Source organism: Streptomyces sp. MRC013 (assembly GCF_023614235.1).
Taxonomy (GTDB): Bacteria; Actinomycetota; Actinomycetes; order Streptomycetales; family Streptomycetaceae; genus Streptomyces.
Map to the genome: position 1 here is coordinate 2283236 of NZ_CP094264.1, position 115343 is coordinate 2398578.

Here is a 115343-nt window from a genome sequence, read left to right on the forward strand (position 1 = left end):
GACTTCGCGAAGCCGATGAAGTCCTCCGCCGCCATCGGCCTCGTCCAGTCGGCGGTCGCGACCTCCACCTCGCTACCCGAAGAGGAGAAGGCCTCGCGGAGTTCGGAGGCGAAGTCCAGGCTGCGGTAGTGGCGGCCGTAGCCGGGGCTCAGTTCCTCCAGCAGGCTCTCGTACGCGTCGAGAAACGCGCTCGCCGAGAAGTCGCGGTTGTTCTGGATGATCGCGACGACGCCCCCGGGGCGCAGGCATCGCCGGGCCGCGCGCAGGAACCGCGGCCGGTCCATCCACTGGAAGGACTGGGCGGCGACGATCAGGTCGACGTCGACGGCCTGCTCCAGGAAGGGCTCCGCCCCGCCGACGGCCCACCGGACCTCGGGGAACTTCCGCCTCCCCGTGGCCACCATGTCGGACGACAGGTCGACGGCCTCGTACCGGCAGTCCGGCCCCAGCAACGGGATCAGCCCCTCCAGTGCGATGCCCGTGCCCGTACCCGCGTCGACGACGTGCCGCTCGGCCCTCCGCGGCGTCCGGCGCGCGATCTGCCGCATCAACTCGTCCGGATAGCGCGGGCGGTGACGCTCGTAGTCCTCGGACAGCGTGTCGAACTTCTGCTTCCCCGTCTCCACGTCCGCTCCCGTCTCCTCCGGTCGAGGGCTCCCGATGCCGAACACCGCGATGCCTACCCCGCCCCTGTGCCGTCCGACCCGCTCACGCGGCGCCCGTACGGGCCGGGCCGCTTCCCGCCGACGTCACCGGTTCGCGTCCGGAGCACCGCCGTGCCTTCGGCCCGCGCCGCCACCCCGCCCCACCGCGACGGACCGCAGGGCGCCCGGGACGCCGCAGAAAGCCCGAAGACCGGATCAAACGATGTCTGATCTGATCTTCGCCGGAGCCGCCTTCAGGATCCGAACCCGAGACCTACGCATTACGAGGGCTGGTAAAGGTGTGTTGAGTGAGGTTTTTTCAACGAAATGATCTCCGCGAATCGCGCTGATCGGTGCAGGTCCGGCTGGATCGGGCCGGACGGCCCCGGCTCTGAACAGACGTAAAGCCCCTGCTAGGACCAATACCAGTGACTTAAGGATTCCGGACGCGTCTGGCCTTGGAGGATGAGGTAATAGGGGCGGTGCGCCAGTGGGGGGCGATGGTTACGGCGTCGTCCGGGTCGCGGGTGGGCTGGGGCCACGTGCGGTGCTCGTCGCGTTTGACGCCGAAGTTGGACATCTTGCGTTTGACGACGCGGGGGTTGGTGCGTCGGCGTCGCGGCGGTAAGAGCCGGGCCGCTATTTCGTCGAGTCCGTGGGCCAGCGCCGCCGCGAGGTGGTCAGGGGAAAAGGCCGCCTGCGCGGTGACCTGGCGGCGCGCGAGGCGGATGGTGCGGGTGAAGGACAGCCTGTCGGGGTCGAGGCCGGCCGCTTCGGCGGCGTCGTGCATGAGCGCGCGAATGGCGTGATGAACAAGCAGGTGACCCCAGACTTCCTGCTCGACCCCGCCGGGTGACCGTGAACGCAGGACCTCGGCGGGCCCGCGCTGGTGCGTCTTCAGCTCGTCCAGCGCGTTTTCGAACTCCCACCGTTCCTGGTAGAGGGCGGCCAGCTCCGTCGCCGGGGCGGCCTTGGAGTCGAGGACCGTGGTGATCAGGCGGTAGGGGGCTTCCGGACCGGGCCTGCCGGGATCCTCCAGCGTGTACTCGATGACCCGCACCACTTCCGGATCAGCTCGCTTGCGATGGTCCTTGGCTGCGACGATCTCGGACAGGTAAGAGCCGTCGGGCAGCTCCTCGCGCACGGGCAGCACCTGGTGGGCGCGGACGCGCCACAGCAGGTCCGCTCCGCCGGCCGCCGCGGCCCGCCACAGCTCCAGGCCGGTGAAACCGCGGTCGGCCAGCAGCAGGTCACCCGCCCCCAGGCTGCCGAGCACCTGCCGGGCCAGTACGGGTTCGGACACCGTGCGAGGTCCCAGCGCGGCGGCGGTGATGGCGTGAGTGCCGCACTCGGCCAGCGCCACCACCCGTACCTGCGGGAACGCACACCGCTCGGTGCGATGTGTTGTGGGGCGCCCGAAGTAAGCGGCGTTCTCCTCGCTGTCCGGCACGTCGAACACCGTGCCGTCGACGGCCATCACCCGCCAACTGCGGTAGAAGGCCCCCGGCGACGACTCCGCCGCCAGAGGCCGGGCCACCTCGGCGAACAGGGCCTTCAAGGGCTCGGGGCCAAGTCTCGCGCGGGCCCGTGAGATCGCCGCCGTGGTCGGCACGTTCCAGGACCCTGACCAGCGCTTCACCCATGCCAGCCCATGCGTCAGCAACCGGGCGACCTCTTCATAGCCCTGGCCGGAGAACAAGCACATCGCCAGCACGAAGTAGACCACCACGCGGGGCGGCAGCAACCGGTTGCGCTGACCGGACCGGCCGCACTCGGCCACAACCCTGTCCACCAACTCCGGCGGAAATGACCTCGTCAGCAGCCCGACCGCAATGCGATCCGACAGCCGCTCATCCGTCTCCGGCTTAACCTGTCCCGGCCGCGGCATCTCAGCACCTCCCGACCAGACATCCTACCGACTTGAAGTCTTAAGTCACTGGTATTGCTGCTAGGACAGGTCTCACCATAAAATCATGTCCGTGACCACCAGAGCCTTCACGTTGGTCGCCTGTGTTGCCACGCTCGACGTCCCACGCCATGTCGTGGAGTACCTGTCCCGCTTGCTGACCGCACACCGGCGGCGCATCGGCACACCGAAGGGCTCACGGGCGCTGGGCACGTTCCGCCAGGCCGTACGGGTCCTGCGCTGGTTCCGCGAGCGCGGCTGCGTGCACTGCCCGGCCCGCGACGCCGCAATCTCCCAGGCCACCGGCTACCGCTACCTGCACGAAGGCATCGACGTCCTCTCCGAGAACGCCCCGGACCTGCACGAGGCCCTCGCCCGCTGCCGACGCGCCGGCATGACACACGTGATCCTCGACGGCACACTGATCGAGTCCGACCGCCTCGCCGGCCTCCGGGACAACGGCAACGACCTGTGGTTCAGCCAGAAGCACAAGGCATTCGGTGGGAACGTCCAGTTCCTGTCCGCTCCGGACGGCACCCCCCTGTGGGTCTCCGACGCCGAGCCCGGCAGCGTCCCCGACATCACCGCCGCCCGCCTGCACGCCCTCTACAAGGCCGCCGCCGAAAGCCTTCCGACTCCGGCGGACAAGGGCTACATCGGCGCGGGCATCGGCATCCGCATCCCGGTCCGCCGCCCAAAGGGCAAGTCCGAACAGGCACTTCACGCCGATACCCGCATGCTCAACATGCTGCTGCGGCATGTCCGGGCCCTGGGCGAGCGCACCACCGCCGAACTCAAGCAGCGACGGCGGACCCTGCAGCACGTCACGCTCAGCCCCAACCGGATCGGCGACATCGCCCGAGCAGCCCTCGTCCTCAACAGAACCTGGAAGCGACCATCGCTGAGAAAACCTCAATGCGCTAAAACTGCTGTTCAGAGCCTTGGCACGGGCTCGCTGGCAACGGGGAGCGAACTCGCGACCGACGCACTGCGATGCACAGACTGCAAGTCTCCGATATGCCCGGATTTCAAGGTCAACGAAGACAAGAAACCCCAGGTCAAAGGCTTGACCTGGGGTTCACGATAGAGCCGCCTTCGGGATTCGAACCCGAGACCTACGCATTACGAGACCATGAGGGTTCGTGTTGCCTGGTGCCTTGCCGTGCTACGTGGTGACGTTTTTCCTGATCAGAGCATGTACAGCAGGTTGGCCTGTGCCACCCCGTGATGCGCTGTCCAAAGGCGTCTGTCCACCGGCTGTCCACCGGTGAGGCTCTCGCTGGCCCGGCAACGAGACTGCCGCTGGCTGCCAGCGATGCTATCGGCCGGCTGGAGAGACGAGCGAAGATCACTGTGAGACCTCGACAAGCCATCCGCGTGGGTTCCACCGCATCCTATTGCTGCCCGTGCCGCCGGGATGGGCGCGTCGATCCAGTCGAGGAGGTCGGTGAAGGTCGCCGCGTTGTTGGGGGCGACCACAGGAGATCAGCAACCCACCGCACCGCACGGCGGTCCCTCGATAGAGTGATCTACCTGACACTCTTGACGGGGAGCGATGGCATGAGCGTGGTGCAGGTCCGATACGTCCGCAAGGTGCTCGAAGAGCGCTTCACGGATCTGATCGACCTGACGGACAAGAAGTGGCCCACAGATAAGCACCGCGAGGATGACCTCCTCAGCCGTAGCCTCGCCGCCCTCGCCACCCAGATCGAGCACCCCTGTAGCGACGCGATTGCCGCCCAGTCCGTCTTCGACGGGCAAGACGACCGCGGACTCGACGCCATCGCCATCGAGTTACGGTCCGCACAGCCTCGGATCACCCTCGTCCAGGCCAAGTGGAACCACCAGGGCAGAGCCAAGTTCGGCGAGGACGAAGTCCACAAGATGCTGCGCGGGCTGGACCTGATCCTGCACCTCGACTTCAGCCGGTTCAATCGCCGCTTCCAACGGCATGTACCGCAGCTTGAGCAGGCCTTCGACACCGAGGGCGGAACACCGAAGATCACCCTCGTACTCGCGCTGATGCGCACCGAGCCTCTCAACTCCGAAGTGCTCCAGCTCCTGCAGGACGGCATCGACAAGCACAACCGGGTCGTGGACATGGTCGACTACAAGATCCTCGATCTGCGTGACTTCCACCGCGAGATCCTCGGCACCGCCGCTGCACCGAAGATCGACACCCGTGTGCGCCTCGAAGGTTTCGGATACGAGTCGATGCCGTACCAGGCCATGTACGGCACGATGTCCATACCGGAAGTCGCCGCCCTGTTCACCGAGCACCGCCGGGGGCTGTTCGCCAGGAATATCCGTGACGCCCTGGACCTGACCGATGTCAATGTCAAGATCCGGAACACCCTACTCGAACACCCCGAGCACTTCTGGTACTTCAGCAACGGCATCACGATGCTCTGCGACAGCGTCAAGCCCGCCGGGCCCTCGGTGGTGCCGGGCGGCGTGGGTGACTTCAACCTCAAGGGCGTCAGCGTCGTCAACGGGGCCCAGACCGTGAGCGCGATCCACAAGGCCTACGCCACCGACGCCGAGAAGACCTCCAAAGGCCGGGTGCTGGTGCGTCTGATCTCCCTGGAGAATTGCCCACCCGGCTTCGGCGACCAGGTCACCACGAGTACGAACACGCAGAACCCCATCGAGGACCGCGACTTCAAGTCCCTCGACCCGGGCCAGATCAAGCTGCGCGAGGACTTCGCGCTCTTACTGCACCGCAGCTACGTCATCAAGCGCGGCGAGCCGAAACCCGACCGCGAACACGGCTGCTCGATCACCGAGGCAGCCGAGGCACTTGCGGCCGCTCACCCCAACGCGGAGTTCGCGGCACTGGCCAAGCGCGACCTCTCCGCACTCTGGGGCGATGACACCTATAAGGAGCTTTTCGGCTCTTCACCCGATGCGCACAGGGTGTGGCGCTCGGTCCAACTGCTGCGTGCGGTCCGCGACCGGCTCACCGAACTGCGGGAGGGGCTGCGCGGACGGGCAGAGGCAGCGGCAAGTTACGGTGACCTTTTGATCACTCATGTCGTGTACCGCCAGCTCGACACCAGCACCATCCAGGACCCGGACACCGACTGGGACGTGCAGCTCGCTCGTGTTCCCGTGCTCGTCGAGGACGCTCTCGGCTGGGCTCTGCAGGCCATCGACAAGGAGTACGGGCCCACCAGTCACGTGATCGCGGCCGTACGGAACACCGAGCGTATGCAGAGGGTGGCGCGCACCGCCGTACGAGGCATGCTGGCCGGCCACCCCGCCCCGCCGCTGGACGCGGAGTACCAGGTCGCGGACAGCGACGAGCCGAAGGGCCGGCAGGTGGATGCCGTCAAAACGCTGGTGACCGCCGACCGCATACCTGATGGCACAGTGCTGGAGTTCCGTCCGAGCAGCAGGCCGCAGCGTCGCGAGATGACGGAGTGGCTGGCCGAGGACCCCGCCCGGGGTCTGGCCGTGTGGCGGAATTCCGCTTCGAAGCAGCTGCAGTGGCAGGCCGACATGCAGTGGTACTCGCCCAGCGGTCTGGTACGGCACATGCGCCGCATGGCGTCGGGGAAGGACACCTCAGTGCAGGGCCCCGAGCACTGGTACGTCCCCGAGGAGGGATCACTCAGCTTCCTCGCCGACGCGGTGCGCGCCGAGCAGGGCCTGGTGGTGAGCGAGACAAGCGAAGAAGAGTAGGGCTCCCACCTGCTGTGATGCGTGTCCCTGGCAAGCCGCGTAACACACGCCGCGTCCCGCTCTTCACGCTCGGCGGACGATTGTCAGTGGTGCGCAGTAGGCTCACCCCTCGTCCTGAAGGGCGGGGCCTGTCCGCTTTCACGGCCGTAAAATCGCTGGTGGAGCGGGATCGATCACTGGCTTTCGTTCGCCGCACGAGCCCTGATACACAGAGATGAGTGGACCTTGATGGAGGAGCTGACCTTGGACCTGGAGAACCCGCGTCCCACGGAACCGGATGCATCCCCGGAGGCGGTGCCCCAGCCCCAGGTCACGACGCTCGGCGAGGGCCAGATCGTCGACTACATCACCAACACTCCGGTCAAGGACTCCCCGAAGGAGAGGGTCCGCCAGCGCATCGCGCGGGCCCTGTTCCACGAGCACGGCATCTCACCGGGGGACATGGCGGCGGACTTTCCCATCACAGTCAGTACGGACGGGGCCCGCACCCGGAAGAAGAAGGCCGACATCGCGATCTTCGCACACGGCACCGAGCACTCCGAGGAGAACCTACGCCGGGTCGTGGTCTGCAAGCCGGAGCCCAAGCGCGGCAAGAATGTGGTTAAGCTCCGTGAGCCCGCCCAGGCGCAGAAGGATCTTCAGGAGCTCAAGGACCTACTCGGCGCCGAGGATCGCCCGCAGTGCACCGACGGCATGTGGACCGACGGGGTCGACTTCTTCTTTCTCAAGAAGATCGTCAACAGGTTCGGTGCGACCTATGAGGACCGCAGCGACTGGGATGTCGCGCCCGAGAGCGTCGGCAGCCGTACGGTCGTCTCCCATCAGCGGCTGCGTCGAGCCGAGCCGGAGATGCTCAAGACCACCTTCCGCCGCTGCCACAATTACATTCACGGCAATGAAGGCATGCCGAAGGACGCCGCGTTCTGGCAGTTCCTCTACCTGCTCTTCGCCAAGATGTACGACGAGCGCAAGAGCCGCGGAACGGGCCGCGCCCGATTCCGGACGGACATGACGGAGCCGTTCTCCGACGAAGGCCGGGCCGCCATCCGCAAGCGGATCGAGAGTCTCTTCGAGGAGGTCAAAGCCGAGTACGCGCCGCTGAACGTCTTCAAGCAGACGGACGAGATCACACTCTCCGACCGGGCCCTGGCGTTCATCGTGAGCGAGCTTGCCCCGTACGACCTCGGCGGCACCGATGTCGACGCCAAGGGCGTCGCCTACCAGGAGCTGGTCGGCACCAACCTGCGCGGCGACCGTGGCCAGTACTTCACTCCGCGCGGCGCCGTTCGGCTGATGGTGGAGATCCTCGACCCGAAGGAGGACGAGACCGTCCTCGACCCGACCTGCGGCACCGGCGGCTTCCTTCAGGCCACACTTAACCACCTGCACCACACCTGGCAGAAGGAAGACGGAACATACGGCTTCCCGGACAGCCCCGAGCAGACGGAGCGCTACCGGGACAAGCTCCGCGCCTACGCCGACAAGCACCTGTTCGGTTCGGACTTCGATCCGTTCCTGGTGCGCGCCACCACCATGAACATCATGACCCTGGCGAACACCACAGGGAACGTCTTCCACATGGACTCCTTGGCCTTCCCACGAGGGCACCTGTCGGGTGTGGAGCCCGCGAAGGCGAAGATCCCGCTCGGTGAGACCGTGGACGTGCTGCTCACCAACCCGCCCTTCGGCGCGGACATCCCGATCAGCGACGAGTCGGTCCTGGGGTCGTTCCGAGACGGCGTCGCCAAGTCCTGGGGGCGAAACAAGGACACCGGCGAGCTCGTAGAGAGCATCAGCAAGCCGACGAGCATGGCTCCCGAAGAGCTGTTCATCCAGCGGGCCATCGAGTGGGTGAAACCCGGCGGCCGTGTCGGCATCGTCCTGCCCAATGGCGTTCTGTCCAACCCTGGCCCCACTGCCGAAGCCATCCGCCGCTACATCCTGGAGCAGTGCTGGGTCCTCGCCAGCGTCGAGCTGCCGGTGGAGACCTTCATCGTCGACGCCAACGTCAACATCTTGACTACGCTGCTCTTCCTGAAGAAGAAGACCGCCCAAGAGGTGCGCAACCACCGAATCGGCACCGAGAAGCCCTACCCAGTGTTCATGGCCGTCGCCGAGAAGGTGGGCTTCGACCGGCGCGGCAATGAGCTGTACAAGCGCCACCCGAATGGTGACGTGGTGATGGAGGCGACGGTCGAGCGCGAGCGGATCAGGATCAACGGAAAAGACGAGGTTCGCGAGCTGAAGCGGAGCCGGCCAGTCGTCGACAACGACCTGCCGGTCATCGCAGAGAAGTACCGGGAGTTCCGCGCGAAGTACCCCATGCCAGGAGCCGATCCCCGCGCCGCTTCCACCGGCGGCCAAGCATGATCACCAGAGTCGAGGCGTACCAGTACCGTTGCTTCCGTGCGCTGGCGGTGGATCTCGGCCAGTTCCAGGTACTCGCCGGACCCAACGGCGCTGGCAAGACGACCCTGCTGGACATCCCGGGGCTGCTAGGCGATCTGCTGCGACCGCGGCAGACCGTGGCCGACGCGTTCCTCGTGCCGCAGGACAACGCGGCCGTCCCCCGCACACACACGCTCCGGGAGCTGGTGCACTGCAACCGTGGCAATACCTTCACGCTCACGGTGGAAGCACAGCTGCCCGACGAGCTCGCCCGGGAGTTCGCGGCGGAGACGGCCGGGCCGCACCCCCCAACCCACCTGCGGTACGAGGTGAGCCTGGAAATCTTCAACGACACGCTCCAGGTCGCCGAAGAGTATCTGTTGCTGTTCAACGAACATCGCAACCGGCCGCTACTCGGCAGCACCCTGCAGGGACGGCCTACCGGCGCGAACCGGATGCCGGCGCACCGCGAATGGCGTTACGTCGTCCGTCGCGAGCGCGGCGACGACCCGTACTTCCGCCCGGAGCTGCCACGCAAGGCACCCGGTGCCACCAGGCGCGTCCCTGCGGACCAGCTCGCTCTGGCGACGCTCCCGCAGGACCGCGACCAGTATCCCGCGGCCCTCTGGTTCATCGAGCTGGTCCAGCAGGACGCCGTCTCGTATGCCCCCGACTGGGGGGTACTACGCAAGGCATCCCCTCCCGGCGACCGCCTGTTGCCGCTGCGTGGTGACGGCCGTAACGTCCCATGGTTGGCGCTCGGCCTGCGGGAACAGGATCCGGACAGCTACCAGGCATGGGTGGAGCACGTCCAGACCGCGCTGCCCCAGATCGACACGGTGGATGTGCGCGTACGGGACGAGGACCGTTACGCCTACTTCGACGTCCAGTACCAGGGCGGCCACCGCGTTACTAGCAGCGGCCTGTCCGATGGCACCCTACGGGTGCTGGCGCTGACCCTTTTGCCCTATCTTCCGGAACCTCCACGGATACTCGTCACCGAAGAACCTGAGAACGGCATCCATCCACGGGCGATCGAGACCGTCGTCCAGTCGCTGGCATCGATGTACGACACTCAGGTTTGGGTATCCACCCATTCGCCGCTGGTTCTGGCTCACGTAGAGCTGAGTGACGTGCTGGCCGCCCGCCTCAACGGTGACGGACAGGTCACCGTTGTCCCGGGCGACCAGCATCCGCGGCTCAAGGACTGGCAAGGGGCACTCGACATCGGCACGCTGTTCGCGGCGGGGGTACTGAGTTGACGACGGAACGACGGGTCATCTTCCTGCTGGCCGACGGGGCGATGGAACAGATGCTGCTCGGCTTCTTCGGCCGGGATCAATTCCACAAGCGGCTCGGTTGTGCCTCGTTCACGTACGAGACGGTCGTGGCCCCCACTAAGGATCCGGGCGTCTACAACACAGCGCGTGAACTGCTCCGACCGTACGAGCGCGACGAGTTCTACGCCGTCGTACTCGTCGACGCCCAGTGGGAGGGCAGCCCCGGCGCAGCCGCGATCCGAGCGCGGGTCGAAGAACAGCTCGACGGGGTATGGAAGAGCTCCGCCGTGATCGTTCTCGACCCCGAGCTAGAGGTGTGGTTCTGGCGCGATCACCCCGAGCTCGGAACGGTACTGAATCTCCCCCGACAGCACCGCGGCACGCCGGTCCGGGAGCTATTGCCCGCCATGGGGCCCGCTTCCTGGCCACCTGGTAAGGCAAAACCGACCGACCCCAAAGAAGCGTTGCAATTCCTGCGGAAGAGCAAGCAGTATCGCGCGGACAAGTCCAACGCCGTCTTCAAGCGGGTTGCCGCGCTGTCCACCAACGGCTGCACCGATCCCGCGTTCCAGCGCCTACAGTCCACCCTCCGCACCTGGTTCCCCCCGGAGTACGCCTCGTGAAGCTCGTCAGCCTGTCCCACCCGGTCACGTCGGATTGGCTCGCCGACCAGGGGTTCCGGCTGGATCCTTCGCCCTATTTGTCGGGGGCGTTGGAGGCTCGGAAGCTGTTGGAGCGGTTGCCGAATACCGTGCGTCTGAACAACATGACCGCGGGACACAATGGGGGAATTTTCAACGGACCGAAGTTCAGCAGGGTTTACCTGGATGACCTGAACCACACCGTGCCCTTCTTGGGTAGCACCGATATGATGGAGGCAGACTTCAGCTTTCTGCCCCAGCTGAGCACGAAGGTCGCGGACAAGTTTCCGTACCTCGAAGTCAAGCCGGGCATGACGCTCATCTCGTGCTCAGGAACGGTTGGGCGGATGGCCTACGTACGCCCAGACATGGCCGGCATCTGGTCTTCCCAGCACGTCATGAAGGTGGCAGCGAACACAGAACGGATCCCGTCCGGCTACCTGTACACCTTCCTGCGCAGCAAGTTCGGCGTCCCGATGATCGCGAGTTCGGCGTACGGCGCGATCATCCAGCACATCGAGCCGCACCACATCGCCGACCTGCCCGTACCTCGGTTCGAAGAGAAGTTGGAAGAGCGGATCCACCGCATGGTGGAGCTCAGCGCCCGCCTGCGGGCACACTTCCAAGCTGGACTGGTGGCCGCAACGGAGGACTTCTTCAGGAGCGTCGACCTGCCCGAGCTGATCGACATTCGCTGGCATCAGCAGGATCGGGACCTCGGGTTCGAGGTAGAGGAGGTCGGGCCGACCACCCTGCGGGCGCTCAACTTCGCTCCGCGGGCTATGCGACTCATTGACAAGTTGGGTTCGGTACCAGGTAAGACATTGGGCGAGATCTGCGCGGGCGGCACACTCAGGACCGGTGCCCGCTTCAAGCGCATTGACGCCGATCCCACGCATGGCGTGCGGCTCGTGGGACAACGCCAAGCGTTTTGGATCCGGCCCGAAGGACGTTGGATCAGCGCTGCACAGGCTCCTGACGACATCCTGCAGCAGGATGAAACAGTGCTCGTTGCAGCCCACGGAACCCTGGGGGAGAACGAGGTCTACGCTCGCTCGATCCTGGTCACAGGGAGCTGGTTGGAGAATGCGTTCAGCCAGGACTTCGTCCGCGTTCTGAGCGGCGACGAAGAAGTGACGGGCGCGTATCTATTCGCACTGTTCCGCTCAGATGCCATGTTCCGGATCCTTCGATCCATGAGCGTGGGGGGGAAGCAGCAGGAATACCACTCCCGGCTGCTGCGCGATCTTCCCATCCCCCTCGCCGCCCCCGAAGACCGCCACCGCATCGCCGAAACAGTCCGCCGCGCCTACCGTAACCGCGACCGCGCCGACGTCCTCGAAGACCAGGCGCTCGCCCTGCTGACCGAAGCCATCGAGGGGGCCGCTGCCTGATGGGAGCCAGGATCGTTGCCGTTGGGGAGGCCGTCAACGATGCCGAGCGGCGGGTGATCGCGTATCTGCGCGATCAGGGACCGGACGACTGGACGGTCCTGCACTCCGTCGAAATCCCGCAGCAAGACGAGCTGTTCGAGGTCGACCTCGTCGTCGTCACCGGGCACGCCGTGTACGTCATCGACGTCAAGGGCACCCGGGGCCGCATCGAGGTCGAGGGAAGCCGGTGGCATCCAGCGAGGCGCGCGCCGTTCAGGAGCCCGTTGCCAAAGCTGCGCGGCCACGCCAAGAAGCTGAAGAGCATCCTGGAAAACGCGCACCCACAACTGGCCCGTGTCTACACGGATGCGCTCGTCGTGCTGCCGGCCCCTGACGCAGTACTGGTCGATCACACGCCGGACCAACGGGACCTCAAGGCGACCGTGACGCTGCCCGAGCTGATCGGTCGTCTCGCCGACGCCGGCCGCGTTCCTGTAGCGACCCGTCCTGTGGATGCCGACATCTCGGCTCACCACGCGACCATCGTCGGCACTGTCCAGGGCAGCTCCCGTGCCCCGTCCGGCCCGCTCCGCTTCGGGAGCTGGGAGGTGATCGAGCGGCTCAGCGAGTCCCAGCGCGCTCCCGGCATCGACGTACTGGACGAGTACCGGGCGAAGAACGCCCTTGCTGTGCAGGGTTCGGGCACGGTACGGCTCTCGGTACGCGCCGCCGACCCGTACGCTCCCGCCGCGGACCGGTTGATGCGGCAGAAGCAGATCGGGATCGCGTACGAAGCACTCGGCAAGCTGCCTCCCCACCCGCATATCGTCGGGGTGCGGGACTTCTTCGCGCTGGATGACGAGAGCGCGTACGTCACCGTCTACGACGACGTTCCGGGCCATGCCCTGCGGCTTCATCTGGGTGAGGGCGCCGACGATCCTCTCACGGCGGACGCGAAGTTGCGGACCATCCGTCACATCCTGCTCGGCCTGGCCCACGCACACAGCCGCCGCATCGCGCACCGCGAGCTCAGCCCGTCCACCGTCCTGATCACGCAGGACGGCCGGGCCGTGCTGACGGGCTTCGACTACGCGAAGACGGCGCAGCAGCGCGGCCACACCGTAATGCACCAGGCCCGTGCCGCGGCCGAGGCGGCATACCTGGCGCCTGAGTGCCATGCCGATCCGAGACGGATGCTCGAACCCGCGGATATCTACGCCGTAGGCGTCATCGGCTTCGAGTTGCTCACCGGGCATGTGCCGTTCTCCTCCGCCACGGAGCAGGCCAGTGCGGGCGGTCGGCTGCCCGCCAGTGAACTCGAAGCCGCCGGTGTTCGCACCGAGCTGGCGCACTGGCTGCAGACGTTGTGCGCCACGGATCCCCAGGAGCGCCCGACAGCTGTCGAAGCTCTGCGCAGACTGGATCTTGCGGTGGGCGCGCAGCGTGCCCCGCGGAAACGTCTGAGTTCCGCGGCTCCCCCCGCGCCGCCCGGCACTCCGCCACCGGCACCTGCGGCAGCTGCCGACGGGCCCCGCGACCCATCGTTCTTCAAGAACCTGGCCGCCGACTTCCAGCTCGGCACGAAGTACATCGTGCGCAACCGGCTGGGCCGCCCCGGTTCCTTCGGTGTCGCCTACCGGGTGTACGACACGATAAGGAACGTCGACCGGGCAGTGAAGCTCGTCCTGCACGACCGCGACTCGCCGCTGGAGCGGCTGCGTCGCGAGGCGAGCGTTCTGGAGCGTCTGACCAGCGCTCCGCACCCCAATGTGGTGGCGATGGTGGACGCCGACCGGTTGCTGCCTCCGGACAACTACCCCTATCTCGTGTTCGCGTTCGTCGAGGGCAGGGACGTCAGCGAGGTGATCCGCGACGGTCGGCTCGGCCCGGCCGATGTACTGCGCCTCGGAACCGATACGGCCCGGGGGCTCGCGCATATCCACAGGCTCGGGGTGTGGCATTGCGACATCAAGCCCAGCAACCTGCTGTGGACCGACGACGGCGTCAAGCTCATCGACTTCGGAATCGCCAAGACCGCGGACTCCTCCGAGGGGCACACCCACACCAGTCCCCGCTATACCCCGCCCGATCTGGATGAGGTGCCTGCCGACGGCAGCGGATTCGCCGATCGTGATCTGTTTGCCCTGGGCGTCACGATGTACGAGGCTCTCACGGGCGGGCAGTACCCGTGGGGAGACGCCGGTCAGCCGCCGCCCGGCATGCAGGCCCTTGATCCGCGCACCATCTTCAGCGGCTTCGGCGATCTCTCGCCCGGGCTGGTGGAAATCCTGCTGAGGGCCGTCTCGCCGTACCGTGCGGAGCGCTTCAGCTCGGCCGAGGAACTACTCTCCGCGCTGGAGGCTCTGGGAGCCGCCCGTGTGCCTGTGCCTCGGTCCGCCCAGCCAGAGGATGCCGACCCTGCCAGTGTGTCCCCGGCCGCCCCGGCTGCCGAACCGGCGCCCAACACCAACCCGTACGTAGCCCACTTGCAGACGCTCTACAGCCAGAGCCACCGCAGCAACCGCGGCACCCGCGGCCTCGACCCTCAGGGCATGCAGGTGTACGTCGAGACGGCCCTGGACCGCGCGTTGGTCCCTGCTCTGCGCGCGGGAAAGCACGCGCTGGTCATCGTCACCGGTAACGCGGGCGACGGGAAAACCGCATTCCTGGAGAGCTTCGAGGCCCAGGCGCGCAAACTCGATGCCCAGTTCGGACCCGATCGCCTCAACGGCAGTGATTTCACGCTCGACGGACATCGCTTCCGAACCAACCACGACGGCAGCCAGGACGAGGCCGATGCCGCCAGCGACGACGTACTGGAGGACTTCTTCGCACCGTACGCCGGCGACGACGCCACCGGCTGGGCGGGGCAGGGGGAAACTCGCCTGATCGCGGTGAACGAGGGACGCCTGGTGGACTTTCTCAGCCACCACCACGAGCGCTTCCCGCTCCTGTCCAAGCTGGTCAACATCGGCCTGGCGGGCGGGGAAACCGGTGACGCGGTCGCCGTGGTCAACCTCAACACACGTGATGTGACCGCCCGCCCGGCCGACGAGGAAGGCAACCCTGTCGACGACGAGTCGATTCTGGAGCGGATGCTGGACCGCATGACGCATGAGCGCTTCTGGGAGGTGTGCGCGTCCTGCGACATCGCCGATACCTGCTACGCGCGGCACAACGCCCAGACGTTCCGCCACCCCGACGCGGGTCCACAGGTCAAGCGTCGGCTGCGCAGGGTCTACGAGCTCACCCAACTGCGCGGCCGACTCCACATCACCCTGCGCGATCTGCGTTCCGCTCTCGCCTACACGCTCACCTCGGGACGAGACTGCGCGGAGATTCACGCAGTGCACGCGGCAGACGAGGCGCAACCCCTGCTCGACAGCTACTACTTCTCCGCCTACCTGGGCACCCCACCGGCTCCGAACGGACTGCCCAGAGAGCGGGACCGACTGCTGAGGCTGCTTCGGGAGACGGACGTTGCCGCTCCGCCCCAGCCGCAGCTGGACCGGCGGCTCGACTACACCGGGCTCATCGACGACCGCGCCTTGGTCGCCATCGACGGACGCTCCGATCGGGACAGGCAGCTGATCGCGGCGCAGTTCGCCATGCTGGCGCGGTCCACCTCCGCGCTGTCGGAGGACATCCTCGCGCACCGCCGCCATCTGGGCGCGGCCCGGCGGCTGCTCTACTTCGAGCTCCGGGACGACGCGCGTGCCGAGCGCATGCTGCCCTATCCCTCCGCGCTGCGATTTCTTTCTCTGCTCGCCTCACCGACGGCTGCTGCGGCGGCCCGGGACGAGCTGCTGTACGCGCTCAACCGGGGAGAGGGGCTGGCAGCGCCGGACCGGATCGGTGAGGCCATGGCGTTGAAGCTGCGTACCGTGCCGCACGGCACGGTACGCAGCTTCCGGCTGTTCCCCGCTGCTGGCTTCACGCTGGAGCCCGGGGACGCCCCGGCCTCGATATACGTCGAAGGCAGCCGGACAGCACTGCGACTGCGCTACCAGGATCCTGACGGACGTCAGGGAGCGGAGGCTGAACTGGCCATCGGGCTCGACCTGTTCGAACTGCTGCAGCGCTTCGCCCAGGGGTACCGGCCGGGCGTCGCCGACGTGCAGGGGCAGCAGCTCGCCCTCTCTGTGTTCAAGAATCGGCTCGCCTCGGTGCCGTACCAGGAAGTGTTGCTCACCGCCCACGGACACGATCTGCGCCGGGTCCACCGCACACCGGATCATGCGCTGCACATGGAGGACCTGTCCGCCGTGTCCGGTGACGGGAATGAGGAGGAGACATGGCGCTGACCAGTGTGCACAGCAAGTTCCACCATCCCGGGGTGAGCCGTGTCGACTACAAGACGCTCCACATGGACCGGGTTCTGACCGCTTTCCTGGCACGCTTGTGGCATCGCGGTCTGCCGAGCAAGCTCAGTCGCGCCGGAGATCTCACCGTCGACGACTTCGTGGACCTCTTCCTGGCCAACCCTGATGTCTTCGAGGGCTTCGACCGGGACACGACGACCCGCTGGGTGAACACACACCTGATGGATCTGGTCAACCGGGGCCGGGTGAACGAGGCCGTGGCGGGCCCTCGCCCTCTTCACGGCTTCACCTACCGCTTTCGCAACAGTCGCAAGTCCCGTCCGTACGGGGCCGATGAGCAGCTCTATGAGATGCTCGCCGAGGCGCCCAGTGCGCTGCAGGAGCTGCGGTCGTTCTTCTTCTCTGACGTGGACCGGACCACCGGTGCGATCAAGCCGGGTCCTGACACCGACGTGGAGACGCAGGCGCTGCTGCACCTGGTGAGCAAGGCGTACGGCAAGGTCGAGGACCGGCCGGACACGAGCAAGCCCCGCAGGCCCTATCCGCTGTTGTGCCAGGAGCCCGCGCGGCTGCTCGCGGAGGACGTCATGCGACTGCTCTACCACCAGGAGCACATGCCGCGCACGGTCCTGGTGGAGTACTTGAAGATCCTCTTCGCCTTCCATCTGGCGCTTTACCACCTGCGGATGATCAAACTGCTGCCCAGAGCGGTGGCCGCCGGCGCCGTGGACACCTCGTGTGCGAGTGGGCACAAGGGAGCGGATGCGGCCCATCAATGCCCCTACCGCGTCCACCTCTTCGTGGACGTCGAGGGTGTCCCCGGCACCCCGGCTGCCCTTCTCGCAGAGCACAGCGCCAGCGTGTGGTACGGCCGCATCCAGCGGTTCGTCAAAGCCACGTTCGAGGTGAAGAAGCTGGACGAGTTCGCCGAGCACCTGATGACCAAGCGTCGCAAGCTCACCGCTCCCCAGGACCGTCCCTACTTCTCGGCCGCCGAAGTCCTGACCTTGCTGGGCAAGGGATACAAGAGTGAGCGGGACAACTTCTTCGACCAGCGCGTGAACGGGGTGCTGGACGACGAGACCGACCCGCCCTCCGAGGTACGGCAGATCGCGGACCTGGGCCTGAGCCCGTTCGACGAATACATCGAGATGCTGCTGCACTACAAGGGCCGATACCACCGCGGATACATCGTCGACTGCCTGGACTCCCTGCTACTGAAGAACCGGCCCGGCGCGCTGCTGACCCAGCCGCGTGGCACCCGGGGCGAGCGCCGCTTCGTCCTCGACGCACGGCTGCTGGAGATTCTGCTGCAGATTTCGCTGCTGCGCCCTGGGCCCGACGGGAATCTGTCGACCTCACCCATGCGTATCGACGAGTTCCTCGCCGTACTGCGCGAGCGCTACGGCCTGTACGTCGACCAGCTGCCCGACTCGGACGGCTTCACGGGCGCCGACCTCGACGACCAGGTCGCGCTGCGAGCGAACTCCACCGCTTTCACCCATCGCCTCCGCGAGATCGGCTACTACCAGGACATGTCGGATGCCTATCTGACGCAGACCATCACTCCTCGCTACTCCATGGGTACGACGCCCGGCGCGGAGGTGGTCCGGTGAGCACTGTGGGACTGACCGAGCCGAGCACCGCAGATCTGCGCGATGCGCTGGAGGGCGTGCTGGTGCCCCGGCTCACGTCTCTGCTCGCCTCGCGCGACGCGGGCCACTGCATGCGGGTGACCGAAGTGGACGCCGCCCTCGCGGCGCGTCTGGTGCGCAGGCTCAGGAGCGCCAACGGCGCAGGGGCCGAGGTGTGTCTGCTGGGGCCGGCACGGGACACCGAGGAAGTCAGCGAGCTGCGGGATGTCACGGTGACCAGCACCAAGCTGGTCGAGCTGCGCAACCGCACGGAGCAGCCTCAGTCGGACGGCGCTGCCGGACCCCTTCTCGTCTTCGTGCCGCCGGGGCTCAGGGCCAGCGCAGAGGACTCCTTCGGTGTCGCGACCTTCGAGGAGATCTCTCTCGGGGACAGCTACGACCTCCTCGCCGCTCAGCTGCTGGACGAGGTGCCGGCCACGCTGCGACCAAGCGTGGAGGAGCTGCTCGCGCTCCTGGGCGAGGTCCCCGACCAGCGCGCGAGTGCACGGGCCCGTGCCGCGTACCTGCTCACTCTCAAGGCCAACGGCTACGGAGAACAGGCCGCCGGGGCCGCGGTCTTCCATTTCGGCCTGGTTCCGGACTTCGAGCTGTTCGCCCAACCGGGCGAGGTGCGGGAGCGAGCCGACCGCAATCGCGACCTCGTCGACAAGCTGACCGAGTCCGCCCGCTCGGAGCGACAGCGGGTACTGGAACTCGGGCTCATTGACTCGGAATTCGCCGGCCGCCTGGCCGGATTCGTGGCCCGCTGCGGGCTGGAGGACCGCGTCGCGTGGACGCGGCGTATCGTTATCGACCGGGAGAACTGGGCGCTTTCTTTCGGGAACTGGCGCCTCGACGACCGCCAGCGTGCCTCGGTCTCCATCGATGTGCAGGAACTCGGACTGCCCCGCGCAGGTGACGTGCCCGACGATCTGGCCGCGTACCCCGCGTTGTCCGCCATAGCTGGCCAGCCCTACCTGTTGGCCGGTCCGAAGGGCGTCAGCGAGCTTCTCGCCCACTTCACAGTCGACCCCGTCCCCCGCAAAGTGGAGGGGCTCGCCCGATTCCGTGTGGAAATCGCGTCGGAGAAGTCCGGACCGATCGGCCGCAGCACCTCAGTGAAGAAGGCTGCCAAGGCCGAACACAAAGCGAAGCTGCCCAAACTCACGAAGATCGACTGGGACGAGGGGTGGCACTACCTCACCGTCACACCGCTCGACGACCAGGAACAGCCTCTCGATGTCGAGTCGGCCAGCGACGGTCTGCCAGGGGGGCAGAGCGAGCGGTTCTACGTCGTGCCCGATGCGGAGACGGAGGAGCCACCAGAGCGCAGTGCCGGCCGGTACGAGGGTGTCGTACAGGCCCTGCGCGACCTTCAGTTCCAGGCGCTAGCGAACGGTGACGACCCGGCACGTGTCGCACTCGGCGAAGTCCGGTGGAAGGCAGGCACCGGCCGCGCCCAGCAACGGACGCTGAGCGCCCGGGTCAGCGCCGCCGGGACGGTGGACATCCGTCTCTCCCCCACCCTCACTGTGCTTCAGCAGCGCATCCTCGCGGCGGCAGACCGGCCGGGGCTGTGGCAGCTCAGCCTGGGACCGGCGAGTGCCGGAGATCCTGTGCTCGATGCCGATGACGGGTTGGTGGCCTCGCTGACCGGTCGGACGGCCGAAGCCTTCGAAGCCTTCCTCGCGGCGAGGCGGGGCTATTTCTCCGCACTCCGCGGCGCCGGCGACGCAGCAGAGGAAGAGAGTCTCCTGGTCACCGAGGCCGTCGACTTCTCGGCGGTGCGCATAGAGCTCGCCGCATATGCGCAGGCGTACACCGAGCTCATCGCGGCGCAACTGCACCACCTGGAGCGGGCCGGGGACACGGAGCGGGCGTCAGTTCTCGTCCGTCTCGCCCAGATCCTGCAGTTCGACTGCGTGGCCGCGACGCTCACCGATGGGCTTGGACAACGCCACCACGTCCTGCTCGTGGCTCCTACGCACCCGCTACGCGCCCTGTGGCTGGCGACCTGGTCGGCCCTGGGCGCCGACTGGATCACGCGGCTTACGGGCGCCGACCGGCGCCAGGTCATCGCCGCTCGCGGCTCGCTGATGGACGAGCTGTCCTCGCTGGGGTTTCCCTTCGCGGTGCCGCGGCGGGACGGACGCCTCCTGGTGGCTGCGGAGAACCTCACTCCGTACTGGGGGGCCTATCTGCCCAGTGAGGTGGAAGACCCACGCGGGCTGCTCGGCCAACTGGCCTCAGTTCTGCGACTGCCGGCTGCTACATCCGGTACCGGTGCCGGGTCCACCGGTCTGTCAGGCACGCATCTCGCAGACCGCGTGGAGCGCTATGTGCGCCTGCATCCGTATGTCCACACCCTCGTGATGAACGTGGTGAATGCGGGGCGCGGTGAGCTGCTTGCCGACATGCTGCTGGAGCTCCAACGGCGGGAGGTGACGCGGTCTCTGCGCTTCGACCTGCGTCTGTGTGTTGGCGATCCGGAGGCGCCGGAGGCGGGAGAGGCGCTCGCTGAGCTGCTGCGCGCGGAGGCCCAGGTCTCCGCCGCCGAGGCGGAGGCGTTCCTCAACCCGTCGGGGGGCGCGTTCCAGGCGAAGCTGGCCTTCTCCGTCCGGTCGGTGGACGAGTTCACTGCCAACCCTGGTGACTTCGACGCGCACCTCACCGTTCTCATCGATGCCTTCGGCGGGGAACAGCTCGGCTCAACCCAGCACGAGGACATCGCGCACGCGCCGGTCCACGGACTGGTGCAGGCGATGGCATCGCGGTACGTGAAGAACGAACAGCAGGTCGCGTGGCGCAAGTTCCCCCGGCACGGCGAAGCACCGGTTCTGGACGATGCCGAGGACCTCACCACGCTTCTCGGCCACCTCCCCGCGCTCATGGCCTCGGCCGCCGCGAGTGTCGCCACCGCAGGCCGCGCACTGCGGCACGTCCCCTGCACCGTGCTCGCCCTGGAAACCGCGGACCGCGCTCTGCTGTACCAGGCCCATCAAGTCAGCGACTGGGTCGTCACCATCGACCGGACCTTGGGGCTGGAGTACTTCGACCACTCCGGCGATGACGGACGCCCCGAGTACGTCATCGACTACGTGCCGCAGGCAGGCGGAACTCTGGGCCACCAGATCATGGTCAGCTCCAAGTCCGTGGACGAACTGCGCGCCCTGCTCGGTCCGGTCGCCGCGGACCACGACCTGGATGTCGACCAGCGGCACCTTCACACATTCTTCGATCAGTTGCGGCTGCTGTCGGGGAACCTGGCCTTCAAGCTGGCGTCCGCCGCTCCCACCCAGCGCACGGAAGTCCTCGGCCTCTCGCTCGCCCGGCTCTACCTCGACTACCAGGGGGTCCTCACCAACCAGATCATCGTCCCATTGGACGCACATCCAGAGCTGTATCGCGAAGCACGCCGCCAGGTGCGAGAACTGGGGGACTCCCTCTCCTTCCACCGCAGCGATCTGGCCCTGTTCCACCTCGACGACCGGCGCAGGACGATCACCTGCCGCCTGGTCGAGGTCAAGTGCTACACAGCCCTGAACAACATCGGCGCCTACCAGCAGCTCAAGGCGAAGGTCGCCGAGCAGCTCGAGCGCAGCCAGGACGTTCTCGCGACCGCCTTCGACCCGCATCGCAGCACTCCGGACCGTGTCGACCGCGGTGTGAAGAACCTCGCGCTCAGCTCCTTGCTCCGCTTCTACCTGACACGTGCCTTCCGCCACGGCACGATGGGCAAGGCCCCGTACGAAGCAGCACACCGCCTTCTGGACCGCCTCGACGACGGCTATACGCTGCAGTTCACCCGCAGTGGACTGGTCTTCGACCTCGCCCGATCGGGCACCGACCGGGAACTCGACCACGCCATAGAGTTCCACCGCATCGGCCGCGACCTGATCAAGGAACTGATCGACGCGATCCCGACTGTCCAGAACAAGGTCCAGCCGCAGCCTCAGGACCTCGAACCGTCTGATGACGTTCCCGATGGCAGCGGCGGTGATCCAGCTGCCACCCTGTCTCGGCTCGATCTGACGGTGCCCCGGATTGCCGACGCCGCGTTCCGCGCGCCAGAGGTCGAAGACGTATCCGCCCCGCCGGCAGCGGACCGAGAGACACCTGCCTCCCCAGAAGCTGTGGAGGCGACATCAGGAGCGGCCCCCACGGACACCGCTCCTGGCCCTCAGCAGCCGTCCCCGTCGACCACGCTGAGTGAGTCGCCACAGACACAGGCAAGGCCGGAGCCCGCGCCATCGCGGCCAGCCGTCAGTTCTACGGCGTCCCATGACGCACCGGCTACCGACGTGCCCCGCGTAGTTCCCTCACTCGTTCCGGACGCGTTCCTCGGCGTCATGCGCCCGTCCCCTCAGTACGGCGTACTCGGTGACATCGCCGGCCGCACCATCGCCCTCGACCTCTATGAGACCCACACCATCAGCCTGTTCGGCGTCCAGGGCGGCGGCAAGAGCTACACCCTGGGCAGCATCATGGAAATGGCCTCCCTCCCGGCACCCCCCGTGAACGAGCTACCGCATCCGCTGGCGACCGTGGTCTTCCACTACAGCCAGACGCAGGATTACGCGCCCGAGTTCACGTCCATGACGCATCCGAACGACGACGAGACGCAGCTCCGAACGCTCAAGGAGCGCTACGGAGCACAGCCCAAAGCCCTCCAGGACGTCCTGCTCCTCGTGCCGGCGGCCCAGCTCGCAGAGCGGCGCTCCGAGTACCCAGGTATCGAGGTGCAGCCCCTCACCTTCGCGTCGAACGAACTACAGGCCGCGCACTGGCGCTTCCTTATGGGCGCGGTCGGCAATCAGTCCGTCTACATCCGCCAGCTCACTCGCATCATGCGAGCCCACCGGGACAACCTGAACCTGGCGGCCATCCGCCAGGGCGTGGAGGAGTCCGAACTACCCGATCACCTGAAGCGGCTGGCACAGGAACGGCTCAACCTCGCCGCCGAGTACATCGACGACACAACACGCCTGACCAGCCTGGTCCGGCCGGGTCGGCTGATCATCGTCGACCTGCGCGACGAGTTCATCGAGAAGGACGAAGCACTCGGACTGTTCGTCGTCCTGATGCAGCTGTTCGCGGAAGCCCGCGACGGCGGCGAGCACTTCAACAAGCTCGTGGTGTTCGACGAGGCTCACAAGTACATCGACAGCCCGGACCTGGTGTCAGGGCTGGTTGAGACCGTCCGAGAGATGCGCCACAAGGGCATGAGCATCCTGGTCGCCAGCCAGGACCCACCCTCGGTCCCGATCTCCCTGATCGAACTCTCCGACCATGTCATCCTGCACAAGTTCACCTCTCCCGCGTGGCTCAAGCACCTGCAGAAGGCCAACGCCGCACTCTCCACACTCAGTTCCGACCAGATGTCGCGACTGCAGCCTGGCGAGGCATACGTGTGGGCGAGCAAGGCCACGGACCCGGCGTTCACTCACGGGGCCGTACGCATCCGATGCCGCCCGCGCGTGACCAAGCACGGTGGGGCCACCAAGACGGCTGGCGGAGGACAGTAGGCCGGGCCTCGGTCACGGGCATTTAGCCGAAGCACCGCATTTCAGCAGCCGCATCCAACAGGGAGAAGCATGTCGCGCAGCACGTCCGGAGAGCTCACGGCGCAGCGGGAAGAGTGGTTCCGTGAGATCCAAGAGGGGCTGCTGTGGCACGTGAGGGATGTCCCAGCCCTGGGCAAGGACCGCCTGCGCGACGACCTCGGTGAGCCCAGGCTCATCGGCTCCATGCTGGTCGCGCGGGTCGCCGTCCAGCTCGCCCGGGGCGAGAGCACATCGAACATCCGTGACATGCTCGCCGCCAGCCCGCTATTCGCGGCGCCCGGCCCTGATACCGAAGAACTCACCAAACTCATCGACAAGATCCAGTTCGGGTTCGAGCACGACGGACTGGCCAACACCGTTGTGGTACTCGACGGCCTGGGCCTGCTCCCCTGGAGTCCGGAGAGCACCTACATGCTGCTGATCGAATACTGGGCTGCCCAGCGGGGCCGTACTGTGCCTCGTTCGCGTGTGGAACGGGAGCTGAGCGAACTGTGGGACACAGCGGACTCACGTGTCCTCGCGGCGCACTCCTCGCTGCCCGCTTTCCCGCTGGAGGGGTACCCCGACCTGTGGGAGAGGCTGAAGGCCGAGCCGGATTTCCGGGTCGGCAATGCCGGAGCTATGACGCTGACCCAGCGTGGTGGCGGCGACCAGGCCTGGGAGCGCTGGATGTCCACCCGCCCCTGGAGCACTCTCAAGGCCCGCCACTTGGTGAGCCTTGGCGGCGATCTCGTACGCTGCCAAGCCGCGCAGCGCGCTCTGGGCCGTCTCCTCGATCAGGCTCCGCCAGGCGATGAGTTCCGCGGAGTTCTCGTGCGGACCGCGGAGATCATCCAGGAGCAGCTGGAACGCATCGCGCTGGCCGTGGAGGGCATGAGCGCCATCGAGTACGAGCTGCTGCGTGAGCGCAGCAAGGACGAGCACTTCCAGGACGGCTGCCTCGCCACCTTCCAGAGGCATCTGCTGAAGCGATACCAGATCTTCTACCCCTTCCTTGAGCACGAAACAACACACGGCACATGGGGCCCGCTCCCGTGGTGGTCGATCGCCCTTCACGACGAACGCGAACGGCAGGCGGCGGAGGAGCTGCTTGTGCGCGGCGGCATGCAGCTGAGCATCATCGCCAAGACCCACGATGCTGACGAACTCGTCATCACCTGCCAGGAGCCGGGACTCGGGCCGTCGGGGCTCGCCGCCCGCCTCCGCTTCGACCTCCGCGACGCCGTGCACGCCTGCGAGCTGCTACTTCTTGCCCGCCGACAGTCCGTGGCGGTGGACTTCCTCACGGAGCACATCGACGAGTGGGACGATCGCAAAGTGAGCCTCGTCGGCACTCTGGATATCGCAATAGGTGGCGACATCGGTGCGACGCTCGCCGACGTCGCGACGCGTGCCCTGCGCCGACTCATGCCAGGTGCATCAGGACCAGCCCTCTACCATGACGCGGTCCCAGCGCTTGAGCGACTCCTGAAGTCGTCACGGCTCCCCGAGATCTGCCGCCACCCGAGGTAGCGGCAGTCCCGCTGCGCGGCGCTGGCGCATGGGCCTGCCACGCGTCGTGTCCCCGTCTCTCTAGTCCAGGAGGAGCCGGTCGGCGTGAAGCGCAGGTGGAAGCAGGGATGCCGGGCAGCCACGGGGCATCACGCACAGGTACCCACTGGAATACCCGCAGGCCAGTTTCGATTGCTTCTCCTGTAGTGATCGCACGAGGGGGACGTTGGTGACCGACCTGAAGCTGTTCCGGCTGGATGCCGACGGCCAGGACGTCGAGCTGCGCGGCTCCACGGTGACGCTGGAGGTGGAGCTGCAGCGGCGGGTCGAGGCAGGCATGGAGGCCATGCTCGGCATCCGCTTCCTGGCGTCGGAGTACCCGACGGGGCCTTGGCACCGGGGCCGGATCGACTCGCTGGGCCTGGACGAGAACGGCACACCTGCGCTGATCGAGTACAAGAAAGGCGCCGACAGCGGTGTCCTATCTCAGGCTGTCTCCTACCTCTCGTGGTTGGACTCCGCGCGCCACGAGTTCGAGGCACTGGTCAAGGAGAAGCTGGGCTCCGAGGCCGCCGAGTCGATCGACTGGCGGAACCCTCGGATGGTCTGCATCGCCGCTGGCTTCTCGCACCACGACCGAGTCGCGGTGCACCGTCTGCGCGAGCGGGTCGACCTGGTGCGCTACCGCGTCTTCGAGGGTGGGCTGCTGAGCCTGCTACTGATCGAGTCCACTCCCGGATCCACGAGACCGGTCTCGGATCGTCGCCAGAGCCGCGAGCGGGAGGTCACGGCTCGTGCCGCTGGCGGAGGCGGGAAGGCATCCGCTCAGGCAACTGCCACCGCAGGTGCGGTTCCTGGCTGCCTGCAGGACCTGTACGCCGAACTGGACGAGGCCCTCACCGCCTGGGGCGAGGTCGAGGTGGCTCAGCTTCGGCACTACATCGCGTACCGCCGGATGGTGAACGTCGCCTCTGTCATCTTCCGTCCGAAGCACGAGGCGATCCTGGTCTACCTCAAGGTCGACCCGGACACGGTCGAGCTGGAGGAGGGCTTCTCGCGCGACATGCGTGGTATCGGCCACCTCGGGACCGGCGACCTGGAGGTGCGTATCGCGTCGGCAGCCGACCTGGAGAAGGCTGGACCGCTGATCCGGCGGGCGTTCGAGGCGGCCTGACGCAAGTGGAAGGGCGGCTGGTGCGTCGGTTTCTCGATGCACCAGCCGCCCTCATCCGTCTGCGGTCCGTCGGCCCCGGGCCGGTCGTTCTCACGCTCATGCCTCCGGTCCTGCAAGGACGAAGTCGTCCTGGGTCAGCTCCGCTCGGAGCCTCGCCTCGGCGACGTCGGCGTAATGCGCGGAGAGCTCGACCCCCATGAACTGCCGGCCCTCGCGCAAGGCGGCGACGCCTGTGGAACCGCTGCCGGTGAAGGGATCGAGGACGGTGCCGCCTTCGGGGCAGATCTGCACGAGCTGCTGCATGATCTCGACCGGCTTCTGGGTGATGTGGACGCGGTCCTTGCGGGGTTGGGAGGCGATGAAGTGGCCGGGCAGGTAGAGGTCCCGGTTCTTGTCGAGGCTGCCCTTGACGCCCCAGATGATGAACTCGGCCGACTGCTTGAACCCGCCCTTGCGGGGCCGGCTGGCGGGCTTGATCCAGGGGATGGTTCCGCTCCAGGTCCAGCCTGCCATCTGCAGGGCGTCGGACGTGGTGGGCTCCTGGCGCCAGTCGGAGAAGACCATGGCGACGGAGTGCTCGGTCGCGGCCCTGTACGCCTCGGTGAGCAGTGCGGTCAGCCAGCTTCGATAGCTCCGCTGGTCGCGGTTCTCGCCGGGGAAGTTCTGCAGGTCGTGCGCCGATCCGGCCGTGACGTACTTGGCGCGGGCGGTGCGGCCGGTGCGGTCCGAGCTGGTGCGTCCGCCGGAGTTGTACGGGGGGTCGGTGATGACGGCGTTGACGCTCTCGTCCGGGAGGGTCTTCAGCACGGTGAGGGCGTCGCCTCGGTGCAGCGTGTAGCTCATGTGCGGGGCCTCTTTCAGGGCACGACGGGACTGGGCCCGCTCCGGAGGGTGGTCAACAGCACGCGGTCGGAGCGGGGTTGCGCCGGAGGTTAGCCGCGATTTCCGGCCGCGCCTAACGAGCCGGTGCCGTGGTTCGGGCCCGGTTCGGCGGTCGTTTGGTGCGGCCGGAATCCCGGTCTAATGTCTCGCCACGTCACCGAGGCGGAGCCCGGCTCCACCCCTGCTGACCTGTGCTGATCCGTGTTTCCGCGTCCAAGGACGCAGGCTGGAAGGCACGTTGACTCCCCGTTCCCGAAGCCGTGAGGAGACCCGGTGCACCGCCTGAGATTACGAGCGCGGCTGGCTGCCGCGCATGACCTGAACCCGGTGTCCGGGAGCTACCAACTCCCCTGACCCGGGCCCGCCCTGAGAGGCGGATTCACATCGGCGCGGTGTCGACGGCTTTGCACGAGAAGTCGGCACCGCGCCTCCTACGAACCGCGAGGAGCCGCTGCGATGCAGCACGCCCTGATACGCCCACGCCCTGACCCAATTCCGCTGCCCGGCCGGGTTCTCTGCCCCGGCGAACGGCGGCGGCGATGAAGAAGACCACCGGAGCGGTCGTCGGTCTCTTCGCCTCCGGTCCGCTCCTGCTGGCCGTTCCCGTCCTCGCCATCGGGGCCGGGACTGCTACGGCCTCCTGCTCGACCGGCGGTCCACAGGCTGTGGAGACCTCGGCCGTTGCCGCTCAGGTGAAGGCGATCCTGGACGGCGGCGGCAAGGGCACGGTCTCCGTGCCGGGCCTGGGAGACCCGGCCGAGCAGATCCCCAACGCCAAGACCATCCAGGCCACCGGCGTCGCGATGAACATCCCGGCCCGGGGCCAGATCGTGGCCCTGGCGACCGCCCTGCAGGAGAGCGGCCTGCGAAACCTCACCTACGGCGACCGCGACTCACTGGGCTTGTTCCAGCAGCGACCGTCGCAGGGCTGGGGCACCGCGAACGAGATCCTCGACCCGGTGCACGCCTCGACGAAGTTCTACGAGGCGTTGGAAAAGGTCTCGGGCTGGCAGTCCCTGTCCGTCACCCAGGCAGCCCAGGCGGTGCAGAGGTCCGGCTTCCCGGAGGCCTACGCGAAGTGGGAGCCCTTGGCCACCGCCTTGCAGCAGGCGATCGAGCCGCTGCTGTCGAAGGCCGGCGGCACGTCACCGAGCCCTTCGCCCTCCGGCTCGGACAGCACGGCCAGTGCCGCGTCGAGTACCGCAGGCGGCTGTACGGCCGGCAGGGACGGCACCGACTTCGGAACCATCCCGCCCGGCGCGGTGCCGACCGGATACAAGATCCCGGCAGACGCTCCGCCCAAGGTCCAGACAGCGATCCGCTGGGCGCTCGGCCAGCTCGGCACCCCGTACCAGTGGGGCGGGAGCTGCACCGACTCCCACGGGAGCGACCCCATGGGCCGCTGCGACTGCTCCTCGTTGATGCAGCAGGCGTACAGGGCCGCCGGGGTCACCCTCACGCGGACGACGTACACGCAGGTCAAGGAGGGCAAGCCGGTATCGGTCGACGCTCTCCGGCCCGGTGACCTCGTCTTCACCGAAGGGACCGCCGAAGTCCCGGAACACGTCGGGATGGTCGTCGGCCAGGGCCTGATCGTGCACGCCCCGCGCACCGGCGACGTGGTCCGCCTCACGACCCTCGCGTCCTGGAAGCCGCAGATTCTCGCGGCCCGCCGAGTCGTCTGACCGGCGCTTCTCCCCCTCCTGCACTGGCGCTTCGCCCCCTCGGGCGTTGGCGTGCACTAAATCGAACTGGAGTTCACAACTATGTACCTCGTCGACACGGTCGTCCAGCTCGCCTACGACCCCGGGATCAAGCCGAACGAGGGCGGGCTGCCGGGTCTGTCGGTCCTCAGAGGGCGTTAAGTCCGTTTCTGGTAGCGGCCGCGTTCGGGTTGTTCGAGGAGTCCTTGGCGGACGAGTCGTCCCAGGCGGGAGCGGGTGACGTTGATCGAGGGCTCGTCGGTGGGCAGGCCGAGGTGTTCGTGCAGATCACGGACGCGGAACACCTTCTGGGGGTGGTCGTTGAACGTGGTCACGATGCGCTGGTAGACGGTCGCGGTGGCGGTCTCCGCGGGGGCCGTTCCGTGGTCGTGTGGGGTGAGGCCGTCGATGACCTTGCGGGTGGCGGCGAGCTCGGCCAGGCGGGCTTCGGTCTCGGCGAGGGCGGTGGTGAGCCGCTCGATCTGCTCGCGCAGGTTCTCGGCTCGTGCGGTGGTCTCGTCGTGTTCGGTCTGCAGCAGCCGCAGGAGTTCGTGGACGTTCACGCGGCCAGCTCCACGTCGTCCCGCCAGGCGGCGGTGGGGGTGGTCAGGCGGCGGAGCATGCCGGCGGTGGAGGCCCAGTAGACGCGTGAGGCCGCGTTGTCGGGCCGGTGGTCGTAGTCGCGGGCGAGGCGCCGGTGCAGCATGAGGGTGCCGTTGACCTGCTCAACCACCCACCGCTTCGGTTGCGGGACGAAGCCCTTGCCTTCGTCGCCGGGGTTGCGGCGGACCACCTCGACGGTGATGTCCTTCACCGCCCCGTGGATGATCACGGCGTCCTTGAAGCCCTGGTCGACCAGGACTTTCTCCAGGCGCATCCCGCACCGCTCGGCCGCCTGGTCCAGCAGGGCGATGCCGGCTTCGTTGTCGTGCGCGCTCGCGGCGAGGACCACCACACCGATGACCAGGCCCAGCACGTCGACGGCCAGTCCCCGCTTCCTGCCGGGCGTCTTCTTGTTCGCGTCCAGTCCCGTCGTCTTCTTCGGCACCCCGGCCGCCACACGGACGGACTGGGTATCGATGATCACCAGGGACGGGTCCTCTAATCGTCTGGACCTCTCCCGCACCTGGCAGCGCAGGATCTCCTGGATTCGCTGGTCAAGGCCGTCCTGGCGCCACAGGGTGAAGTAGTAGAACACCGCAGACCAGGCCGGGAGATCATGCGGCAGAAGCCGCCACTGACAGCCCGTCCGGTTCTGGTAGAGCAGCGCGTTCACGACCTCACGCAGGTCGCAGGAGCCCGGGTTCCCGGTCGCCGACCGCGCCACCCGCTCCTGCTTCCACGCGGTGACCAGCGGTTCGATCAGTGCCCACTGCTCGTCGGACAAGTCGGTTGCGTACGGCATCCGTTCCATGTCCGCGACCCCATCATGCACACGACACGACGCGGGCGTGGAACCGTTCCATCACCCACGAACGGGCGACACCACATCACCAGGAACGGGACTTAACGCCCTCTGAGTGCTGCCTCGGCGAATCCGCGTGTGCTCGTCGCAGTCCACGATCACGGCCTTATCGTTCCGCGAGGGCATCACTCCGGAGGGCCGAAAGTGAGCAGTGGCACGTCGTACAGTTCGGGGTTTCGGGGCCGAGTCATGGCCGGTGAGATCACTTCCACGACGAAGAGCTCGCTGAGAAACTGGACCTTGGCGCTCAGGAGGTGGCTGGTACGGCCGTCGGCCGACTGTGCCTTCAGCCCGGCGGCGACGTGGATATGCGGCAGGATGCCTCCCGTCTCCGGATCGTGGGCGATTGTCCCAGCACCGAAGGCTTCGACGTTGGTGACATACGTCCTGGCCCAGACCGGGGCGTCCGGGTCTTCGAGTTTCTCGCAGGCGCCGACGATCTCCGCTTCGGCGAACGCACCGATGAACGAGGGAATGTAGCCCTGCCGCACTCCTTGGTCACGGCAGAACGCGGAGAGCGCGTCGAAGAAGTCCTCGCCGTGGTCGAAGGTGACGCCGAACGTCCGGCCGGTGGTCAGTTCATGGGCACGCATGCGGGTCCTCTCGGGCGTGGCTGACGTGCGGGATCAGCGCGCGAAAACAGCGAACTTCTCAGCGATGCTCTCGCGGGCCACGTCCTGGGCGAGCAACGCCTGGAGCAGGAGGCGGGCCTGGTACGGGCCGAGGTCGCCGGCCGGGATGAGCCCCCGGCTGATCAAGTCCTTCTCCGACCCGGGGAAACCGTATGTTCCGGTCAGGACCGGGCCGTTGCCGATGCGCGAGGCGAGGACCACGGGAACACGTACGGCGAGCCGTTCGAGGCTCTCGACGAGTCGCTGTGGGGCGTGTCCCACGCCGAAGGCAGCGACGACGAGCCCGTCGCACTGGCCGGACCAGGCTTCGAGCAGCGTCCCGTCGTCGCCGAGACTGACCGTGTAAAGGCCCACGCGTGGGTCACGGACGGCCGGTGCCAGGGGAACGAATCGATCGGGCAACGGGGAAGCCAGCCGTACCCGGTCCTCCGCGATCCGGCCGATGGGTCCGGCGCCGGGTGACGCGAAGGCGGCAGGGCTGGTGGTGTGCGCCTTACGGACATGCCGTGCCGCGTGGATCTCGTCATTCATAACGACCAGCACCCCGGCTCCACGCAGTTGCGGGTCGGCTGCCGCGACGACGGCCGCGTACAGGTTGGCCGGTCCGTCAGGGCCGGCCATGGTGGGGTTGCGCATGGCACCGGTAACGACGACCGGCTGGTTGTGACCGTGACGGAGGTCGAGGAAGAACGCCGTCTCCTCGATGGTGTCGGTGCCCTGTGTGATCACGATCCCGTCGACGCCGCCGCCGTCGAGGACCTTGTCGATCTCGGTGCCGAGCTCCGAGAGGTCGTCGAAGGTGAGCGAGGCACCGGGCACCCGGCGGAAGTCGTGCACGCGCAGGTCGATGCCGTGGCCATCCAGGCCGGGGACAGCCGCCAGAAGGTCATGGGCGGAGAGAGCCGGCACGACTCCCCCGGTCGCCGGGTCGGTGGTCATGGCGATGGTGCCGCCGAGAGAGTAGACAGCCACCGTTCGTGTCACGCCTGCCATCGCCCCAACTTCCGATCTACGCAGCCTGGTTGGATCTCGTCCTCGGAGATCTTTCCGTGCAGGCTATCGGGTCGCTCCCCCAGGGTCACCGGCCTCGGACCGCAACTCGGCCGCCACGTACGCGCAGGCCCGGTCCAAGGCATCAAGGCTGAGGTGGCGGCTTCGTGGCCGGGCGAGGCCGGTGGTTCCCACAGCGGCAAGCTGTCCGCAGCGGTGGGTCAACCACTCTCGGTCAAGGCCGAGATAGTCCGAAGTCGCCGCCAAGCGCTCCCCGGAGGTCGATCCCATGGTGACGCTATGTGCTCGCGCGTGGCCCGTGATGCCCGCGAAGGCCCGCAGGGATCGCGCCCCGGAAGTCAGAGCGGTCTGGGGCGCGGATTCAGCGCGTACCCAGGTCGCTATGGCGGCCCGGTGACCAGGAACTAGCGCGAAGCCCTCCGTCTGCTGGAGGTCCGTCTCGTCGGTCACCCAGGTCGTGATGCCGTACGACTCCATCAGCGCGATCGCGAGGAACAGCAGCACGCGCTCGTACATGGGCGAGGCGGCGACCTCTTGGTGGGGAACGCAGAAGGCTCGTCCGACGCCGTCGTGTGCTCGCGCGGGAGCCATCAGCTCAAGGTAGCGGTGTTTGTGCTCGAAGAGCAGCCAGGTCGCGGCTTCCTCCCCTCGCTGTTCGCGGGTCCAGAAGACCGGATCGCCGGCCAGTTGGTCGCGCTGGTCGAGGATGAACCGGGCGCATGCCCGCGAGCCGACGAGCATCTGGGAGCCGTCGGTGAGGCCGTCGAGAGTGACCGACTGACGGCCTACTCCTGGCAAGTCCTGTGACGGAAGGCCCAGTTCTCCGTAAAGCGCCGCGTCGTCGCCAAGGATGGCGGAGTCGAACCCTGCCGCAGCCCAGAGGATCCCCAAGGTGAAGTCGTCGAACTCGTAGGCCATGGGAATGGCGAAGGGGCTTCCGGCTTCGTCACGGACGCCCCCGCGCGCGTCCGTGACGAAGTACCGCTGTGTTCCGTCTCCGCTGTGGTGCACGGCGAGCAGGGCCCTGAGCGGCATCCGACTCCATGCCTCGGCCTCCCCGCTCGACGCGAGAAGCAGAGCGTCGCCCTGTAAGGAGGCGACTGGCCCTGTCAGCGTGGGAAGCGCCGTAGGCGGCAGGTTCCGCCCGGCGGGCAGCAGGAGCTGCCCGTGTCCGTCAGGAAGCGTCAGGTGGTTGCCCGAGCTGTCCGCCATCGACGACGGCCGGTCGGCACCCGGTAACGGTCCCAGGAGGCCGTCAGGCACTCCAAGGGCCTCGCTCCACTGTGCGAGCTGGCGACGGTCGCGGATCTTCTTCCGGCCGCGCTCCAGCCGACTCACTTCGGCTTGGTCGATGTTGACGAGCCGGGCGACCGATGCCTGTGAGAGGCCGGTGTGTTGCCGGAAGAGCCTCACGACCACACCGAGATCCCAGGCACGGATCGCTGCCACGACTGCGGGTTCCACCCAGAACTCACGTCCGACTCGGGGTGCTGCACCACCCCCCTGGCAGGGCCCACACCGCAGTCCTACGTTGAATCGGCTGAGCGTCGCACGGCACACCGAACAGTGCCGTTCCACCCCGCGAGCCATCCCGGTCTCACCCCTAGGTGATCAGGCGTATCCCCCAGCTGCCGAACTTTTCACAGGACTACTTTGCCGCGTCGGCCGATCACCCAAACACGGCAGCGGAAGCTCGGTAGCAAGGTGGCCGGTCCCTTGAAAGCCCTTCTTCGGGTTCCTGAACCGACCCCTCAACTGCACTCCGGATCCACGCAGTTGGTTCGCCGCCCGTTAGCACAACCTGCTGATCCGTCAACTCTCCTCGCTCCGGAAACCTGCGGACAACCTGTCCGCTCACGATGTGTGCGAACTGGAAGGGTCTTCACCACGAGATGCCGGTCATCCGAGCGCCCCCGACCAGATCGGTCGGCGCAGCCGCGCGGGGCCCGCCGAGTCTCCGCGATCAACTGCACGGCGGGTGCCAACCGGCCTTGGGAGTCAGTCCCGAGGGATTCCCGGCACACGTTCCAAGACCACTTCCGCCAGACGAGAGGAGTTCAGCGTGACCGCTGTCCAGACCCCCGAGAGGACCGAGCTGGGCAAGTTCTTCCAGGTCTCGGTCCGGCAGTTCGACGCCGGCCAGGTCGCGCCCGAGATGTTCTCGGCCGCCATCGACGCCGAGTGGCACCAGCTCCTGGGCAAGCCCGAGTACGCGGAGTTCTGCGCGCAGAGCGCCGGCCGACTGATCAACCACGTGGAGAACACCGGCTACGGCCGGATCTCCTGGGTCGACGCCTACGTGGAGATGTTCGGCCCGCTGCCCGAGGTGTGGTTCACCGGCGCGGACGGGGTGCTCGACGAGCGGGCCATGGCACGCTACCGCGAGACCGGCGAGGTGTGGGCGGAGTGGGACTGCAGCCCCATCCCGGGCGACGGCGGCGACGTCGCACCGAAGATCTCGGCACTCGCGGCCGGATGACGACCGGCCCTCTGACCGGAGCGTCCTGGTCCCGTGCCAGGGCGCTCCGCCTGGTCGAGGCACGTACCACGGCTCCGCGGACCGTGGACATCACGGGCTACATCGACCGTGTGTCCGCGCACTGCCCCTACCTCGCGCCTTCCCTTCGACACGGTCTGACGGCCTGGACGGTGTACGAGATCGCAAGCAGCGATCCCGAGTCCGTGGAAGCTGGTCTGTTCCATGCGGGAGTGCAGGCCGCGGAGTGGGTTCGTCCACTCGCGGCTCGCCCGAGAGGCGCTCTCGTTTGTGAGAACGTCGTCATCCTGGGGGACGTCCAAGGAGTCGAACACCGTGAGTTGATGGCGTGGCCGCACTGGGCGCTGAAGAACCTGTATGGCCCTGTCGGTGTCATGTTCGGGAAGTTCCAGGGAGGCGAGCAGCGGCTCGACAGATCAAGCCGCCCGATCCCGCCTCCCCCGTGTTCGTTCCTCCCTGTTCGCCCCGCCGTGAGAGCCCGCGACCCTCAGTTCCTGAAGGACACCCCTGATCTCGCGGATGCCCTCTCGGTCGCGGTAGACGATGGGAGCGATGTCCTCGAGCGAATCTCACACGATTGGCAGGCGGTAAAGGCATGGTCGCGTTCCCTCCCTGTCCCCCGGAAGCCCTCGCAGCCGCGGAAGCCGCCTGCGGCGGCACTGTCGACCTGAAGGAGCTGACCAACCGGCGTGGCTCCGCGGTCTGGAAGGCCGCCGGCCCCGAGGGCACGGTCGCGGTGAAAATCGGATACGACGACGGTGTGGCCGCCACTCTGCGAGAGGCAACCACCCTGGCGGCTATGGGCGTTGCCGGATACGAGGCGGTCTCCGGTTCGTACGACAGCGGCTCGTGGCTCGTCACGCCCTGGTTCACCGGTCCCTCCACCTGGGCGGTCTTCACCCCTACTCGCGAGGGCACGGGCGGACGTGAGGCCGCTCTCCGAGGTGGCGCTGATCTGTGCCGGTCAGTCGCCGACCTGCACGCCTCCGGTTGGATCCACGCCGACCTCCAGCCTTCCCACGGCATCCACACCCCGGCGGGCGTCCACCTGATCGACTTCGCCTGGTCCTGGCGTGAGGGCGAGGAGCCGGTCAGCGGCTTCAGTGGTGGCATCGTGCATCTCATGGCACCGGAACTCGCTGCCGTTGTCGCACGCGGAGACGGTCCGGTGACGCCGACGCGCGCAAGCGACACGTACGCCCTCGCCGGTGTCCTGTGGACGTGCGCCTCGGGAGGCTGGCCGCTCGACTACAAGGCCGCGGGTATCGACCGGAAGGCCGCGGGCCCGGACGGGGTTCGAGACGCGATCGCCACTGGCCGTCTGCCGTTCGCACCGGCCGTGTGGCCCGAGCTCCAGGACGCCCTCCGGCCCGCGCTCGCTGCCGTACCCGAGGACAGGCCCACGGCCGGCGAGCTGGCGGAGCTCCTGCTCAAGGTCGAGCCGTGATCTCGCTCCGCGAGGTGACCCTGACCGACGCACCAGCGGTCCGCCGCATCTACAGCGCCGCTTCCGTGAGGTACCTGTCGCGAGCGCCCCTGACCGCTGAGAGCGCTGCCGCTTGGGTGACCGATCGCATCGCCGAGAGTCGTGCGACGCCGCGGATGCTGTACTGCTTCGGCATCGATCACGCTGACGACCTGGTCGGTGTGATCAAGCTACGCCCCGCCCGTACCTCGGCGGCGCTCAGCTACATCCTTCGAGATGACGCATGGGGTCACGGGTACGCCACCACGGCGGTGGCGCTCGTGCTCGACTTCGCCTCCACCACGCTCGGCCTGGCCTCCGTTGACGCCAAGCACCACCCCGACAACCACGCTTCCGGGCGGGTGCTGGTCAAGTCCGGGTTCATCCGCACCGGTCGCTCCGCGGAGGCCATCACGTACATGAGGAACCTCGCCCCGGGGGCCAGGAGCACGGTCCCCATGCGCGAACGGCTGTCGGACGGGGCGACGACAGCACGCTCATAAACACTCATAAGCAGGAGGGCTGTTCACCGTCATTGTGGAGTGCGGGCCGACCGCGCGCTCCGCATCTCGCGGTGGCTCCCCATGGAGGTGAAGCCGTGCGTAGGCAAGGGACCACGTCTGGCAAGGGCCGGATGATGACCTTGGCGCTCAACACCAGGCGGTCCACAAGGACGCCTCGGCTCCGGTGCTCTCTGGCGGCCGAACCGGTCGCTGCCGGCGTGGCACGCCGTATCGTCCACCGCTGCTTCAGCGGCTGGCCGGGCCCGGACGCCGTCAAGGACGACGGCCTGGTCACAGGCCGAACTCGTCGCCGACGCCGATAGAACCACAGGGGACTCCGGCGCGACGGGGTGAAGCCTGGTAGGCCGATGACGATGTCGTCGTCGAAGTGATTGACCAGGCTGTCGCCGACCCCCGCTGAGGGGCACCGGCGAAATCTCCGAGGCCGACCGAAGCCTGCTCCTGGTCGCGCTCACCGGGCACTGCGGCTGCACGCCGGCCCTGCCGAACGCCGCTGAGCTCGTCGCACTTCTCGCCACACCTGCTGTGTGGCACAGCCATGCCAACTTTCGTTCACATTGTGAGGAATGAGGCGCTATGAGTACCTCTTTACGGAGGCACGGCCCGGATTCGAACCGGGCCCCCTTCCGCCGCGTGGTCGTCACCGGCGGCTGTGGATTCGTCGGTTCACACCTGTGCGATCTGCTGCTCGACAGCGGTGTCGAGGTGGTGTGCGTGGACAACTTCCTTACGGGCACGGAGGACAACGTCGCGCACCGTCAGCTGGACGACCGGTTCGAGTTGATGGTCCACGACGTCACCGACCCGATCCCGATACCCGGGGAAGTCGATCTCGTACTCCACCTCGCCTCGCCGGCCTCTCCGCAGGACTACCTGCGTCTGCCGGTCCAGACGCTTCAGGCCGGTTCCCTGGGAACCTTCAGCGCCTTGGAGTTGGCCAGAGAGAAGAAGTCCCGCTTCGTACTCGCCTCCACCTCCGAGGTGTACGGCGACCCGCTGGAGCACCCTCAGCGGGAGTCCTACTGGGGCAACGTCAACCCGGTGGGGCCGCGCAGCGTGTACGACGAGGCGAAGAGGTTCGCGGAGGCGGCGACCACCGCCTACCGCGCCGAGCACGGTGTCGACACCGCGATCGTGCGGATCTTCAACACGTTCGGGCCGCGGATGCGCGCGGAGGACGGGCGAGCGGTACCGAACTTCATCCGCCAGGCGTTGGCGGGCGAGCCACTGACCGTCACCGGCGACGGCTCGCAGACGCGGTCCCTGTGCTACGTCGGCGACACGGTCAGGGGCATCCTCGCCGTCGCCGCGGGCAGCCACCCCGGCCCCGTCAACCTGGGCAATCCCGCCGAGACCACGGTCTTGGAACTCGCACACCTGGTGCGTGAACTGACTGGCTCCGCCGCACCCGTCGAGTTCGTCGACCGCCCGGTCGACGACCCGGAGCGCCGCAGACCGGACATCGCCCTCGCCTGGGAGCAGTTCGGCTGGAAGCCGGAGACCGATCCCCGCAAGGGCCTGAGCACCACCATCGACTGGTTCGCCGCACAGCTCAACGACACCGCAGTGAGGGAACGATGACGCGTCACGCACCACGAATGACGGAGTCCGCCGAGGCCCTGTCGCACAGGCAGCAGCTCGGCGACGGGTTCCTCCAGGACTTCCGTGCGGACGGCTACGCGGTCTTATCCCAGAAGATCGCGGGAGAGTCCCTCGAAGCCCTCCGCACGGAGGCTGATGCCCTGATCCGGCGCTTCACCCAGGACGGGTTCCGCTCGGACGACTACTGGCACTTCACCCCCGCGGGCACGGACGCGCCCGTTCTTTACCGCATCCACAACCTGGAGAACCAGGGCTCCCCGGCGGCGACACGCCTCTACGCCGACGACAGCCCTCTGCACCCGATGGCCATCGCCATCCTCGGCGGGCCCGTACGCGCCACCGCCTGCGCCATGATCGTCAAGCTGCCGGGAGTGGCCGCTCCAGTGCCCTGGCATCGTGACCGGACCAATGTTCCTCCGCACACCGTGTGCAACCTCAGCGTCTTCCTCGACGACTCCGACGTGGGCAACGGATGCCTTGAGTTCGTTCCTGGCTCCCACCTGACGCCCGACGCGGAAGAGGCCGAGGCGCTCCAGGCGCGGGGTCCGGTCCGCGCCCTCCCGCTCTCGGCCGGTGACATCGCCGTACACGACGTACGTATCGCCCACGCCTCGCGCCGCAACACCTCCCCGAGGATCCGCCGCAGCATCGTCATCGAGTTCGCCCCCGCCGACCGGGAGCTGTCGTGACCATCCCCAACCCCACTGGCGAGAGTGCCAGGGTGCGGGTGGCCACCATCACGGTGGGCACCAACGAGTCCCGTTGGCTGGAGCCTTGCTTCGCCACGCTCCTGGACAGCGACGTCCCCGGGATCGACCTGACGGTCTGGTACGTGGACAACGACTCATACGACGGCAGCACGGCCTTCGTCAAGGACCGTTTTCCCGAGGTGCGGGTCATCCAGAACGAGAGCAACGTCGGCTTCGCCCGCGCCAACAACATCGGCATGCGCGCGGCCCTCGCCGACGGCGCCGACTACGTCTTCCTCGTCAACCCGGACACCCAGACCCCGAAGTCGCTGGTGCGCGACCTGGCCGAGTTCATGGAGACCTGGACCGACTACGGCGTGGTCGGCCCCATGCAGTACGAGTACGACGAGTCGGGCAGCACCGCTTTGGGCGCGTACAACGACTGGTCGAAGTCCGCTCTGCGCTGGGGCGAGCAGCACGCCTTCGCCGGCGACTGGCCGAACCACCCCTCGCCGGCCAGCCCACCCGAAGGCCGGGCCCCGAACACCCTGGAGCACGCGTACGTCCAGGGCTCCGCCTTCTTCGTACGTGCCGCGCTGCTGCGCACCGTCGGACTCCTCGACGAGGTCTTCCACACGTACTACGAGGAGACCGACCTGTGCCGCCGCTCCCGCTGGGCCGGATGGCGCGTCGCGCTCCTGCTCGACGTCGGCATACAGCACTTCGGCGGTGGGGGAACGGCTGGCAGCAGCTATCGGCGCGTCCAGATGCGCCGCAACCGCTACTACTACCTCCTCACCGACATCGACTGGCGCCCGCTGCCCATGCTGAGCCTGGCGTCCCGGTGGCTGAGGGACGATCTGCGCGGACGTGGCGTGGGCGGAGTGACCACCTGGTGGCGCGGGACCTGGGAAACCGCGAAAGCCGTGTGCTGGCTCGTGCGCCGCGCACCTCTGATCCGGGCCCGGCGACGTGCCCACCGCCGGCTCGGCTCGCCGACGGGCAGCCACGCTCAACCGCAGGCAAGGGGTGCGCAATGACCACACCCCGGATTCTGTTCGCCGGCGTCTTCCACTGGAACGCGGGCTCCAGCCACATGATCGCCGAGTACGCCCGGGTCGCCTCGGCATCCGGATGCGAGGTCGGCGTCTCAAGCCAACTGTCGCGCCTGGACGGCACGGTGAACGGCCACCTGCCTCTCGTGGACGACATCAGCTGGGCCACCCACCTGGTCCTCGTCTTCGAGAGCAGGCAGTTCCTCTCGCCCGAGCAGCGTGAACTCTGCGAGGCCGTGCCGCGGCAGCGGCGCATCATCATCGATCCCGACGGCCACTGGGGCCCGTACGTCACCGCCGGCGCGGACGACAACGCGGGTGCCGACACCATCGAGTCCTGGCACAAGCTGTATGCCGACCTCAGCGATCTGATCCTGCAGCCGCGCATGAACGAACGCCTCCCCGACGGGGCCGAGTTCTTCAGCTACTTCGGAATGCCGGACATCCACCGGCTCGCCAGCGACCTCCCGCACCCGCGGGCACTGCCGTACGAGCTGCAGTACGTCGGCGCGAACTGGTGGCGCTGGAGCGAGATGACCAGCCTCATCCGGGCCGCGGCCGACGCCCAGCCGCCGATCCGACGCATCCGCGTGTGCGGACGCTGGTGGACCGGCGACCCGCACCCCGTCCACCAGACGGCCACCACCAACGTGCCCGGCTGGATGCGGGATCACGGTGTCGAGGTGGCGCCACCCGTTCCGTTCGGGCACGTGGTCTCCGCCATGTCCCAGGCGGCGATCACGCCGGTACTGGCTCGTCCGCTGCTCTCGCGGATGGAGCTGCTGACCCCCCGCATGTTCGAAACCCTCGCCTCGGGCAGCATCCCCGCGCTCTGGCCGGACCTGGGCTACCTGTCCGCGCTCTACGGCGACGACGTGGAGCTCTTTCTGCTCGACGACGATCCGGCCGACAGCCTCGCCCGGATGATCCGTGAGCCGATCCGGTACCGCGAGCGGCTGGCGACCATCCAGCGCCGAGTACACGAACGCTTCAACTACCGCGCGGTTCTGGCGGAACTCATCCGGTTCACCCGATGATCCCTGAGAGGTCTGCTGTGTCCAACGTCCTGATCACCGGCATCACCAGCTGTGAGAGTCGCGGCGTCGAGGCCCTGGCCCGCTCCATCATCGAGCAGCTGAACACCGAAGGCCCCGGGGGAGGCGACAACGTCACCGTCCTCACCCAGACCCCGGTGCTCGACGCGGAATCCCTCGCCCCCACCAGCGCCCGTTGCGTGGCCGACCCGTTCGTCGTTTCCCGCTCCTGGCAGCAGATGCGCCCCCAGGAGAGCCCCGCCGAACTGGCCGAACGCCGCGAACAGCTCTTCGCCCAAACCGATCTGGTCATCGCGACCGGGGGCGACCTGCATACCTCGGACTACGGCGTCTCCACGCCGTACCTCCGGGTCCTCACCGCCGCGCAACAGCGGGACATCCCGACGGCCATGATCGGCCAGTCCGTCGGCCCCTTCGACGACCCGGCCGATGCCGAGGCATGGCTCGCGGTCGCCAGCCGGTGCGATCTCCTCACCGTCCGGGAGAGCGTCTCCCTCAACTACCTCGTGGGCAAGCTCGGCCTTCCCGAACACCGTGTGCGGCTGTCCTCCGACCCCGCCTTCCTGCTGCCGGCCGCTACCGGCGAGCGAACAGCGGCCGTGCTCGGGCCTCTGGGGCTCGCCCCCGAAGACCCCTACCTCTGCCTCGCCCCCAGCCAGGGCATCACCCGCTTCAGCACCCTGGAGGAGTCCCAGCACGCGGCAGCACTGACGCGACTCGCCACCTCCCTCGTCCGCACCCGGAAGATGCCGGTCGTCCTCGTGCCGCACTGCCACGACTCCCGACCGCACAACGACGACCGGATCCTCGCCGCCCGTATCGCCGAAGCCGCCGGGATGCCCGAGGTCATGGCGCTGCCCGGCGCGCTGACGGCATCCGACTACAAGGGCGTGCTGTCACAGGCCGAACTTGTCATCTCCGAGCGCCTGCACGCCGCGATCGGCGCACTGTCCGGCGGCGCCCCGGCCATCGCGATCGGCCACTCGCACAAGTTCAACGGAGTGCTCGCCGAAACCTACGGTCACACGGTCGACGTCGACGGCATCCACGCGGACGTCCGCGCTTTCGCCCAGAACGCCACGGTCATCGGCCGGATCGTCAATGACACCGACGCGACCGTGCTGCGCACCACCCTGCGTCAGCGGCTCCCGCTGATCGCGGACCGCGCCCGCAGCGACTTCGCTCAGATCAACAAGCTCCTCGGAGCCTGAACCACCAGTCGCACAGGCGGTCCGCCTGCCCGCACCACATCGCGCACGACCCGCCGCAGCCCACTCCGGGGCCGCGGCGGACCCCACTCACCAAGGGAGACACGCCATGCCCACACATCTGGTGACCGGCGGCGCCGGCTTCATCGGGTCCCACCTTGCCGCGTCCTTGATCGAGCGCGGCGACGACGTCGTCGTCCTGGACAACCTCGACGGCGGCAAGACCGAGAACGTGCCCGACGGCGCGACCCTCGTCGTCGGCTCGGTCGCCGACCAGGCCACGGTCGCAGAACTCTTCGCCTCGTACCGCTTCGACGGTGTCTACCACCTGGCCGCCTTCGCCGCCGAAGGCATCAGCCACGCCGTCAAGCACCACAACTACTCCGTCAACCTGCTCGGCAGCATCAACCTGATCAACGCCTCGCTGGCCGCCAAGGTCAGGTTCTTCGGCTTCGCCTCGTCGGTCGCCGTGTACGGCCACGGACACGTCCCCATGCGCGAGGACGAGCGGCCCGTCCCCGCCGACAGCTACGGCAACGCGAAACTCGCCGTGGAGCGCGAACTCGCCGTCACCATGCAGCTTCAGGGTCTGCCGTACTTCGCCCTGCGCATGCACAACGTCTACGGCGAGCGGCAGAACATGGGCGACCCTTACCGCAACGCCGTCGCCATCTTCCTCAACCAGATCATGCGCGACGAGCCGATCAGCGTGTACGGAGACGGCAGCCAGATCCGCGCCTTCACCTACGCCCCGGACATCGTCGGCACCTTCCTCGCCGCCGACCAGCCGGCCGCCTGGGGCCAGGTCTTCAACGTCGGCTCCTCGCACACGAGCACCGTGCTGGACATGGCGCACGCCGTGCGCACCGCCATGGGCGTCCCCGACCACCCCATCAAGCACCTGACGGCCCGCGACGAGGTCCACGCCGCGTACACCGACAACAGCCTCGCCCGTAGAACGCTCGGCGACTGGACCGACACCCCGCTCGCCGAAGGTCTGCGACGCACCGCGGCCTGGGCCCGTGAGCACGGCCCCGTGGAACCCGCGACCTCCCTCAGCATCGAGAACGACACCGCGGACCGGCCCGAGTGGTTCACCTGGGCCGCCGGACGGGCGGCCACGTCATGACGCGCAGCACCCTGGCCGTCGACGTCGGCGGCGTCCTCTACTACGACGAGCCCTTCGACCTCGCCTGGCTCCAGGGCGTCTGGGAGCTCACGCGCGCGGACGATCCCACCTGCGCCATGGACGCCTTCCTCCAGGCCATGCGCGACTTCTACCAGGGCCGCGCGCCCGGATCACCCCCGCCCAGCCTGTTCCCGCCCAACGGCACGAAAAGCTGGCAGGACGTCCGCGAACGCTGGACCTCGTTGGTCCAGCCCGTTCCCGGAGCCGTCGACGCCCTCAGCCACCTCGCCGAGGAGTACGAGGTGTGCATCGTCGCCAACCAGCCCCCGGAATGCCTCGCCGCCCTACGCACCCTCGGAATCGAGCAGCAAGTCCAACTCGTCGCGCTCGACTCCCTCGTCGGCTACGCCAAACCCGACCCCCGCCTCTTCAAGTGGGCCATGGACCAGCTGAGCTGGAAGCCGGAACACACCACGGTCATCGGCGACCGGCCCGACCACGACGCCGCTCCGGCACTCGCTCTCGGCTGCTCGGCAGCGATCGTCCACGTCGACAGCGGCTGGAGCGCGCCTGCTGGGGTCGCTCCCGAGATCGTGACCGCATACCGAGAGCTGAAAATCCAACGCGTCCACACAACCGAGGGAAGCGCGAGGCACTGGGCCATCGCCGCCCTCGGAGAACTGGCCGATGTGCTGCGGACCATCAGCCACCAAGAGCGCAGCCCACGCCCCCGCCAGGAGGTGCGCCCATGACCGTCGGCGCCGACTTACCTCTCACCATCGTCATCTGCAGCAACCGCCCCGACAGCCTGCCGGCAGCTGTCACCCGCACGGCCGCGACCATGGGCCCCAGGGACCGCATCCTGGTCATCGCGGACATGCCCGCCCGGCACCTGCCCCCGCTGCCCACAGACGCCTCGCCGCCCCCGTCCCGCATCCGCGTCATCTGCAACGAGGGGAACCAGGGCCTCGCCCACAGCCGCAACAAGGCCATGAAGGAGGCCACGACGCAGCACGTCGTCTTTCTCGACGACGACATCGTCCCCACCACCGAGGCACTGACCCGGATACGCGAAGCCCTGACCGCCGGCGCACACGTCACCGGGACGAGGATCACCGCTCACCTTCAAGGGCACCGCCGCCCGTGGTTCCTCACCTCGGGACAACTGCACTACCTCGGCTCCCACGCGCCGGCCCAGCCGGCGTCGATCTGGGGCGGCAGTTTCGCCATCGATGTCGAGCACGCCCGCTTGCTGGGTGTCGGCTTCGACGAGCGCCTAGGCCGGATCGGTGGCTCCCTCATCTCCGCCGAGGACACCACCTTCGTACGGGAGATGACCGCGCGCGGTGCGACCGCGACGATCCTGCACGACGCCGAGGTGCAACACCTGATCCCCGCTCACCGGCTGACCCTGTCCTACCTGCTGCGCCGCGCCTTCTGGCAGGGCCGCAGCGAAGCACGGCGTAACGACGCGCGGCGAGGCATCGCCAAGGAATGGAACCGCAACCGCTCGGGGGACGGCACCCGTCCGGTGCGGGCCACCCTCGCCCTGCTCTACACCGTCAGCGTTCTTCTCGGAGTTTGCCGGGAGGCCGTCACACGGAGCCGGACCAGCGCCGCCGACGCCGAGCCCAGGAGCGACCGATGAAGGTAGCCATGGTCATCCCGCCGTACCGGTACGGTGCCGACCCCAGCCAGTGGATCACTGTGCCGCCCCAGGGCTACGGCGGCATCCAGTGGGTCGTCGCCACGCTCATGGACGGACTGCTGGAGGCCGGGTGCGAGATCCTCCTCCTCGGAGCTCCAGGAAGCCCGGTCCAGGACGGCGTCACGGTGTCCGGCGCAGTGGAGACGGCCGAGATCCACGCAGCCATCGAAGCCTTCGGCCCGGACATCGTCCACGACCACTCGAACACCGCCGCACTGCCGGCCAACAACCACAGACCCACGGTGAGCACACACCACCTCAACAGCGTGCCGGAGCTCCAGACCAACGGCATCTACCTCTCCCGCGCACAACGCACTGCCGCAGGGTCCGTCTCCGCCCCGGTGATCCGGCTACCGGTCAACCCCGCACGCTGTCAGTTCCAGGAGGTGAAGAACGACTATCTCCTCTTCCTCGGCCGGGTCTCCGCGCACAAGGGCGTGCGCGAGGCAGCGGCGTTCGCACACGCCGCCGACGTGCCGCTGACGGTCGCCGGACCGGCCTGGGAGAAGGACTACCTGGACACGCTGCTGGCCGACTTCCCGCACACCGTCCGCTATGTGGGCGAGGTCGGCGGCAGCGCCCGTACCCGGCTGATCGCGCGCGCCCGAGCGCAGCTCGTGCTGTCCCAGCCGTGGGGAGGACCGTTCGGCGGACGATGGATCGAGCCCGGTGCCACCGTGGTCTCGGAGGCCGCCGCCAGCGGTACCCCGGTGATCGCCACGGACAACGGATGTCTGCCGGAGATCGTCCCCGGCGTCGGAACGGTGCTGCCGACCGGGCGGGAGATCACACCCGGCGACGCGAAGGAGGTTCTGGCGTCGCTGCCCACGGCCCAGGCCGTGCGCGAAACAGCAGTGGATCGATGGGGCCACCACGCCATCGCCCGCCAGTACCTGGCGGTCTACAAGAGAGCGGTCAGCGGCGAGGTCTGGACGTGACCTCGGAAGGTCACGCCGTGCGCTGCTTCGCCAGACGCTGACGGCGCGCTTCATAGAGAACGACGGAGGCGGCGTTCGACGCGTTCAGGGAGCTGGCCGAGCCCATCATCGGAATACTGATCACGTGGTCACAGAGCTCTCGCCAGGCCGCGCTGAGGCCCGCGGTCTCGTTGCCGATGAGCAGCAGGACCGGTTGGGTCAGATCGAATTCCGAGACCTCGGCATCGCCGTCCTCGTCCGTGCCGACGACGGCAACCGGCCGCCCCTGAGCGCGCTCCTTCTCCAGCCACTCCATGACCTCGTGGTGCGACTGGCTCCGCACCACGGGCACGGCGAAGAACGATCCCGTGGAGGCACGCACCGACTTGGGGTCGTACGGGTCCGCCGCGTGCCCCGTCACGATGAGCCCGCTCGCGCCGAAGGCGTCGGCCGACCGCACGATGCTTCCGATGTTGCCGGGCTGCGTCGGCCGGTCAAAGACCAGACCGAGGAAGTCGTCACGAACCTTGATCCGCGAAAGGCTGTCCGGTGCCATCTCGACCACCGCCAGGACCTCCGCGGCCCCGTCGGCCTTCTCGCTCAGCTCGGCGAGCAGTTGTGGCGCCATCGCGACGCGCTCGGCGCCGACACCGCGCAGTAGATCCTCTGCCCATCGGGAGAGCGGACGACTGGCGTCGTAGAGCAGGGACCGAACGGTCCAGCCGTGCTCCACGGCCATCGTGATCGGCCGCACCCCCTGGACGAGGAACTCCTTGGCACGCCCTCGCTTGGTGCGGTTGTTGAGCAGCGTCTGCAGCTGCTGGAAACGGGCATTGCGGGTCGTGATCCGCTGCACTGCCACCCGTCCTCCAAGCCGAAGATGATCGTTGCGAACCCGGTTGTCCCAGGCGGAACACGGCACCGGGCACCCAGCAGGTTACACGGACTGGATCGTGACTGTACGTGTCCATCCGTTGTGCAGGCCTCTCGGCTTCGGGCGGCAGCGCAGACGAGGTCGCCCTGTTGGCGACGGCTACGACCTCGCCGGGAACGACCAGCTGACTTCCAACGGCTTCTCTACGACCGGACCATCCCTCAACCCGCGTGCAGTTCGGCCACGAGCCGTTCCGTCTCGAGGTCGCTGGGGACGGCCGCTTGGGATCACAGCCTCATGCAGCCTGATGTCGCTTCCCAGCAGTTGCTGCGCCGAACGACGACCGCGAGTCGGCCGGCAAGGCGTACGAGCGTCACACTCGGTTCGTCGGACGGCAGCGTCACCCACGTGAGGTGAAGGCAGTGCATCCGCACGGTAGTCGCCCGTGTCCTCGGCCCAGGGCTCCGACGTGATCTCAAACCATGTCGTCTTGCCCGAGGGTTCCGGTTGCATCCCCCAGTCGGCCGCCAAGGCGCTCACGAGCAGGAGGCCCCGACCGTTTTCGTCGTTCGGCCCTGCCTCAGAGGGCGTTAAGTCCGTTTCTGGTAGCGGCCGCGTTCGGGTTGTTCGAGGAGTCCTTGGCGGACGAGTCGTCCCAGGCGGGAGCGGGTGACGTTGATCGAGGGCTCGTCGGTGGGCAGGCCGAGGTGTTCGTGCAGATCACGGACGCGGAACACCTTCTGGGGGTGGTCGTTGAACGTGGTCACGATGCGCTGGTAGACGGTCGCGGTGGCGGTCTCCGCGGGGGCCGTTCCGTGGTCGTGTGGGGTGAGGCCGTCGATGACCTTGCGGGTGGCGGCGAGCTCGGCCAGGCGGGCTTCGGTCTCGGCGAGGGCGGTGGTGAGCCGCTCGATCTGCTCGCGCAGGTTCTCGGCTCGTGCGGTGGTCTCGTCGTGTTCGGTCTGCAGCAGCCGCAGGAGTTCGTGGACGTTCACGCGGCCAGCTCCACGTCGTCCCGCCAGGCGGCGGTGGGGGTGGTCAGGCGGCGGAGCATGCCGGCGGTGGAGGCCCAGTAGACGCGTGAGGCCGCGTTGTCGGGCCGGTGGTCGTAGTCGCGGGCGAGGCGCCGGTGCAGCATGAGGGTGCCGTTGACCTGCTCAACCACCCACCGCTTCGGTTGCGGGACGAAGCCCTTGCCTTCGTCGCCGGGGTTGCGGCGGACCACCTCGACGGTGATGTCCTTCACCGCCCCGTGGATGATCACGGCGTCCTTGAAGCCCTGGTCGACCAGGACTTTCTCCAGGCGCATCCCGCACCGCTCGGCCGCCTGGTCCAGCAGGGCGATGCCGGCTTCGTTGTCGTGCGCGCTCGCGGCGAGGACCACCACACCGATGACCAGGCCCAGCACGTCGACGGCCAGTCCCCGCTTCCTGCCGGGCGTCTTCTTGTTCGCGTCCAGTCCCGTCGTCTTCTTCGGCACCCCGGCCGCCACACGGACGGACTGGGTATCGATGATCACCAGGGACGGGTCCTCTAATCGTCTGGACCTCTCCCGCACCTGGCAGCGCAGGATCTCCTGGATTCGCTGGTCAAGGCCGTCCTGGCGCCACAGGGTGAAGTAGTAGAACACCGCAGACCAGGCCGGGAGATCATGCGGCAGAAGCCGCCACTGACAGCCCGTCCGGTTCTGGTAGAGCAGCGCGTTCACGACCTCACGCAGGTCGCAGGAGCCCGGGTTCCCGGTCGCCGACCGCGCCACCCGCTCCTGCTTCCACGCGGTGACCAGCGGTTCGATCAGTGCCCACTGCTCGTCGGACAAGTCGGTTGCGTACGGCATCCGTTCCATGTCCGCGACCCCATCATGCACACGACACGACGCGGGCGTGGAACCGTTCCATCACCCACGAACGGGCGACACCACATCACCAGGAACGGGACTTAACGCCCTCTCAACACTTCTTGGCAACGATGCATCCGTGTCCGTGACTTCGACGCGAAGCCGCTCGTCGGCCCGCGTCACGGAGACGTCGCACGGAGCGTCTGTGTAAAGGACAGCGTTGGCGATCACCTCGCCGGCCAGCAACTCGACGGTCTCCAGTGTCTGGTCCGACAGGGCAAGCCCCAGATCCCGGGCTAGCGAAACAACTTGGCGGCGTGCGGCCGGGACAGCGTCGACAGCAGCCGCAACCGTGAATCCGTACGTCGGACGTTCGGGACTGCGACGCGCCATGACGACAACCTCACCTGGTAGTGGCCTCAGTGACAAAGAAGCCTTCCACCCGACAAGGGCTGTGGGAGGACAGTCTGTCCGTAGGCACGCCCGGCAAGACGCCTTGACGCTTCGACGTGTTGTGGTACGGGTCGGCTTCTGTTGAGGCCGCGAACACCGGAAACACACGTCGCGTAGACCGTACCCCTCCGCACCTCGCGTCAGACCACCCTGCTGTGGCTACGGCTTCGCTCGCGGCATCCAATTGGCTGATGTGCATGGGGCAGTGCGCGAAGCCAGGTCTCCGCCGTCGTCACCGAACGCGGAGTCGGTGTCCTGTGCAACGCTCCGCTCAACTGCAACGGGCGTGGATTCATCAACCGGATGTCCGACCTCTGCGGTACCGCGAAGCGCACGGCATCCACGACATGGTGGTTGGCGACCAATTATTCGGAGCATTGCCGCCGGTTGTCCGCTCCATCTCACCGTGGGGTCACGACGATCCACAACTCACTAACAGGAGAGGTCGGCGCGCGATGCACGAGGTCGGCATCAAGTTCGCCATGCACATGAGGGTGCGTTCGACCCACTTGGCAGTAGCCGCTGCACCCACAGCCTGAAGGAGATCAACATGGCCACCTGCCGAGGCGTCAACGTCTCCTCCTGCCAGGGCCCGCAGGACTGGGCTTCCCGCCGGTGAGGCTCATGCGGGCGGCATGGAGAAGAGACCATCGCCTCCGAACTCGTAGGGCTCTTCCAGCCAGACGCCCTGGTATTGATCGCCCGGGCTGAAGTCTCTGAAGTTCCGGCTGAGAAACACCTCAGCCTCCGTGTATACGGCGGTTGCGAGGTGGAGGGCGTCCATGCCCTTGATGCGCGGTCGCTCGATGCTGATCTTGCGTGCGAGGAGGCCGATGCGGCGGGTGACGTCGACCAGGGTCACGTACGGCTCCTGCAGCAACTGGCGGATCCGCTGCTCGCCGCCCGCGTCTTGCTGACCATGGTTTCCGGTGCCGCGGGCCTCGGCGAACATCGCGGTGGAGGCGATGATCTGCACCTGTCTCTTGCGGGCCGCGTGAAGCCACGTCTCGACTGTGGCGCAGCTGTGTTTCCCTTCGGCCCAGTCTATGTAGCAGCAGGCATCGAGGTAGGCCCGCTGCGGGCGGTCAGACCTCGCCACGGATCACCGCCAGGTGCTCCAAAGCCCCGAGACCGCCGGTCATGTCCGGCCAGAATCCGCCGCGCAGGTCGTCGGTCGACAGCGACGGCTCGGTGGGCAGCAGTTCGATCTCATCCACCCGGATGCTCACCACCTGTCCCTGCGCGTTCTCAGTGATCCGTCCCGTGACCTCCACCCGGTCACGCCCCCAGGCCTGACGCAGCTGCTCACGCTGCTCCTTCGCGCAGATGAGCGGGATCCGCTCGTGTCCAACTTCCGACCACAGCACTGCCCGCAGCTTGTTCCTCGCGTCGGACAGTCCTCCGAGGTGCCCACGCCTGGAGCCGATGGAGGTGTAGCGGGCCTTGACGGCGTCCCTGAGGTTGCGGCGGGCGCGTTCGGTCACCTCCGTCTCAAGGACGGCTTCGCCGTCTTGGCGTAGGACCAGGCGCATGCCGACATCGCGGGAGGCGCCGAGCGTGCGCGCCACCGTAATTCCCAGATGGGCCGCGTTCGCCGTCCAGTCCGGCGGGATCTCCGGGCTGGTCTCTGCCGCAGCAAAGCCACTGACCGTCTGGTGCAGGACACGATCTACCTGCTCGTAGCTGGACTCTTCCGGCACGTGAAGAGGTGCCAGCGCGGCGCGGGTACTTCCCAGGCCCAGCTGGGTGAACGTCCACCGTGTGTGTCCGGGTCGGCGCCGTGCCGCGTGTGGGGGGTGGGCCGCCAGAGAACGCCCTATCTCTGTGCTCTCCAGCTCCTTGAGCAGCAGCAGCAGCGCCTCCACTGCCTTCAGCGTCTCCGCCGCGTCCATGCCGGCGTGGGGGCCGCGTAGCGTGATGTCCAGCTCGGACCCCATGGCGCTGCCTCCCCTCGCTGTATGTCGCCCGTGCTGCGTCACTATGCCGCCATCCACGGTTATCCTCCCCCAACGCCCCCGATGGTTCACCCCGAGGAGTGGCACCGTATCGCCAGCCTCGCCATGGCCGACAGACCACGTGGCCTCCTGCCTGGTCACCGCGGTCGTGCAGGAAGCGGCGACTTGCCCGCAAGGGGCGTGGCTTGCTGCGCCGACACCTGATGACGCGGATGCCGCCTAACCGCACGGGGCAGGCACGGGGCGTCGCCGGCCTGCCAGAGGGCCCACGCTTTCAGCGCGCGGGTGCCGCGAGTGTCACACTCCTCGGCGAGGGCGCGGCAACCCGCACACCGACGATCTGTGGACCTGGCTGATCATCGCCGCACGCGCCCAACTCCGCCTCACCTGCCCGCTCGCTGAGGATCTGCGCGGCCCCTGGGAACGGCGGCGCAGCCTCGTCGACTCATCCCTGCCCGAGCCTCCGGGGGTTCCGCCACCTCCACGTGAAGACCCGCCCGCCCCGCCAGCGCGCCCAAACACGCCCGACCTGGGCCCGGACGTCCACCCGGCTCGAATACCGCAGGTCAGCAGGACGCCACGAGCCCGGGAAGGCCATGAAACGAGTCGAAACCCTCACTGAGCATGTCCGCCTGAAACAGCAGCGAGGTTAAAGATCAACCTAGGCGCACAGGTTGTGCTGCTCACCTCTGGCTTCGAGCCCGCCGTCCGACTGCTGGCGCTCGAGCCCGAGCAGCCTAAGCAGGTCGGCAGTCACTACCCGGTAGGCGTTACCGAGCCGCAGCACCTTGACCGGGTATGCCCCCTGCTTGGCGAGCCCGTATCCGGTGGAGCGGCCGATCATCAGCGCCCGGTTCGCGGTGTCGAGGTCGATGACCGCCGGAAGAGCGAGCAGCTCGTCACTCGTCAGCCCTCGCACCTCACGGGAAGAAGCGGGTGCCGTCATGATGCTCTCCTGATGCCTTCAGGTGCCGCAATGTCGGGCCCAGGTGTATCACGTAGTTGCGGCAGCACTTTTCAGCGCCTTAAAGTGCATCTATGAAACCCGGTCACTGGCCAGCGGCGTTCACCGCCCGGATCGCCCAAGAGATGCGCGAGGCGCGCAAGGCCGCCGGCCTCACCATGGGCGAGGTCGCCCAGGGGTGTGCCGACCGCGGACTAACGGAGGTCACCGAGCAGTCCGTGAAGAACCTGGAGTCCGGCCGCAAGGCGAGCATGACCATCGCCGACTTCGTCGTGCTGGCTGACGTCCTCGGCGTCCCGCCCGTGACCCTCCTCTTTCCACTCGGTACCTCCGCCACGGTGGAGGTCCTCCCGGGAAGGGAGGTCTCCACCTGGGACGCGCTCGCGTGGTTCACCGGCGAGACCCCCATGGACCAGCCCGCTCCCGAGGGCACCGCCCGCGATGTCCTCGACGTCTTCCGCAACCACGGCGATCTGGTGTCCGCCGCGAGAGCCTCCACCGCCCTGGCCAAGGAGAGGCGGCGCGCGGCGAGCACCACCTTGGACCGGGCTCGCAGAGCCACACTCTTGGAGCGCGCCGAGGGCTACGAGGAGCACGCCTTCGAGGACTGCCAGGAGCTGCGCGCGTTCCGAGGCCGGATGCGCGAGCGCGGCCTCGTACCTCCGGCCCTGCCCGACGAACTGGCCTTCGTCGACCAGCCCGACATACCGACCCATCCGGAGGACGGCGAGTGAAGAACGGCACCATCACCCGGCGGTGCCGGTGCACCGATCCCGCGACCGGCAAGGACTACGGGGCCTCATGTCCCAAGCTCAAGTCGCGGCGACACGGCGTCTGGAGTGTGTTCCAGGAGCTGGACCCCGCTCAGGACGGCCGCCGTCGCCGGTTCCGTCGCGGCGGCTTCGAAAGCTCGGCCAAGGCCCAGGAGGAGCTGGACAAGGTCCGCGCTCTCATGGCCATACCCGAGGAGGACGACGCCTGGGGCAGGACCCAGATCAGCGACCTCATCGAGAGCTGCCTCAAGGAGAAGGAGCCGCTCCCGGACTACGACGAGACCCGTCGCCGCTTCCAGACCGGGCAGACCCTCAACTCGAAGACCACCGTTGCCGAGTGGCTCGACACCTGGCTCGCCGGACGCAAACGCCTGCGTCGCGGCGGGGCGGCGCGCTACGAGTGCGACATCCGCGTCCACCTCAAGCCGCACTTGGGCCACCTGCGGCTGGACAAACTCCGCGTGCACCACGTCAACACAATGTTCGACGCGATCAACGAGCGCAACATCGAGATCCAGGAGCAGAACGCCCAGCGGCGCGCGGTGCGCGACGAACTCAAGGCGACGCCGTGGAAAGGCGCTGAGAACCGGGCCCGTCGCAAGTGGCTGCAGGCGCAGCTCGACGCCATGCCGCCGTTCCGGCGCATCACCGGCCTCAACACCCAGCCGCATATCCGCGACACCCTGCGGGCCGCGCTGAACGTCGCTATCGCCCAGCAGGTGATGCCCGCCTTCAACCCGGCCGCCCACGTCGAGTTGCTGCCCGGCACCAAGCCGAAGGCCCTCATCTGGACCGACGAGCGGATCGCCCACTGGCAGGAGACCGGCGAGAAGCCCTCCCCGGTCATGGTCTGGACACCCGAGCAGACAGGTCAGTTCCTCGACTTCGTCGCCGAGGACCGGCTGTATCCGCTGTGGCGGCTCATCGCTTTCCGGGGAACACGACGCGGTGAGGCTTGTGGCGTCCGCTGGGTGGATCACTCGGCCGCCGCGCAGTCCCTGGCCATCGCCACCCAACTCGTCCAGGACGGCTGGGAGATCCACGAAGGTGCCCCCAAGACCGACAGCGGCATCCGTCTGATCGCCCTCGACGACGAGACGCATCAGGTCCTGCTCAGGCACAAGGCCGGCCAGGAGCAGGAACGGGAGGCGTGGGGCGATGGCTGGCATGACACCGGCCGCATCTTCACCCAGGAGGACGGTTCCCTTCTCCACCCCGGCAAGGTCTCCGACCTCTTCGAGCGTCTGGTTGCCGCTGCCGGTCTGCCTCCGATCCGGCTCCACGACCTGCGCCATGTCTCCGCGACGCTCATGCTCGCGGCCGGAGTCGACATCAAGGTCGTCTCCGAGACCCTCGGGCACTCGGACACCCGTATCACCCGCGACATCTACCAGGCTGTCCTGGACGATCTCGCCCGCGACGCCGCCGAGAAGGTCGTGCAACTCGTGCCCCGGGCCCGGAAGCCCCTCAAGGTGGTCAAGGACACCGAGGCTGCAGCCCCCAGCCGCAGGCCGAGGATGACTCCGCCCCGGAAGGCCAAGGGAGCAGACGAGGAGTGCTCCGCCTGAGTGAGCGATGAAGAGCAGCCCCCGGTCAGCGGTAATCTGACCGGTCGCGTACAGACTCGGCAGCGGGGCGGTCACCCTGCTGCTCCTGTGGTGGGAAACCCGCCACTGACGTTCTGGCGGGCCTGCTCCGCACGGGCCCGCCTCATCTCGACGGCATGCCATCGACATGGAACGATCGAACGATTGTTTGCGGGAGAGCTCGCCGCCGGACAGGCTCAGCCAATGACCGACTGGGCGAACAGGACACCGCCGGCGAACGCGCCGCCTCCGGCGAGCACGGCTGTCGGCCACGGGCTCCCCGACAGCCCGGTCAGGACCGCCGCCCCGACACCGGCCAGAACGCCTACCACCAGGACCACGGCGGCGCGCACGCTCAGCAGCGCCTGCGGTTCACCTCGTTCGCCGAGGCTGCTCACTGTCCCTCCCCCATCTCAAGGGTTTTGCGGCGCAGGACTTCGTTGCCGAGCCGGCGCAGCTTGCGTCGCACCCGGATACCGTCCTCAGGTTGCGCTCCGATCAGTAGCGGGGCCTCCAGCCAGGTGATGGTCGAATCCTCCGCCCAAACCCGGGAGACATCGCGCTCGTTCGGCTTCAGCTGCCTCGTGGCGTAGCGGACGTGCGGGTTGTCGAACTGATCCGGCCATGCCACGGCCCTGTTCAGCACGGCCGTTTCCGGGCCGGGTGCCAGGTCCTGGGGGACGAAGTCGCCCAGATACTGAATGCGTTGGCCTCGGAGGGTGCGGTCTCGTTCCAGACCTACGCCCGTGCTGGCGTATGCGCGCAAGGCCTTGTGCAGAGCAGCCGGGTCAGATGGGTCTGCGGCATCGATCAGCCCCTCCAGGATCGCTAGCGCCAGGGCTTGGCAGCGTTCGTCCAGCCGGTCGGTCAGCTTCAGCTCGTTCCTGATGAACGTACGCAGCGGCAGGGTGAGGTTCCCCCGAGATGCGGAGGGCGGTGACAGAGGGTCAGATAGGACTCATAGAGAGGAGCCCTGCTGATGCCTGCGCCGAGGAAGTACCCGCTGGAGTTGCGTGAGCGTGCGGTGCGGATGTACCGCGCCGCGGAGCCGAAGCCCGTGATCCGCCGCATGGCCGAGGAGATCGGTGTCCATCACGAGGCCCTGCGCGGCTGGATCCGCCAGGCCGAGGCCGACGCCGGCGAACGCGACGATCTGCTCACCAGCGACGAACGCGCCGAGCTGGCCGCGCTGCGCAAGGAGAACACCCAGCTCAAGCGGTCGAACGAGATCCTGCGGACGGCCTCGGCTTTTTTCGCGGCACAGCTCGACCCGACCCGGCCCGGGTGACCGCGCTCTTCGACGAGCACGAGCACCTGGAGGTCGAGCCCACTCTCCGGGAACTGCACATCCCTTCCTCCACCTACTACCGCTGGCGCCGGGCGGCGAAAGAGCCGTGCGAACGGCGCCGCCGGGACACCGAGCTGACCGGGCAGATCCAGCGGATCCACACCGACTCCGGCGGCGTCTACGGCTCGCCCCGCGTGCATGCCGTCCTGAAGCGCGAAGGCGTCCTCATCGGCCGCAAACGAGTCGAACGGCTCATGCGCGAAGCCGGCCTCGCCGGGATCAGCCCCCGCCGGACGGGCAAGGGCTTCACCCGCCGCGACCGGGACGCCGAACTTGCCCCCGACCTGGTCAGGCGCGACTTCACCGCGGACGGACCGAACCGGCTGTGGGTCACCGACCTCACCATGATTCCCACCGGCGAGGGACCCTTGTGGCTGTCGGCGATCAGGGACGCGTTCTCCCGCCGGGTGGTGGCCTGGGAGACTGCCGCCCGCGCGGACGCCGACCTCGTACTGACCACCCTCGAGTACGCCCTCGCGTCCCGCGAGGTCGAACCCGGGCAGTTGATCCATCATGCGGACCACGGCTGCCAGTACACGTCCGTGAAGCTGACAACACGCTTGATGAGAGCAGGAATTGAGGCATCCATGGGCTCCGTCGGGGACTCGTACGACAACGCCCTCGCGGAGAACCTCTGGATGCTCATCAAGACCGAGGGCCTGCGCGGCCGCACCTTCGCCACCCGGGCCGAGGCGAACCTCGCGCTCTTCGAGTACATCGACGGGTTCTACAACAGCCGGCGCATCCAGAAACGCCTCGGCTACCTCAGCCCGGTCGAGTTCGAAGAGCAGCACTACGCCGAGCAGGCAGCGACCGAACGAGCGAACCTGAAACCCCGCCAACCTGCTCTGACCAGCTGATCAGCCCCTCCCGAGCAACGGGGGAACCTCAGGGAGTCACCCGTGGCGTACGCAGTCAGCGCTCTCTTCGCCCAGCGCACCAGGCGGTAGCCCCTGGCTTCGTCGAGGATGACAGCCGCCCACTTCAGGGCGTCGCGCATCAGAAAGGGAACTTCCCAGTCCGCGAGGCTCGCCCGAACCACCGCGCTGAGACGACTGGTGATGCCGAAGGCGGCCACGGTCTCCTGGACGGAACTGATCAGGGGCGCGATATCCAGCTTCATCCATGGGGCCGCCGCGATCCTTGCCTGGACGTCCAGGAGGGGCTGGCTGATGCTGCGGGCGTACTGCGCGAGCAGATGCTCGGTGTGCGCGACAGGAACGAGTGTTTCCAGGACGGCCCGCGGAACGAGTGGCGGCTGGAGCACCGAAGCGGCGAGATCCGCGAGGCCGCGCTGGACCGCGACAGTGCGGGTGTCGATGGCCGGGAACCTCATCTGGCTGGCAAGGCTCGCGACGGAGGTGACCGTGCCAGTGAGAATGGTCGCGGACTTTACGGCAGGGACGATGGCTGGCTGCGGCAGAACGACGGTGGAAGTGAGCTGCGCCGCGATCTCAGACACCCGAGATGCCGTCGCGACGACTGCTGCGGGAGCAGTGGCCACGGCCCGTACAGAGTCCATCGTCTGAGCGAGCTGTGCCGCGATATCTGCGTATGGCCGGCAGATCGCTGTCGCGGCTTCCACCGCTGCGGCAGCTGTCGAGTGCACCTGCCGCAGGGAGGCGATCACCTCGGCCGCGTCAACTACGGCCGACTTGGCTGGCTCATCCGTGACGAGCACCAGTGCCTTGCTGGTGCTGCCCTCCAGCGCGGAGGCCTTCTGCGGACTGGGCTCCGCAGCCTCGCCCCCCGCCGGGGCGGCGTCAGAGGAAGCGGTGAGGGACATCTGTGCTCCTTGCCTTTTGACAACTCTCTGCCTAAAGGCAATGGCGCTGGTCTCAAGCGACAAAGATTCTGACACCAGGTGAAGTGATGTACATCACTTACCGTCTGGTTAGACAGGTCGCTCGACCACCGTCAGCAACGCGGCGGCAATGCTGATCAACGCCTTCGCCTCGTCCGCGCTGTACTTGAATGCCGAGGTGACGGCATCCGCGTGTACCGATCCGCTCGCCTGGTCCTCGACGACCGAGCGGATCGCCGCCCACCGCTCGTCCTTTCCGCGCAGGCGGCTGTCCTTGTTGAGCGGCCACGTCCAACCGCTGTGGAGCCTGATCCACTCAAGGGTTCGGCGAGCGTCCAGGATCGCACCGTCGATGTCGTCGTCGAGGAGCCGACGCTGCGCGGACCGCAGGTGCTGCGCCGGCTCGGCCCGCGGGTCGTCCTCCAATGGAAAGGGCACCCTCATCTCGAAGGCGACCGACGGGCCGAGAGCGTTGATCTGGTCGATCCAGCGACTCCTGGCAACGCTGAAGTGCAGCACTTCCGTCGTGCTACCGGGGTATCCGGTCGCCTGGGGCAGCGTGCCTGTCACCTCCAGCTCCATGCGCAGGTCTCCGTCGCGAGCCTCGTTGATCGCGTGGAGCTGTGCGGCGGTGAGCAGGAACTTGAGGGCGCGGCGCTCGATGCCGATCTCGGGCGTGAACGGCAGCATCTCCGTTACTCGGCCGAGGAGCGTTCGCTGGTACGACCTATGAATGCCGTAGAGGTCAGCTTGAAGCGCCAGGAACCTGCCGACCTCCTGAGCGGGTGGGGCCTTGACCTCCAACCCCAACTGCAAGCAGATCGTGCCCATGCCCCTGAGAAGCTGGACGCTCTCCGCCTGGACACCGAGGGTGAAGTCCCCGACTCCGCCATCGAAGCGCATAACGTTCACGACCGGGCTCCTCCGTACTAATGCCTCCGGCCGATTCTTCACCAGTAGCCGTCTCGGCTCCCCCGATTTATGGGAACCCCCCAACGGCACTGCTTCTGGCAACCCGTCGTACCAGGCCCGGCAGCCCCATCGCCTCCGGCACGTCAGCCCGGTCCTCGTACACCGGCTCGTCCACCGCTCCGCACGCTCGCTGCACGCTTGTCCACCGGTTGTCCACCGGAGCCCCCGACCGGCGGCCCTCAGGCCGGTCAGATGCGGCGAGACCCGTTCACGGAAAGTAATAGGTCCAGGTCAAATGGTGTCTGACCTGGACCTAGAAAGAGCCGCCTTCGGGATTCGAACCCGAGACCTACGCATTACGAGTGCGTTGCTCTGGCCAACTGAGCTAAGGCGGCGCGCCGCGCGCTCCCCTGAGGGGTGCAGCAGCGAGCACAAGTCTACACAGGTGGAAGGGGTGCTCACGCACGCCCTTCCACGGAGGGGCTACGCCCGGCGGCAGCGCTTGGACGGGGGCGGGGGCGTGCCCTCCAGGAGGTAGGCGTTGATCGCGGTGTCGACGCAGTCGCTGCCGCGGCCGTACGCGGTGTGGCCGTCGCCGTCGTAGGTGAGGAGGGTGCCGGAGGAGAGCTGGGCCGCGAGGGACCGGGCCCACCCGTAGGGGGTGGCCGGGTCACGGGTGGTGCCGACGACGACGATCGGGGGCGCCCCCTCGGCGGTGGTGCGGTGCGGGGTGCCGGTGGCCTTCGTGGGCCAGTACGCGCAGGTCAGGGAGGCCCAGGCCAGTCCGCGGCCGAAGACGGGGGACGCCTTCTCGAAGGCCGGCACGGCGGCGGCGGCCGCCTCGGGGGTGGTGAAGGCGGGCGGCTGGTCCAGGCAGTTCACGGCGGCGTTGGCGGACATGAGGTTGGAGTAGCCTCCGTCCGGGTCACGTTCGTAGTAGCTGTCGGCGAGGGCGAGGAGGCCGGATCCCTCGCCGTCCACCGCCTGTGCGAGGGCGGTGCGGAGCCGGGGCCAGGCGGCCTCGTCGTACATGGCGGTGATCACACCGGTCGTGGCGAGGGCCTCGCCGAGGGGCCGCTCCTCGCCGGTGGGGACGGGTGCGCGGTCCAGCCGGGCGAGGAACGCCTTCATGCGGGCGGTGGCGTCCCGCACCGACGCGGTGCCCAGGGGGCAGTCGGAGCGGGTCAGGCAGTCGGCGGCGAAGGCGCGGAAAGCCGTGTCGAAGCCGGCCGCCTGGTCGAGGTTCATCCGCTCGGCGGTGAGGGACGGGTCCATGGCGCCGTCGAGGACGAGGCGGCCGGTGCGGGACGGGAACAGCTCGGCGTACGTGGCGCCGAGGAAGGTCCCGTACGACGCGCCGACGTAGTGGAGCCTCCGGTCGCCGAGCGCGGCCCGCAGCAGGTCCATGTCGCGGGCCGCCTCCGCGGTGGACACGTGCGGCAGGATCCTGCCGGACCTCTTCGCGCAGGAGGAGGCGAACCTCTTGAAGGCGGCGGTGAGCAGACCGGTCTCCCGCCGGTCGTCCGGGGTCTGGTCGACCTGCGTGTACGCGTCCATGGCCGGCCCGTCGAGGCACCGGACCGGCTCGCTGCGGGCCACGCCGCGCGGATCGAGGGCGACCAGGTCGTACCGGGCGCGGACCGGGGCGGGGTAGGCGAGGCCGGCGTACCCCTGGAGGTAGCCGATGGCGGAGCCGCCGGGACCGCCCGGGTTGACCAGCAGGGACCCGATCCGCTCGCCGGGTCCGGTGGCCCTGGCGCGGGCGACGGCGAGCTCGATCCCGGCGCCGTCCGGCCGCGCGTAGTCGAGGGGCGCCCGGAGCGTGGCGCACTGGAAGCCCGGTACGCCGCAGTCGCGCCAGCTCAGCCGCTGGGCGTAGTACGGGCGGAGCGCGACCGCGTCGGGCGGGGCGGCGGGGGCGGTGGCGCGCGGCGCCGGGCCGCCCGCGGGGGCGCCGCTGCCGGTGCAGCCCGCCGCGAGGAGCAGGGCGAGGGCGACGGCGGACGCGAACGTGCGGGGCAGGCGGCGTGGACGCATCCACCGGAGCGTAGCCGCACGGTCGCGGCGGGCGGCCGGGTGTCCGCGCGCGTCCTACCCGTACGGGCTAACCGGCTCGCAGGGCCATGGTCATGGCCTCCACGGCGAGCAGCGGCGCCACGTTCCGGTCGAGGGCCTCGCGGCAGGCGAGGACGGCCTCCATCCGGCGCAGGGTCGACTCGGGTGTGCTTTCGCGGGCGACCCGGTCGAGCGCGTCGCGCACGTCCTCGTTGGCGACCGCCGTGCCCGTGCCGAACTGGAGGGCGAGGACGTCCCGGTAGAAACCGGCCAGGTCACCGAGGGCGAGGTCCAGGCTGTCGCGCTGCGTACGGGTCCTGCGGCGCTTCTGCCGGTCCTCCAGATCCTTCATCGCGCCCGCCGTGCCGCGCGGCATGCGCCCGCCCTGTCCCCCGCCGAGGGCGGCCTTCAGCTCGTCGGTCTCCTTGACGTCGGTCTCCTCGGCGAGGTGCTTGGCGTCCTCCGCCGCGGCGTCGACCAGCTCCTGGGCCGCCTTGAGGCAGGCGCCCACGTCCCGCACGCGCAGGGGCAGGCCGAGGACGGCGGCGCGGCGGGCGCGGGCGCGCTCGTCGGTGGCGAGGCGGCGGGCGCGGTCGATGTGGCCCTGGGTGGCGCGGGCGACGGCGGCGGCCGTCTCCGGGTCGATGCCGTCCCGCCGTACGAGCACGTCGGCGACGGCCTCTACCGGCGGCGTGCGCAGGGTGAGGTGGCGGCAGCGGGAGCGGATCGTGGGCAGCACGTCCTCCAGGGACGGCGCGCACAGCAGCCACACGGTGCGGGGCGCGGGCTCCTCGACCGCCTTCAGCAGGACGTTCCCGGCGCCCTCGGTGAGACGGTCGGCGTCCTCCAGGACGATGACCTGCCAGCGGCCGACGGCCGGGGAGAGCTGCGCGCGCCGCACCAGCTCGCGGGTCTCCCTGACGCCGATGGACAGCAGGTCCGTCCGGACGACCTCCACGTCGGCGTGGGTGCCGATCAGGGCGGTGTGGCAGCCGTCGCAGAACCCGCAGCCCGGTTCCCCGCCGAGCGCCCGGTCGGGGCCGACGCACTGGAGGGCGGCCGCGAAGCAGCGGGCGGCGGTGTCCCGTCCGGCCCCGGGCGGCCCGGTGAACAGCCAGGCGTGCGTCATGCTCGACTTCGCCGCCTCGGGCGGCTCGGCCCCCTGCGACTCGGCCGTGACGAGGGCGTCCGCGTCGCGCGCGGCGGCGGCGAGCTGCGTCCGGACGCGGTCCTGGCCCACCAGGTCGTCCCATACGGGCACGGGTCACCGCCCTCTCCTCGCACCGGGGTCCCTCCCCGTGCCCCCATTGTGACGGAGCCCTCCGACAGCGCGGTCCGCCCGGGCGGAGCGCGGCCGGCCCCGGACGGCCGGACGGCCGCGGATCCGGGCCTCCGCCGGACGGCCGCGGACCCGGTCGGGGCCGGGCCTCAGCGGCGTCCCCCGCCCCCGCCGTCCTCGTCGTCCTGGCCGCCGAGGAGTTCGTCGGCCAGGGACGGCAGGTCGTCCAGCGGGGTCTCCTCCGCCCAGTCGGGGCGCCCGCGCCGCGGCCTGCCCCGCTCGTCGACCTGGGGCAGTTCGCGGGTCCGCTCGTCGCCGCCGGGCGGCCGGGGCGCCGTCGCGGGCCGCACCTCGTCGCGGAAGAAGCCGGGCGGCACGCGGTCGTCCGGCCGCTCGTCCCGCACGGGCGGCAGGACCGCCGTCTCGGCGACGTCCGGGGCGGGGTCGGCCTTGCGCATGTCGATGGGGCGGGTCTCCTCATCCGGACGCACCGCGGGCTCCTCGGCCTTGCGCATGTCGATGCGCTGCGTCTCCTCGTCGTCCTTGCGCAGGCCGATGTGGGGCGTGGGCAGGGGCTGCGTGATCTCGTCGGGCCGTACGGCCGGGGTCGGCACCGTCACGTCGTGCGGCGAAACGGCCGGCCCGGCAGCGGCGGCTGCCGCAGCGGCGGCGGCCGCCTCCGCGGCCTCGGCCGCCGCCCGGCGGCGGGCCTCCTCCGCGCGCAGCAGGGCCTCCTCGGCCCTGCGCTGCTTCTCCCGGCGCCGCTCCTCTGCCTCGGCGCGGAGCCTCGCCTCCTCCTCCGCGCGCTTGCGCAGCCGCTCCTGCTCCTCGCGCCGGGCCCGCTCCTCGGCCTCCCGGCGCAACCGCTCCTCCTCGGCGAGGCGGCGCGCCTCGGCCGCGCGCCGGCGGGCCTCCTCGGCCTGCCGCTCGGCCTCGCGGCGCCGGGCCTCCTCCTCCTCGCGGCGCTTGCGCTCCTCCTCCTCGGCGCGCAGCCTGGCGAGCTGTTCCTGGCGCTCCCGCTCCAGGCGCTCCTCCTCCGCCTTCCGCCGGGCCTCCTCCTCGGCCTTGCGGCGGGCCTCCTCCTCGGCGGCCCTCCGCGCCTCCGCCAGGGCCTTCACCTCGGCCTCGGACAGCGGCAGCATCCGGTCGAGCCGGTGGCGCACGACGGTGGTGACGGCCTCCGGCTCCCGGCCCGCGTCCACGACGAGGTACCGGGCGGGGTCGGCGGCCGCGAGGGCGAGGAAACCGGCCCGCACCCGCGCGTGGAACTCCGCGGGCTCCGACTCCAGCCGGTCGGGCGCCTCCGTGAACCGCTCGCGGGCGGTCTCCGGCGCCACGTCCAGCAGGACGGTCAGGTGCGGGACGAGTCCGCCGGTCGCCCAGCGGGAGATGCGGGCGATCTCCGTCGGGGACAGGTCCCGGCCGGCGCCCTGGTAGGCGACGGACGAGTCGGTGTACCGGTCGGAGATGACGACGGCGCCGCGCTCCAGGGCGGGGCGGACCAGCGAGTCGACGTGCTCGGCGCGGTCGGCGGCGTACAGCAGCGCCTCCGCGCGGTGGGAGAGCCCGGCGGAGGAGACGTCCAGCAGGATCGACCGGAGCCGCTTGCCGACGGGGGTGGCGCCCGGCTCGCGGGTGACGACCACCTCGTGGCCCTTCGCGCGGATCCACTCGGCGAGCGCCGCGACCTGGGTGGACTTGCCGGCGCCGTCGCCGCCCTCGACGGCGATGAAGAAACCGGTGGGGGCCGGGCCCTGGGCCGGGTCGGCGCCGCGCAGCGCGTCGCGCAGGTCGCGGCGGAGCGGTACGCCCGACCGGTCGTCGGTCCGGGCGAGGAGGAGCGCGGCGACGGGCAGCAGCAGCGCGCCGACCAGCATCAGCGTGAAGGCGGCGCCGCCGTGCGCGAGGACGACGTCCCCGCCGGCGAGGCGGCGCGGGCCGATGGCCGCGGCGAGCAGGGGCGCCGCGAGCGCGCCGAGGACTATCGCCACCCGTACGGCGGCGTGGAGGTGCTCGGTCAGGCGCGGTTTGCGGAACTCCTCGGTCTCCTGGTCGATCAGCGTGTGCCCGACGTTCGCGGCGACACCGGCCGACAGGCCGGCGGCGAACGCGAGGAACAGCACGGTCGCCGTGTCGGGCACGAGGCCCGTCACCAGCAGCACGATCCCGGTGACGGCGGTCGCGAGGGCGAGGAGCCGGCGCCGGGACAGGGCGGGCAGGACGGCGCGGGCGGCGCGGACGCCCACGCCCGTGCCACCGGTCAGGGCGAGGACGAGCAACGCGTACGTCACGGGGCCGCCGCCCAGCTCGGCGGCGTGCAGCACGGCGACGGCCGCGGCGGAGGCGACCGCTCCGGCGACGGCGGCGCAGGCGAGGACGAGCAGCGGTATGGCGCCCGTGCGGCCCTTCTCCGGCCCCGCGTCCGTGGACGGCCGACGCAGTCCCTCCAGCGGGGAGCGGGGGCGCGGCGTCTGGGTGTCGGGCAGCCGGAGGAAGTACAGGAAGGCCAGGGAGCCGGCGAACAGCCCGGCCGCCGCGTACGAGCCGAGCGCCGCCTGGTGCCGCGCGAACCAGTCGACGCCGAGCGCCAGCAGCCTCGCGGCGAGGGCGGTCACCAGCAGGGCGGCGGCCGCCAGCGGGATCGCGGCGAAACCGGTGCGCACCGAGAGCCGGCGCAGCGCGCCCAGGTGGTCCGGCAGCGGCCGCACCGCGGCGCCCTCGGACGGCGGGGCGGGCAGCAGGGCGGGGGCGGCGCTCTCCTTGGCGATCGTCCAGAACCGCTCGGCGGCGCCGGCCAGGAAGACCGTGATCAGGAGCAGGAGGACGGCGTGCGCGGGCGTCCAGACGATCCAGAGCGGGGCGACGACGAGCAGCGCGATCCGCACGCCGTCCGCGGCGATCATGGTCCAGCGGCGGTCGAGGGGACCGCCGGACGCGACGAGACCGCTCATCGGGCCGAGCAGCACGGCGCCGAGGAGCAGCGTGGACAGGGCGCGGACGCCGAGGACGGCGGCGACCGCGAGGGCCGCGCCGCGCACCCCGCCGCCGAACGTCTCCGGAACGACGGCCGCCCGCACGGTCAGGAGGATCAGGACGAGCAGGGCCAGGGCGTCGGCGACGCCGCCGGCGAGCGACGCGCTCCACAGCCGGCGCAGCGGCGGGTTGCGCAGCAGCGCCCGTACGGCGCGCTCGCGGGAGTCCGCGGCGAGTGCGGCGTCGGAGACTTCGGGATCTGAGGTGGGGCCCAGGGCCGTTGGCTGCTCGGCTCGCGTCATCCCCTCAGCCTATCCGCCCGGACCGACGCTCATACGCCCCGGCGGGACGCCCCGGCCGAGCGCCCCGGGAGTGCCCGGGGGAGGCGCCGGGCCGGGGGCCGCGGGCCGACCGGTCCGCGGCCCCCGCGGTCACCCGTCGGAGGCGGCGGTCCTCGCCGCCGCCGTCTTCTTCGCCGCCGTCTTCTTCGCCGCGGCGGTCTTGGCCGCGGTGGTCTTCTTCGCGGCCGTCTTCTTCGCCGCGGTCTTCTTGGCGGTGGCCTTCTTCGCGGTGGTCTTCTTGGCCGTCGCCTTCTTGGCGGTCTTCTTCGCCGGGCCCTTCGCCCGCTTCTCGGCGAGCAGTTCGAAGCCCCGCTCCGGCGTGATCGTCTCCACGCTGTCGCCGCTGCGCAGGGTCGCGTTGGTCTCGCCGTCGGTCACGTACGGCCCGAAGCGGCCGTCCTTGACGACGACGGGGCGCTCGCTGACCGGGTCGTTGCCCAGCTCCTTCAGCGGCGGCTTGGCGGCCGCGCGTCCGCGCTGCTTGGGCTGGGCGTAGATCGCGAGGGCCTCCTCCAGGGTGATCGTGAAGAGCTGCTCCTCGCTCTCCAGCGACCGCGAGTCGGTGCCCTTCTTCAGGTACGGGCCGTAACGGCCGTTCTGCGCGGTGATCTCGGCGCCCTCGGGGTCCGTGCCGACGACGCGCGGCAGCGACATCAGCCGGAGCGCGTCCTGGAGGGTCACCGTGTCGATGGACATCGACTTGAAGAGGGAGGCCGTGCGCGGCTTCACCGCGTTCCTGCCGGTCTTCGGGGTGCCCTCGGGCAGGATCTCCGTGACGTAGGGGCCGTAGCGGCCGTCCTTGGCGACGATCGTGTGGCCGGTCGCCGGGTCGGTGCCCAGCTCGAACTCGCCGCTCGGCCTGGCGAGCAGCTCCTCCGCGTACTCCACGGACAGCTCGTCGGGCGCCAGGTCGGCGGGGACGTCGGCGCGCTGGTGGCCCTCCTCGCCCTTCACTCCGCGCTCGATGTACGGGCCGTAACGACCGACGCGCAGCACGATGTCGTTGCCGACGGGGAAGGAGGAGATCTCCCGGGCGTCGATCGCACCCAGGTCCGTGACCAGCTCCTTCAGGCCGCCGAGGTGGTCGCCGTCGCCGTTGCCCGCGTCGGCGGCGCCGCCGGTGCCCGTCCCCGCGCCCTCGCCGAAGTAGAACCGCTTCAGCCACGGCACGGCCTGGGCCTCGCCGCGCGCGATGCGGTCGAGGTCGTCCTCCATCCTCGCGGTGAAGTCGTAGTCGACGAGCCGGCCGAAGTGCTTCTCCAGCAGGTTGACGACGGCGAAGGAGAGGAACGACGGGACGAGCGCCGTGCCCTTCTTGAAGACGTAGCCGCGCTCCAGGATCGTGCCGATGATCGACGCGTACGTCGACGGGCGGCCGATCTCGCGCTCCTCCAGCTCCTTGACCAGCGACGCCTCGGTGTAGCGGGCCGGCGGCTTGGTGGCGTGGCCGTCCGCCGTGATCTCCTCGGCGGTCAGGGCGTCCCCCTCGGCGACCTGCGGGAGGCGGCGCTCGCGGTCGTCGAGCTCGGCGTTCGGGTCGTCGGCCCCCTCGACGTAGGCCTTCATGAAGCCGTGGAAGGTGATCGTCTTGCCGGAGGCGCTGAACTCGGCGTCGCGGCCGTCCGAGGAGCGGCCGCCGATCCTGACGGTGACGGAGTCGCCGACCGCGTCCTTCATCTGGGAGGCGACGGTCCGCTTCCAGATCAGCTCGTACAGCCTGAACTGGTCGCCGGTCAACCCGGTCTCGGCGGGCGTGCGGAAGCGGTCGCCGGAGGGGCGGATCGCCTCGTGCGCCTCCTGCGCGTTCTTGACCTTCCCGGCGTACGTGCGCGGCGCGGCCGGCAGGTAGTCGGCGCCGTACAACTGGGTGACCTGCGCGCGGGCGGCGGCGACGGCCGTGTCGGACAGCGTCGTGGAGTCCGTGCGCATGTAGGTGATGAAGCCGTTCTCGTACAGCTTCTGCGCGACCTGCATCGTCGCCTTCGCGCCGAAGCCGAGCTTGCGGCTCGCCTCCTGCTGGAGGGTGGTGGTGCGGAACGGCGCGTACGGGGAGCGGCGGTACGGCTTGGACTCGACCGAGCGGACGGCGAACCGCGTGTCGGCGAGCGCGGCGGCCAGGGAGCGGGCGTCCGCCTCGCCGAGGTGGAGGACCTGGTCGCTCCTGAGGCGGCCGTCCGGGCCGAAGTCGCGGCCCTGGGCGACGCGGCGCCCGTCGACCGAGGCGAGGCGGGCCGTCAGGACCGACGGGTCGGAGGGGTCGCCGGCGCGGCCGGTGCCGAAGGTGCCGGTGAGGTCCCAGTACTCGGCGGAGCAGAAGGCGATGCGCTCGCGTTCCCGCTCGACGACGAGCCGGGTGGCGACGGACTGCACGCGGCCGGCCGAGAGCCGGGGCATGACCTTCTTCCACAGGACCGGCGAGACCTCGTAGCCGTACAGCCGGTCCAGGATGCGGCGGGTCTCCTGGGCGTCGACCATCCGCTTGTTCAGCTCGCGGGGGTTGGCGACGGCCTGCCGGATCGCGTCCCTGGTGATCTCGTGGAAGACCATCCGGTGGACGGGGACCTTGGGCTTGAGGACCTCCAGGAGGTGCCAGGCGATGGCCTCGCCCTCGCGGTCCTCATCGGTGGCCAGGTAGAGCTCGTCGGACTCGGCGAGCTGCTCCTTCAACTTCCTGACCTGGGCCTTCTTGTCGGCGTTGACGACGTAGACCGGCTGGAAGTCGTGCTCGACGTCCACGCCGAGGCGGCGCACCTCGCCGGTGTACTTCTCGGGCACCTCCGCGGCGCCGTTCGGGAGGTCGCGGATGTGCCCGACGCTCGCCTCGACGACGTAGCCGGGGCCGAGGTAGCCCTTGATCGTCTTCGCCTTGGCAGGCGACTCGACGATGACGAGTCGGCGGCCGCCCTGTGCGGTCTCGCGTGTCGGGGACAACTCTTCGCTCTTCTCTCCGGTCGGCGCTCGGTGCGTGTGCGGCGCGGCACGGCCCCGCCTGGGGCGCACCGCGGGCGCTGCGGGCACTGCGCCACGGCTGTGACGCTGCTGTCGCTGCGGAGTGTGACGGTACAACCCGCCCCCGTGTCAAACGGCGAAAGCCCGCAACGGCCACTCGAACGGTAACCCGACTTCCGCCCTTCCTGCCGCCCGGACTCCCCTCACGGCACGGAGGGCGGTGTTCCGGCCGAACATGCCCCGTGCCGTGGAGCCGGTCGCGCGCCGGGCCGCCCCGGCCGCCGGTCCCCGTCCGATCCGCCCTGCTCAGAGGCGTGCGTTCCCGGTCGCGGCGGTGCCGTCCGCGCCGGTCGCCGGAGCCGGGCCGGGACGGCGCGGGCGGGCCCGGCCGGGGCAGCGGAGGCCGGAGGCGGGGAACGCCGCGCCGGTCCCGGCGCGGGCGCGGCGGCTGTGGCCGGGCTCACCCCGTGTGCCGCCGGGATGCGGGGCGCCGCGGACCGCCGTCCGGACCGCCGTCCGCGCCGGAGCCGCGTCGGTGCCGCGCCGGAGCCGCGCCGGGGCTCGCCGGCGGGGGCCGCGCCGGCGGGGGCCGCCCGCTCCCCGGGGCCGGGTCCGTGCCCGCTGCCGGGGTCCGTGCCCGCTGCCGGTCCGCTTCCCGGCTCCCGGGCGGCGCCTGCGCTCGTGTTCCGTACCCGCGCCGTGGCGCCGGTCCCCGGGCTCCGCGGGGCGCACGCGACCCGTACGCACGGCCGGCGGGCGCGGAGCCGCGCGGACGGGCCTGCGTCCGTGGGCCGGGCGAGCGGGCCCGCGTCCCCGTACCGGGCGGACGGAGCTGCGCCCGTGGGCCGGGCGGAGAACTCGCGCCCCCGTACCGGGAAAGCCCGCCCCCGCACCGGGTGAAGGCTCGCCTCCCCGTACCGGACGGGCCGCAGTTCCGCAGGGTGCGGGGAGCGGCGGTGGCGTGCCCCGCGCCGCTGCGGGTCAGCCCCGTCCGTCCCGCCGCGCCGGCTCCAGGAAGCCCTCCTCCACGAGGAGGCGGATGGCCCGGGGCGTGCGGTCGCGCAGGGTGACCGGATCCTCGCCCATCAGCTGGGCGATGGCGTCCAGGATGCGACCCGCGCCGAGCGTGCCGTCGCAGACGCCGGCGAACCCGGCGCCGACCGCGTCGACCCTGGTCGCCCGCCGCATCCCGCGGTTCTGCCGCAGGACGACGTGCTCGGGGTCCTCCGCGCCCGGCGGTCCCACCTGCTCCTGCACCACCTCGGACGCGAGCACGAAGTGGTCGGCGAGCAGGGCCGCGTCGTCCCGCGCCCGGAGGTAGTCCTGGCGGGCGAAGTGCGCCCGCACCGTCTCGCCGAGCGGCTGCTCAATCGGGTGCGGCCACTCCTCGACGAGGACGGACGGCTCCTTTGCCCCGGACTTCCGCAGGGTGATCCAGCCGAAGCCGACCGCCTTGGTCCCGCGTGCCTCGAACTCGTCGAGCCACGCCTCGTACCGCTCCCGGTACTCCTCCGGGGCGGCGCGGTGGTCCCCGGCGTCCCGCAGCCACAGCTCCGTGTACTGGGTGACGTCCTGGACCTCCCGCTGGACGATCCACGCGTCGCAGCCGCGCGGCACCCACGAGCGGACGCGGTCCTTCCAGTCCTCCCCCTCCACGTGCTGCCAGTTGGCCAGGAACTGCGCGTAGCCGCCGTCGTTGAGCCGCTCCCCGGCCTGTCGGACGAGGGTGCGGCACAGGTCGTCGCCGCCCATCCCGCCGTCCCGGTAGGTGAGCCGGGCCCCCGGGGAGATGACGAACGGCGGGTTCGACACGATCAGGTCGTACGTCTCCGACGCGACGGGTTCGAACAGCGAGCCGGCTCTCAGGTCGGCCTCCGGCGCGCCGGACAGCGCGAGCGTCAGCCGGGTGAACCCCAGCGCCCGCGGGTTGAGGTCCGTCGCCGTCACCCGGGTGGCGTGGCGCGTGGCGTGCAGTGCCTGGATGCCGGAGCCGGTGCCGAGGTCCAGCGCGGAGGCGACGGGGGCGCGCACGGTGAGCCCGGCGAGCGTGGTGGACGCGCCGCCGACCCCGAGGACGACGCCCTCGCCCCTGCCGCCGGCCCCGCTCGCGCCGCCCACGGCGCACCCGAGGTCGGAGACGATGTACCAGTCCTCGCCGTCGGGTCCGCCGTACGGGCGCACGTCGACCGCGGCCAGGACCTCGTCGCCGTCCCGCACCACCCAGCCGTCCGCGAGCGCCTCGTCCAGCGGGAGGGCGGCGCGCGCCCGCTCGTACGGCGTCCGCTGCTGGAGCAGGAACAGCCGGACGAGGGTGTCCAGCGCCCCCTCCCCGCGGGTGGCGCGCAGGGCGGGCACCGTCTCGCTGCGGGCGAGGGCGGCGTAGGCGGACGCGCCGAGCCGGTCGAGGAGCCCGTCGGCGGTGAAGTCGGCCGCGAGGAGGGCGGCGCGCAGGCGGCCGGCGTGGTCGGGTACCGGGAGGTCGGCGGTCAGGCTGGTCGTACTCACACGCCCATTGTGACCGGCGCCACGGGCGATGACGAACGGCCCGGCCCCCCTATGGACGACCGGGCCGAACGGGTGCGGCGGGTACCGCTACTCGGAACCGGCGCTCGCCGAGGCCGAGGGGCCGGCCGGTGCGGAGGGCTTCGCCGACGCCGAGGGCGCCGCGGACGCGCGGCCGGAGACCGCGGCGGACGGGGACGCGGGGGACGGGGACGCGGACCCGGTGCCGGGCCTGGCCGCGGGGCCGCTGGTCGTGGTGGGCGCGGCGGACGGCTTGGCCTTCCGGCACCCCGGCTGCTCGGCCATGGCCCTGCCCAGCTCGCCGGACTGGAGCCTGGCCAGCGCGTCCTGGTCCATCTTCTCGATGCGCTTCAGGCCCTTCGCGACGCCCTGCAGGCCGTCGGCGAACTTCTGCTGGTCGCTCGGATCGAGGGCGTCGACCTGCTTCCTGAGCCCCTCGTAGGCCGTGGCGGTGGCGTTGAGCTCCCTGATGGCGTCCTGCCGGAGCTTCTCGCCGTTCTCGACGGGCGGGACGCCGGCGCTCTCGACCGCCTTGGCCAGCGCCTTGTCCGTGTCGGCGATGTCCCGGAACGCCTTCGAGTCCGCCGCCTGCACGTCGGCGGGCTTGCCGTCCGCGGCCGTCGAGATGATGGTCTGCTGGGCGTCGGCCCGCTTCTGGATCTGCGGCTTCGCCTGGTCGCAGAAGGTCTTCGCCCAGGCCTCCACCTTCTTGCCGTCGTCGGCTTCGTCCCCACTGCAGCCCGACAGCGCGAGTACCAGCACCGCACCGCCGGACAGAGCGGCTGCAAGCTTCTTGTTCACCGGATCGGTCCCTTCCGAGGCTCTCGGCCCCGGAACATACACGCCAAGTGGGCGACACCGGCATGCCTCATGACCACTGCGTACACTTTTTCACCGTTTGCATCAAGAGAGAGAAGGCTCACCGCAACGGCCCCGTACCGGGCCGCCGCTGCTCTACGGCGCCGCGGACGAACGCGCCTGACCGGGTGTCGCACCGGGCGCGGACGCCGTCACCGGACGGGGGCGGCCTCGTCCGGTGGGCCGGGGACGCGCCCGGGCGTGTCCCCGTCACCGCCGGCGACGGAGCGGCGTTTGGAGGCGTACACCGCCGCGACGACGACGGCGATCGCGACGGCCGCCACGCCGGCCCGCACACCGGTGTCGGCGCCGGCGCCGTGGCCCAGCCGGACCACGGCGGGCGCGATGAGCAGCGCCACCAGGTTCATCACCTTGAGCAGGGGGTTGATCGCCGGCCCCGCGGTGTCCTTGAAGGGGTCGCCGACCGTGTCGCCGATCACCGCCGCGGCGTGGGCCTCGCTGCCCTTGCCGCCGTGGTGGCCCTCCTCGACCAGCTTCTTGGCGTTGTCCCAGGCGCCGCCCGAGTTCGCCAGGAAGACCGCCATCAGCAGGCCGGTGCCGATGGCGCCGGCGAGATAGGCGCCGAGCGGACCCACACCGAGCGCGAAGCCGACCGCGATGGGTGCCATGACGGCGAGCAGTCCGGGCGTCGCCAGCTCGCGCAGGGCGTCCTTGGTGCAGATGTCGACGACCCGTCCGTACTCCGGCCTCTCCGAGCGGTCCATGATCCCCGGGTGGTCGCGGAACTGGCGGCGCACCTCGTACACCACCGAACCCGCCGAACGGGACACGGCGTTGACGGCCAGGCCGGAGAAGAGGAAGACGACCGCGGCGCCGAGGATGAGGCCCACCAGGTTGTCGGGCTCCGAGACGTCCATGCCGAGCGTCGTCCCGGCGGCCCCGGCGCCCACGTCGGCGACGGCGGTGGCGATGGCGTCCCGGTACGAGCCGAACAGCGCCGAGGCCGCGAGGACCGCCGTGGCGATGGCGATGCCCTTCGTGATCGCCTTGGTGGTGTTGCCGACCGCGTCGAGGTCGGTGAGGACCTGCGCGCCGGCGCCCCGGACGTCACCGGACATCTCGGCGATGCCCTGCGCGTTGTCGGAGACGGGGCCGAAGGTGTCCATCGCGACGATGACGCCGACGGTGGTGAGCAGTCCGGTGCCGGCGAGCGCGACGGCGAAGAGCGCCACCATGACCGACGCGCCGCCGAGGAGGAACGCCCCGTAGACCGCGAGGCCGATCAGCAGGGCGGTGTAGACGGCCGACTCCAGGCCGAGGGAGACGCCGGCGAGGACGACGGTGGCGGGACCGGTCAGCGACGACTTCGCGACGTCCCTCACCGGCCGCCGGCCCGGCTCCGTGAAGTACCCGGTCAGCTGCTGGATCAGCACGGCGAGGACGATGCCGAGGGCGACCGCCGCGAGCGCCAGGACGCGGGGGTCGCCGCCGTGCGCCCGCACGGCCGCGTCGGTGACGCCCTCCAGCTCCGCGAACGAGGCCGGCAGGAGGGTGAAGGCGGCGATCGCCACGAGCACGAGCGAGACGGCCGCGGAGAGGAAGAAGCCCCGGTTGACCGCCGACATGCCGCTGCGGTCGGCGCGCCGGGGCGCGACCGCGAGGATGCCGGCCATCGCGGTGACGACGCCGATCGCCGGGACGACGAGCGGGAAGACGAGGCCGAGGTCGCCGAGGACGGCCGTGCCGAGGATCAGCGCGGCGACCAGCGTGACCGCGTACGACTCGAAGAGGTCGGCGGCCATCCCGGCGCAGTCGCCGACGTTGTCGCCGACGTTGTCGGCGATGGTGGCGGCGTTGCGCGGGTCGTCCTCGGGGATGCCCCGCTCGACCTTGCCGACCAGGTCGGCGCCGACATCGGCGGCCTTGGTGAAGATGCCGCCGCCGACACGCATGAACATGGCGATCAGGGCGGCGCCCAGGCCGAAGCCCTCCAGGACCTTGGGCGCGTCCGCCGCGTAGAGGAGGACGACGCAGCAGACGCCGAGCAGACCGAGGCCGACGGTGGACATGCCGACCACGCCGCCCGTGCGGAAAGCGATCCTCACGGCCTTCCGCGAGACGGCCGCCGGGTCCCTTCCGGGTTCACCCGGTGCCGGCGCGGCCTCGCGCGCCGCCGCCGCCACCCGCACGTTGCTCCGTACGGCGAGGCGCATGCCGAGGTACCCGGTGACGGCGGAGAAGAGCGCCCCGACGAGGAAGAACAGCGAACGCCCCAGCCGCTGCGCCCAGTCGTCGGCCGGAAGCAGCATGAGGAGGAGGAAGACGACGGCCGCGAACACCGCCACGGTCCTCAACTGCCGTGCCAGGTAGGCGTTGGCGCCCTCCTGGATGGCGGCGGCGATCCGCTTCATGGACTCGGTGCCCTCGCCGGCTGCCAGCACCTGGCGGACGAGCAACCGGGCGACGAACAGGGCGGTCAGCGCGACGAGGGCGATCACGGCCACGACGACCCGGTTCTCCCCGGTGAGAACCGCGGCGGTGGACGGGAGCGGGCCGTGGGCCCGCTGTGGGTCGAGGAGCCCCGCCATTCGTCCTCCTCGGCGTCGGAGCTCGAGCCGCGGACGGCTCGGGGAGCGGAATCCGGCCGGTGCCGGGTACCGGACAACAGGATCGAGCGCGCCCTTCCGGTCGGCAAATGATCCGTTTCGCGCATTCCTCCGGAAGCAGCAACGCGATGGAGGCGCCGGACCGCGGACGCTTCTCGAAAAGACCCCGGAAGAAGAGCGAAGGCCCTGCTCGGCAGGGCCTTCACAAGGGATCGTGCGGTGTGCGGGGCCCTAGCGGGAGTCCGCGGAACCCGACCTGGACCAGCTCATCCGAATGAGTCCGCCGCGTTCCCCCGCAGACACCTCCACATCGTCGACGAGCCCGCTGATCACCGCGAGCCCCATCTGGTCCTCGCCCCCCGCGTCGTCGAAGTCCCGGACCGGCGCACCGCTGCGCGAGCCGGGTACGCCGGTCGCTTCGGCGGCCGCGACACCGGCGCCGGGCACCTCGTCGCCGACCTCGATGGAGAACGCCTTCTCCTCCTCGGTCAGCCGCACCCTCACGGGCGCGGTGACGCCGTTGCTCCGGTGCAGCCCGACGGCACGGGAGCAGGCCTCGCCGACGGCGAGCCTCACCTCGTCCAGCACGGCTTCCCCGACCCCCGCCCGGCGTGCGACGGCGGCCGCCACCAGGCGGGCGGTCCTGACGTGCTCGGGCTGGGCGCTGAAGCGGAGTTCAACGGTGGCCATGCGGTCCCCCTCGGGCGTACGAGCGTGCGTCCCAGGGGCCCGGGCCGGCTGCCCGGTACCCCTGCCGTTCCACCGGATGCCCCGGAGCCTCCGGCACATCCGCACCACCGGGGCACGGCGCCGTCGGCGGCGCCACCGCCTCCGGCGCGCCCTGGAGCCGTACGGATCCCGTGCCCTCCCGCAAGGGCGTATGCCCTGCGGCCGGGCCTTCACGCCCCGCCCGGGGGCCCGGGAGCCCGCTTCGGGCTCCCGCCCCGCTCCCTCGACCGGCGAAGGGCGGGACGACCCGCACGCCGAGCTCTGGCGGGAGCCCGGCGCGGGCCTACGGCGGCACACGGCCGCCGCGACTCCGGGTCCCGGCCGCTCGGACCCTCCGCGCACGACCGGCGCCGGAACCCGCGGAACGGGTCCGGCACGGCCGTGGAGACCTGTGCGGCCGCGGAGACCGCTGCGGCCGCGAGGTCCGAGGGCTTCGGGACGGTCCGGTACGCCGGTGGCCGGGGCGTGCCGGACCACCGGTCCGGGCCCGCGGCGCCGCCGACCGACCGCGGTCGGGGGCCGCGGGGGCGCCCCGGAGGCGGCCGACGGCACCGGCGGCGCCCGGCCCGCACGGGGCCGGACGCCCGCGGTCCCGGCCTCAGTCGGTGGCGGCGACGGCCTCGTCGACCGTGGTGTGGATCGGGAACACCTTGGTCAGGCCCGTGATCCGGAAGATCTTCAGGATGCGCTCCTGGTTGCAGACCAGGCGCAGCGAGCCCTCGTGGGCGCGCACGCGCTTCAGCCCACCGACCAGGACCCCGAGGCCGGTCGAGTCCAGGAAGTCCACACCCTCCATGTCGACGACCAGGTGGTAGCTGCCGTCGTTCACCAACTCGACCAACTGCTCGCGCAGCTTGGGCGCGGTATACACATCAATCTCGCCACCGACCTCGACGACCGTACGGTCGCCACCAGGGCCGGACACATTGCGAGTCGACAGGGACAGGTCCACGGATCCTCCAGCACCTTGCTATCGAGCGGTCGCCCCCGGGTCTCCCCGACGGAGTCAGGGGACGGATCGCCAGCCGCGATGGCATTCAATCACTTACCAGCAGCCATGCACGACGCCTTGGGAGCATTGTCCGTCACGCCGGTGACACACTCGGTGCCGATGGCCAGGAATCACCGCCCCAGTCGTCCCCCCGAGAACGGGGACACCCGCCCCTCCCCCGGTACGGTCCTCGACCGGCTCGCCGCGCGGGCGAACCGGGCTGCGCGCATCACTCATACGGAGCACCTGCCCCCGAGGGAGGGCCGGCATGCCGTCTGGCCCGACCGCATCCGGCCGGAAGTGATCAACGCCATTCACCGGGCCGGGATCGACCGTCCGTGGGTCCACCAGGCGGCCGCCGCCGAGCACGCCCTGGACGGCGAGTCGGTGGTGATCGCCACGGGCACGGCGTCCGGGAAGTCCCTGGCCTACCTCGCACCCGTCCTGTCGGTGCTCCTCGAGGGCGCCGAGGCGGCCGACGGCCGGGGCGCCACCGCGCTGTACCTGTCCCCCACGAAGGCGCTGGCCGCGGACCAGCGGCGCGCCGTACGGGCCCTCTCGGCCCCGCTCGGCAGACGGATCCGCCCGGCCGTGTACGACGGGGACACGCCGTTCGAGGAGCGCGAGTGGGTCCGCCAGTACGCCAACTACGTACTGACCAACCCCGACATGCTCCATCGGGGTGTACTCCCGTCCCATCCGCGCTGGGCCTCCTTCCTGCGTGCCCTGCGCTACGTCGTGATCGACGAGTGCCACACGTACCGGGGCGTCTTCGGCTCCCACGTCGCACAGGTGCTGCGCCGCCTGCGCCGCCTGTGCGCCCGATACGGCTCCGAGCCCGTCTTCCTCCTCGCCTCGGCCACCGCCGCCGAACCCGCCGTCGCCGCGAACCGCCTCACCGGCCTGCCGGTCCGCGAGGTGGCCGACGACGCGTCACCGCGCGGCGAGCTCGTCTTCGCCCTGTGGGAGCCGCCGCTCACCGAACTGGAGGGCGAGAACGGCGCCCCGGTCCGGCGCACCGCGACGGCCGAGACGGCCGACCTCCTGACCGACCTGACGGTGCAGGGCGTCCGCTCCGTCGCCTTCGTCCGCTCCCGCCGGGGCGCCGAGCTGATCTCGGTCATCGCGCAGGAGCGACTCGCGGAGGTGGACCGCTCCCTCGCCCGCAGGGTCGCCGCCTACCGGGGCGGCTACCTTCCCGAGGAGCGCCGCGCCCTGGAGCGGGCTCTGCACTCCGGCGAAATCCTCGGCCTCGCCGCGACCACCGCCCTGGAACTGGGCATCGACGTGTCGGGCCTGGACGCGGTCCTCGTTTGCGGTTACCCGGGCACCCGTGCTTCCCTCTGGCAGCAGGCGGGGCGGGCGGGACGGTCCGGTGAGGGCGCCCTGGCCGTGCTGGTCGCCCGCGACGACCCCCTGGACACATACCTCGTCCACCACCCGGAGGCGCTCTTCCGACGCCCGGTGGAGTCCACCGTCCTGGACCCCGACAACCCGTACGTCCTGGCACCGCACCTGTGCGCGGCGGCGGCCGAGTCACCGCTCTCCGACGACGACCTGGCGCTGTTCGGCCCGGCCGCGGCGGAGCTGCTGCCGCAGATGGAGGCCGCGGGCCTGCTGCGGCGGCGGACGTCCGGCTGGTACTGGACGCGCCGCGAGCGCGCCGTCGACCTCATCGACATCCGGGGCGGGGGCCGCGATCCCGTCCGGATCGTCGAGGAGGGCACGGGGCGCCTCCTCGGCACCGTGGACGCCCCGGCCGCCCACACCACCGTCCACGAGGGCGCCGTCCACCTCCATCAGGGCCGCACGTACCTGGTGCGGCACCTCGACCTGAAAGAGTCCGTCGCCCTCGTCGAGGAGGCCGACCCGCCGTACTCCACCACCGCCCGCGACACCACCGCCGTCTCCGTGCTGGAGACCGACACCGAGGTCCCGTGGGGGGACGCCCGCCTGTGCTACGGCTCCGTCGAGGTCACCAACCAGGTCGTCTCCTTCCTCCGCCGCCGCCTGACGACCGGTGAGGTACTCGGTGAGACCAGACTCGACCTGCCGCCGCGCACCCTGCGCACCCGGGCGGTGTGGTGGACCGTGACGGAGGACCAGCTCGACGCCGCCCGGGTGAACCCGGAGCAGCTGGGCGGGGCCCTCCACGCCGCCGAGCACGCCTCGATCGGCCTGCTGCCGCTGTTCGCCGTCTGCGACCGGTGGGACATCGGCGGCGTGTCCGTCCCGCTCCACCCCGACACGCTGCTGCCGACGGTGTTCGTGTACGACGGCCATCCGGGCGGTGCGGGATTCGCCGAGCGGGCCTTCCACACCGCCCGTGCCTGGTTGGACGCGACCCGTGAGGCGATCGCGTCGTGTGAGTGCGACGCGGGCTGCCCCTCGTGCATCCAGTCGCCCAAGTGCGGCAACGGCAACGACCCGCTCCACAAGCGCGCCGCCGTGCGCCTCCTCACCGAACTCCTCCGGAGCGCCCCGGAGGAGCCGGCGGCCCCGGAGGAGGCCCGGAAAGCCCGGGAGGGAACTCGGAAAGCCCGGGAGGACCCCCGGGAGACCCGGGAAGGGGCCCGGAGGGCCCGAGGGGACGTGGAGACCCAAGGGGACGGGGAGACCCAAGGGGACGGGGAGACCCAAGGGGACGGGGAGACCCAAGGGGACGGGGAGACCCAAGGGGGCGGGGAGACCCGAGGGGCCAGGGAGACCCGGGAGATCCGGACGGTTCGAAGGAGAGCTCGGGAAGCCCCGGAGGAGGGCCGGAGGGAATCCCGGGAGGTCCGGGAGGGCCCGGCCCTCCCCCAGGCCCCGGCCACGCCTCCGGAGGGCCCGCCCTCGACCTGACCACCGGGGCGTACGGACCGAACCGCACCTGGGCCTCCACCTCCGCGATCTCCCCCCGCAAGACGCACCGCACCACCTCCGCCCGCTGTGCCCGGGCGACCCGGCCGGCTGCTTCGCAGGCGTCGCCGGCGCCCCGCAGGGCGTGGTCGGCCGCCGCGAGAGCCGCCAGGTCGGCGGCGCCGCCCGCCCGGTGCCGCGCCGCCACGGCCTGTCCCAGAGCGAGTACGGCGGCGAACACGACGCACAGCGCGCCCGCCGCCATGGCCGACCACACGGTCGTCGAGCCGCGGTCGCCGCCGTCGCTCAGGAGCCGTCGCCCACGGCCGCCCCGCCCACCGCGTCCTCCGCGAGCGCGACCGCCTCGGCGCGAAGGGTCAGCCCCCAGGAGGCGGGTCCCGGCGCGGGCGCCTCGACCCGTACCCGCCACAGGTCGCCCGTGCGTTCCACCGCCACCCGCGCCCCGTCCGGCGCGGCCGTCCGGGCCGCTTCCACCGCCGACGTCTCCGGCTCCGACCGGGCCACCGCCCGGGCCCCGGCACGCGCCGCGTCCACGCACTGGATCTGCGCGGCCGCCGCGACGAGTCCCCAGAGGAGCACCATGGTGAACGCCACCAGCGCGGGCACCGCCAGAGCCGCCTCCGCCGTCACCGAGCCCCGGTCCGCGCGCCACCGGCCGGAGCCCCCTCTCAGAACGGGGCATCGAGCGCCCTCTCGATCGTCGACCGCAGCCCCGACGCCACGGTGTCGCTCGTCACGACCTTGTACAGCACGGCCGCGAAGGCGCACGCGGCGATCGTGCCCATCGCGTACTCGGCCGTGTTCATGCCGGTGTCCCGGCGCATGCCCGCCCGGGCCTTCGCCCAGCCCCGCTTCGTCCACTCCACCATCCGATGCCACACGGCAACCTCCTTGTCCCGTATCCATTGGTGTCGTCGGCGCCGGCTCCGGGAGCCGGCGCCCTCACAGCAGCCGGCCGGCCAGCCCGATCACGACCGGCGCCACACCGACCGCGAGGAAGGCCGGCAGGAAGCACAGCCCCACCGGCGCCGTGATCAGTACCTGCGCCCGCTGTGCCCGGGCAGCGGCGGCTCTGGCCCGGTCGGCGCGCAGCCCCGCGGCCAACCGGGCCACCGGTGCCGCCGCGGGGGCGCCCGAGGCGGCCGCCCGTTCCAGGCAGCGGGCCAGCGGCCGCGCGCCCGGGAGGCTCCCCAGCCGTTCCCACGCCTCACCCGGGTCCCCGCCCAGCGCGAGTTCCGCCGCGGTCCGCCTGAGCCGTTCGCCCACGGGGCCACCCATCGACCGGCCGACCGCTTCCGCCGCCTCGCGGGGCCCCGCCCCGGCCGAGAGACAGGCGGCGAGCAGTTCCGCGGCGAGCGGCAACAGACCGGCCGCCTCGGCGTCGGGGACTGGGGGGCGGGTGCGCCGCCGCAGCCTCCGTACGCCGTACGCCCCGGCGGCACCGATCGCGCAACCGACGATCCCGTCGAACAGCACCCACCCGGCGGTCACCGCCGTGACCGGACCGGCCCACCGGTGCACCTCTGCCGCGACGCGACTCGCCCACCGGGGCCGGACACGGCGAGGGCACCCCGCTCCGGCTTGCATCACGAACCGTCCGCGCGCCCGGGAGGCCCGCCGGGCGCGAACCGCCGTCCACGTCGTCCGCAAAGCGACCGCGACTACCGCGGCCACCGCCCACGGATGGCGGACGGCCTCGCCGGCCTCCCAGGTCACGGCTCCTCCCCCGCTCCGACGATCCGCCCGGCCCACCACAGCCCTCCCGCTTCCAGGGCGCCGCCGACCACGAGGCAGGCGAGGCCGGCCGGGGTGTGCAGGAGGACCCTCAGCGGGCCGGCGCCGAGAGCGGCGCCCATGGCGAGGCCCGCGACGGGCAGCAGGGCGAGGAGGACGACGGTGGCCCACGCGCCGGACAGCTGGGCACGCAGCCGTTCCCGCTGCTCCCGCCGCTCGCGCAGCGCCGCCTCCAGCCGGTCGAGTCCGGCGGCCAGCCCCGCACCCCCGTCCACGGCGACCTGCCAGCACGCTGCCAGGCCGGCCAGTCCGTCGGCGCCCTCCGCCCTCGCCGCGTCGCGCAGTGTCTCGGGCACATCGCCGCCGAACCGTGCGGCGGCCGTCACGGCGGGCTCCGCGGCACCCAGCGCTCCGGTGGTGCGGGCGGCGAAGCACAGCACCCGTGCGGGCTGGCCGCCGGCCCGCAGCTCCGCCGCCATGACGGCATACAGCTCGATCACGGCATCGGCACGCCGGTCCCGCTCCTTGCCGCGAGCCCGCGCACGCAACCGCCTGCCGGCCAGCGGCACGGCGGCAGCGCCCGCAAGGAGCGGCAGCGGAGACTCGCCCAGCAGGGCCGGCACGAGCGCGACCACGGGGCACAGCCACTCCGGCCGGAGCCGCGGTACCTGCCATTCCGGGTGCCGACCGGCCGGTGACGGGCTCGTGTGAGCCGCGCCGTCCGCGAACAGCCGTCTTCCCCGGCGCGGTCCCCGCCCCCGTCCCGCGCGGAGCAGGGCCGCCGCGCCCGCGCACAGCGCCGTCGCGCCCACCGGCCGGCCCGTCACCACCGCACGCCTCCGATCAGGGCACGCAGTCTCTCCCCGCCCCGCTCCTCCGTGAAGCCGCTCGGCGCCCACCGCAGCGCGGGCACGGTGACGACCAGCCCGTCCGGCCCCCGCTCCAGCACGTGGACCTCCGCGACCCTCCGGCGGCCGCCCGGAGCGCGCACGAGGTGCACCACGGCGGACAGGCCGGCGGCCAGCTGACTGTGCAGGGCGGCCCGGTCGAGTCCAGCGGTCGTGGCGAGGGCCTCAAGGCGTACGGGTACGTCCGCCGCGGTGTTGGCGTGCACCGTCCCGCAGCCCCCCTCGTGGCCCGTGTTCAGCGCGGCCAGCAGGTCGGCGACCTCCGCGCCCCGCACCTCGCCGACGACCAGGCGGTCCGGTCGCATCCGCAGCGCCTGGCGGACCAGGTCACGGAGGGTCACCCGGCCGGCGCCCTCCTGGTTCGGCGGGCGCGCCTCCAGCCGCACCACGTGGGGGTGGTCGGGGCGCAGCTCCGCCGAGTCCTCGGCCAGGATGATCCGCTCGCGCTCCCCCACGATCCCGAGGAGGGTGGACAGCAGCGTCGTCTTCCCGAAGTTCTTATCAAGACACCTTTGTTGCGGCACACTAGGTGGGCATGAAGACCACCCGCACGGCCGACGGCCGGGTACGCGCCGTCATCTACGTCCGCATCAGCCAGGACCGTTCCGGCGCCCACCTCGGCGTCGACCGACAGCGCGAAGACTGCGAGGCCCTCGCCGAACGGAACGGGTGGGACGTTGTCGAGACCTACGTCGACAACGACATGTCGGCGTACAGCGGCAAGCCGCGCAAGGACTACCGCCGCATGCTTGCCGACCTCGAAGACGGCGTCGCCCCCGTCGTCATCGCCTGGCACACCGACCGGCTCCACCGCTCTCCCACCGAGTTGGAGGAGTACATCGACATCTCCGAGCGGCGCGGCGTGACGACCCACACCTGCCAGGCCGGACCGATTGACCTTGCCACCCCTTCGGGGCGCATGGTCGCCCGGATGCTCGGCGCCGTCGCACGGCACGAATCCGAGCACAAGGCCGAGCGCGTCGCCCGGGCCCGGCTGCAGAAGGCGAGGGCCGGCGAATGGGGCGGAGGTATCCGCCCGTTCGGCTGGGGCGTACCGACCGGCGAAACCACCACGCGGGTCGACAAGCACACCGGCGAGGAAGTCCAGGTACCCGTCCTGGACATGAGCAAGCTCGTCCCGGAGGAGGCCGCTGCCGTCGAGCACGGTATCGACAGTCTGCTGGCCGGCGGGTCCATCAACGCCTTCACGAAGTGGCTCGCCGACAAGGGACTGACCACAACGCGCGGCAACCCGATCACCCAGCAGGAAGCACGGGACATGCTCGTCCGCCCCAGGAACGCCGGGATCGCCATCTACCGGGGCGAGGAGATCGGCCGCGGCACATGGGAACCGATCGTCGACGAGGCACGCTTCAGAGCCGTCGTAGCGCTCCTGGCCGACCCGTCACGGCGCACGACCCCCGGCCCCGAGCCGAAGTGGTTCGGGTCGATGATCTACAGGTGCGGTATCGACGGCTGCAACGAGACGATGATCTGCACTCGATCCGGCGGCGCCGGACACCCCAGCTACCGCTGCCAGACCCGTCACGGCGGCTGCCGCCGCGGCGACAAGCTCGACGGGTACGTCCAGGACCTCATCATCGAGCGGCTGTCACGGCCGGACGCTCACGATCTTCTCCTGCCAGGCCCCGGGGACGTCAACGTGGCCGAGCTCCAGGCGGAGAGCGAACGGATCCGGCGGCGCCTCACCGACCTGGCGGGGCTGTTCGGCTCCGGTCAGATCACCATGGCGCAGTTCACCGAGGGCTCGGACACGGCACGAGCCCAGCTGGAGGGGGTCAACCGGCAGCTCGGGAAGGCGGCGGTGAAGGACCCGCTGGTGCCGCTGGTCGGGGCGCCTGACGTGCGGGCCGCGTGGAAGGCCACGCCGTTGGACCAGCGGCGCGCTGTACTGCGGGCTCTGATGACGGTCACGGTGCGGCCGGCGCGACGCGGCCGGATGCCCGACGGCGGCTACTTCGACTACGAAACCATCGATATCAGCTGGCTGCGTGCAACACGCTTGGGCGACTTGCGGTAGCAGAGCAGGGGCTACTTACTCAGTCGGCAATGACCTATCCGAGAGAACCCTTGAAACCTTCTCCCGTAGGTCACGAAGCTCGCGCGCCATTTCTTCTACTTCAGGATTTCGGAGGTAACCCCTCTCTTCAAGGCGCGCCGCCACATTAGTGACGAGCTCTTCTGAATGTTCTTCAATAAGCGCCTCAAGCACAGCCTCAAGCACATTTTCGGGAATGTCGAGGCCATGCTCAAGCCCCTTCCCCTTCGCGCCTTCCTGTTCAGCACGCTGCACCGTCTCCTCGACGGGCTGAGCTGAAAAGACGTACTCCCACTTGGCCGGGATGAAGTCCAGCGTGGCATGCTCGACGGTGACCTCCTGCGCGCGAGTAAGAAACTCCGGCGAAGGGTCCACCGCCAGGACGCGACGGAGGTATGTAACCGGGTCCATTCCCGCGGGGCCTTTATCACCGACCTCTTCCGATTCCCCTGCGGGTGGGGTGACTACAAAATCTCCTGCTGGAGGTAGCATAAAGTAGGCGAATGGCACGTCAAAGATTGCGCAGAATGCATTCACTTCATCCAGGTCAAACTTTCGCGACCTACCTCCTTGATAGGCACGCTCCGCAGCGCTAACGCTGGCGTTCGACCACGGTCGCCCCGTGTACTTCCCCAGAAGGATGCCTAGTTCCTGCTGAGTCCATCCGCGCGAGCGCCTGGCACGGAGGAGGTTGTAGGAGACCAGTTGGCTGACCGACCACGTCTTCACGAGGCTCTCGGGTGCTTCCTCGGGGGCTGGTCCAGCGTAGAGCGGGTTCTGCGTCATGCCGCCCACTGTAGACCGGCAGTCAACGAAACCTGAAGAGGCGACTTCGAGTCTGGTTGACTTCTGGCCATCGGGGCTCCTAGTGTCAACGACATGCAGAATGACTCAACGGAGCCGTTCAGCGGACCACCGCTGCGCCGTCTTCGGGTCGCCAAGGGGTTGAGCCTGCGGACAACCGCTCAACGCTCGGGCATTGACCCTGGGCACCTGTCCAAGGTCGAGCGGGGGGAGAAACAGCTCTCGATCGACTCCCTGTACCGCCTGGCCAAGGTTCTGGAGCTCCAGGAGCTCCACACCCTGCTTCAGCCCTACGTGCAGCAAAGGGCTTCGGCGTGACACGCCGCTCAGCAGATCCTCCGGCGACCAACGACAACGGCGCTCGGGGTGCCACCCGAACGCCGTCTGTCGAGCACATCCACGAATCCGCCTACCAGCAGATCGGAAGCTCGATGACCACTGTACCGACCGGCGGGCACCCCGCCCAGCCAAAGACCGGCCACGTCACCGCTACGACACCGTTCGGCGCACGCGTCGCCGCCGACATCCTCGGCGAGCTGCCGCAGCTTGCCCAGCGCGTCACGGCCACCGAGCTGGCCGCCGTATGCACCGACGCGGCCATACAGGCCGGGATCCTCCCGACGAACGGTGAGCACCCCGCCGTCACCAGCATCCGCACCGCCCGCGCCACCGCCAGCGGGGAGTACGCCGACTTCCTCGACCTGCTGCTCACCGAGTTCGAGCGGACCGGCGACCCCGAGGGCGTCGCCCGCCAGCTCGCCCGCGGCCTGGACCGTGACCGGCTGCTGCGCCTGTGCGTCGAGGCCCGGGTGAGGATCGTCCCCGCGGACGGGCCGAACGCCCGGATGCTGTCCGTCAGCATCCTCACCGACGCCGGCCCGGACGGGGTGCGGGAGTTCTTCGTCCCGCAGGGGCAGAGCGACCGCGACACCCTCGGCCTGCTGCGCGCCGCGCTCGCCCGGCAGGCCGCCCGGTGAGCGCGGCCCCGAAGGCCGCGGCGGCCGGGGACACCCCCGGCCGCCCGGCCCGGCCCGCCGGCTACTGGGAGCGCATCGACCGACTCGTCGCCCAGGCCCCGCCCCTCACCGACGACCAGCGCGCCGCGATTCGCGCAGCGTTCTACGCCTCCCGGCAGCAGGAGGCGGCGTGAAGGGAGCAGATGCGGCCCGAGTGCCGCCACTGGATCGGCGCCGAGCAGCGCCACTGCCGCAGAAATGACGGCGTCCGCCGCTTCGTGAGCGGCCTCCGCTGCCCTGAACACACCCCGCGCGCCCTGCAAGGTCTGCCCGAGATCCCGCCCGGCCCCGGATGGCCGGCTCGCCGCCAGGAGGCATCGTGACCGACCGCAAGCCCGGGCAGTGGCCCGTCGACCACCCCGCACACATCGAGCCGGCCCCCGCTCCCGCCCGTGACGAGCTGCCCCAGCTGCCGCGCCGGCAGGTCACCGTGGCCGTTCCCGAGGTCCGCCTCGTCGTCACGGTCGACCTCACCGGCCGCTACAACACCAGCCGCGAGGTCGCCGCGGCCCTCCACGACCAGACGCGCCACTCCGTCGACTGCCACACCGTGATCGTCCACGTCGGGGAGGACGCCCTCCGGGCCTTCCCCGGTCTCGGCAGCGCGATCGCCGCGCGCTTCTTCCTCGCCGCCCGCCAGGTCGAGATTCACGTCCCGGCCGGTACCAGGTGGGCGTACGTCGCCGCCGAGGCGCAGGAGCACATGCGCCGCTACGCCGCCGACCACGCCCAGATGCTCGCCAAGACGCGGGCGTCCAGCTGATCCGGAGAACGCAGCGCGGCCCCGGGCCACTCGCTCCTGGCCCGGGGCCGCGTGCACTCACGGAATCGTCGGTCCCGCTCGTAGAAGAGAGCACGTTCGTGACCAGCACCACCGCCCTCCCACTCTTCGGGGAGGACAACACGCAGACCGAGGCGGAAACCCGGCCGCCCGAGAACCTCGGCATGGCCGCCACCACGGCCCGGCTCGTCGTCTGCCGCAACAGCCGGAACGAGGACGGCGAGCCCCTCGCCCTGCTCGTCGCCGACTGCCCGTTCTGCGACCACCAGCACATCCACCCCGCCGGCACCGCCGCCGCGCCCCGCGTCTGCCTCCGGCGTTCGCGGTGCGTCGGCCGCCCGACCGGCGTCTACTACTTCCCGGCGGTGCACCAGTGACCCAGGCGCCGGTAGCCGAACACCTCATCATCGACGAGCAGCTCGTCCACGCCTCGCTGGCCTACCACTTCCAGGACGTCCCCGGGCTGCTCAGCATCTGCTCGGACGCAGACCGGTGGGTTGGCCGACGCTTCACCACGGACGAAGTGGGCATCGCTTCGGCCGCCCAGTACGTCACCGAGCTCGACGCCCGCTTGCCCAAGGGCATCTACGCCCAGGTCACCACCCTTCGCGAGCACCCCGCCAAGGGTCGCGGCGGTAAGGACCTGGCGCACGGGCTGACGTTCCTGTGGGCGGACGGCGACTTCGGCACGACCGGCCATAAGCCCGGCCTGGACGACATGCCTCACCCCGTCGACGCCGACCACGTCCGTGAGATCGTCCTCGCGTCGGGCCTGCCCGAGCCGTCCGGGTGGTGGCTCTCCGGCGGAGGGTACAACCCGATCTGGGCCCTCGCTCAGCCGTACGTCATCACCAACGGTGATGACCGCACAGCCGTCGAGCGCTTCACGATGGGCCTGCAGGCCGTCCTCGGCGGCTGCGCGTACTCCCACGGCTGCTCCTGGGACACCCAGATCGGCAACCTCGACCGGCTCATGCGGATCCCCGGCACGGTCAACCGCAAAGCTGAACCCCGGTACACAGGAAGCTTCCCTGGCACCGGCGAGCCCGTCGACCTGGCCGTCATGCAAGAAGCCGTTCACCGCCTGGAACCCGACGCCCGGGCCCTGTTGGAGAAAGCCGCTGCGGAGAAGCGGGCACGGCACGACGCACGCACAGGCCGCACCACCCTGGCCACGCCAGCGCCCCGCCGCGCGGCCTCTTCCCCGCTCCGGCGGCGGCACGAGCGTCTTCGACATCCTCGCCTCCGAGCTGACGTTCCGGGACATCCTCGAACCCGAAGGCTGGACCTACCGCGGTACAGCCGCTGACGGCAGGGAGAAGTGGCTCCGCCCCGCCGGCGCGGAGGGCACCGCAGACAGCGAGTACAGCCTCGTCTGCGATGACCACGTGGCCGTGAACTGGTCCGAACGGTCCGGCCTGCCCGTCGGGCAACAGCCCCCCGGGAGGAAACTCACCGTTCCCACCCTGTGGGCGCACCTGCACTACGGCGGGAACGAGCGCGAAGCCACCCGCGACGTGCTGCGCGCCGCATTCGACCAGGACGCCCAGGCGCCGGCCCGCACCCTGCCCGCGGCCGTACTCACTCGCGTCCGGCAGCACTGCCGTCCGCCGACACAGCGCCGCGACGTCCCGCCCCCACCGGGCGATATGTGGACCGGCGACCCGCTCAACGACACGGCAGCAGCCGAGCCTCCGGAAGAGAGCGAAGACGCCAAGCGGCCCCGCGGCCTGCTGCCGGAGGAGTTCTGGAGCCGCCGTGCCGTGCACCAGCACATCCGACAGGCCGCGCACGCCGAGGGGTCCAGCGGCGACGTGCTGTTCTACTCGCTGCTCGCCCGCATGTCCGCAATGATCTCCCACCGCATCGCCGCCGTGTCCGGAATCGGCGGCCGCGCTTCCCTCAACATGTTCGTGGCGATCGTGGCAGCCTCCGGCGGCGGCAAGTCGATCGGCACGAAGGTGGCCCGGTCGCTGCTCCCTCCCCTCGACCCCGAGTTCCGGGACGGTCTCCCGATCGGCTCCGGCGAGGGCATCGCCGAGGCCTTCATGGGAACGGTCGATGAGGAGACCGGCGAGATCCACGCCAAGGGCCCGCTGAAGGGCGACCCCGTCACCAAGAAGGTCCGCAAGCAGGTCCGGCACAACGCCTACTTCTACGTCGACGAGGGGCAAACTCTTGCCCGCCTGGCCGAACGCGCGGGCAGCGTCCTCGGGGAGACCCTCCGCCGCGCCGCGATCGGTGAGACCCTCGGTCAGACCAACGCGTCCGAGGAGCGAACCCGGTACGTAGCCGCGGGCTCGTACAGCCTGGGGATGGTCGTCGGTTTCCAGCCTTCAACGGCGATGCCGGTCATCGCGGATGCGAGCACGGGCACGCCGCAGCGCTTCCTCTGGGCGTGGGCCGCTGACCCGTCGATCCCTGACGAGCCGCCGGCTTCTCCTGGCCCCCTCCCGGTGAACCCTGCGTCGCTCCAGCCCACCGACGAGCTGGACATCGTGCTGCCCGAGCGGATCCGCCGCTTGCTGTGGGCTGAGCACGTCGCTCGTAACCGAGGCGAGTTGGAGATCGATGAGCTCGACGGCCACGCCAACCTGATGAAGGTGAAGCTGACCGCCCTGTTGGCGTTGCTCGACGGAGGGCGGACGGATGCGACGGAAGAGGACTGGGAACTCGCTGAGGTCGTGTGGCAGTCCTCATGTGCCGTCCGCGCGACGCTCATCCAGCGGGCTGAGCGCGAGGCCGAGGCGGCGCGGCGCCGCGAGCAGGACGCCAAGGTCGCCCAGGAGCTCCGGACCCACCAGGCCAAGACCGACACGGACCGCACGCTGCAGCGCATCGCCCGCCTTGTGAAGAAGCACGCGTCCGCGGTCGGCGGCATCACCTTCGGTGAGCTGAACCGGCGGCTGCGGAGCAGTGATCGCGAGTTCCTCCGCCGAGCCGTTGAGGTAGCGGAAGCCCATGAGTGGGTGTTCGTCGAGGGGGATCGGGTCTGCGTGCAGACGGAGTGATCGATGTGGACGTGTGGACATGTGGACAGCCGTCCACGTCTGCCCGTCCCTCGATACCCCACCCGCCCCTAACTAGTACATAAACGGACAAAAGAAGAAGTAATTTCACTCACGCGACGCGAGACAGGCAGACGTGGACAGCCGTCCACGTTGTCCACGTCCACATCCCGCGTCCACGTCCACACCGGAGGAACACCGCATGATCCCCAACACCGGCCGATACCTGGCCCAGTACCGCCGGCAGGCCTCCCAAGGCCGTCAGCACTTCACGACCAAGCCCGTCATCGCCTGGGACTCAGACGGCGTCGCCCAAGTCGTGGACCACCGCACCGGACGACTCGTCGACGCCGACAGCTACAGCGACTTCGCCCGAGTCATTGAGCAGGACCCGGCCCCCGTCGTCGCCGCAGTACCCGGCGGAGGCTGGCTGGTCGAGCACCTCAGCGACGACGAGGGCACCTGGGTCGAACCCGTCCTCCTGTGGAACGTCCGCGCCGACGGCACCGTCGACCCCCAGTGCATGTCCTCGGACGGCATCAGCGGAGACCCGACCAGCGACCCCAGTTTCGTGCGCCTCTACCACCCCGACCACGAGCCCACGGACGACAACTCCGACTGACTTCCCTCCAGCGCCGGCCGGGACCGACAGGCCCGCCCCGCCCTGGGGCACCACTTCCCGGCGCCGGGAAGTGGCGCCCGCGCATACGAGCGCCGGACGGTTCGGGACGCTCCGAACCGCCCGGCAACACCCCCACCCGCCTGACGCCGGCCGGGCCCGCGGTCATCGGGCCCGGCCTCCCATCCAGCATCCCATCAACATGGAAGAGGCCCCGTGACTGAGAAGTTCCGCGACTGGCTCGGCCAGAACCGCCACCTGTCAGCGATGATCACCGTCTTCACCGACACGCCAGGTGCGTGGACTACTGCCGACGAGCTGCACACGGAACTGCATCGCCGCAGCGTCGACAGCCGAGAGTGCATATACCTGGCTGCAGCTAAGGACGCGTGGCTCGCTGCCGTCGAGCAGTGGGAGTACGACTGCGCCGACTGCGGCACCGACAGCACCAACGAGCGGTACATGGTTCACGACCACGTCTGGGCGGCGGCCGGTATGTGCCCCTTCGGGTTCCTGTGTATCGGCTGCCTTGAGGTGCGCCTCGGTCGCTCCCTGAACGCTGCGGACTTCCTTAACGTCCCGCTCAATCACGCCCCGGGATATCGGCGCAGCGAAAGGCTCGCTGCCCGCTTGGCCTCCCGTACCTGATCCGCACACCACAGAAGGAGTCCGCCATGGCAGGCGAGACCGTCATCACGGTCGTCGGCAATCTCGTCGACGACCCCGAGCTGCGCTTCACCCCTTCCGGTGCCGCGGTCGCGAAGTTCCGCGTCGCGTCCACCCCCCGCACCTTCGACCGCCAGACCAACGAGTGGAAGGACGGCGAGCCGCTGTTCCTCACCTGCTCGGTGTGGCGGAAGGCAGCCGAGAACGTCGCCGAGTCCCTCGCCCGCGGCACCCGCGTGATCGTGCAGGGCCGCCTCAAGCAGCGGTCGTACGACGACCGCGAGGGCGTGAAGCGGACCGTGTTCGAGCTGGACGTCGACGAGGTCGGCCCGAGCCTCGCCCGCGCCACGGCGAAGGTCGAGAAGAGCCAGGCCGGAGTCGACCAGCTCGCGCACGGCCCGCAGCAGCAAATGGGGGGCCGCCGGTGACCGCCACCGACAGGAGGGGAGAAGCACCGGCGTGTCCGCCTGGCGGTGCCCAGCAGGGCCGCCGAATCCTAGGCGTGGACGGCAAGTCCTACCCGGACCGGCGGCTCACCCCGAGCGACCGAACCCGGCTCGTCAGCGCCGTGCATCGGCTCAAGCACCTCGAAGGACTGTCCGTCCGCGAGATCGTCGCCCGCCTCGCCGAGGACTACGGCATCCGCCGGTCGGTCGGCTGGACGTCGGAGGCGCTCCGCAAGTGGACCTGCCCGGCATGCCCCGGAGGTGTTCAGGAGTCCGGAACTGGAGAACCTGAACACTTTGGGGGGCCGGCGTGATGACCTGCGAGTCGTGCGGTGAGGAGACCGGCGGCCGGTACTTGTGCGAGCGGCACGCGGTCGCCCTCGTCAAGGGCCTTGCCGCCCTGCCCGACCTCCATGCTGAGTTGGCCGCGCACCTCATGCCCGCCCGCCGAGGCATGGCCGAGTACACCGCCGCTGCCCCGCCCGGGCCGCGGTCGCCGCTCAACGAGGATGTCCTCGACCTGGCGGGCCCCCACGGCCACATGACCGCCGTCATCGAGTCGTGGCGCGAGGACGTGCAGCGTGTCCGCTGGCCCGAGCGAAGTGCGCCGCCGCGCACCGGGTTGGCGGCGGCGTGCCGGTGGCTGGTCATGGAGATCGAGTGGATCGCCGCCCGCTATCCGGCCGCCGGCGACCTGGCGCGCGAGGTGTGGGAGCTGGAGCGGGCCGCGCTGTCGATCGTTGGGGATCCGGCGCCGCAGCGGCAGCGGCTGGGTACGTGCGTGGCGGTCGACGGCGAGGGCGTCGTGTGCGGCGCGGTCATTACGCGCCTGCCGGGGCAGTCCCGGGTGCAGTGCCGGTGGTGCTCGTACGTGTACGAGTCGGAGCGGGACTGGCTGCTGCTCCTGCACTTCCAGGCGAAGGAACCGGCGTGAGCATCACTAAGGCCCTTGCATATAAGGGGGTTAGTGGTAACCTAGGGGAGGTGGAAACACCCCCTTGGCGGGAACGGCTTCGCGCGGAGGACGAGCTGCTGGAACAGCTCGAAGCCCAGACGGAGCAGGCCCGCAGACGACGAGCGGCAGCTCTCAAAGAGGGGGCTCAGGACCTTGGCAGCGTGTACGCGCTGGCGAAAGCTCTGGGCCTCAGCTGGACGGCCGTCGCTCACGCGATCAAGAAGTACACGACAACCGCATAGAAACGGGGCCGGACGACAGCTCCCGGGTGCTGGAACACCCGAGGCGCGCGCGCCGCCCGACCCCTACCGCACCGGAGCGCTGACACGCTCCGGCACTTGCCCACGAACGAGAACGGACCTCGTCATGGACCACCAGAACCTTAGCGCGCCCGTATGCGCGCAGATCAGCGGCGGCCGCCGCCTCGTCGCGGCCGGGTACGTCCGCCGCGCGCCCCAGCCGCAGCCCGGCGACCACAAGGCCGCCGCCCTCGTCCCCGAGCAGGACGAGACCCTCCGCCAGGAGCGCGCCCAGGCGCTGGCCGACGCCCGCCCCTCCTACGCGGCCTCCCTCCTCGCCGCCATCGCCGACCAGATCGGCGACCGCCGCATCTCCCACGAGACGGTCACCGGCGACCTGTGGCTGCGCGCCTCCGCCGCCGCGGTCCGCCGCGTCCTCGACGGCCTGTGCGAGCACACGGCCACCCACGCGGTCGTCGTCGCCATGACCTCCCGGCCCATGCCCCGCCCCGGCGAGACGAACGGCGAGTACGCCCTCCGCCTCCGCGACGCCGCCCGGGGGCTCTGATGACCAACCAGACGACCGAGGCCGGCCGCGCCACCGAGCTGCGCGCTCTGCTGGCCGTCGTCCGCGACGCCATCGCCCTCCCGGCCGCCGCCACCTTCACCGACGCGCAGACCCGCGCCCGCACCCTCGCCGACCGGGCGATGTACGCGGAGATCGCCATCGACCAGGCCCTCGCCCACGGCGACGACACGGCATGGGCCGTCGAATACCTGCGGGCCCGACTCGCCGACCACCCCGCGACCGCCTACCGGCACCTGGGCGAGACGGAGGCCACCCGATGAGCGCCCGGACCGTCACCGTGAAGACCCTCGACCACGGGCCGGTGACCGTGACCGAACCGTCGTGGTGCACCGGGCACGCCGGTCAGCCGGTGGAGTTCCGCACCGACCTGTGCCACACCGGGCCGCTGCGGACGCTCAGCTACGACGAGCGGGCCCTGTGGTACGCCGAGGTGGTCGCCTACCCGTTCGCCGTCGACGAGCGGCGCGGCCCCGGCCTGTACGTGGAGGCCGCCCCGTTCGCCCGGACCCTGGCGCCGGCCGATGTCGACCGCCTGGCGGCCGTCCTGGTGGAGCACGCGGCTCGGCTGCGGCACATGGCCCGAGAGCTGGCTGTCCTCCGGGGTGGTGTCCGGTGAAACAGGACCGCACCCCGACCGAGGCCGAGCGCGTCGCCGACCTCCAGCAGCAGGCCGCCGCCGACTACGCCGCCGCGCAGGACCCCGCCCGGCAGGCCGAGGCGCGCACCCAGCGCGCGCTGGCCATCGGCCACGCCCAGGAGTCCGCGGCCGCGAACACCCGCCGGTGACGCCGCCCCTCGCACGCCGGGCCGCCCTCTACTGGGCCGCCCGCGCCGCCCGCCTGCAGGCCGCCTTGGACCGCCACGGCGTCCCCATCGACCCGGCCGTCCGCGCCACCTACCAGCGCTACTACGCCGCCGCCCGCGCCGCCGGCTGGACCGACGCCCAGATCACCAACCACCCGACCACCTGAACGGAGCCACCACCATGCAGAACACCACCATCCCGACCCCGTCCTTCGCCTGGGCCGACACCATCCAGCCCGCCGCCGACCTCCTCAACCGCCGCCCCCGCTCCTGGATCGGCCACTCCGGCGAGACCATCACCGGCCCGGAGGTCGCCGCCCACCTCGACGCCGTCGCCGACCTCCTCACCACGGCCGGATGGGTCCGCACCTACACCGACACCACCGACCGCATCACCATCCCCGACCCCGAGGGGATGAGCGTCCCCGCCATGCTCCGCACCCTCCTGCGTACCGCCCGCCAGCTCCTCGGCCGTGACGACCCGCGCCGGACCCTGTGGTCCGCGATGTACCAGACCGGCGACACCGACACCGCGCACGTCGCCGGAAACGTCCTCGCCGCCATCTTGCGGGCCCGGACCGGCGCGTCCGGCCCCGTCTCCTACACCTCCTGGGCCGAGCGGCCCCACCGCACAGGGGACGACATCGCACAGCTCCTCGCGACCGGCGCCGACCTCGCCCACCAGCACGGCCCCACCACCTGACCGCCTCCGTCGTCCGGCCGGGCCGCACGAGCCCGGCCCCCGCTCACCACGAAGGGACCCCCACATGGCCCGCTTCTCCCGCGCCCGGCTGAGTGCCGAGGCCGAGCACTACACCCGCGAGGCCGCTCACGCCGACCGCGCCGCGCTCAGCGGCGAGCAGGACGCCGCCGACACGGCCGCCACGGACACGCACCGCGCCTGCGCAGACCGCGCCGCCCAGACCGCCCGCGCCCGTGCCGCCGAGTACCGGCACATCGCCGCACAGCTCCGCGACGGCCACATCCCCGACGGCATCCACCTCACCTGACCCGCCCGGCCGGGCCCGCCCACCCGCGGGCCCGGCCCCTCCTCCACCCGGAGCAGCACCATGGCCAAGACGACCGCGCCGCGCCGCCGCGTCCCGCCCATCCTCATCGGCGCCAGCCTCCTCGCCGCCCTCTCCCTCATCTGGTCCGCCTACGCCATCACCGACCTCATGAACGCCGGGCGCTTCGGCCTCAGCGTCGCCGTCGCCGGGGACATCGCCTGGCTCACCGTCCTGTGGGCCGAGTACCGCGGCGTCACCATCACCATCGGCAAGACGACGATCCGCCCCGCAGAAGCCGGCTGGGCCATCGCCGCCGGCGTCGCGATCCTCCTCGCCCTCCACGGATACGACGCGCGCAGCTGGGGCCAGGGCGTCGCCGGGCCGTTCGTCGTCCTCGTCGGCAAGCTCGTGTGGGCCTACGCCCTCGCCTCCCTCCGCGACCCCGCCGCGCTCACCGCCGAGCAGGAAGCGGAGATCCACGCGGTCATGCGCGACTCGGAGTTCACCGCCCGCCTCAACGCCGCCGAACGCGACCGCATCGACCGCGAGGCCGACGCCGAGATCGCCCGCATCCGCGCCGAAGCCCGCATCACCCTTGCCCGCGATGAGACGGACTTCGAGATCACGCTGGAGCGGCTGGAGAAGCGCGCCCGCATCGAGCGGAACAGCCCCCTCGCACTCACCGTGAGCCCCCGGGCTCAGCTCACCGAGCCCGCTGAGCCCCCGGCTCACCGCCCGGCTGAGCCCGTGGCTCACCTCGCTGAGCCTGAGCCCGTTCACCGGCTCTCCTCGCAGGTCACCACGCCTGAGCCCCCGGCTCAGCCCGCTCAGCCCTTCGGGTTCAGCGCCCAGACCAACCCCCAGTCGGCTCAGCGCGCCGCCAGCGTCGAACGCGTCGCTGAGCTCCTGGCTCAGGACCCTGGGCTCACCTCCGGGCAGGTCGCTGAGGCGCTGAGCGTGAGCCCCGCCACCGCGAAGCGCTACCTGCGCGAGGCCCGGCGGGGGGGCATCTGATGGCCGCGCTCTGGCCGCTCTGCGCGGTCGCCGCCGCGCTCGGCCTGTACGCCTGCCGCCGCCGGCCCGCCGCGCCCGCGCTCCTGCCCCTCCTCCTCGTCGTCCTCGCCGCCCTCACCGCGGCCCTCCTCCACTGAGGCACCCCATGACCATCGCCACCCTCGGCGGAGTCACCATCGGACTCGCCATCCTCACCGCCACCCTCATCCGCTGGTGGCCCGGCCTCAAAAGCCTCCAGACCAACCCCCTCGGCTCCGCCGCCGGCCTCCTGCCGTTCCTCGGCGGCTGGGCCTACGGCGCCCTCGCCATCCTCAGCCTCGCCGGCATCGTCGGCTGGATCGCCGACGGCGTCCTGTGGATCTCCAACTGGCTCGGCGACGTCGCCATCGTCTGGGGCGTCGGCGGCACCACCGGCCCCGCCGGCCGCGCCACCTACCAGCCCCTCACCGGCACCGGCGTCGCCCTCATGGTCATCCTCACCGTCGCCGTCATCGTCGCCGCGAAGAAGTCCACCCGCGGCCGCGACATCAAGGCGGGCGCCTGGTGCGGAATCTGCCTCGGCACCTCCGCCGGCGTCGCCGGAGCCGCCGCCGTCCCCCTCGCCCAGGCCGTCAACTGGGCCGGGGGAGCGCTGTACGGGGCCGTCGGATGACCGCCATCGACCCACCCGCCGACACCCTGGAGACCGCAGGGGAGCCGACCATGGCCGCGCGGGCCGCCGGAGGATGCGTCATCGGCGCCCTCAGCATCGGGGGAGCGGCCCTGATCGTCCGGACCGCCCCGGAAACCGCCTACGTCATCGTCGGGTCGATGCTCACCGTCGGCTGGCAGCGCGGCCGCGCCTGGCACACCGGCCGCCGCGACGCCGCCGACGAGGCACCGCAGCCCGCCGACGAGACCGCCGACGCGCCGGGCCCGGACGTCGCCGACGCGCTCCGGACACTCGCCGCGGAAGGGGGTAGCGGGGTTCTCCTCACCCGGCTCCGCGACCATCTCGGACTGCCCGCCGACCGGGCCGGCACCAAGACGGTGAAGGCCCTCCTGGACGAGGTGCCCATCCCCACCCGGGCGGGTGTGCGCACCCCCCACGGCAGTGGGCCCGGCGTACACCGCGACGACATCCCACCCCCTCCCCCCGACGAGGCCGACACCCCTGTTGGCGGTTGTTTGTGCAGGTCAGACGCCAACACCAACGCCAACAACACCCCGGAGAAGGGGGCCGGAGAGGGGATACGTGTAGAGCCCATCGGAAATGGCCACCACATCGTCCGCCACCCCGCCGACACCGCCCGACACCACACCACCCGCACCTGACCACGCGTCGGGGCGGTCGCCCGCTCGCCAGCTGACCGACCGCCCCGCACCCCATCCCACAGAGAGACAGGACCACCATCATGGCACTCCGCAAGACCATCTCCCTGTCCGAGTTGCGCGACCGCCGGCCCTCCCCGCAGGACGAGGAGAACGGCGACACCTACCAGGCCAGCCGCGGCTGGTGGCACACCCCGACGGACAAGCCCACCACCGGCACCCCGAAGAAGGGATGATGAACGACATGACGGAGCTCGCCCACCGCGACGCGCACCTCACCGCCGAGGACATCGCCCGCCGCCTCGCCGCCATCCACGCCGCCAGCGACGATCCCGAGGCCGCCCACGGCCTGGTCGACGACCTCCACCTTGACGTGTTGGCCACCATCGCCGCTGGCGCACCGGACGCGCCGCTGCTCGCCGCGGCCGCACTACGTACGGAGACCATCAGCTTCCCCCGCTGGTGCGCCTGACCACCTGCCACACTGAACCCGGCCCCGTCGTGCCCCCGTCACGGCGGGGCCTGCCGCATCATGAAGGCATGGACTCCGCGCACATACCGCCCGGCTACTACGGAACCCGCGATGTCGCCCGCGCCCTGAACACCAGCCCCGGTGGCGTCCGCAACCTCGTCTACCGAGGCCGACTCAAGCGCGTTGGCGGCACTGAGCGCCACCCCTGGTACCGAGCCGAAGACGTTGCCGCGCTTGCCGTCGAGCGTCGCGCTCGTAACGCCGCTTGACCGCAGGTCAGCCCCTATGTGACGATCTCCGTGTACACCTGTGCCCTCAACCGGCCCCCAGGCCCCGCCAATGCGGGGCCTTCGTCGTTCCCCGGACGTATCACCACCTCACACGGCAGCATGGCCTCGACACCGCACCTGCATCCCAGGGGAGACCATGCGCACCCGCACCACCACCGTCGGCATCGTCGCCGCTCTCGCCCTCGCCCTCACCGCCTGCAGCGGCAGCACAACAGCCGACAACGGCACGAGCCCCGAGCCCTCTCTCAGCGCCCAGGACTGGGACAAGGCGCGCGAGGCGGCAGGTATCCCGCCTAAGCCCACGGCCGAGGTACGCAAGGCGTATCTGGACGCGCTCACCGCCATCCACCCCGAGATCATCAAGCCGGGCAAGGAGGACCAGGCCGTGAGCCGGGGGCTGAACCAGTGCAGCTCCATCAAGGGCTCAGACGACAAGGCGAAGGTGGCACAGCAGGCCCTGGAGCGGTTCACCATCACCACGCGGCTGCCTGAGATCGCAACCCCGGACACGGGCAAACGCCTCGTGGACGTCGTGCACACGCACCTGTGTCCCGACTTCTGACAGAGCAGAGGAGGGACACCCGATGCCCCGACGCCCGCCGAGCCGCTGCGCCCAGTGCGGCACCCGGCGTACCGCGTCGGGGAGCTGCCCCACCTGCCGCCCCTCGCAGCGCATGGCCAGGCAGACGCAGGCCGCCTGGCGGTGGGTCTACGACGATGCGCGGTGGCCGCTGCTGCGCGATCAGGTGCTGTCCGAGGAGGCGTTCTGCCGAGCGGGATGCAGCAGCCCTCCCACGGTCGTGGACCACATCCGCCCGCACCGCGGCAACGAGCAGCTGGCGTTCGACCGGGCCAACCTCCAGGCCATGTGTAAGCGGTGTCACGACGCCAAGACCGCCCGAGAGACGGGGTTCGCCGGGGCCGGCAGCCGCCCGCGCGTCACCACCCGGGTAACGCTCGTGTGCGGTCCGCCCTGCAGCGGCAAGACGTCGTACGTCCGCGAACACGCCCAGGACGGCGACCTGGTCGTGGACTGGGACGCGCTCGCCCAGGCACTGGGATCCCCCCACCCCTGGGCCCACCCCGCCCCCCTCACCCCCTTCATCGCCGAGGCACGCGACGCCGTGATCGCCCGGCTCGACCGGCGCCACGCAGTCGAGCGAGCATGGATCATCGCGACCGCGCCGCGCGCCGCCGACCGGGAGCGCCTCGCCCCCGACGGCGCGGCCGTGGTCGTACTCGCGACTCCGGAGGAGGAGTGTGTGCGCCGGGCTCGCCGCGATGAGCGTCCGGCCGATACGATCGACGCGATCGAGTCGTGGTGGCGTACCTACCGGGCCGATCAGCCCGCCTCACCGAGGTGATTCCGACCCCCGTAGGGGGGTGGCGGATCTTGCCGGTGGGGGGGATCCCGCGCGCAGGCGGGGGTGGCGCGCGCATAGCCGCGAGTTACGGCCGCCTTTATGAGGACCCAGTAGTCAGACGTCGACTCTCAGCGACCAGGGGGTGAGCGGACATGGGCGTACGCGGCCCCGTCCCCCAGCCGGACACCGTCCGGGCCCTGCGCGGCAACCCTGGCGGCCGGCCCGCTCCGAAGCGCGTGACGGCCACGCCCGGGGCACCGAGCGCGCCGTCTTGGCTGGACACGGAGGCCCGCGCCGAGTGGCGCCGCATCGTGCCCGAGCTCGACCGCCTGGGCGTGCTGGCCAAGGTCGATCGCGCTGCCCTGTCCACGTACTGCGCGGCCTGGTCCAAGTTCGTGGCAGCCGAGCAGCTGCTGCAGGGCGACGACCTGGTGGCCGAGCGGCGCGCGGGCAACGGCCCGGCCAAGCATCCGGCCTGGCAGGTGTGGCGGGAGGCGGCGACGACGGTGGCGGCCCTGGCGAAGGAGCTGTTCATCACGCCGTCCTCGAGGCTGCGCTCGGTGAAGCCGGAGGGCGATGACGATGAGGGGGACGACATCCTCGACTGAGCAGCTGCGTACCCGCCTGACGGCGGAGATCGACCAGGCCATCGCCGGGTGGGTCGATGAGGGCCTGGTGCAGGGCACCGAGTGGCTGGCGGAGGGCCGCCGGCCGCTGCTGTGCACGCCGATCCCCGCCCCGGACGGCACCTGGTTCGATCCGGACGCCGTGGTGCGCGTCCTGAAGTTCTTCCGGCTGCTCAAGCAGCTGATCGGCCGTCACGCGGGCCGGGAGTTCGTCCTGCTGGACTGGCAGGTCCGGTACCTGATCGCCCCGGTGTTCGGCCTGAAGCGTCCGGACGGCTACCGGGTGATCCGGACCGTGTGGTTCGAGATCCCCCGCAAGAACGGCAAGTCCACGATCTGCTCGGGCCTGGGCCTGTACCTGTTCGCCGCGGACCGGGAGCCGGGCGCCGAGGTGTACGCGGCCGCCGGCGACCGCGACCAGGCGAACATCGTGTTCCGCGCGGCGGCGAACATGGCCGCCGGGTCGCCGCCGCTGAAGAAGCGGCTGGGCCGTCGGGGCATCCAGAAGAAGTTGCTGGAGCACCCGGGCACCCACTCGATCTTCCGGGCCCTGTCCTCGGAGGGCCTGCGCGCGCACGGCCTGAACGTCCACGGCGGCGTGATCGATGAGGTCCATGTCCACCGGAACCCGGACGTCGTGGACGCCCTGGAGACAGGCGTAGGCTCCCGTGCCCAGCCGCTGATCATCTTCATCACGACGGCGGACGACGGCTCTGAGGCCGGCAGCATCTACGCCACCAAGCGCGAGGAGGTTGAGGCCCTCGTCGGTGGGCACGCCGAGGATCCCACCGTGTGGGGCGTGGTGTTCGGCGCGGATCAGTCGGCCGAGGATTTCGATCCGTTCTCCGAGGAGACGTTGCGCACCGCGAACCCGGGCTACGGGGTGACGGTGCTCGCCGACTACCTGGCGAGCAAGGCCGCGCAGGCCGCGCGTTCCCCGGCGCAGCTCAACCGGTACCTGCGGCTGCACCTCAACGTGCGGACCAAGCAGACCACGCGGTGGCTGCGGATGGAGGACTGGGACGAGTCCTCCCGCACGCCCGCGGGCGACACCATCGCCGTGGACCTGGACGCGCTGGAAGGCCGCGCGTGCTACGGCGGGCTGGACCTGTCCAGCACCACCGACATGACCGCGCTCACCCTGTGGTTCCCGCCGGAGGACCCGGAGGACCCCGACGAGCCGCACATCTGGGTGCCGTTCTTCTGGCTGCCCGAGGACAACCTGCGGGACCTGGAGCGGCGCACCAAGGTCCCGCTGGAGCGGTGGGCGGAGGACGAGCCGGGCTACCTGGGCACCGCGCTGCGGCTGACGGAGGGCAACGTCGTGGACTACCGCGCCGTCCGGGCCCTCATCACGGAGGAGCTGAAGCCCCGGTTCGACATCCGGGCCATCGGCTACGACCGGTGGAACGCCACCGAGACCATCAACGAGCTGTCCGAGGCCGGCATGGAGATGGAGCAGGTGTCCCAGGGCTACGCCGGACTCAACGAGCCCTGCCGCCAGCTGGAGCGCCTCGTGCTGTCCCAGCGGATCGTCCACGGCGCCCACCCGATCCTGCGCTGGCACGTCGACTGCGTCGGCATCAAGACCAACACGGACGGCTACGTGAAGCCGGTCAAGCCCGACCGGCAGACGTCCAGCAAGCGCATCGACGGTGTGGCCTCCGGGCTCAACGCGCTGGCCATGCACCTGATGCGCGCGGAGCCCGAGACGGTACCGGAGCCGAAGATCCGGATCATCGGCGCCTGACCGGCGCCCGGGAAGGGGCGAGATGCACGACCGGATCCAGTGGCTGTGCGAGCTGGCCGGGATGGCGGCCGGGGCCGCCGGGATGGTGCTCATCAGCGCAGCCCTCGGCGGTCTGCTCGGCGCCGGCCTGGCGCTGCTCGTGCTGTCCGTCCCGCTGCTCGTCATCGGCAACATGAAGGGAGGTGGCTGATGCCGCTCATCCGCAACCTGCTGCAGCGCGGCCTCGGCCGCCAGGAGCGCAGCAGTCGGGGCATGCCGTCCCTCACCGGCCGGTCGACGGCGGCCGGCGTCACCGTCACCCCCGAGCGGGCGCTGCAGGTCGCCGCGGTGTTCTCCTCGGTGCGGCTGCTGGCCGAGACCGGGAGCATGCTGCCGGTCGGGGTCTACCAGCGGTCCGGATCGATCCGGATCCCGTCCATGGAGCACCCGCTGGCGCCGCTGTTCACCTACCAGGCCAATCCCCAGCTGGAGGCGGGGGAGTTCTGGGCGCAGGTCCTGGGCTGGATGCTCGTACGGGGCAACGCCGCGGTGTACGTGGAACGGTCGAGCGGCGGCATGCCGATCGGGCTGTGGCCGGTCTCGTGGACGAGCGTGGAGCCCCGCCGGGTGAAGGGCACCGGGGAGCTCGTCTACAGAATCACGCTGGACGACGACGAGTGGGCGCCCATCCGCGAGGCCGACGGCCTGGTGAGGAGCGAGAATCTGCTGCACTTCCGGGCGTTCGGGCTCGGCGGGGCGGAGGGCCTGTCCCCCATCGGCATGGCCCGGCAGTCCGTCGGTACCGGGTTCGCCGCCACCTCCTACATCGGCGCTTTTTTCGCCCGCGATGCCTCCCCCGGCGGCGTCGTCTCCGTCCCCGGCGCGCTGACCGACGCGCAGTGGGAGCGGCTCACCCGCCAGTGGAACGAGCTGCACGAGGGGTACGACAACAGCCACCGCCTGGCCGTCATGGAGGCCGGCGCCAAGTGGGAGAAGACCAGCCTGTCCCCGGCGGACGCCCAGTTCCTCGAGGTCTACAAGCTCACGAGGAGCGAGATTGCCGGGATCTTCGGTGTGCCGCCGCACATGATCGGTGACGTGGAGCGCTCCACGTCGTGGGGCTCGGGCATCGAGCAGCAGTCCCTCGGCTACGTCATCTACTCCCTGCTGCCGTGGCTCACCCGCCTGGAGCGCACCGCGGGCCGCTTGATGGGCGACCCCGGCCTGTACCTGAAGTTCAACCCGGACGCGCTGCTGCGCGGCGACATCACGCAGCGGTTCGGCGCGTACGCGCAGGCCCGCCAGTGGGGGTGGATGTCCGTCAACGAGATCCGCGCCAAGGAGGACGAGGCGCCGATCGAGGGCGGCGACGACTACCTGCAGCCGCTCAACATGGTTCCCGCAGGCTCGCCCGCGCCGGCCGAGCAGCGGGCCCTGCCCGGGCGTCAGGTCCGCGCGGAGGAGTCGGTGGAGTCCCCGGCCGCCGAGGACATGCCGTCGTGGATCCGGCGGCACTACGAGGCGATCAGCACGTTCTTCGCCGAGCAGGGCGAGCAGGTCTTGGCCGCGCTCGGCGTACGGCCCGACACCCCGGCGGAGCAGCTGGTGGACCTGGTCGCCGACAACGAGGCGCTGACCGAGTTGCTGCTGCAGTTGGCGCGCGGCCTGGCCTCTGAGGTCGGCTCGTCCACGGCGGCCGCGCTCGGCGGGACGTTCGTGGTGGAGGAGACGGTGCCGGCGCTCGCCGCGTCGGCCGCGTCGACCGCGTCGAACGTCAACGCCACCACCGTGAAGGAGCTGGCGAGCACGATCCGCGTGGCCGACAGCCCCAGCGAGGTGCAGGACTCCGTACGGAAGATGTTCGACGGGATGACCAAGGCCCGGGCTCAGGTCCTCGCCCAGGCCCGCGTCTCCACGGTGACGTCGTTCGCCTCGCACGAGGGCGCCAAGCACGCGGGCGCACGCACCAAGACGTGGCGGGTGTGGGACTCCAACCCCCGCAAGACCCACCAACGGGCGGATGGCCAGACCGTCGACATCCGCGGCGAGTTCGAGATCGGCTCGCGGCGCGGCCGCTGGCCGCATGATCACCGGCTCGGCGTGGACGAGATCGCCGGATGTACCTGCCGGCTCCAGTTCAACCTGTGAGGAGGCGCCGTTGTGCGCACACGTGAAGTGCGGGCTTTCCCGCTGACGGACCTGCAGATCCGGGCCGCCGACGACGCCGCGGGCACGCTGCGGTTTCGGGGGCGCGCGATCGTCTACGACTCCCTGTCGGAGGACATGGGCGGCTGGCGCGAGCGCATCGTCCCCGGCGCCGCCACCCGCACCCTGTCCGGCAACCCCGACGTCAGGTTCCTCATCAACCACGACCCGAACCTGTTGCTGGCCCGTACGGCGGCCGGGACGGCGACGCTCGTGGAGGACGACGCCGGGGTCCTGGTCGAAGCCGACATGGCGGACGTGTCCTACGCCCGCGACCTGGCGGTGTCCCTGGAGCGCGGCGACATCAACCAGATGTCGTTCGGGTTCTGGGTCACTGCCGACGGCTGGGCGGGCAACATCCACGAGGTGTTCGGCATCGACCTCGACGGCGGCGACGTGAGCGTCGTGACGTACCCGGCGTTCGCCGCGACGTCGGCCGAGCTGCGGTCGGCGGCCGCCCGGCAGCTCGGCCAGGCGCCGCGCCAGCCGGACCCCGAGCAGGTCACCCGCGCCATCGCCGAGGTCCGCGCGGGCAAGGTCCTCTCGGCCACCAACCGACAGCTGGTGCAGGACGCCCGCGACGCGCTCGACGCGCTGCTGGACGCCGCGGACCGCTCGGGCCCGGCGCCCGAGCCGTACCCGCTGGAGCGGGCCCGGCACCGGCTGCGCGAGTACGAGCTGCTCGCCCAGCTGTAACCCCCCTTTCGTCGTCCCGGCCGACCGGCCCCGGACGCACCCACCACAGAACGGAGAGCGCCCATGCCCACCAGCGTGGAACTGCGCCAGCAGCGGGCCGGCATCGTGGAGTCGATGCGGGCCATCACCGAGCGCGCCGAGGCCGAGAACCGTGGCCTGAGCGGCGAGGAGCGCCAGTCCTACGACCGGCACGAGGACGATTTCCGCAGCCTGACCGAGCGCATCGAGCGCCAGGAGGCGGAGGAGCAGCGGGCCGCACAGATGGCCGAGCCCATCGGTCGCGGCGCCCGGCGCCCCGACGACGGCGGCCGCGGCACCACCGAGCAGCGCGCCCAGGAGCGGCGCGCCGCGTTCTTCCAGGCCCTGCGCAGGGGCGCCCGTCTGGCGCCGGAGCAGCGGGCGCTGGTGGAGAACACGGCCGGGGAGATCCTCGTCCCGGAGGACCTGGAGACGGAGATCCACCGGGCCCTGCCCGACCTGACGATCATGCGCGGCATCGCCTCGCAGCGCACCGTCACCACCAACCGGGTGAGGCGCCGGTCGCTGGCCGAGGTGTCCGTGGGCTGGGGCAAGCTCGAGACGAACGAGCAGACCCTCACCGACTCGATGCCGTCCACCCCGACCGAGGAGTACACGTACATCGAGGACCTGTACGGGCTCGCGAAAATCGGCGAAGACGAACTGGATGACAGCGACGTCAACCTCGAGGCGTTCGTCCGCGACAGCTTCGCCCGGGCGTGCGCGGAGGCGGAGGACACCGCGTTCACCGTCGGCGCCGGCCACGCCGCACACCAGCCGGTCGGCTACATGACCACGGGCGGCGGCGTCCCCACCGTCACGGCGGCGGCCGCCGCGGCCGTCTCCACCGACGACCTGAAGAAGCTGATTTACGCCACTCCGGCGCAGTACCGGCGCAACGGCCGGTTCACCCTCTCCTCCGGAACGGAGCTGGCGATCTCCCTGCTGAAGGACGGCAACAACCAGTACATCTGGCAACCGTCCGCCCAGGCGGGACGGCCCAACTCGCTGTTCGGCTACCCGGTGGACAACCAGGAGGACATGGCGGCCGTCGCCGCGTCCGCGCGCGTGGCCGCGTTCGGCGACTTCAACGCCGGCTACCGGATCTACGACCGGCAGGGCATGACCGTCAAGGTCCTCGACCAGCTCTACGCCGAGGAGGGCATGGTGGGCTGGAAGATCCGCAAGCGGGTGGGCGGGGACGTCATCCGCCCGCAGGCCCTGCGCATCCTCGTCATGGCGGCCGCCTGATGAAGATCGAGATCACCTCCGTCACGTCCGTGTCCGACGGCGCGGGGCGCCGCTACCGCCACGGCCAGGTCGTCGACGTCGATGACGAGCTGGCCGCGGCCTGGATCCAGGCGGGCCACGCCACGCGGGCCACCGCCAAGCCGGCCGCCGGAGCGAAGGTCGGCCAGGGCAAGGGCGGCCAGCGGCGGGGCACCCGGCAGGCGCCCCGCACCACGTCCACCGCACCCGCCGGGCCGCCGTCCACCCCGCCCGGGGAGAACGCGCGCACCGGCACCACCGACGAGTGAACGGGAGGTGAGCCGTGGCATCCCCGTGGGCCACACCGGAGGAGCTGCGGCTCCACCTCCGCCTCGCCACCATCGACGCCGAGCAGGCAGCCGTGAAACTCGCGGAGGCGGAGACCGTCATCCGCGGCGAGCTGGAGCAGAGCATCGACGCCGTCGCGGACGACACGGCCGTCCTGGTCGGCACCGGCCGCCGCGTCCTCACCCTGCCCGAACTTCCCGTGACCGCGGTGACGACCGTCCTGGTGGACGATGCCGCGCTCACACTGGCCACCGGCTACCGGTGGAACCGGTACGGGCTGCTCACCCGGCTGGACGGCTGCTGGCCGCTGGACGCGGACATCACCGTCGTCTACAGCCACGGCTACACGGTCATCCCGCCCGTGATCCGGCAGGTGTGCCTGCAAGTCGCAGGGCGGGCCTGGGTGCGCTCCACCACCGCCGTGACCGCCGAGTCCCTCGGCGACCGGTCTCTCACCTACGACAAGGACCGCTCAGGGCAGGCCCTGAGCGACTACGAGCTGCGCATCCTGCGGCCCTACATGCGCGGGCCCGCCAGCCGCTGACCGAGAGGGGCACCCGGTGGACATCTCCCACCTGCTCAACCGGGAGCTGGCCGTGTGGCGGACCGTCACCGCCGACGACGGCGCGGGCGGCCAGAGCAGCACGCGCGTCCAGCACGGCACGGTGCCGGCCAAGGTCGACCAACCGTCCGCCACCGAGCAGATGGTGGCGATGCAGGCCGGCTCCGGCCACTCCCATTCCATCTACCTGCTGCCGGACGCCGACGTACGCCGTGGCGACGAGCTGCGCGGCGCCGACGAGGGGGGCGCCACGCAGACCTTCCGGGTGCTGGCCGTGGTCCGGCCCTCCGCCCCGGTGTACGCCAAGGCGCTGTGCGAACTCACCCAAGAGGGGAACTGATCATGGCTGCACTGTCCATCACGCGGGCGCCGGTTGTCGGCGGCCTGCCCGATCTCGCCGGGGCCGCGGTCGCCGCGTCGGCCCTGGGCGACACCGCCCCGGTGGGCACCGGCCGGTGCCTGGTCGTCGTCAACGCCGACGCCTCCCCGCACACGGTCACGGTGGCCACCCCGGGGACCGTCTCCGGACTCGGTGTCGCCGACGCCGTGCTGACCGTCGCCGCCGGCGACACCGGCATCCTGCCGCTGCCCCGCCTGTTCGCCCAGGACAACGGGCGCGCCTCCATCACCTACGACGGCGTCACCTCGCTGAGCGTCGCCGTGCTGGAGCTCGGCACGTGACCGGCGCCGCCCCGCAGCGGCCGCACGCCGCCGCCGAGCCGCACGAGTGCAAGGAGCGCGCCGAGGACGGCGCCCGCCCCGGCACCGAGCGGCTGGTGTGGGCCGTCCTCGCCGTCGCCGCCGAACTCGCCGCCATACGCCGTGACCTGCGGCGCACACGGTAGGAGGAGACCATGGCCCGACGCAGACGGCGCGGCCGCGTCGTGCACGTCGACGTGCGCGGCCTGGAGGCGCTGCGCGACCAGCTGGAGGAGCTCGCCCCCGCGCTGCGCACGGCAGCGGTACGGGCGGTGCGCGGCGCGGCCGAGGCGATCGTGGACGGCACCCGCGAGAACGTGCGGGTCGACTCCGGCAACCTCCGCGACTCCGTGGCCGCCCGCTACCGCGACGGCGGGACGCGGGCGCAGGTCGGCTGGTGGGACCGCGACGACAACTACGCGGTCCACAACGAGCTGGGCACCAGCAGCATGCCCGCGCAACCGGCGCTCGGCCCGGCCGTGGAGGCTGAGCGTGCCCGCATCCGCGCGCGCGTGCGTGACGAGGTCCGCCGGGAACTGCCGTGATCGCGCCGTCCCCGATGCTGCCGGTCCAGCGGGCGGTGTACGGACGGCTGAGCGGCGACGCCACGCTGGCGGGTCTGGTCAGCGGCGTCTACGACTACGTCCCCGAGGACGTCACCTGGCCGTACGTGGTGATCGGCGAGGCCATGGAGGTCCCCCACAACTGGCTGGGCGGGTTCGGCCGGCAGACCACGATCACCGTGCACGTGTGGACCCGCGCCCGCGGGCACAGCCCCGGGCTGGCCATCGCCGCGCGCATCACCGAGCTCCTCGACCACCAGCCGCTGACCATCGCCGGCGGCCTTCACCATCTGTCCACCCGGTACGAGTTCAGCCAGGCCCTCACCGACCCCGAGCCGCCCGGAGACATCCGGCACGTGGTGCTGCGCTACCGCGTCACCACCCAGCAGCAGTCCACCTGACGCCGCCCCTCCCGGCGGCCCTACCCCTTGCGGAGGACCCCTATGAGCGTGCCCGGCATCGACGCATTCGGCACCCAGCTCCAGCGTGGCGACAGCGCCTCTCCCGAGACGTTCACCGCGATCGCCAACGCCACGAACATCTCGGCGCCGTCCCTGGCCCGGAACACCATCGACGTCACCTCGCACGACAGCCCCGACGGAGTGATGGAGTTCGTCGGCGGCCTGATCGACCCCGGCGAAGTGAGCGTCGACATCAACTACGCCCCGGCCCTGCACGACGTCCTCGTGGAGGACCTCTACGACACCGACCCGCGGAACTACCGGCTGGTGTTCCCCGACACCGCGGGCACGACCTGGCAGTTCGCCGCGGTGCTGACCGGGTTCGAGGCGACCGCCCCGTACGACGACAAGCTGGCCGCCACCCTCACCTACAAGGTGTCCGGCAAGCCCACTTTCCTCTGAGAGGCACCACCATGGCACTTCTGACCAAGGACCAGATCGCCCAGGCAGACGACCGGCAGTGGGAGGACGTCCCCGTCCCGGAGTGGGGTGGGGAGGTCCGCATCATGGGCATGTCCGGCACTGACCGCAACGCCTACCAAGCCTCGCTGGTGGTGATGGGACCCAACGGCAAGCCGTCGGGCATCCGCCTGGAGGACCAGACCGCCAAGCTCGTCGCCCGCTGCCTGGTCGGCGAGGACTTCAAGCGCCTCTACACCGACAAGGAGGTCAAGGCACTCGGTGCGAAGAACGGCGGCGTCCTGGAGCGGCTGGCCGACGTCGCCAAGCGGTTGTCGGGCCTGGGTGACCGGGCGGTGGAGGACGCGGCGGGAAACTCCGAGCCCGCCCAGAGCGGGTCTTCTGCTTCCGCCTAGCGGCCCACCTCGGCATGACCGTGGGCGAGCTCCTCGGCCGCATCAGCTCCACGGAGCTGACCGAGTGGATGGCCTACGAGCAAATCGCCGGTCCGCTGGGCCAGGAGCGGCTGGACGTGCTGCACTCCATCCTCGCCGCGACCGTCTCCAACACGGCCCGGGCCAAGGGCCGCAAGGCCGCGCCGGCTGACTTCATGCCGCAGTGGGACCAGGGCGCCGGCCGGGCCGGTGACTGGCAGCAGATGCTCGCCACCGTCACCACCCTGCACGTGCGATGGGGCGGCACCGACCAGAGGAAGGGGGCGGCGTCGTGACGCTCGATGAGCTGCTGGTGGAGATCGGTATCAGCACGGGCGACCTCACGTCCGGGGCCGCCCGGGCGGCGGGTGACGTGGAGCGGTCCCTGGACGGCATCGGGGACGCGGCCGAGGAGGCCAGCCGCGACGTCGAGACGGCCGCCGGCCAGGCGGCCGAGGCCCTGGACGGGGTGGGCGCCTCTGCGGCCGAGGCGGCCCAGGGCGCCGAGACCGCCGCCGGCCAGGTAGAGGGCAGCTTCCGGGGCATCGCCGCGGCCGCCGCCGGCGCCGCCGTGGGCGGGATGTTCATCGCGGGCCTGACCGAAGCGATGGACGCCAAGAAGGCCACCGCGAAGCTCGCGATCCAGCTCGACCTCACCGGGCCGGAGGCCGAGCGCGCAGGCAAGCTGGCGGGCACCGTGTTCTCCGCCGGGTTCGGCGAGTCCATCGGGGAGGTCCACGAGGCGCTCGGCGGCGTCGCCCAGGCCATGGGCGGCATGGGCAAGGTCACCGACGCCGAGCTGGAGTCGATGACCCGCTCCGCCCTCATGCTCGCCTCCACCTTCGAACTGGACCTGGGTGAGGCGTCCACGGCGGCCGGTCAGCTGATCAACCAGGGCTTGGTCAAGGACGGCAAAGAAGCGTTCGACGTTCTCACCCGTGCCGCGCAGACCCTGCCCAAGAGCATGGTGGCCGACATCCCCGCCACGGTCATCGAGTACGGCAAGCACTTCCAGCGGCTGGGCCTGGATGCGCAGACCGCGTTCGGCATGATGAGCCAGTACGTCAAGGCCGGCGGCCGCGACATCGACCAGGCCGCCGACATCCTCCACGAGTTCGCCCGCATCACCAGCGAGGAGACCGACCGGGCCGCCGAGGGCTTCAAGGACCTCGGGCTGGACGCGGGGCAGATGCTCACCGACATCGGCAAGGGCGGCAAGCCAGCTCAGGAAGCCCTGCAGAAGACGCTGACCGCGCTGCGCGGGGTGAAGGACCCGGCGAAACAGTCGGCGCTCGCCGTGCAGCTGTTCGGCGACATGGCCGGTGAGGGCGCCGATGCGGTGTGGGCGATGGACCCGGCGACCGCCGCGGCCACGTCCGGCATGAACGAGGCCGCCGGCGCCGCGGAGAAGGCCACCGGGGCGATGGCCGCCACGCAGTCCCTGGACGCCATCTGGCGCACGATGTCCACCACCCTCGGCGAGCTGTTCGGCCCCGCCCTCAAGGTCGTGGCCGACTTCCTCACCGAGCACCCCGGACTCATCAAGATCCTCGTTCCCGTACTGCTCGGGCTGGCCCTCGCCATCGGTATCGCCGTCATCGCCCAGTGGGCGTGGAACACCGCCCTGTGGGCATTCCCCGGCACGTGGATCATCGCGGGCATCATCGCCCTGATCGCGGTCATCGTCCTGATCGTCGTCTACTGGGACGAGATCGTCGCCGCCACCGGCCGGGCATGGGACTGGATCAAGGAGAAGCTGGGCGGGGTCTGGAACTGGATCAAGGAGACGCTCGGCTCCGTATGGGAGTGGGTGTCCACCGCGACGGGCGACGCCTGGCGCTGGATCACCAGCCTGATCCAGACCGGGGTCGCCGCCGTCATGCGGTGGATCGGCACCCTCAGCGCCATCCCCGGCAAGGTCTCCGGCTGGTTCGGGCAGATGGTCGCCTACGTCCGCGGCCTGCCGGGCCGGATCGCGTCCGCGGCCTCCGGCATGTGGGACGGCATCAAGAACGCGTTCCGGGGCGCCCTCAACTGGATCATCTCCAAGTGGAACAACTTCAGCTTCAGCGTGGGCGGCGGCAGCTTCCTGGGCATATCCATCCCCCGCATCACCATCTCCACCCCCGACATCCCCTACCTCGCCGAGGGCGGCATCACCACCGGCCCCACCCTCGCGATGATCGGTGAGGGCCGCGAGGACGAGGCCGTACTGCCCCTGTCCCGGCTCGACGGGATGCTCCGCGGCGTCGCCCGCTCCGTGCAGGACACCGGCCGCGACGGCGGACCCGGCGGGGAGGTGCGGGTCGTCATCGACGTCACCGGCGCCGACCGCGAGATGCGGTCGCTCATGCAGCGCATCGTCCGCGTCGACGGCCGCGGGTCGGTGCAGACCGCGTTCGGCCAGCCAGGCCGGTAGGGAGGCAGGCACATGGTGTTCCCTCTGGACCGCCGCACGTGGATCTACGTGGTCGGTGTCGGCTGGACGGACATCACCAGCGACGTCTACGAGCGGGAGCCGATCACCATCACGCGCGGCCGCGGAGACGAGGGCGTACGGGTCGAGCCCTCCCGCTGCTCCCTCGTCCTGAACAACCGCCTCGGGACGTACTCCCCGCGCAACCCGCGCTCCCCATACGCCGGGAAGATCGGCCGCAACACCCCGATCCGGGTCACGGTCGGCGGGCCCACCAGCTGGCTCGACATCCCGCCCGGCACGACCGGCCGGGCCTCCACCCCCGATCACGCCTCGCTCGACATCACCGGGGACCTGGACGTCCGTATCGACCTGTCCCCCGAGACGTGGGCCGGCGGCCCGTGGGAGACCGACGCCATCGAGCTAATCGGCAAGTACCGCCTCACGAGCAACCAACGGTCCTGGCGCATGGTCCTGGTCAACAACGGCAAGCTCGAGTTCGTCCACTCCACGACCGGCAGCGACACCCATTTCTGGCAGTCCGAACCCGTCCCCCACGTAGCGGGGCACCGCGGCGCGGTCCGCGTGACCCTCGACGTGAACAACGGCGCCGGCGGCCACACCCTGACCTTCTACACCGCGCCCTCCATCGCCGGGCCGTGGACGGTCCTGAGCAGCGAGACCCGCAGCGGCACCACCAGCCTCTACGCCTCAACCTCGCCGCTGGAGGTCGGCGACCTCTCCGCGCTGGCGTTCGAGGCGATCGGGCGCCGGATCCACGCCGCGGAGGTCCGCAACGGCATCGGCGGGACGGTCGTGGCCGCTCCCGATTTCACCGCCCGGACGCCGGGCAGCACCTCGTTCGCCGACACCGCCGGCCGGACGTGGACGGTCAGCAGCGGCGCGTCGATCACCAACCAGCACGTGCGGTTCGTGGGCGAGGTGGCGTCCTGGCCGACCCGCTGGGACGTCTCCGGGCAGGACGTGTACACCACGATCGAGGCGGCCGGCGTCCTGCGGCGCCTCGGCCAGGGCCGCAAGGCCTTGGCGTCGACGCTGCGCCGGCGGATCCCGGCGTACTCGCCGCTGGCGTACTGGCCGATGGAGGACGACGACGGCGCCACCACCGCCGCGTCCGGCCTGCCGGGCGGCAGCCCCCTGTACACCCTGGGCCTGGAGTTCGGAGCCGAGGACTCTCTGCCGGGTTCCTCCGCCCTGCCCACCGTCAGTACGGGCAGCCGCCTCAACGGCGCCGTGCGTGCGCCGTCGCCGGACGTGCCGAGCACGGAGTGGCACCTGGAGTTCGTCTACCGGCTCGACACCGCCCCCGCCAGCAAGACGTGCATCCTCGGCGCGTGGGGGACGGGCAGCGTCAGGCGGTGGTACCTGTACCTGCAGTCCGGCATCGCCACGGTCGAGGGCTACGACGTGGAGGGAAACCTCCTGGTCAACCGGGCCGTCGGCATCGGCGGCGATCTGTTCGGGCAGTGGGTGCGCTGGCAGCTGTACGCCCAGCAGGTCGGCGGCAACGTCGAGTACACCACCCGGTGGGTCGTCGTCGGCAGCAGCGGCGGCAGCTCGGCCGGCACCTACCCGGGCACCATCGGCCTGATCACCGACGTGGTCGGCCCGCCCGACGCCTACGCGGCCGGCGCCGACGGCATGGGCATCGGGCACATCGCCGTGTTCGACACCGCCGACACCACCGCCTACAACAGCGCGGACCACGGGTTCTCCGGGGAAACCGCGCTCAGCAGGCTCGCCCGGCTGACCACCGAGGAATCCGGCACCGTCACCGTGCGGTGGATCGACGGAGACTCCTACCTCGACTCCGAGCGGATGGGACCGCAACGGCCGGAGACCCTGCTCGACCTCCTCGATGAGGCCGCGGCCGCCGACGGCGGCCTGCTCTACGAGGACCGCACGCGCCTGGGCCTGGTCTACCGGGACCGGACCTCCTTCTACAACCAGCGCGTGGCCCTCGCACTGGACTACGCCTCCGGCCGCGAGGTGGCCCCGCCGCTGGAGCCGACCGAGGACGACCAGCGCATCCGCAACGACGTCACGGTGAAACGGCGCGGCGGGTCGTGGGGGCGGGCGGTCCTGGAGTCCGGGCCGCTGTCCACCCTGCCGCCCGAGGAGGGCGGGGTGGGCCTGTACGACGAGGAGATCGAGCTCAACATCACGGAGGACGCGCGGGCCCAGCGGCTGGCCGAGTGGCGCCTGCACCTGGGCACCTGGGACGAGGCCCGCTATCCGACCGTGCGAGTCGCCCTCCACGCCGCGCCGCACCTCATCGACCAGGCCGCCACCCTCGACGTCGGGGACAGGCTGACCATCTCCAACCCGCCGCCGTGGCTGCCGCCGGATCTCATCGACCTACTCGCCTACGGCTACACCGAAACGATCACCCGGTACACCTGGCACCTGGAGATGAACTGCGCCCCGGCCGGACCATGGAAGGTCGGCGTTGTCGCCGATGCCGAGGCCGGGCGGGCGGACACCGGCGGCTGCCAGCTGACCGGCACGATCACCGCGTCCGCGACGTCGGTGGCGGTGACCACCACCGGCAACCGCCGCTGGATCGACAGCGCCACCTACCCGGGCGACTTCCCGTTCCTGGTCCGTGTGGGCGGGGAGGTCATGCAGGTCACCGCCGTCGCCGGCACCACCAGCGCCCAGACGCTCACCGTGGTCCGCGGCGTCAACGGCCTGACCAAGGTGCACGCGGCGGGCACCGCCGTGGTACTCGACCGGGCTCTGCGCCCCATCCCATAGAGAGGACTCCCCCATGCCGATCCTGGCCGGCCGGAAAGTCACCGCTGACGAGTTCAACCGGCTGAGGACGGGCCTGTACTTCGCGCAGGCGACATCGTCGCTCACCCGCGTCGACGCCACCTACGCGGACGTCCCCGGCGCGTCGGTGACGTTCACGACGACCGGCGCGAACGCGGAGTACGCCGTGTACGCCGTGTTCGACTGCGCCGTCGGCACGGCGGCCGCCACGAACCGCATGCTGGGCCGCATCGTCACCGACGGTGTCGCTGAGGGCGGGTTCGCGATCCACGAGATGGACCAGACCGACCGGGACACCGTCGCGACGCTGGCCCGGGGCACGCTGGCCGCGGCCGGCTCCCACACGATCAAACTACAAGGGGCACTCAGCTCGGCTGCGGGCTCCGGCACGTTCCAGGCGTTCACACAGGTCCTCGTCATCGTCTCCGAACAGCCGTAAGACCCACCCTCTACCCGCCCGCCCGCCCGCCCGCCCCGTGCCGCTGCGGCCCGGGGCGTTTCTCATGCCCTGGAGCACTCACCCTTGAGCACCCCGATACCGGCGACCTCCCCCGTCCCCGCCGCGCCGACCGGCCGCCCGGTCGTCTTCGTCATCCCGCACGCGGACGACGAGGTCCTGTGGATGTGGCTGATCATCGCCCACCACGTCCTCGCCGGGCGGCACGTCGTCACCGTGCTGGCCAGCGACGGCGCCAGCAGTACCGTCCACTCCTGCCTCAACGGCACCCGGGCCAACGGCTGGTGGCCCGCCTCGTGGCACTACCCGGCACCCGGTCACGAGCGGTACGCCCCGCTCACCACCGCCGAGTTCGTCGGCGGCCGCGACGCGGAGTTCGTCGACTCGTGCACCGCGCTCGGCGTCCGCCCCGAGGATATCCACCTGGAGACCGGCTGGCGGCAGACCGAGGTCACCGTCGACCGGGCCCGTGAGCTGATCCTGCGCTGGCACCAGACCTACCCGGACGCCGGGATCTACACGACCTGGTGGGGCGACACCGACCCCACCCACGCCGCGCTCGGCACCGCCCTGCGCGCCCTGGCCCTCGAAGGCGTCCTCACCGACGCCCGGTGGGCCGTGCGCCGCGCGCAGGGACCGACCGCGCCGGGCGCCGTGGAGTACCTCGTGGCCGCAGACCTGCGCGCCCAGGCGCTGCGCATGGCCCGCTGCGCCGTGCAGGCGTACCGCGCGTGGGCGCCGGAGCAGGGCCGGTACGCCATCGGCTACCACTCGGTGCCCAACGAGTTCGCCGCGGTGGAATCCGGCGGGCCTGTGTGGATCGTCAAGAACCCCTGAGGAGGACCTCATGGCCTGGTATCCGGGCGCGACGAAAATGGAGCTCCAGCCGGAGAGTGACGGACAGGCGGCGATCCGGCCGACGCAGGTGATCCTGCATAGCCTCGCCGCCCCGTGGACGGCCCGGCGGGCGTACGAGTTCTGGCGGGACAGCTCGTCCCTCGAATCGCATTTCGGGCTGGGTTTCGCGGGCGACCTCGCCCAGTACATCGGCACCGAGACCCGCGCCGACGCCAACGCGGCCGCGAACCGGCGGCCGGACGGCACCGGTGCGGTGTCGATCGAGACGGCGTCCAACCTGCAGCACACCGACCCGTGGACCGGCGAGCAGATCGAGCAGCTGATCCGGCTGGGGGTGTGGCTGCACCAGCGGCACGGCATCCCGCTGCGGATCTGCCGCACCCACGACGAGCCCGGGTTCGGCTACCACTCCCTGCACCCGGCGTGGTCGGTGGGCGGGACCGCCTGCCCCGGCGCCGCGCGGGTGAAGCAGTTCCGCGAGGTCGTGTTCCCCGGGATCGTC

109 protein-coding genes, 1 tRNA gene and 7 pseudogenes (2 of these 117 running past the window's edge) are annotated in these 115343 nt (G+C 70.4%); 81 read left to right on the forward strand and 36 right to left on the reverse strand.

The genetic code is table 11. The features are described 5' to 3' along the window. Both LUW75_RS10360 and LUW75_RS10365 read right to left on the reverse strand, forming a co-directional pair. A protein-coding gene (locus tag LUW75_RS10360; RefSeq protein ID WP_250335348.1) for a class I SAM-dependent methyltransferase crosses the window boundary here: on the reverse strand, window positions 1-626 show its 5' portion. It extends 166 nt beyond the left edge of the window; the window shows 626 of its 792 coding nt (coding positions 1-626); its start codon is at window positions 624-626; the stop codon falls past the left edge of the window. Between the two features lie 700 nt (window positions 627-1326). After that, a pseudogene (locus tag LUW75_RS10365) lies at window positions 1327-2532 on the reverse strand (IS4 family transposase); the annotation flags it as partial. A 112-nt stretch (window positions 2533-2644) separates the two neighbouring features. Between LUW75_RS10365 and LUW75_RS10370 the strand changes: the two are divergent. From LUW75_RS10370 to LUW75_RS10420, 11 genes and pseudogenes are all read left to right on the forward strand, one after another. Beyond that, window positions 2645-3448, forward strand: a pseudogene (locus LUW75_RS10370) (transposase family protein); the annotation flags it as partial. Window positions 3449-4110: 662 nt separating this feature from the next. Continuing rightward, window positions 4111-6234, forward strand: a complete 2124-nt coding sequence (locus tag LUW75_RS10375; RefSeq protein ID WP_250335349.1) for an AIPR family protein — start codon at window positions 4111-4113, stop codon at window positions 6232-6234. Between the two features lie 228 nt (window positions 6235-6462). Continuing rightward, window positions 6463-8604 carry a methylation-associated defense system DNA methyltransferase MAD2 gene (mads2, locus tag LUW75_RS10380; protein ID WP_250335350.1) on the forward strand — a complete coding sequence of 714 codons (2142 nt, stop codon included), beginning with the start codon at window positions 6463-6465 and terminating at the stop codon, window positions 8602-8604. Beyond that, entirely contained in the window at window positions 8601-9884 is a 1284-nt protein-coding gene (gene mads3 / locus LUW75_RS10385) for a methylation-associated defense system AAA family ATPase MAD3 (RefSeq protein WP_250335351.1), read from the forward strand. Before mads2 ends, mads3 begins: the two co-directional genes overlap by 4 nt. Next, window positions 9881-10525: a methylation-associated defense system protein MAD4 gene (gene mads4 / locus LUW75_RS10390; RefSeq protein ID WP_250335352.1), complete on the forward strand. Its 645-nt coding sequence runs from the start codon at window positions 9881-9883 to the stop codon at window positions 10523-10525. The genes mads3 and mads4 overlap by 4 nt, the downstream gene beginning before the upstream one ends. Further along, window positions 10522-11937 (forward strand): methylation-associated defense system restriction endonuclease subunit S MAD5, encoded by a 1416-nt coding sequence (gene mads5 / locus LUW75_RS10395; protein ID WP_250335353.1) that lies wholly within the window; start codon window positions 10522-10524, stop codon window positions 11935-11937. The genes mads4 and mads5 overlap by 4 nt, the downstream gene beginning before the upstream one ends. Then, window positions 11937-16220 (forward strand): methylation-associated defense system protein kinase MAD6, encoded by a 4284-nt coding sequence (gene mads6, locus LUW75_RS10400; protein ID WP_250335354.1) that lies wholly within the window; start codon window positions 11937-11939, stop codon window positions 16218-16220. The genes mads5 and mads6 overlap by 1 nt, the downstream gene beginning before the upstream one ends. After that, window positions 16211-17854, forward strand: coding sequence for a methylation-associated defense system protein MAD7 (mads7, locus tag LUW75_RS10405; protein WP_462933716.1), 1644 nt, complete (start codon window positions 16211-16213; stop codon window positions 17852-17854). The genes mads6 and mads7 overlap by 10 nt, the downstream gene beginning before the upstream one ends. Continuing rightward, window positions 17851-23397: a methylation-associated defense system ATP-binding protein MAD8 gene (mads8, locus tag LUW75_RS10410; RefSeq protein WP_250335356.1), complete on the forward strand. Its 5547-nt coding sequence runs from the start codon at window positions 17851-17853 to the stop codon at window positions 23395-23397. Before mads7 ends, mads8 begins: the two co-directional genes overlap by 4 nt. 69 nt (window positions 23398-23466) lie before the next feature. Then, window positions 23467-24948 carry a hypothetical protein gene (locus tag LUW75_RS10415; RefSeq protein WP_250335357.1) on the forward strand — a complete coding sequence of 494 codons (1482 nt, stop codon included), beginning with the start codon at window positions 23467-23469 and terminating at the stop codon, window positions 24946-24948. Between the two features lie 208 nt (window positions 24949-25156). After that, window positions 25157-26101 carry a DUF5655 domain-containing protein gene (locus LUW75_RS10420; protein ID WP_250335358.1) on the forward strand — a complete coding sequence of 315 codons (945 nt, stop codon included), beginning with the start codon at window positions 25157-25159 and terminating at the stop codon, window positions 26099-26101. 96 nt (window positions 26102-26197) lie between these two features. Here LUW75_RS10420 and LUW75_RS10425 read toward each other — a convergent pair whose 3' ends face one another. Then, complete coding sequence (locus LUW75_RS10425) at window positions 26198-26944, reverse strand: DNA-methyltransferase (RefSeq protein WP_250335359.1); 747 nt, start codon at window positions 26942-26944, stop codon at window positions 26198-26200. A 578-nt stretch (window positions 26945-27522) separates the two neighbouring features. Here LUW75_RS10425 and LUW75_RS10430 point away from each other — a divergent pair. Continuing rightward, a complete protein-coding gene (locus LUW75_RS10430) occupies window positions 27523-28668 on the forward strand; it encodes a C40 family peptidase (protein ID WP_250335360.1) in 1146 nt (381 codons plus the stop codon). A gap of 81 nt (window positions 28669-28749) precedes the next feature. After that, window positions 28750-28839: pseudogene (locus tag LUW75_RS24955) on the forward strand (DUF6112 family protein); the annotation flags it as partial. A 5-nt stretch (window positions 28840-28844) separates the two neighbouring features. On the opposite strand, the gene LUW75_RS10435 reads toward LUW75_RS24955, so the two are convergent. The 5 genes from LUW75_RS10435 to LUW75_RS10455 form a co-directional block, all read right to left on the reverse strand. Beyond that, complete coding sequence (locus LUW75_RS10435) at window positions 28845-29249, reverse strand: type IV toxin-antitoxin system AbiEi family antitoxin domain-containing protein (RefSeq protein WP_250334955.1); 405 nt, start codon at window positions 29247-29249, stop codon at window positions 28845-28847. After that, entirely contained in the window at window positions 29246-30100 is an 855-nt protein-coding gene (locus LUW75_RS10440) for an IS5 family transposase (protein ID WP_250334954.1), read from the reverse strand. The genes LUW75_RS10435 and LUW75_RS10440 overlap by 4 nt, the downstream gene beginning before the upstream one ends. A gap of 176 nt (window positions 30101-30276) precedes the next feature. Then, entirely contained in the window at window positions 30277-30744 is a 468-nt protein-coding gene (locus LUW75_RS10445) for a PPC domain-containing DNA-binding protein (protein WP_250335361.1), read from the reverse strand. 33 nt (window positions 30745-30777) lie between these two features. Further along, a complete protein-coding gene (locus LUW75_RS10450; RefSeq protein WP_284453824.1) occupies window positions 30778-31776 on the reverse strand; it encodes an asparaginase in 999 nt (332 codons plus the stop codon). Window positions 31777-31839: 63 nt separating this feature from the next. Further along, window positions 31840-33243, reverse strand: a complete 1404-nt coding sequence (locus tag LUW75_RS10455; RefSeq protein WP_250335363.1) for a helix-turn-helix domain-containing protein — start codon at window positions 33241-33243, stop codon at window positions 31840-31842. A gap of 613 nt (window positions 33244-33856) precedes the next feature. Between LUW75_RS10455 and LUW75_RS10460 the strand changes: the two genes are divergently transcribed. From LUW75_RS10460 to LUW75_RS10520, 12 genes are all read left to right on the forward strand, one after another. Further along, window positions 33857-34273 (forward strand): hypothetical protein, encoded by a 417-nt coding sequence (locus tag LUW75_RS10460; protein ID WP_103544221.1) that lies wholly within the window; start codon window positions 33857-33859, stop codon window positions 34271-34273. A gap of 817 nt (window positions 34274-35090) precedes the next feature. Further along, window positions 35091-35738 (forward strand): serine/threonine-protein kinase, encoded by a 648-nt coding sequence (locus LUW75_RS10470; RefSeq protein ID WP_250335364.1) that lies wholly within the window; start codon window positions 35091-35093, stop codon window positions 35736-35738. Beyond that, window positions 35735-36259 carry a GNAT family N-acetyltransferase gene (locus tag LUW75_RS10475; RefSeq protein ID WP_250335365.1) on the forward strand — a complete coding sequence of 175 codons (525 nt, stop codon included), beginning with the start codon at window positions 35735-35737 and terminating at the stop codon, window positions 36257-36259. The genes LUW75_RS10470 and LUW75_RS10475 overlap by 4 nt, the downstream gene beginning before the upstream one ends. A 597-nt stretch (window positions 36260-36856) precedes the next feature. Continuing rightward, a complete protein-coding gene (locus LUW75_RS10480) occupies window positions 36857-37861 on the forward strand; it encodes a UDP-glucuronic acid decarboxylase family protein (protein WP_250335366.1) in 1005 nt (334 codons plus the stop codon). 17 nt (window positions 37862-37878) lie between these two features. Next, entirely contained in the window at window positions 37879-38571 is a 693-nt protein-coding gene (locus LUW75_RS10485; protein ID WP_250335367.1) for a phytanoyl-CoA dioxygenase family protein, read from the forward strand. Then, the gene (locus tag LUW75_RS10490; protein WP_250335368.1) at window positions 38568-39611 is read left to right on the forward strand and encodes a glycosyltransferase family 2 protein; all 1044 of its coding nucleotides are present in this window, start codon (window positions 38568-38570) and stop codon (window positions 39609-39611) included. The genes LUW75_RS10485 and LUW75_RS10490 overlap by 4 nt, the downstream gene beginning before the upstream one ends. Next, the gene (locus tag LUW75_RS10495) at window positions 39608-40663 is read left to right on the forward strand and encodes a glycosyltransferase family protein (RefSeq protein WP_250335369.1); all 1056 of its coding nucleotides are present in this window, start codon (window positions 39608-39610) and stop codon (window positions 40661-40663) included. Before LUW75_RS10490 ends, LUW75_RS10495 begins: the two co-directional genes overlap by 4 nt. Beyond that, a complete protein-coding gene (locus tag LUW75_RS10500; RefSeq protein WP_250335370.1) occupies window positions 40660-41892 on the forward strand; it encodes a polysaccharide pyruvyl transferase family protein in 1233 nt (410 codons plus the stop codon). Before LUW75_RS10495 ends, LUW75_RS10500 begins: the two co-directional genes overlap by 4 nt. Before the next feature lie 106 nt (window positions 41893-41998). Then, entirely contained in the window at window positions 41999-43018 is a 1020-nt protein-coding gene (locus tag LUW75_RS10505; protein ID WP_250335371.1) for an NAD-dependent epimerase/dehydratase family protein, read from the forward strand. Next, on the forward strand, window positions 43015-43770 hold the full coding sequence (locus tag LUW75_RS10510; RefSeq protein ID WP_250335372.1) for an HAD family hydrolase: 756 nt from the start codon (window positions 43015-43017) through the stop codon (window positions 43768-43770). Before LUW75_RS10505 ends, LUW75_RS10510 begins: the two co-directional genes overlap by 4 nt. Further along, window positions 43767-44666 carry a glycosyltransferase family 2 protein gene (locus tag LUW75_RS10515; RefSeq protein ID WP_250335373.1) on the forward strand — a complete coding sequence of 300 codons (900 nt, stop codon included), beginning with the start codon at window positions 43767-43769 and terminating at the stop codon, window positions 44664-44666. Before LUW75_RS10510 ends, LUW75_RS10515 begins: the two co-directional genes overlap by 4 nt. Continuing rightward, a complete protein-coding gene (locus tag LUW75_RS10520; protein ID WP_250335374.1) occupies window positions 44663-45664 on the forward strand; it encodes a glycosyltransferase in 1002 nt (333 codons plus the stop codon). The genes LUW75_RS10515 and LUW75_RS10520 overlap by 4 nt, the downstream gene beginning before the upstream one ends. Window positions 45665-45674: 10 nt before the next feature. On the opposite strand, the gene LUW75_RS10525 is transcribed toward LUW75_RS10520, so the two are convergent. From LUW75_RS10525 to LUW75_RS10545, 6 genes are all read right to left on the reverse strand, one after another. Next, window positions 45675-46505 carry an RNA methyltransferase gene (locus LUW75_RS10525; RefSeq protein ID WP_250335375.1) on the reverse strand — a complete coding sequence of 277 codons (831 nt, stop codon included), beginning with the start codon at window positions 46503-46505 and terminating at the stop codon, window positions 45675-45677. 602 nt (window positions 46506-47107) lie between these two features. After that, window positions 47108-47512 (reverse strand): type IV toxin-antitoxin system AbiEi family antitoxin domain-containing protein, encoded by a 405-nt coding sequence (locus LUW75_RS10530; protein WP_250334955.1) that lies wholly within the window; start codon window positions 47510-47512, stop codon window positions 47108-47110. Further along, complete coding sequence (locus tag LUW75_RS10535) at window positions 47509-48363, reverse strand: IS5 family transposase (protein ID WP_250334954.1); 855 nt, start codon at window positions 48361-48363, stop codon at window positions 47509-47511. The genes LUW75_RS10530 and LUW75_RS10535 overlap by 4 nt, the downstream gene beginning before the upstream one ends. A gap of 51 nt (window positions 48364-48414) precedes the next feature. After that, complete coding sequence (locus LUW75_RS24625; RefSeq protein ID WP_349816410.1) at window positions 48415-48747, reverse strand: ATP-binding protein; 333 nt, start codon at window positions 48745-48747, stop codon at window positions 48415-48417. A gap of 682 nt (window positions 48748-49429) precedes the next feature. Next, window positions 49430-49906 (reverse strand): type II toxin-antitoxin system VapC family toxin, encoded by a 477-nt coding sequence (locus tag LUW75_RS10540; protein WP_250335376.1) that lies wholly within the window; start codon window positions 49904-49906, stop codon window positions 49430-49432. Next, complete coding sequence (locus tag LUW75_RS10545) at window positions 49893-50744, reverse strand: OB-fold nucleic acid binding domain-containing protein (protein ID WP_250335377.1); 852 nt, start codon at window positions 50742-50744, stop codon at window positions 49893-49895. Before LUW75_RS10545 ends, LUW75_RS10540 begins: the two co-directional genes overlap by 14 nt. 343 nt (window positions 50745-51087) lie before the next feature. Here LUW75_RS10545 and LUW75_RS24960 point away from each other — a divergent pair. Next, window positions 51088-51415 (forward strand): annotated as a pseudogene (locus LUW75_RS24960) (NF041680 family putative transposase); the annotation flags it as partial. An 8-nt stretch (window positions 51416-51423) separates the two neighbouring features. Here the strand turns inward: LUW75_RS24960 and LUW75_RS10550 are convergent. Further along, the gene (locus tag LUW75_RS10550) at window positions 51424-51708 is read right to left on the reverse strand and encodes a hypothetical protein (RefSeq protein ID WP_250335378.1); all 285 of its coding nucleotides are present in this window, start codon (window positions 51706-51708) and stop codon (window positions 51424-51426) included. Window positions 51709-51800: 92 nt separating this feature from the next. On the opposite strand from LUW75_RS10550, the gene LUW75_RS10555 reads away from it, so the two are divergent. Together LUW75_RS10555 and LUW75_RS10560 are read left to right on the forward strand one after the other, a co-directional pair. Continuing rightward, window positions 51801-52460, forward strand: coding sequence for a helix-turn-helix domain-containing protein (locus LUW75_RS10555; RefSeq protein WP_250335379.1), 660 nt, complete (start codon window positions 51801-51803; stop codon window positions 52458-52460). Beyond that, window positions 52457-54067 carry a site-specific integrase gene (locus LUW75_RS10560; protein WP_250335380.1) on the forward strand — a complete coding sequence of 537 codons (1611 nt, stop codon included), beginning with the start codon at window positions 52457-52459 and terminating at the stop codon, window positions 54065-54067. The genes LUW75_RS10555 and LUW75_RS10560 overlap by 4 nt, the downstream gene beginning before the upstream one ends. Window positions 54068-54282: 215 nt before the next feature. On the opposite strand, the gene LUW75_RS10565 is transcribed toward LUW75_RS10560, so the two are convergent. Together LUW75_RS10565 and LUW75_RS10570 are read right to left on the reverse strand one after the other, a co-directional pair. Continuing rightward, window positions 54283-54483 carry a hypothetical protein gene (locus tag LUW75_RS10565; RefSeq protein WP_250335381.1) on the reverse strand — a complete coding sequence of 67 codons (201 nt, stop codon included), beginning with the start codon at window positions 54481-54483 and terminating at the stop codon, window positions 54283-54285. Further along, a complete protein-coding gene (locus LUW75_RS10570) occupies window positions 54480-54731 on the reverse strand; it encodes a hypothetical protein (protein ID WP_250335382.1) in 252 nt (83 codons plus the stop codon). Before LUW75_RS10570 ends, LUW75_RS10565 begins: the two co-directional genes overlap by 4 nt. A 333-nt stretch (window positions 54732-55064) precedes the next feature. On the opposite strand from LUW75_RS10570, the gene LUW75_RS10575 reads away from it, so the two are divergent. Together LUW75_RS10575 and LUW75_RS10580 are read left to right on the forward strand one after the other, a co-directional pair. Continuing rightward, window positions 55065-55373 (forward strand): transposase, encoded by a 309-nt coding sequence (locus tag LUW75_RS10575; RefSeq protein WP_250335383.1) that lies wholly within the window; start codon window positions 55065-55067, stop codon window positions 55371-55373. After that, the gene (locus tag LUW75_RS10580; protein WP_250335384.1) at window positions 55370-56293 is read left to right on the forward strand and encodes an IS3 family transposase; all 924 of its coding nucleotides are present in this window, start codon (window positions 55370-55372) and stop codon (window positions 56291-56293) included. The genes LUW75_RS10575 and LUW75_RS10580 overlap by 4 nt, the downstream gene beginning before the upstream one ends. Here LUW75_RS10580 and LUW75_RS10585 read toward each other — a convergent pair. The 12 genes from LUW75_RS10585 to LUW75_RS10640 form a co-directional block, all read right to left on the reverse strand. Further along, window positions 56227-57219 carry a hypothetical protein gene (locus tag LUW75_RS10585; protein ID WP_250335385.1) on the reverse strand — a complete coding sequence of 331 codons (993 nt, stop codon included), beginning with the start codon at window positions 57217-57219 and terminating at the stop codon, window positions 56227-56229. The genes LUW75_RS10580 and LUW75_RS10585 overlap by 67 nt on opposite strands. 108 nt (window positions 57220-57327) lie before the next feature. Further along, window positions 57328-58149 carry a hypothetical protein gene (locus LUW75_RS10590; protein WP_250335386.1) on the reverse strand — a complete coding sequence of 274 codons (822 nt, stop codon included), beginning with the start codon at window positions 58147-58149 and terminating at the stop codon, window positions 57328-57330. A gap of 321 nt (window positions 58150-58470) precedes the next feature. Further along, window positions 58471-58544: transfer RNA gene (locus tag LUW75_RS10595), tRNA-Thr, on the reverse strand. A gap of 88 nt (window positions 58545-58632) precedes the next feature. After that, window positions 58633-60186 (reverse strand): alpha/beta hydrolase, encoded by a 1554-nt coding sequence (locus LUW75_RS10600; protein WP_250335387.1) that lies wholly within the window; start codon window positions 60184-60186, stop codon window positions 58633-58635. 67 nt (window positions 60187-60253) lie between these two features. Further along, the gene (locus LUW75_RS10605; protein ID WP_250335388.1) at window positions 60254-61465 is read right to left on the reverse strand and encodes a DNA polymerase III subunit delta'; all 1212 of its coding nucleotides are present in this window, start codon (window positions 61463-61465) and stop codon (window positions 60254-60256) included. Between the two features lie 167 nt (window positions 61466-61632). After that, entirely contained in the window at window positions 61633-64758 is a 3126-nt protein-coding gene (gene tmk, locus LUW75_RS10610; protein WP_250335389.1) for a dTMP kinase, read from the reverse strand. A 129-nt stretch (window positions 64759-64887) separates the two neighbouring features. Continuing rightward, window positions 64888-67728: a type I DNA topoisomerase gene (topA, locus tag LUW75_RS10615; RefSeq protein WP_250335390.1), complete on the reverse strand. Its 2841-nt coding sequence runs from the start codon at window positions 67726-67728 to the stop codon at window positions 64888-64890. A 999-nt stretch (window positions 67729-68727) separates the two neighbouring features. Beyond that, window positions 68728-70251 carry a DUF7059 domain-containing protein gene (locus tag LUW75_RS10620; RefSeq protein WP_250335391.1) on the reverse strand — a complete coding sequence of 508 codons (1524 nt, stop codon included), beginning with the start codon at window positions 70249-70251 and terminating at the stop codon, window positions 68728-68730. Window positions 70252-70338: 87 nt separating this feature from the next. Continuing rightward, window positions 70339-71070 (reverse strand): small secreted protein, encoded by a 732-nt coding sequence (locus LUW75_RS10625; RefSeq protein ID WP_250335392.1) that lies wholly within the window; start codon window positions 71068-71070, stop codon window positions 70339-70341. Between the two features lie 209 nt (window positions 71071-71279). Next, complete coding sequence (locus LUW75_RS10630; RefSeq protein WP_250335393.1) at window positions 71280-73676, reverse strand: sodium-translocating pyrophosphatase; 2397 nt, start codon at window positions 73674-73676, stop codon at window positions 71280-71282. A 249-nt stretch (window positions 73677-73925) separates the two neighbouring features. Beyond that, complete coding sequence (locus LUW75_RS10635; protein WP_250335394.1) at window positions 73926-74384, reverse strand: ATP-binding protein; 459 nt, start codon at window positions 74382-74384, stop codon at window positions 73926-73928. A gap of 637 nt (window positions 74385-75021) precedes the next feature. Beyond that, entirely contained in the window at window positions 75022-75375 is a 354-nt protein-coding gene (locus tag LUW75_RS10640) for an STAS domain-containing protein (RefSeq protein WP_003967428.1), read from the reverse strand. A gap of 78 nt (window positions 75376-75453) precedes the next feature. On the opposite strand from LUW75_RS10640, the gene LUW75_RS10645 reads away from it, so the two are divergent. Beyond that, a complete protein-coding gene (locus tag LUW75_RS10645; protein WP_250335395.1) occupies window positions 75454-78258 on the forward strand; it encodes a DEAD/DEAH box helicase in 2805 nt (934 codons plus the stop codon). 40 nt (window positions 78259-78298) lie between these two features. On the opposite strand, the pseudogene LUW75_RS10650 reads toward LUW75_RS10645, so the two are convergent. From LUW75_RS10650 to LUW75_RS10675, 6 genes and pseudogenes are all read right to left on the reverse strand, one after another. Then, a pseudogene (locus LUW75_RS10650) lies at window positions 78299-78520 on the reverse strand (Rv3654c family TadE-like protein); the annotation flags it as partial. Between the two features lie 41 nt (window positions 78521-78561). Then, window positions 78562-78906: a TadE family type IV pilus minor pilin gene (locus tag LUW75_RS10655; protein WP_462933717.1), complete on the reverse strand. Its 345-nt coding sequence runs from the start codon at window positions 78904-78906 to the stop codon at window positions 78562-78564. Window positions 78907-78944: 38 nt separating this feature from the next. After that, window positions 78945-79145 carry a DUF4244 domain-containing protein gene (locus LUW75_RS10660; protein WP_250337620.1) on the reverse strand — a complete coding sequence of 67 codons (201 nt, stop codon included), beginning with the start codon at window positions 79143-79145 and terminating at the stop codon, window positions 78945-78947. A gap of 73 nt (window positions 79146-79218) precedes the next feature. Continuing rightward, the gene (locus LUW75_RS10665; protein ID WP_250335396.1) at window positions 79219-79992 is read right to left on the reverse strand and encodes a type II secretion system F family protein; all 774 of its coding nucleotides are present in this window, start codon (window positions 79990-79992) and stop codon (window positions 79219-79221) included. Next, window positions 79989-80840: a type II secretion system F family protein gene (locus LUW75_RS10670; RefSeq protein WP_250335397.1), complete on the reverse strand. Its 852-nt coding sequence runs from the start codon at window positions 80838-80840 to the stop codon at window positions 79989-79991. Before LUW75_RS10670 ends, LUW75_RS10665 begins: the two co-directional genes overlap by 4 nt. Then, a pseudogene (locus tag LUW75_RS10675) lies at window positions 80834-81409 on the reverse strand (CpaF family protein); the annotation flags it as partial. The gene LUW75_RS10670 and the pseudogene LUW75_RS10675, both read right to left, overlap by 7 nt. 44 nt (window positions 81410-81453) lie before the next feature. On the opposite strand from LUW75_RS10675, the gene LUW75_RS10680 reads away from it, so the two are divergent. Continuing rightward, window positions 81454-82959: a recombinase family protein gene (locus tag LUW75_RS10680; RefSeq protein ID WP_250335398.1), complete on the forward strand. Its 1506-nt coding sequence runs from the start codon at window positions 81454-81456 to the stop codon at window positions 82957-82959. Between the two features lie 15 nt (window positions 82960-82974). On the opposite strand, the gene LUW75_RS10685 is transcribed toward LUW75_RS10680, so the two are convergent. Then, complete coding sequence (locus LUW75_RS10685) at window positions 82975-83763, reverse strand: helix-turn-helix domain-containing protein (RefSeq protein WP_250335399.1); 789 nt, start codon at window positions 83761-83763, stop codon at window positions 82975-82977. Between the two features lie 93 nt (window positions 83764-83856). Here LUW75_RS10685 and LUW75_RS10690 point away from each other — a divergent pair, with 93 nt between their 5' ends. The 49 genes and pseudogenes from LUW75_RS10690 to LUW75_RS10930 all read left to right on the forward strand — a co-directional run. Continuing rightward, entirely contained in the window at window positions 83857-84099 is a 243-nt protein-coding gene (locus LUW75_RS10690; RefSeq protein WP_250335400.1) for a helix-turn-helix domain-containing protein, read from the forward strand. A 113-nt stretch (window positions 84100-84212) separates the two neighbouring features. Beyond that, window positions 84213-84758, forward strand: coding sequence for a hypothetical protein (locus LUW75_RS10695; protein WP_250335401.1), 546 nt, complete (start codon window positions 84213-84215; stop codon window positions 84756-84758). Further along, window positions 84755-84931: a hypothetical protein gene (locus LUW75_RS10700; RefSeq protein WP_250335402.1), complete on the forward strand. Its 177-nt coding sequence runs from the start codon at window positions 84755-84757 to the stop codon at window positions 84929-84931. Before LUW75_RS10695 ends, LUW75_RS10700 begins: the two co-directional genes overlap by 4 nt. A gap of 185 nt (window positions 84932-85116) precedes the next feature. After that, entirely contained in the window at window positions 85117-85560 is a 444-nt protein-coding gene (locus LUW75_RS10705) for a hypothetical protein (protein WP_250335403.1), read from the forward strand. 98 nt (window positions 85561-85658) lie between these two features. After that, window positions 85659-85955, forward strand: a complete 297-nt coding sequence (locus LUW75_RS10710) for a hypothetical protein (protein ID WP_250335404.1) — start codon at window positions 85659-85661, stop codon at window positions 85953-85955. Then, a complete protein-coding gene (locus LUW75_RS10715) occupies window positions 85952-86887 on the forward strand; it encodes a hypothetical protein (protein ID WP_250335405.1) in 936 nt (311 codons plus the stop codon). The genes LUW75_RS10710 and LUW75_RS10715 overlap by 4 nt, the downstream gene beginning before the upstream one ends. 79 nt (window positions 86888-86966) lie before the next feature. Then, window positions 86967-88589, forward strand: coding sequence for a hypothetical protein (locus LUW75_RS10720; protein WP_250335406.1), 1623 nt, complete (start codon window positions 86967-86969; stop codon window positions 88587-88589). Window positions 88590-88788: 199 nt separating this feature from the next. Next, complete coding sequence (locus tag LUW75_RS10725; protein ID WP_250335407.1) at window positions 88789-89208, forward strand: glycosyltransferase family 4 protein; 420 nt, start codon at window positions 88789-88791, stop codon at window positions 89206-89208. A 213-nt stretch (window positions 89209-89421) separates the two neighbouring features. Then, the gene (locus LUW75_RS10730) at window positions 89422-89853 is read left to right on the forward strand and encodes a hypothetical protein (RefSeq protein WP_250335408.1); all 432 of its coding nucleotides are present in this window, start codon (window positions 89422-89424) and stop codon (window positions 89851-89853) included. Between the two features lie 26 nt (window positions 89854-89879). Continuing rightward, a pseudogene (locus LUW75_RS10735) lies at window positions 89880-90290 on the forward strand (single-stranded DNA-binding protein); the annotation flags it as partial. A gap of 83 nt (window positions 90291-90373) precedes the next feature. Further along, entirely contained in the window at window positions 90374-90631 is a 258-nt protein-coding gene (locus tag LUW75_RS10740) for a hypothetical protein (protein ID WP_250335409.1), read from the forward strand. Continuing rightward, entirely contained in the window at window positions 90631-91251 is a 621-nt protein-coding gene (locus tag LUW75_RS10745; protein ID WP_250335410.1) for a hypothetical protein, read from the forward strand. Before LUW75_RS10740 ends, LUW75_RS10745 begins: the two co-directional genes overlap by 1 nt. Then, window positions 91248-91514, forward strand: a complete 267-nt coding sequence (locus tag LUW75_RS10750; protein WP_250335411.1) for a hypothetical protein — start codon at window positions 91248-91250, stop codon at window positions 91512-91514. Before LUW75_RS10745 ends, LUW75_RS10750 begins: the two co-directional genes overlap by 4 nt. 124 nt (window positions 91515-91638) lie before the next feature. Beyond that, window positions 91639-92079: a hypothetical protein gene (locus LUW75_RS10755; RefSeq protein WP_250335412.1), complete on the forward strand. Its 441-nt coding sequence runs from the start codon at window positions 91639-91641 to the stop codon at window positions 92077-92079. Further along, window positions 92079-92360 (forward strand): hypothetical protein, encoded by a 282-nt coding sequence (locus tag LUW75_RS10760; protein WP_250335413.1) that lies wholly within the window; start codon window positions 92079-92081, stop codon window positions 92358-92360. The genes LUW75_RS10755 and LUW75_RS10760 overlap by 1 nt, the downstream gene beginning before the upstream one ends. After that, complete coding sequence (locus LUW75_RS10765; protein ID WP_250335414.1) at window positions 92357-92716, forward strand: DUF6907 domain-containing protein; 360 nt, start codon at window positions 92357-92359, stop codon at window positions 92714-92716. The genes LUW75_RS10760 and LUW75_RS10765 overlap by 4 nt, the downstream gene beginning before the upstream one ends. Next, window positions 92713-92886: a hypothetical protein gene (locus LUW75_RS10770; RefSeq protein ID WP_250335415.1), complete on the forward strand. Its 174-nt coding sequence runs from the start codon at window positions 92713-92715 to the stop codon at window positions 92884-92886. The genes LUW75_RS10765 and LUW75_RS10770 overlap by 4 nt, the downstream gene beginning before the upstream one ends. After that, window positions 92883-93071: a hypothetical protein gene (locus LUW75_RS10775; RefSeq protein WP_250335416.1), complete on the forward strand. Its 189-nt coding sequence runs from the start codon at window positions 92883-92885 to the stop codon at window positions 93069-93071. The genes LUW75_RS10770 and LUW75_RS10775 overlap by 4 nt, the downstream gene beginning before the upstream one ends. Before the next feature lie 14 nt (window positions 93072-93085). Next, window positions 93086-93607, forward strand: coding sequence for a DUF6197 family protein (locus LUW75_RS10780; RefSeq protein WP_250335417.1), 522 nt, complete (start codon window positions 93086-93088; stop codon window positions 93605-93607). Window positions 93608-93671: 64 nt separating this feature from the next. Next, complete coding sequence (locus tag LUW75_RS10785) at window positions 93672-93914, forward strand: hypothetical protein (protein ID WP_250335418.1); 243 nt, start codon at window positions 93672-93674, stop codon at window positions 93912-93914. 60 nt (window positions 93915-93974) lie between these two features. Further along, window positions 93975-94928, forward strand: coding sequence for a winged helix-turn-helix transcriptional regulator (locus LUW75_RS10790; protein WP_250335419.1), 954 nt, complete (start codon window positions 93975-93977; stop codon window positions 94926-94928). Next, window positions 94928-95065: a hypothetical protein gene (locus LUW75_RS10795; RefSeq protein WP_250335420.1), complete on the forward strand. Its 138-nt coding sequence runs from the start codon at window positions 94928-94930 to the stop codon at window positions 95063-95065. Before LUW75_RS10790 ends, LUW75_RS10795 begins: the two co-directional genes overlap by 1 nt. A gap of 8 nt (window positions 95066-95073) precedes the next feature. Continuing rightward, window positions 95074-95580, forward strand: coding sequence for a hypothetical protein (locus LUW75_RS10800; protein ID WP_250335421.1), 507 nt, complete (start codon window positions 95074-95076; stop codon window positions 95578-95580). Next, complete coding sequence (locus LUW75_RS10805; RefSeq protein ID WP_250335422.1) at window positions 95577-96242, forward strand: hypothetical protein; 666 nt, start codon at window positions 95577-95579, stop codon at window positions 96240-96242. Before LUW75_RS10800 ends, LUW75_RS10805 begins: the two co-directional genes overlap by 4 nt. Before the next feature lie 80 nt (window positions 96243-96322). After that, window positions 96323-96475 carry a hypothetical protein gene (locus LUW75_RS10810; protein ID WP_250335423.1) on the forward strand — a complete coding sequence of 51 codons (153 nt, stop codon included), beginning with the start codon at window positions 96323-96325 and terminating at the stop codon, window positions 96473-96475. Between the two features lie 8 nt (window positions 96476-96483). Beyond that, complete coding sequence (locus LUW75_RS10815; RefSeq protein WP_250335424.1) at window positions 96484-96711, forward strand: hypothetical protein; 228 nt, start codon at window positions 96484-96486, stop codon at window positions 96709-96711. A 339-nt stretch (window positions 96712-97050) separates the two neighbouring features. Then, window positions 97051-97563, forward strand: coding sequence for a hypothetical protein (locus tag LUW75_RS10820; RefSeq protein WP_250337794.1), 513 nt, complete (start codon window positions 97051-97053; stop codon window positions 97561-97563). Between the two features lie 112 nt (window positions 97564-97675). Next, complete coding sequence (locus LUW75_RS10825; protein WP_250335425.1) at window positions 97676-98365, forward strand: AAA family ATPase; 690 nt, start codon at window positions 97676-97678, stop codon at window positions 98363-98365. A 152-nt stretch (window positions 98366-98517) separates the two neighbouring features. Then, on the forward strand, window positions 98518-98973 hold the full coding sequence (locus LUW75_RS10830) for a phage terminase small subunit P27 family (RefSeq protein WP_250335426.1): 456 nt from the start codon (window positions 98518-98520) through the stop codon (window positions 98971-98973). Further along, window positions 98948-100741: a terminase large subunit gene (locus LUW75_RS10835; protein WP_250335427.1), complete on the forward strand. Its 1794-nt coding sequence runs from the start codon at window positions 98948-98950 to the stop codon at window positions 100739-100741. Before LUW75_RS10830 ends, LUW75_RS10835 begins: the two co-directional genes overlap by 26 nt. 22 nt (window positions 100742-100763) lie before the next feature. Continuing rightward, entirely contained in the window at window positions 100764-100931 is a 168-nt protein-coding gene (locus LUW75_RS10840; RefSeq protein WP_250335428.1) for a hypothetical protein, read from the forward strand. After that, window positions 100931-102868, forward strand: a complete 1938-nt coding sequence (locus LUW75_RS10845; protein ID WP_250335429.1) for a phage portal protein — start codon at window positions 100931-100933, stop codon at window positions 102866-102868. Before LUW75_RS10840 ends, LUW75_RS10845 begins: the two co-directional genes overlap by 1 nt. Before the next feature lie 12 nt (window positions 102869-102880). Beyond that, the gene (locus LUW75_RS10850) at window positions 102881-103621 is read left to right on the forward strand and encodes an HK97 family phage prohead protease (RefSeq protein WP_250335430.1); all 741 of its coding nucleotides are present in this window, start codon (window positions 102881-102883) and stop codon (window positions 103619-103621) included. Window positions 103622-103684: 63 nt separating this feature from the next. Then, window positions 103685-104890 carry a phage major capsid protein gene (locus tag LUW75_RS10855; protein WP_250335431.1) on the forward strand — a complete coding sequence of 402 codons (1206 nt, stop codon included), beginning with the start codon at window positions 103685-103687 and terminating at the stop codon, window positions 104888-104890. Next, entirely contained in the window at window positions 104890-105177 is a 288-nt protein-coding gene (locus LUW75_RS10860; RefSeq protein ID WP_250335432.1) for a hypothetical protein, read from the forward strand. The genes LUW75_RS10855 and LUW75_RS10860 overlap by 1 nt, the downstream gene beginning before the upstream one ends. Window positions 105178-105191: 14 nt before the next feature. After that, entirely contained in the window at window positions 105192-105740 is a 549-nt protein-coding gene (locus LUW75_RS10865; RefSeq protein WP_250335433.1) for a hypothetical protein, read from the forward strand. Window positions 105741-105756: 16 nt separating this feature from the next. Further along, on the forward strand, window positions 105757-106098 hold the full coding sequence (locus tag LUW75_RS10870; RefSeq protein WP_250335434.1) for a phage head completion protein: 342 nt from the start codon (window positions 105757-105759) through the stop codon (window positions 106096-106098). Window positions 106099-106100: 2 nt separating this feature from the next. Continuing rightward, on the forward strand, window positions 106101-106439 hold the full coding sequence (locus LUW75_RS10875; protein ID WP_250335435.1) for a hypothetical protein: 339 nt from the start codon (window positions 106101-106103) through the stop codon (window positions 106437-106439). After that, window positions 106436-106603 (forward strand): hypothetical protein, encoded by a 168-nt coding sequence (locus tag LUW75_RS10880; protein ID WP_250335436.1) that lies wholly within the window; start codon window positions 106436-106438, stop codon window positions 106601-106603. The genes LUW75_RS10875 and LUW75_RS10880 overlap by 4 nt, the downstream gene beginning before the upstream one ends. Before the next feature lie 9 nt (window positions 106604-106612). After that, a complete protein-coding gene (locus tag LUW75_RS10885; RefSeq protein ID WP_250335437.1) occupies window positions 106613-107002 on the forward strand; it encodes an HK97-gp10 family putative phage morphogenesis protein in 390 nt (129 codons plus the stop codon). Beyond that, window positions 106999-107421: a DUF3168 domain-containing protein gene (locus tag LUW75_RS10890; RefSeq protein ID WP_250335438.1), complete on the forward strand. Its 423-nt coding sequence runs from the start codon at window positions 106999-107001 to the stop codon at window positions 107419-107421. Before LUW75_RS10885 ends, LUW75_RS10890 begins: the two co-directional genes overlap by 4 nt. 42 nt (window positions 107422-107463) lie before the next feature. Next, entirely contained in the window at window positions 107464-107883 is a 420-nt protein-coding gene (locus LUW75_RS10895; protein WP_250335439.1) for a phage tail tube protein, read from the forward strand. An 11-nt stretch (window positions 107884-107894) separates the two neighbouring features. Next, entirely contained in the window at window positions 107895-108296 is a 402-nt protein-coding gene (locus LUW75_RS10900; protein WP_250335440.1) for a hypothetical protein, read from the forward strand. A gap of 14 nt (window positions 108297-108310) precedes the next feature. Then, entirely contained in the window at window positions 108311-108610 is a 300-nt protein-coding gene (locus LUW75_RS10905) for a phage tail assembly protein T (protein ID WP_250335441.1), read from the forward strand. Next, entirely contained in the window at window positions 108607-110733 is a 2127-nt protein-coding gene (locus LUW75_RS10910) for a phage tail tape measure protein (RefSeq protein ID WP_250335442.1), read from the forward strand. The genes LUW75_RS10905 and LUW75_RS10910 overlap by 4 nt, the downstream gene beginning before the upstream one ends. Window positions 110734-110745: 12 nt before the next feature. Continuing rightward, window positions 110746-113508 carry a hypothetical protein gene (locus tag LUW75_RS10915; RefSeq protein ID WP_250335443.1) on the forward strand — a complete coding sequence of 921 codons (2763 nt, stop codon included), beginning with the start codon at window positions 110746-110748 and terminating at the stop codon, window positions 113506-113508. Between the two features lie 13 nt (window positions 113509-113521). Next, window positions 113522-113965 carry a hypothetical protein gene (locus tag LUW75_RS10920; RefSeq protein ID WP_250335444.1) on the forward strand — a complete coding sequence of 148 codons (444 nt, stop codon included), beginning with the start codon at window positions 113522-113524 and terminating at the stop codon, window positions 113963-113965. An 84-nt stretch (window positions 113966-114049) separates the two neighbouring features. Further along, complete coding sequence (locus LUW75_RS10925) at window positions 114050-114820, forward strand: PIG-L deacetylase family protein (protein ID WP_250335445.1); 771 nt, start codon at window positions 114050-114052, stop codon at window positions 114818-114820. 10 nt (window positions 114821-114830) lie between these two features. Next, on the forward strand, window positions 114831-115343 hold the 5' portion of the coding sequence (locus tag LUW75_RS10930) for a peptidoglycan recognition protein family protein (RefSeq protein WP_250335446.1). It continues 312 nt past the right edge of the window; the window shows 513 of its 825 coding nt (coding positions 1-513); it begins with the start codon at window positions 114831-114833; its stop codon lies off the right edge, out of view.

Excerpts from the sequence above, each read along its gene's own strand:
- LUW75_RS10375 (WP_250335349.1), top strand. The coding sequence starts at position 4,111 with ATGAGCGTGGTGCAGGTCCGATACGTCCGCAAGGTGCTCGAAGAGCGC.
- mads2 (WP_250335350.1), top strand. The coding sequence starts at position 6,463 with ATGGAGGAGCTGACCTTGGACCTGGAGAACCCGCGTCCCACGGAACCG.
- mads3 (WP_250335351.1), top strand. The coding sequence starts at position 8,601 with ATGATCACCAGAGTCGAGGCGTACCAGTACCGTTGCTTCCGTGCGCTG.
- mads6 (WP_250335354.1), top strand. The coding sequence starts at position 11,937 with ATGGGAGCCAGGATCGTTGCCGTTGGGGAGGCCGTCAACGATGCCGAG.
- mads7 (WP_462933716.1), top strand. The coding sequence starts at position 16,211 with ATGGCGCTGACCAGTGTGCACAGCAAGTTCCACCATCCCGGGGTGAGC.
- LUW75_RS10415 (WP_250335357.1), top strand. The coding sequence starts at position 23,467 with ATGTCGCGCAGCACGTCCGGAGAGCTCACGGCGCAGCGGGAAGAGTGG.
- LUW75_RS10425 (WP_250335359.1), bottom strand. The coding sequence starts at position 26,944 with ATGAGCTACACGCTGCACCGAGGCGACGCCCTCACCGTGCTGAAGACC.
- LUW75_RS10430 (WP_250335360.1), top strand. The coding sequence starts at position 27,523 with ATGAAGAAGACCACCGGAGCGGTCGTCGGTCTCTTCGCCTCCGGTCCG.
- LUW75_RS10440 (WP_250334954.1), bottom strand. The coding sequence starts at position 30,100 with ATGGAACGGATGCCGTACGCAACCGACTTGTCCGACGAGCAGTGGGCA.
- LUW75_RS10445 (WP_250335361.1), bottom strand. The coding sequence starts at position 30,744 with ATGCGTGCCCATGAACTGACCACCGGCCGGACGTTCGGCGTCACCTTC.
- LUW75_RS10450 (WP_284453824.1), bottom strand. The coding sequence starts at position 31,776 with ATGGCAGGCGTGACACGAACGGTGGCTGTCTACTCTCTCGGCGGCACC.
- LUW75_RS10470 (WP_250335364.1), top strand. The coding sequence starts at position 35,091 with ATGGGCGTTGCCGGATACGAGGCGGTCTCCGGTTCGTACGACAGCGGC.
- LUW75_RS10480 (WP_250335366.1), top strand. The coding sequence starts at position 36,857 with ATGAGTACCTCTTTACGGAGGCACGGCCCGGATTCGAACCGGGCCCCC.
- LUW75_RS10485 (WP_250335367.1), top strand. The coding sequence starts at position 37,879 with ATGACGGAGTCCGCCGAGGCCCTGTCGCACAGGCAGCAGCTCGGCGAC.
- LUW75_RS10495 (WP_250335369.1), top strand. The coding sequence starts at position 39,608 with ATGACCACACCCCGGATTCTGTTCGCCGGCGTCTTCCACTGGAACGCG.
- LUW75_RS10500 (WP_250335370.1), top strand. The coding sequence starts at position 40,660 with ATGATCCCTGAGAGGTCTGCTGTGTCCAACGTCCTGATCACCGGCATC.
- LUW75_RS10505 (WP_250335371.1), top strand. The coding sequence starts at position 41,999 with ATGCCCACACATCTGGTGACCGGCGGCGCCGGCTTCATCGGGTCCCAC.
- LUW75_RS10510 (WP_250335372.1), top strand. The coding sequence starts at position 43,015 with ATGACGCGCAGCACCCTGGCCGTCGACGTCGGCGGCGTCCTCTACTAC.
- LUW75_RS10515 (WP_250335373.1), top strand. The coding sequence starts at position 43,767 with ATGACCGTCGGCGCCGACTTACCTCTCACCATCGTCATCTGCAGCAAC.
- LUW75_RS10520 (WP_250335374.1), top strand. The coding sequence starts at position 44,663 with ATGAAGGTAGCCATGGTCATCCCGCCGTACCGGTACGGTGCCGACCCC.
- LUW75_RS10535 (WP_250334954.1), bottom strand. The coding sequence starts at position 48,363 with ATGGAACGGATGCCGTACGCAACCGACTTGTCCGACGAGCAGTGGGCA.
- LUW75_RS24625 (WP_349816410.1), bottom strand. The coding sequence starts at position 48,747 with ATGGCGCGTCGCAGTCCCGAACGTCCGACGTACGGATTCACGGTTGCG.
- LUW75_RS10545 (WP_250335377.1), bottom strand. The coding sequence starts at position 50,744 with ATGGGGTCCGAGCTGGACATCACGCTACGCGGCCCCCACGCCGGCATG.
- LUW75_RS10550 (WP_250335378.1), bottom strand. The coding sequence starts at position 51,708 with ATGACGGCACCCGCTTCTTCCCGTGAGGTGCGAGGGCTGACGAGTGAC.
- LUW75_RS10555 (WP_250335379.1), top strand. The coding sequence starts at position 51,801 with ATGAAACCCGGTCACTGGCCAGCGGCGTTCACCGCCCGGATCGCCCAA.
- LUW75_RS10575 (WP_250335383.1), top strand. The coding sequence starts at position 55,065 with ATGCCTGCGCCGAGGAAGTACCCGCTGGAGTTGCGTGAGCGTGCGGTG.
- LUW75_RS10585 (WP_250335385.1), bottom strand. The coding sequence starts at position 57,219 with ATGTCCCTCACCGCTTCCTCTGACGCCGCCCCGGCGGGGGGCGAGGCT.
- LUW75_RS10600 (WP_250335387.1), bottom strand. The coding sequence starts at position 60,186 with ATGCGTCCACGCCGCCTGCCCCGCACGTTCGCGTCCGCCGTCGCCCTC.
- tmk (WP_250335389.1), bottom strand. The coding sequence starts at position 64,758 with ATGACGCGAGCCGAGCAGCCAACGGCCCTGGGCCCCACCTCAGATCCC.
- LUW75_RS10630 (WP_250335393.1), bottom strand. The coding sequence starts at position 73,676 with ATGGCGGGGCTCCTCGACCCACAGCGGGCCCACGGCCCGCTCCCGTCC.
- LUW75_RS10635 (WP_250335394.1), bottom strand. The coding sequence starts at position 74,384 with ATGGCCACCGTTGAACTCCGCTTCAGCGCCCAGCCCGAGCACGTCAGG.
- LUW75_RS10645 (WP_250335395.1), top strand. The coding sequence starts at position 75,454 with ATGGCATTCAATCACTTACCAGCAGCCATGCACGACGCCTTGGGAGCA.
- LUW75_RS10660 (WP_250337620.1), bottom strand. The coding sequence starts at position 79,145 with ATGGTGGAGTGGACGAAGCGGGGCTGGGCGAAGGCCCGGGCGGGCATG.
- LUW75_RS10680 (WP_250335398.1), top strand. The coding sequence starts at position 81,454 with ATGAAGACCACCCGCACGGCCGACGGCCGGGTACGCGCCGTCATCTAC.
- LUW75_RS10685 (WP_250335399.1), bottom strand. The coding sequence starts at position 83,763 with ATGACGCAGAACCCGCTCTACGCTGGACCAGCCCCCGAGGAAGCACCC.
- LUW75_RS10690 (WP_250335400.1), top strand. The coding sequence starts at position 83,857 with ATGCAGAATGACTCAACGGAGCCGTTCAGCGGACCACCGCTGCGCCGT.
- LUW75_RS10695 (WP_250335401.1), top strand. The coding sequence starts at position 84,213 with ATGACCACTGTACCGACCGGCGGGCACCCCGCCCAGCCAAAGACCGGC.
- LUW75_RS10725 (WP_250335407.1), top strand. The coding sequence starts at position 88,789 with ATGATCCCCAACACCGGCCGATACCTGGCCCAGTACCGCCGGCAGGCC.
- LUW75_RS10745 (WP_250335410.1), top strand. The coding sequence starts at position 90,631 with ATGACCTGCGAGTCGTGCGGTGAGGAGACCGGCGGCCGGTACTTGTGC.
- LUW75_RS10755 (WP_250335412.1), top strand. The coding sequence starts at position 91,639 with ATGGACCACCAGAACCTTAGCGCGCCCGTATGCGCGCAGATCAGCGGC.
- LUW75_RS10760 (WP_250335413.1), top strand. The coding sequence starts at position 92,079 with ATGACCAACCAGACGACCGAGGCCGGCCGCGCCACCGAGCTGCGCGCT.
- LUW75_RS10765 (WP_250335414.1), top strand. The coding sequence starts at position 92,357 with ATGAGCGCCCGGACCGTCACCGTGAAGACCCTCGACCACGGGCCGGTG.
- LUW75_RS10780 (WP_250335417.1), top strand. The coding sequence starts at position 93,086 with ATGCAGAACACCACCATCCCGACCCCGTCCTTCGCCTGGGCCGACACC.
- LUW75_RS10785 (WP_250335418.1), top strand. The coding sequence starts at position 93,672 with ATGGCCCGCTTCTCCCGCGCCCGGCTGAGTGCCGAGGCCGAGCACTAC.
- LUW75_RS10790 (WP_250335419.1), top strand. The coding sequence starts at position 93,975 with ATGGCCAAGACGACCGCGCCGCGCCGCCGCGTCCCGCCCATCCTCATC.
- LUW75_RS10795 (WP_250335420.1), top strand. The coding sequence starts at position 94,928 with ATGGCCGCGCTCTGGCCGCTCTGCGCGGTCGCCGCCGCGCTCGGCCTG.
- LUW75_RS10800 (WP_250335421.1), top strand. The coding sequence starts at position 95,074 with ATGACCATCGCCACCCTCGGCGGAGTCACCATCGGACTCGCCATCCTC.
- LUW75_RS10805 (WP_250335422.1), top strand. The coding sequence starts at position 95,577 with ATGACCGCCATCGACCCACCCGCCGACACCCTGGAGACCGCAGGGGAG.
- LUW75_RS10810 (WP_250335423.1), top strand. The coding sequence starts at position 96,323 with ATGGCACTCCGCAAGACCATCTCCCTGTCCGAGTTGCGCGACCGCCGG.
- LUW75_RS10815 (WP_250335424.1), top strand. The coding sequence starts at position 96,484 with ATGACGGAGCTCGCCCACCGCGACGCGCACCTCACCGCCGAGGACATC.
- LUW75_RS10820 (WP_250337794.1), top strand. The coding sequence starts at position 97,051 with ATGCGGGGCCTTCGTCGTTCCCCGGACGTATCACCACCTCACACGGCA.
- LUW75_RS10825 (WP_250335425.1), top strand. The coding sequence starts at position 97,676 with ATGGCCAGGCAGACGCAGGCCGCCTGGCGGTGGGTCTACGACGATGCG.
- LUW75_RS10830 (WP_250335426.1), top strand. The coding sequence starts at position 98,518 with ATGGGCGTACGCGGCCCCGTCCCCCAGCCGGACACCGTCCGGGCCCTG.
- LUW75_RS10835 (WP_250335427.1), top strand. The coding sequence starts at position 98,948 with ATGAGGGGGACGACATCCTCGACTGAGCAGCTGCGTACCCGCCTGACG.
- LUW75_RS10840 (WP_250335428.1), top strand. The coding sequence starts at position 100,764 with ATGCACGACCGGATCCAGTGGCTGTGCGAGCTGGCCGGGATGGCGGCC.
- LUW75_RS10845 (WP_250335429.1), top strand. The coding sequence starts at position 100,931 with ATGCCGCTCATCCGCAACCTGCTGCAGCGCGGCCTCGGCCGCCAGGAG.
- LUW75_RS10855 (WP_250335431.1), top strand. The coding sequence starts at position 103,685 with ATGCCCACCAGCGTGGAACTGCGCCAGCAGCGGGCCGGCATCGTGGAG.
- LUW75_RS10860 (WP_250335432.1), top strand. The coding sequence starts at position 104,890 with ATGAAGATCGAGATCACCTCCGTCACGTCCGTGTCCGACGGCGCGGGG.
- LUW75_RS10875 (WP_250335435.1), top strand. The coding sequence starts at position 106,101 with ATGGCTGCACTGTCCATCACGCGGGCGCCGGTTGTCGGCGGCCTGCCC.
- LUW75_RS10885 (WP_250335437.1), top strand. The coding sequence starts at position 106,613 with ATGGCCCGACGCAGACGGCGCGGCCGCGTCGTGCACGTCGACGTGCGC.
- LUW75_RS10895 (WP_250335439.1), top strand. The coding sequence starts at position 107,464 with ATGAGCGTGCCCGGCATCGACGCATTCGGCACCCAGCTCCAGCGTGGC.
- LUW75_RS10900 (WP_250335440.1), top strand. The coding sequence starts at position 107,895 with ATGGCACTTCTGACCAAGGACCAGATCGCCCAGGCAGACGACCGGCAG.
- LUW75_RS10905 (WP_250335441.1), top strand. The coding sequence starts at position 108,311 with ATGACCGTGGGCGAGCTCCTCGGCCGCATCAGCTCCACGGAGCTGACC.
- LUW75_RS10915 (WP_250335443.1), top strand. The coding sequence starts at position 110,746 with ATGGTGTTCCCTCTGGACCGCCGCACGTGGATCTACGTGGTCGGTGTC.
- LUW75_RS10920 (WP_250335444.1), top strand. The coding sequence starts at position 113,522 with ATGCCGATCCTGGCCGGCCGGAAAGTCACCGCTGACGAGTTCAACCGG.